Below are 90,191 nucleotides of genomic sequence, written 5' to 3' on the forward strand. Positions count from 1 at the left end.
AAGAGATTTATAACCGGCGAATATCCAATGTGGGAGCGAGCCTGCTCGCGAATGGCAGCAACTCGATATCAGCTCAACCCCAAATCGCATCCCACAGCGGATAGTCGCCAAGCTTCTGCACTAGACCAGCCCGCAACGGGTTGGCCACGATATACCGAGCCAACTTCACCAGATCTTCTTCTCTGCGCAATGCACGATCATGAAAGCCAGATTGCCAAAGACTGGTCTTTCGACCCGTCGAGAGATTCACGGCTTTGGTGCTGAGGGATTTTGTACGCTGCATCAACTCGCTGAGCGAACCACGCTTCAATTCAATCAGCCAATGAAAATGATCTGGCATGACGACCCAAGCCAACGAATTGGCAAACCCCATCGCCTCTGCGACGCGAAATTGGCTGGCGACCAATCGACCCAGTTCAATGTCGCTGAAAACAGGCTGCCTTCGCGCCGTATTGGTAGTCAGTAGGTAGATGCGGTTTTGTTCGGAGTAGCGACAAATGCGCAAACGATTTGAAGCAGATAGATCCAGCATTCCTTTGCCTTTTCATGTCCTGATGATGAAAAGGCTAGTTCAGTGAATTTCCGAGCAAGCGTCAGACTTTTAGCAAGATGTGTACGGAAGATCGCCTTCGCGAGCAGGCTCGCTCCCACAGGGGACTCGGGTATTAAGACATTTTGTGTCTAAACACAAATCCAATGTGGGAGTGAGCCTGCTCGCGAAGGCGATTAATCAGGCGCTAGGGATTAAGCCACCACCCCCGCATCCGCCCGCAAATCCAGCGCCTCCACCGCTTTGATCGCCACCTGCTCATCAATATCCGACAGATCGCCGCTGATCCCGATCGCGCCCAGCACATTCCCCGCCTGATCACGAATCAGCACCCCGCCCGGGGCCGGGACGACGCTGCCCTGGCCCATGCTGTTGAGTGCGGCGATGAAGGCCGGGCGTTGTTGCGCGTCCAGTGCCAGCAGGCGTGAGCCCTTGCCCAGGGCGATGGCGCCCCAGGCCTTGCCGATGGCGATGTTGGGGCGCAACAGGCTGGCGCCGTCTTCGCGTTGCAGGGTGATCAGGTGGCCGCCGGTGTCGAGTACCGCGATGGTCAGCGGTGCGGCGTTGATCCCGCGCCCGGTAGTGATGGCCTGTTCGACCAGGTTGACTGCGACTTTCAAGGTTAAAGCGCTCATGGTGCCGTCCTCATTTTGTTATTGGGAAAGTCGTGGGGCTGCGCTCAAGTGCCGCAGCCCGATGCCACAAATAGAACACAATGAATTATTTTTTTGTATACAATAATTCTCGAAAAGCGCCACATGCGACGAAAAGCCACAGTAGAAACGGCTTCCGACGAATGAAACAGGCGCTTGAGAAAATGGATTGACCTGCGCCGTCCGCCGTGAATACACTCTGCGCAAAGCCACTTGTATACAATTACAAAACGTAAAGAGGCACAAAACCATGAGCAAAATGAGAGCAATCGAAGCCGCCGTTCTGGTGATGCGCCGTGAAGGGGTTGATACCGCTTTTGGCATTCCGGGTGCTGCGATCAACCCGCTGTACTCCGCACTGAAAAAAGTCGGTGGCATCGATCACGTCCTCGCTCGCCACGTCGAAGGCGCGTCGCACATGGCCGAGGGTTACACCCGCACCAAGGCCGGCAACATCGGCGTGTGCATCGGTACGTCCGGCCCGGCCGGTACCGACATGGTCACCGGGCTCTACAGCGCCTCGGCCGACTCGATCCCGATCCTCTGCATTACCGGCCAGGCACCCCGCGCCCGTATGCACAAGGAAGACTTCCAGGCCGTCGACATCACCAGCATCGTCAAGCCCGTCACCAAGTGGGCGACCACGGTTCTGGAGCCGGGCCAGGTGCCTTACGCGTTCCAGAAAGCCTTCTACGAAATGCGCTCCGGTCGTCCAGGCCCGGTGCTGATCGACCTGCCGTTCGACGTGCAGATGGCTGAAATCGAATTCGACATCGACGCTTACCAGCCACTGCCGCTGGCCAAACCGACCGCGACCCGCGTTCAGGTCGAGAAGGCGCTGGCTTTGCTGGATCAGGCCGAGCGCCCATTGCTGGTGGCCGGTGGCGGCATCATCAACGCCGACGCCAGCGATCTGCTGGTGGAGTTCGCCGAGCTGACCGGTATTCCGGTGATCCCGACCCTGATGGGCTGGGGCACCATCCCTGACGATCATCCGCTGATGGTCGGCATGGTCGGTCTGCAGACGTCGCACCGTTACGGCAACGCCACGCTGCTGAAATCCGACGTGGTGCTGGGTATCGGCAACCGTTGGGCCAACCGTCACACCGGTTCGGTCGACGTCTACACCGAAGGGCGCAAGTTCATTCACGTCGATATTGAAGGCACGCAGATCGGCCGCGTGTTCACCCCGGATCTGGGCATCGTTTCCGACGCCGCCGCCGCGCTGACCGTGTTCATCGAAGTCGCCCGTGAATGGCAAGCCGCCGGCAAGCTGAAAAACCGCTCTGCCTGGCTGCAGGATTGCCAGCAGCGCAAGGCCAGCCTGCAGCGCAAGACCCACTTCGACAACGTGCCGGTCAAGCCGCAGCGCGTTTACGAAGAAATGAACCAGGTGTTCGGCAAAGACACCTGCTACGTCAGCACCATTGGTCTGTCGCAGATTGCCGGCGCGCAGTTCCTGCACGTCTACAAGCCGCGTCACTGGATCAACTGCGGTCAGGCCGGCCCGCTGGGCTGGACCATTCCGGCAGCGCTGGGCGTGGTCAAGGCCGATCCGAACCGTAAAGTCGTGGCCCTGTCGGGGGACTATGACTTCCAGTTCATGATCGAAGAACTGGCGGTCGGCGCTCAGTTCAAACTGCCTTACATCCACGTCGTGGTGAACAACTCGTACCTGGGGCTGATCCGTCAGGCCCAGCGCGGGTTCGAAATGGACTACTGCGTGCAGCTGTCCTTCGATAACCTGAACGCACCGGAACTCAACGGTTACGGTGTCGACCACGTCGCAGTTGCCGAAGGCCTTGGCTGCAAGGCACTGCGTGTGTTCGAACCGGCGGACATCGCCCCTGCCCTGCGCAAGGCCGAAGAGCTGATCGAAGAGTTCAAGGTGCCGGTGATCGTCGAAATCATCCTGGAGCGTGTAACCAACATCTCCATGGGGACCGAGATCAACGCCGTCAACGAATTCGAAGACCTGGCGCTGGTCGGCAACGACGCGCCAACGGCGATTTCGCTGCTTGATTAACCGCTGACCGCTCTCCTTGTGGGAGCTAGCCATGTGGCGAGGGAGCTTGCTCCCGCTCGGCTGCGAAGCAGTCGTAACGCTTTTGGGGCCGCTGCGCGCCCCAGCGGGAGCAAGCTCCCTCACCACACAGGCTCGCTCCTACAAGGGGAACCTCACAAGATTTACGGGAGACCACCATGCCGCGTTTCGCAGCCAACCTGTCCATGCTGTTCACCGAACAGGATTTCCTTGCCCGTTTCGACGCCGCCGCCAAGGCCGGTTTCAGTGGTGTGGAATACCTGTTCCCGTACGACTTCAGCTCCGCCGAAATCAAGGCAAAGCTCGATGCCAACGGTCTGACTCAAGTGCTGTTCAACCTGCCGGCCGGTGACTGGGCCAAAGGCGAGCGCGGTATCGCCTGCCTGCCGGACCGGGTCGAAGAGTTCCGCGCCGGGGTCGATCTGGCGATTGCCTACGCGCAAGTGCTGGGCAACACCCAGGTCAACTGCCTGGCCGGTATTCGTCCGCAGGGCGTGGACGACGCCACCGTGGAAAAGACCTTCGTCGCCAACCTCAAGTACGCGGCCGACAAGCTGCAGGCGGCCGGTATCAAACTGGTGATGGAAGCGATCAACACCCGCGACATCCCAGGTTTCTACCTGAACAACACGGCGCAAGCCCTGTCGATTCGCGAGCAGGTCGGCAGCGCCAATCTGTTCCTGCAATACGACATCTACCACATGCAAATCATGGAAGGCGATCTGGCCCGCACCCTGCAATCGCACCTGGCCGAGATCAACCACGTGCAGCTCGCGGACAACCCGGGGCGCAACGAACCGGGCACCGGTGAGATCAACTACCGCTTCCTGTTCGAACACCTGGATCGGATTGGTTATCAGGGATGGGTTGGCTGTGAATACAAGCCGCTGACCACCACTGAGGCCGGTCTGGGCTGGTTGAAAACCCACAACGCGATCTGACGAACACTGCAAAACCCTTGTGGCGAGGGAGCTTGCTCCCGCCCGGCTGCGAAGCAGTCGTAAACCCTGCACACCGGTTTTGCCTGATACACCGCGATGGATGGTTTTAGGGGTGCTTCGCCCCCCAGCGGGAGCAAGCTACCTCGCCACAAGGTGTGCCAGGCCCATTATCTGGCTACATAAAAACAAGAGGATTTTCTCATGGCTAAAATCGGATTTATCGGCACCGGCATCATGGGCCACCCAATGGCTTCGAACCTGCAGAAAGCCGGTCACAGCCTGTTCCTGTCGGCGCACCACGACGCCGCCCCTGCCGACCTGGTCGCCGCTGGCGCCGTCGCCCTGGCCAACCCGCGCGAAGTGGCGCAGGAAGCTGAATTCATCATCGTCATGGTCCCTGATACCCCACAGGTCGATGATGTGCTGTTCCGCGCTGACGGCATTGCCGCCGGCATCGGCAAAGGCAAAGTGGTGATCGACATGAGCTCGATCTCGCCGACCGCCACCAAGGCTTTCGCCAAGAAGATCAACGAAAAAGGCGCGCAATACCTCGACGCCCCGGTATCCGGCGGTGAAGTCGGCGCCAAGGCGGCGACCCTGAGCATCATGGTCGGTGGCGATGCCGATGCCTTCGAACGCGCCCTGCCGCTGTTCCAGGCCATGGGCAAGAACATCACTCTGGTCGGTGGCAATGGCGACGGTCAGACCGCGAAAGTGGCGAACCAGATCATCGTTGCCCTGAACATTCAGGCCGTGGCTGAAGCCCTGCTGTTCGCCTCGAAAAACGGTGCTGATCCGGCCAAGGTGCGTGAAGCACTGATGGGCGGTTTCGCTTCGTCGAAGATCCTCGAAGTGCACGGCGAGCGCATGATCAAGGGCACCTTCGACCCAGGCTTCCGCATCAGCCTGCACCAGAAAGACCTGAACCTGGCCCTGCAAGGCGCCAAGGAGCTGAACATCAACCTGCCGAACACCGCCAACGCCCAGCAAGTGTTCAGCACCTGCGCGGCCATCGGTGGCAGCAACTGGGACCACTCGGCGCTGATCAAGGGTCTGGAACACATGGCCAACTTCTCGATTCGCGACAAGAAATAAAGCCACTGCCCCACCGCTTGAACCTGTGGGAGCGAGCTTGCTCGCGAAGAGGGAGTATCAGTCGACATGGATATTGACTGATCCATCGCTTTCGCGAGCAAGCTCGCTCCCACAGGGATCTCTACCGCCCTTTCGAATAACAAGAATTCCGGGAGCCCGCCATGTCGGTCGATCCGCAACAACTGCTGCGCGAGCTGTTTGCCACAGCCATCGACGCGGCCCATCCGAACCAAGTCCTCGAAGCCCATCTGCCTGCCGATCGCACGGGTCGGGTAATCGTCATCGGTGCCGGCAAGGCCGCCGCTGCCATGGCGCAAGTGGTCGAGCGCAGCTGGCAGGGTGAAGTCTCCGGTCTGGTGGTGACCCGTTACGGTCACGGCGCTCCGTGCGAAAAAATCGAAGTGGTCGAAGCCGCGCACCCGGTGCCGGACGCTGCCGGTCTGGCCGTGGCCAAACGCGTGCTGGAACTGGTCAGCAACCTGAGTGAAGACGACCGCGTGATCTTCCTGCTGTCCGGTGGCGGCTCTGCCCTGCTCGCGCTGCCGGCCGAAGGCATCACCCTCGCCGACAAGCAGTCGATCAACAAAGCCCTGCTCAAATCCGGCGCGACCATCGGCGAGATGAACTGCGTGCGCAAGCACCTCTCGGCGATCAAGGGCGGCCGCCTCGGCAAGGCCTGCTGGCCTGCAACCGTTTATACCTACGCGATTTCCGATGTACCGGGCGACCTCGCAACGGTAATCGCCTCCGGCCCGACGGTGGCCGACCCAAGCACCTCCGCCGAAGCCTTGGCGATCCTCAAGCGTTACGGCATCGAAGTCCCGGCCTCGGTGCGCAACTGGCTGCAAAGCGCGGAATCGGAAACCGTCAAACCCGGCGATCCGAGCCTGGCCCGCAGCCATTTCCAGTTGATCGCCCGCCCGCAGCAATCGCTGGATGCCGCAGCAGTGAAATGCCGTCAGGCCGGTTTCAGCACGCTGATCCTCGGCGATCTGGAAGGTGAATCCCGCGAAGTGGCGAAAGTCCACGCCGGCATCGCCCGGCAGATCATCAACCACGGGCAGCCACTGGCAGCGCCGTGCGTGATTCTCTCCGGCGGCGAAACCACCGTGACCGTGCGCGGCAATGGCCGTGGCGGACGCAACGCCGAATTCCTCCTCAGCCTGACCGACAGCCTCAAGGGCCAGCCCGGCGTCTACGCGCTGGCCGGTGACACCGACGGCATCGACGGTTCGGAAGACAACGCCGGCGCAATCATGACCCCGGACAGCTACGCCCGCGCTGCCGCCCTTGGTTTGAGCGCCAGCGACGAGCTGGATAACAACAACGGTTACGGCTACTTCGAGGCGCTCGACGCGCTGATCGTCACCGAGCCGACCCGCACCAACGTCAACGACTTCCGCGCCATCCTGATCCTTGAGAACTGCAAATCATGACGCCTGATAAAAAGGTCAAAATCCTCGCCACCCTCGGGCCTGCCGTCGATGGCATCGAAGACATCCGTGAACTGGTCGAGGCCGGGGTCAACATCTTCCGCCTGAACTTCAGCCACGGCGATCACGCCGACCACGCCAAGCGCTATCAGTGGATCCGCGAGGTCGAGCGCCAGCTCAACTATCCGCTGGGGATCCTGATGGACTTGCAGGGGCCGAAACTGCGCGTCGGCAAGTTCGCCGACGGCAAGGTGCAACTGCATCGCGGTCAGGCGTTTCGCCTCGATCTGGATGCGACACCGGGCGATGAACGCCGGGTGAACCTGCCGCACCCGGAGATCATTGCCGCGCTGGAAGCCGGCATGGATCTGCTGCTGGATGACGGCAAACTACGCCTGCGCGTGGTCAGCAAATACTCCGACGCGATCGACACCACCGTGCTCAATGGCGGCGAACTGTCGGACCGCAAAGGCGTGAACGTGCCGCAAGCGGTGCTCGACCTCAGCCCGCTGACCGCCAAGGATCGCCGCGACCTGAGCTTCGGCCTGGAGCTGGGGGTGGACTGGGTGGCGCTGTCGTTCGTGCAACGTCCGCAGGACATTCTCGAAGCCCGCGAGCTGATCGGCGACAAGGCCTTTCTGATGGCGAAAATCGAGAAGCCGTCGGCGGTTGAGCAACTGCGCGAAATCGCCGAATTGAGTGACGCGATCATGGTCGCTCGCGGCGATCTCGGCGTGGAAGTGCCGGCGGAAAGCGTGCCGCAGATCCAGAAGAACATCATCAGCACCTGCCGCGAACTCGGCAAACCGGTGGTGGTGGCGACGCAGATGCTCGAGTCAATGCGCTTCTCCCCGGCACCGACCCGCGCCGAAGTCACCGACGTGGCCAACGCCGTGGCCGAAGGCGCGGATGCGGTGATGCTCTCGGCCGAAACCGCCTCCGGCGAGTACCCGCTGGAAGCGGTACAGATGATGAGCAAGATCATCCGTCAGGTGGAAAACGGTCCGGACTATCAGACCCAACTCGACGTCAGCCGACCGAAAGCCGAGGCGACGGTGTCCGATGCGATCAGTTGCGCGATCCGCCGCATCAGCAACGTGCTGCCGGTGGCGGTGCTGGTCAACTACAGCGAGTCGGGCGCCTCGACATTGCGTGCCGCGCGGGAGCGACCGAAAGCGCCGATCCTCAACCTGACGCCGAACCTGCAGACCGCGCGGCGCTTGAGCGTGGCGTGGGGCATTCACTCGGTGGTCAATGATCGCCTGCGTCAGGTCGATGAGGTGTGTTCGACGGCGCTGGAAATCGCTCAGGCTCAAGGCATGGCCGAGCGCGGCGATACCTTGCTGATCACTGCCGGCGTGCCGTTTGGGCAGCCGGGGTCGACCAACTCACTACGTATCGAAACATTGATCTGACGATTGCGACTGAACCCTGTGGTGAGGGGATTCATCCCCGATTGACTGCGCAGCAGTCACCGCTTTCAAGAGAGTGACGGTTTTCACAGAAAAACCGCACTCCCCGATTGGGGGCCGCTTCGCAGCCCATCGGGGATAAATCCCCTCACCACAGGTAAGCAAGACCTTTTGATTGTCCAACTGCCCAGATTTTTTCAACATGCCTGCCAATCATTTCAACACCCACTGCCCCGACTGGGCCGAGGCTTTGCTCAACGGTTTCAGTCAGATCTTCCTCCAGCGCCATCCGCTGTGCGGCCTGTTGTGCCTGCTGGCGATCCTGCTCACTGCGCCGGTGCTGTTTGCCGGCGCGCTGCTCGGTGCGGTCGCTGGATTGCTCACCGCACAGCGACGTAACTATGCCAAGGCTGATCGTCAGGCCGGATTGTTCAGTTACAACGGCGTGCTGCTCGGCTTGTTGCTGAGCCTGTATTTCCCTTGGTCACCGCTGCTACCGCCGCTGATTCTCGCCGCTGGCGGACTAAGTGCGATGGTCACTCAGCAATGGCTCAAGCATGTGTATCGCAGCCGTTCCATACCGGCATACACCTCGCCGTTCGTGGCAATCAGCTGGATCCTGTTGCTGTTCGCCGAACCGTCCGCGCCGATGGCGCACATCGAGATGAACACGCTGAACCTGCTCGCCGCTGAACTGCGTGGGTTGGGCCAAGTGATGTTCCTCGGTCATCCGCTGGCCGGTGCGTTGATCGGCATCGGCCTGTTGGTCGCTGATCGCCGGGCGTTCTGCTGGGCATTGCTGGCGTCGGCCATCGGTCTCGCATCCAGTCTGCTGCACCACGAAACCGCTGCTGCGCTGCTGGGGCTGGGCAGTTACAACGCGGTGCTCGCCGCCCTCGCCTTCAGTGCGCAGCGCCAACAACCGTGGCTGCCGCTGGTGGGCATCGTCCTTGCGCTGCTGGTCACGCCGCTGTTTGCTGCCATTGGCCTGGCGACGCTGACCGCGCCGTTCATCCTCGCCGGCTGGCTGATCCGCGCCGGGATCCAGATGCTCGGCAAAGCGGCCGTCGACGCCACGCCTTGCGCACAGGGGGACAATCAACCTAGGCTGCGCTGATCTTCAATTCAGGCGTTATCCATGGACAGCAGCAACAGTTGGCGTGAACGGCTTTACGTGATGATTTTCCAGAGCGACACCCTCGCCGGGCGACGCTTCGACGGCACCTTGCTGTTGATCATCCTTGCCAGCCTGGTGGTGGTGATGCTCGACAGCATCGACAGCATTCACCAGAACTACGCCGATGTGCTGGCGTACATCGAGTGGGGCTTCACCCTCATCTTTCTCGGTGAATACATCCTGCGCCTGTACTGCTCCCCCAAACCGTTGCGCTACGCCTTCAGTTTCTACGGACTGGTGGATCTGCTGGCGATCGTGCCCGGTATCCTCGCGCTGTATTACAGCGATGCGCAGTACCTGCTGATCATCCGGATCATTCGGATGCTGCGGATCTTCCGCGTGCTCAAGCTCAGCCCGTACCTCAAGCAAGCCAACTATTTGATGTCAGCGCTGCGTGGCAGCAAGCAGAAGATCGTGGTGTTTCTGGTCAGCGTCTGCACCCTGGTGACGGTGTTCGGCACCTTGATGTACGTGATCGAAGGCCCCGAGCATGGCTTCACCAGCATCCCCAAAGGCATCTATTGGGCTATCGTGACCCTGACCACCGTCGGCTTCGGCGACATCGTGCCGAAAACCCCGCTGGGCCAGGTGATTTCGTCGCTGGTGATGATCACCGGTTACTCGATCATCGCCGTGCCCACCGGGATTTTCACGGCGGAGCTGGCCAATGCCATGCGCGGCGAGCAGCTGCAACATGACTGCCCTGTGTGCAAGAAAAACAGTCATGAGCATGGCGCGGCGTTCTGCTCACGGTGCGGTAATGCGCTGTTCAATAAACTGGAATAAGCACAGAGCTTTTTAATCTTTAAATGACTATGCCAGCCCGGCTATAGTCGCTGGCAAAACGGTATCACCCCCGACCGTTATCACCGACACAACAAGGAATGCGCAGTGAAAAAACTCTTTGGCGCCTCACTTCTCGCCGCCGGTCTTGCCTTTGGTAGCGTGGCTCAAGCCGCACCGACCCTGCTCAACGTCTCGTATGACGTGATGCGCGATTTCTACAAGGACTACAACACTGCGTTCCAGAAACACTGGCAGGCCGAGCACAACGAAAACATCACCGTGCAGATGTCCTTTGGCGGTTCGAGCAAGCAGGCGCGTTCGGTGATCGACGGTCTGCCGGCTGATGTCATCACCATGAACATGGCGACCGACATCAACGCCCTCGCCGACAACGGCAAACTGGTGCCGGAGAACTGGGTCACCCGCCTGCCGAACAACAGCGCGCCGTTCACCTCCGCCACGGTGTTCATCGTGCGCAAAGGCAACCCGAAAGCCCTGAAAGACTGGCCGGACCTGCTCAAGGACGGCGTCCAGGTGATCGTGCCGAACCCGAAAACCTCGGGCAACGGCCGCTACACCTACCTCTCGGCCTGGGGCTACGTGCTGAAAAATGGCGGTGACGAGAACAAGGCCAAGGACTTCGTCGGCAAACTGTTCAAGCAAGCGCCGGTGCTCGATACCGGTGGCCGCGCCGCGACCACCACGTTCATGACCAACCAGATCGGCGACGTACTGGTGACCTTCGAAAACGAGGCCGAGATGATCGCTCGCGAATTCGGTCGCGATCAGTTCGAAGTGATCTACCCAAGCGTCTCCGCCGAAGCCGAACCACCGGTGTCGGTGGTCGACAAAGTGGTCGACAAGAAAGGCACCCGCGCTGCCGCCGATGAATACCTGAAGTACCTGTGGTCGCCGGAAGGCCAGGAAATCGCCGCCGCCAACTACCTGCGTCCACGGGACCCGGCGGTGCTGGCGAAGTACACCGACCGCTTCCCGAAAGTCGACTTCCTGTCGGTGGAAAAGACCTTCGGTGACTGGCGTTCGGTGCAGAAGACCCACTTCAATGATGGCGGGATCTTTGATCAGATCTACAGCCAGTAAGATTTGGCGGACATGAAAAAGGCGACCCTCAGTGGTCGCCTTTTTCATGGCAGTTTTGCCCTCACCCCAGCCCTCTCCCGGAGGGAGAGGGGGCCGGCCGAGGTGCCTGGCGAGTTACATCGACCTGAAAGACCTTATAGATGATGGATTCGGCAACGCAGTTTCAGGTCGGCGTATTGCTTCAGCATCCCCCAATCAGTCCCCTATCCCTCCGGGAGAGGGTTAGGGTGAGGGGCTTTTACATCGGCGGCGTGACGCCATCCTTGCCGGCGGAAATCGATTGCGCCGTTAATGTGCCGTCGCCGTCCTGGGTGACGAAGCTGACAATCTTCACCCCAACCTTGAGCAAACTCCGATCCCCCGGCGTCAGATTGACGATCGGCACGTCCTCCGGCACCAGAATCTTCTGCTGCCCGCCCTTGTAGTTGACGGTCAGCACCCGGCCGTTACTGACCATCAGATCGCCGACACTGCCATTGGTCATGCTGCTGCCCTTGGCCAGATCAAAGGGCCGATGGCCGTCACCGCTGCCGGCCAGTTCCGGCGGAAATACGTGCACTTCCAGCGCCTTGAGCGTGCCATCCTCCTGCGGCATGGCGGCCGAACCGATGTAGCTGCCGGGCTTGATGTCCTCGATATTGGCCAGAGTGACGGCGCGTACCTTGGTGTCCGGGTTCAACCGGATCACCACGTTCTCGCCGCTGTTGACGTGGACTTTCAGCGAGTCGGCGCTGACCCCGGTGATCTCGCCGCGCACGCCGAGCCGCGTACCCGGGGCATCAGCGGCCTGCACTGCAGTGGCACTGAGCAGGCCGATCAAGGCAATCGTGGCGGTGTGACGCAGCAGCTGGCGCAACATGGCAATCCTCCGGTGATGAGCAGTAAAAGCGCAGCGGTAAACATAAGCCCGCTATCGAAGAAGATGTAAGTGAATGTATCATCTGCCCTCCCCGGCCGGACGCAAGGTTCGCCGATGGACGACACCGCCGCTGAAGCCAATTATTCCGCAACGGAATAACTGCTATCGATACAAGGCTTCTACCGCCGCTTCGGTACGTCCCTTAGCCTCACCGCATTCCCTTTCGCTGGATCGAGAAACCTTATGAACGCCACAACTCACGCAATGACCCGAGGCATGGTGCTGCTGTTCGCCTTCTGCTGCGGTGCGATCGTCGCCAACATCTACTACGCGCAGCCGATCATCGGCCTGATCGCGCCGGACATCGGCCTCTCCGACACCATGGCCAGCTTCATCGTCTCGCTGACGCAGATCGGTTATGCGCTGGGCCTGTTCTTCCTGGTGCCGCTGGGCGACCTGCTGGAGAACCGCCGGCTGATGATCATCACCACCGTGGTGGCGATTGCCGGCCTGCTCGGCGCGGCGTTCACCAGTCAGCCGAATGTGTTTCTGCTGATCTCGTTGCTGGTGGGTTTCAGTTCGGTGTCGGTGCAGATCCTGATTCCGCTGGCCGCGCATCTGGCGCCGGAGGAGTCCCGTGGCCGGGTAGTCGGCGGAATCATGGGTGGCCTGCTGTTGGGCATCCTGCTGGCGCGACCGGTGTCGAGCGTAGTGGCTGACCATTTCGGCTGGCGCGCGATGTTCATGATTGCTGCGGCGTTGATGGCGGCGATCAGCGTGGTGCTGGCGTTGACCGTGCCCAAGCGTCAACCGGATCACAGCGCTACATACGGCCAACTGATCGGCTCGCTGTGGACGCTGCTGCGCCAGCAACCGGTGCTGCGTCAGCGCGCGTTTTATCAGGGTTGCATGTTCGCCACCTTCAGCCTGTTCTGGACTGCCGTGCCGCTGGAGTTGGCGCGTAACCATGGCCTGTCGCAGAGCGAGATCGCGATCTTCGCCCTGGTCGGCGCCATCGGTGCCATCGCCGCGCCGATCAGCGGCCGCCTGGCTGACGCCGGCCACACCCGCATCGCTTCACTGCTGGCCATGCTGTTCGCCAGCCTGAGCTTCCTGCCGGCCTTCATTCACCCGGCCTACAGCGTGATCGGCCTGGCCGTGACCGGCGTGGTACTGGACTTCTGCGTACAGATGAACATGGTCCTCGGCCAGCGCGCAGTCTACTCGCTGGACGCCAAAAGCCGTGGTCGCCTCAACGCGCTGTACATGACCAGCATCTTCATCGGCGGCGCCTTCGGCTCCTCGGTCGCCAGTGCAGTGTATGAGCATGGCGGCTGGTTGTGGATCGTGATTGTCGGCAGCGCGTTCCCGCTGCTGGCGCTGGTGCGGTTTTTGAGTGCTTCGCAGCGTGGTTCATTGGCAACGGCGTAAGGCGTTCAGGCTCGCTCCCACAGGTTGCTCACCGGGCCTGTGGGAGCGATGCCGCTTAATAGCGAACCAGTTTCTCCATCGCCGCATCCGCCAGAAACGAAGAGCGGCTTTTGACATTGTGTTCACGCACATAGCGATCGATGCGCTGGATCACGTAGCCTGGCAACGTCACGTTGACCTTCTCGGTCTTGCCCATGTACGGCGAGATATCCAGCTCGAGCATGCCCCAGCCCATGTCGGCAAACTCCGGATTATTGCGATGCGCCGCTGCCGACGTCGGCATCGGAATCGATTCCCCGTCCGCCGCCATCTCCTGCAACATGAGATGGGCGACTTCAACGGCTGCGTTATAGGCGTCCTCGAAAGTGTCCCCGGCCGTGACGGCGCCGGGAATGTCGGGTATCTGAATACCGATGGCGGTGTTGTCGTCACCCCATTCGATGCAGATCGGATATTGCATTATGGATCTCCCTTGTTGCTGGCTGGCGGGTGGTACAACCCGGCACGCCTCCTGATGCTTTTGACCGTCCCCAGCGGCAAATCCTTTTTAGGGTGAGGAACGGGAATGGTGTACGGGTTGTAACGATGCGTGAAGATGTGATGACTGCCGGTGACTCGATCCAGCGTCCAGCCTGCCTCCTCCAGCTCCTTGATCAATAGCCTGCTTTGCACCTACCGCCTCCTTGCTTCGGCCGAATAAAAATAACTCTAGAGTTATCTTTACTCAAGCGCATAAATCTGCAGGACGACGTTCGGTTGTTTTACCGCATGTGATTGAATGGACGCGGATTACACTCAGCACCCTATTCCCTGTGGGAGCGAGCTTGCTCGCGAAAGCGGTCTGATATTCAACAAATGTGCTGGCTGATCCGCCGCCTTCGCGAGCAAGCTCGCTCCCACAGGGCTCCTCTGAATGCTTGAAGATTGCGCAAGGACCTGAGATGGACCGCCTCGCCGCCATGGAAACCTTCGTCTGCGTGGTCGAAACCGGCTCGTTTTCCGCCGCCGCCCGACGCCTGAATATCGGCCAGCCCGCCGTGTCGAAAACCATCGCCCAGCTAGAGAAACGCTTGGCGGTCAGCCTGCTGCTGCGCTCGACCCGTGGCCTGACGCCAACCGAGGCGGGGCTGGCGTTTTTCGAGCGGGCCAGACGCGCCATCGACGAAGCCAACGAAGCCGATAACGCCGCCCGTGGTAGCGCCGGCGGATTGCGCGGCAACCTGCGGATCAGCGCTGCGGTGACTTTCGGGCGTCTGCACGTCGTGCCGCAGTTGGGGCCGTTTCTCGATCAGCATCCGCAACTCAACATCGATCTGATGCTCGACGACCGCAACATCAATCTGGTGGAAGAAGGCATCGACGTCGCCCTGCGCATGGGCCCGCTGAGCGACTCCAGCCTCACCGCGCGCAAGATCGCCGACTGCCGCCGTGTGGTGCTCGGCAGCCCGGGCTACTTCGCCCGCCACGGCGAGCCGAGCTGTCCTGCCGACCTCAATCAGCACCAAGGCATCGTCTACAACCTCAGCGGCGGCGCCACCTGGATCTTCACCCAAGGCAGCGAACAACAGACGCAAACCCTGACCGGCCGCCTGCGCGTCAGCGCCGCCGAGGGTTTGCGCGCGGCCGTGTTGGCCGATCAGGGGCTGACGATTGCGTCGCAATGGATGTTCGCGCCAGAACTGGCGAGCGGTGCGGTCAAGGCGGTGATGGGTGATTGGCGTTTGCCGGATCAGGACTTATGGGCTGTGTTTCCCACGGGGCGGATGGTCAGTGCGAAGGCGCGGGCGTTTGTGGATTATGTGCAAGGGTTGTTGACCAGCGAACTTTGAAAACAGCAGATCAAAAGATCGCAGGCTTCGCCAGCTCCTACAGGGACATCATCAATGCCCGGCAACACACAAAAAAACGGCGATCCATGGATCGCCGTTTTTTTCATCATTGCCCGAACTGCTTGCCCAACCCCGGCGGCACGCCGTGGATGTCGGTGTCTTCCCATGGGCCATTGGGGCTGACGGAGCGGGTCCAGCCGTTGTTCCAGCGGAAGTAGGTGCGCTGGCGGTAGAAGGTGTTGGGCTGGTCGTCGAGGACGTAGACGCCGAGCTTCTGGTCCCAGTGGCTGTTGCCGCCCGGTGGCGGGGCGAAGCTGGCGGAGGTGCGTGGCACGGGTTTGGAGGGTTTGGCCGGAATGCTTTTGCCCGGGGTCGGCGAGGTCGATGGGGTCGGGCTCGGTTGTGACGGCGGGATCGGCGGCAGGTTGGTGGTCGGTTCCGGTCGGTGCACCGCACAGGCGCTCATGCCCAGGGCCATGGTGATGACTGCGATTCGGGCGAGACTGTGCATGGCGGTGCTTTCCTGTTGTTCCGGTTATTGGTCCGGGCTGTCGATGGTCAGTGTTTGCGGCGCGGTGGTGCTGCTGGCCAGAGGGCCGCTGCGACCTACCCACTCCCCGGCGGTCGGTTGACCGGCACGGGAGATGCGCGCAACCAGTTGGACTTCAGGAAAGTTCGACAGTTTCAACTGCGGCATCATCGCATCGGCATCGCCCAGTTCGACGGTCACCGGCAGATCGGCCACGGTCAGACGCTTGGCCGCCAGTGGTGCCGGTGGGCCGGAAACGGCGCGGGCGAAGATAAACACGCTGTCGCCCGGTTGCACCTTGCCTTTGAGTTCGCTGGCCAGATCGACACGCACCTTGAGCAGTGCGGCAACCTTGGCTGCTGGCGCGGCGGCGACCTTGCCGCCACTGGCTTGCAGGCGCTCAGTGGCTCGCTCGATCCCGCCCTGCAAGGCGGCGCGGGAGTTGTCGCCCTCTGGCAACTGCGCCAGCAGCCGGTTCCAGTAATCGATTGCCTGCTGATAACGCTCACCCTCGAACGCGGCGATGCCGAGCAGGCCAAGGCTGGTGACTTCTTTCGGATCGGCTTTCAGCGCTTCGTCGGTCAGGGCCTGGATCTTGTCCGACCACTTCTTGCCATCGGCAAAATACTGCGCCTGTGCCCACTGGCCGAGCAGCTCCGGCTGGCGCCCGGCCAGGTTGGCGGCGCGTTCGAACATCTTCGCCGCGTCCGCCGGGCGATCCTGGGCCATGTAGGTGCGCCCGAGGAAGTACAGGCCTTCCGCCGAATCCGGTTGCGCCGCAACAGCACGCTCCAGACGCTGGGTCATTTCTTCCATCGACTGCGGCGCCTGGGCGAATTCGCGGGTCAGCTCGACTTTATCGGCAGCGCCGAAATGCAGGTACAGACCCAGGCCCAATACCGGCACCAGCACCGCGGCCAACAACGGCAACGGCTTGCCCAGTTTCGAGACACGCGGTGCGGCAACGCCTTCGGTATCGGCGAGCAGCTCACGCGCCGCTTCCGCGCGACCGCTGTCCATTTGCGCCGCATCAAGTACGCCTTCGGCCTGCTGCGCTTGCAGCTCGGCGACGCGCTCCTGATACAGCGCAACGTTGAGGGCAGTACGATCCTCTTCACGCTGGGCGCGACGGCCACGCAATACCGGGATCAGCAGAAAACTCAGGGCGACCAGAAGCAACAGCCCTGCGGCAAGCCAGAAATCAATCATTCTTGGTTTTTATCCAACAGTTGGTCGAGGCGCTGACGCTCTTCGGTGGACAGCGATGGCGGGGTCTCGGTGCGTTGCGCGCGACGCCGGCGAACGATCACGGCGATGACCACCAGACCACCGAACAACAGACCGGCCGGGCCGAACCACAGCAGTGCAGTCTTGGCATTGAGCGCCGGTTTGTAGCGGACAAAATCACCGTAGCGATCGACCATGAAATCGATGATCTGCTGGTCGTCCTTGCCCTCGCCGAGCATGCGGAAAATCTCTTTGCGCAGGTCGGCGGCAATCGGTGCATTGGAGTCGGCGATGTCCTGGTTCTGGCACTTGGGGCAACGCAGTTCCTTGGTCAACTCGCGAAAACGCTCGCGATCACCTTCCTTGGCGAACTCGTAAGTGTCGATCGCGGCGTGAGCCACGCCGGCCAGACTCAGGCCCAATACCACCGCAACAAGAAAGCGCTTCATGGCTTGGCCTCATCGACCAGCGCCTGATACTTGGCGGCGAGTTTTTCGCGCCAGACTTGCTCGTCAATCACACCCACGTACTTGTCGCGAATGATGCCCTTGGCGTCGATGAAGAATGTTTCCGGCGCGCCGTACACGCCGAGGTTCAGACCCAGCGAGCCTTCGTCGTCACGGATATCCAGCACGTACGGGTTGTGGAATTCGGCCAGCCACTTCAACGCATCGGCGTTGGTGTCCTTGTAGTTGATGCCGTAGATCACCACGCCACGCTCGGCCAGTTTGTTCAGCACCGGGTGCTCGACCCGGCAGGAAATGCACCAGGTGCCCCAGACGTTGACCAGCGCCGGTTTGCCGAGAATGTCAGCCTTGGTCAGGGTCTTGTCGCCCTGCACGTTCGGCAGGCTGAATTCCGGGAAGGGCTTGTTGATCATCGCCGACGGCAGCTCCGCCGGATCGAGGTACAGCCCGCGATAAAGAAACACCGCCACCAGCAGGAAAATCGCCAGGGGTACCAGCATCAACCAACGTCTCATGCAGCCGCTCCTTGCAGGCCGAGGGCTTCACGCACCTTGGCTTTGACCTTGACTCGATAACGCCGATCCAGCGCCGCCAGCAATCCGCCCAGACCGGTCAGCAGACCGCCGAACCAGATCCAGCGCACGAACGGTTTGACGTGAACCCGCACCGCCCAAGCGCCATTTTCCAGCGGCTCGCCGAGTGCCACGTAGAGATCGCGAGTGAAACCGGCGTCGATCCCGGCCTCGGTCATCATCGAACTCTGCACGGTGTACAGGCGTTTTTCCGGGTGCAGCACGCTGACTTCCTTGCCGTCACGGATCACCCGGATGGTGCCCTTGTCGGAGGTGAAGTTCGGCCCTTCGAAGTGTTTGGCGCCTTCGAAGATGAAGTGATAACCGGCCAGATCCATCGACTCGCCCGGCGCCAGACGCAGATCGCGCTCGGCACTGTTCTGGCTCGACAGCACCACACCGAGGGCGCACACCGCGATGCCGAGGTGCGCGATCTGCATGCCCCAGTAGCTGCGGGTCAGGGTTGGCAGGCCTTTGATCAGGCCCTTGTGGCGAGTCTTGTCGAAGATGTCGCGCACACCGGCGAGCAACACCCACGCGGCGAGCAGGAACGTCGCGATCACCGCCCAGTTGAAATCGCCGTAAGCGACACCGGCCACCACCGCCAACGCGACGCTGCCGAGCAGCACCGGGGTCAGCATGTTCGCCAGCCATTTCACCGGGGTGTCCTTCCAGCGGACGATCACGCCGACCGCCATCACCAGCATCAGCAACGCCATCAGCGGGATGAACAGCGCGTTGAAGTACGGCGGGCCGACCGACAGCTTGGCGCCGCTGATCGCATCGAGAATCAGCGGATACAGGGTGCCGAGCAGAATCATCGACGCCGCCACCACCAGCACCAGGTTGTTGCCCAGCAGCAGGGTTTCCCGCGACCACAGATTGAAGCCGACCTGACTCTTGACCACCGGCGCACGCAAGGCAAACAGCGTCAGCGAACCGCCGACCACGAACAACAGGAAGATCAGGATGAACACACCGCGTTCAGGATCGGAGGCAAACGCGTGCACCGAAGTCAGCACGCCGGAACGCACAAGGAACGTACCGAGCAGGCTCAACGAAAATGCGGCGATCGCCAGCAACACCGTCCAGCTCTTGAACACCCCACGTTTTTCCGTGACCGCCAGCGAGTGAATCAGCGCGGTGCCGACCAGCCATGGCATGAACGAGGCGTTTTCCACCGGGTCCCAGAACCACCAGCCGCCCCAGCCGAGTTCGTAGTACGCCCACCACGAACCGAGGGTGATGCCGATGCCGAGGAAGGCCCAGGCAACAATCGTCCACGGCCGCGACCAGCGTGCCCACGCGGCGTCGAGACGACCACCGAGCAGTGCGGCGATGGCGAAAGCGAACGCTACCGAGAACCCGACGTACCCCATATAGAGCATCGGCGGATGCACGATCAGGCCGATGTCTTGCAGCAGCGGATTGAGGTCACGCCCGTCGGCCGGAATCTGCGGCAGAATCCGCGAGAACGGGTTGGAGGTGAGAATCAGGAACAGCAGGAAACCGGTGCTGATCATGCCCATCACCGCCAGTACGCGAGCGAGCATGACTTGCGGCAACTGCCGGGAGAACACTGACACCGCAAAGGTCCAGCCACCGAGGATCAACGCCCACAGCAGCAGCGAGCCTTCGTGGGCGCCCCACACTGCGCTGAACTTGTAGTACCACGGCAAGGCGCTGTTGGAGTTCATCGCCACGTAGCCGACCGAAAAATCGTCGGTCATGAACGCGTAGGTCAGGCAACCGAAGGCAAACAGCAGGAACGCAAACTGACCCCACGCCGCCGGCTGGGCCAAGCCCATCCACATGCGGTCGCCGCGCCACGCGCCGAGCAACGGCACCACGGCCTGCACCAGCGCAAAACACAGCGCCAGAATCATCGCCAGATGACCGAGTTCAGGAATAAACAGTGCAGACGTCATCGATCAACCCTCCTTCGCTTGGGTGGGTGCCGATTGACCACTGTCTTTCAGCGCTTTGGTCACTTCCGGCGGCATGTACTTCTCGTCGTGCTTGGCCAGCACTTCGTCGGCCACCACTACGCCGTCAGCGTTGAGTTTGCCCAGGGCGACGATGCCCTGCCCTTCGCGGAACAGATCCGGGAGGATCCCGCGGTAGGTGATGGTCACGGCTTTGTTGAAATCGGTGACGACGAATTTGACGTCCAGTGAGTCCGGCGAGCGCTGCAGCGAGCCCTTCTCGACCATGCCGCCGGCGCGGATGCGCGTGTCGTGCGGCGCTTCGCCGTTGGCGATCTGGGTCGGCGTGTAAAACAGGTTGATGTTTTCCTGCAGGGCGCTGAGGGCCAGGCCGACGGCGGCGCCGACCCCGACCAGGATCGCCAGAATGAGGGTCAGACGTTTTTTGCGCAGCGGATTCACTTGCCGTTCTCCCGGCGCAGACGACGCGCCTCTTGTTGCAGATAGCGCTTGCGGGCCGCGATCGGGGCGACCACGTTGAGGATCAGCACCGCCAGACAGATGCCGTAGGCCGACCAGACGTACAGGCCATGATGGCCCATGGCGAGGAAGTCGCCGAATGAAGCGAAACTCATCGAGCGGCCTCCAGACTGTTCTGCACTTCTTCTTTCACCCAACTGGCGCGAGCTTCGCGCTTGAGCACTTCAAGGCGCATGCGCAGCAACAGCACGGCGCCGAAGAAGCAGTAGAACCCCAGCACCGTCAGCAGCAGCGGCAGCCACATTTCGGCCGGCATCGCCGGTTTTTCGGTGAGGGTGAAGGTCGCGCCCTGGTGCAGGGTGTTCCACCACTCCACCGAGTATTTGATGATCGGAATGTTGATCACCCCGACGATCGCCAGTACCGCGCAGGCCTTGGCGGCGCTGTCGCGATTGCTGATGGCGTTGCCCAGGGCAATCACCCCGAAATACAGGAACAGCAGAATCAGCATCGACGTCAGCCGCGCATCCCAGACCCACCACGAGCCCCAGGTCGGCTTGCCCCAAATCGCGCCGGTGACCAAAGCCACGGCAGTCATCCACGCGCCGATCGGCGCCGCACATTGCAGGGCGACGTCAGCCAGTTTCATCTTCCACACCAGCCCGACCACGCCGCACACCGCCAGCATCACGTAGATCGACTGCGCGAGCATCGCCGCCGGCACGTGGATGTAGATGATGCGAAAGCTGTTGCCCTGCTGATAATCCGGTGGCGCGAAGGCCAGGCCCCAGACCACGCCAACGCTGATCAGCAGCAACGCTGCGATGCCCAGCCACGGCAGAAACCTGCTGCTGATGCCGTAGAACCACTTGGGCGAGCCGAGCTTGTGAAACCAGGTCCAGTTCATACTGTTTCCATCACGGGTGCCGCTCATCGGTGTGAGCAGTCTCAGGGTCTTTGCTGGTTAAATTTTAACCAGACCTCATTATTCGCCGACGCTGATCTTCAGGCCAGCAGCTATTGCAAAAGGTGTCAGGGTGATCGCCAGGGCGGTCAGGCTACCCAGCCACAGCAGATACCCGGTCGCCGGCATGCCTTGCAAGGCGGCCTGCAAGGCGCCACTGCCCAGGATCAACACCGGGATGTACAACGGCAGAATCAGCAGCGCCAGCAACAGGCCGCCGCGTTTCAAACCGACCGTCAGCGCCGCGCCCACCGCGCCGAGCAAACTCAGCACCGGTGTACCCAGCAGCAACGACAACAGCAACACCGGCAGGCAGGCGACCGGCAAACCGAGCATCAGCGCCAACAGAGGCGAGAGCAAGACCAGCGCCAGCCCCGAGAACAGCCAGTGTGCCAGCACCTTGGCCAGCACCAGAAGTGGCAGCGGGTGCGGCGAAAGGACCCACTGTTCCAGGGAGCCATCTTCGAAATCACTGCGAAACAATCCGTCCAGCGACAGCAGGACCGACAACAGCGCGGCCACCCAGACTAACCCCGGGGACAGGTTTTGCAAGACTTGAGTTTCCGGGCCGACGGCCAGCGGGAACAAGGCAATGACGATGGCGAAGAAAATCAGTGGATTGGCCAGTTCCGCCGGGCGACGAAACAGCAGGCGGGACTCACGGGCAACCAGCAGGCCGAACACACTCATACTGCCCAGTTCCCCAGATCGATATCGCGATAACCGGCCGGCATCCGGCTCAGCGTGTGGTGCGTGGTCAGCACCACCAGACCGCCGCGTTCGCAGTGCCCGGCCAGGTGTTCTTCAAGCTGCGCCACGCCCTGTTTGTCGAGCGCGGTGAACGGCTCGTCGAGAATCCACAGCGGCGGACTGTCCAGATACAGCCGCGCCAGCGCCACGCGGCGTTGCTGACCGGCGGACAGGGTGTGGCAGGGAACATCTTCGAAACCGCGCAATCCTACGGCAGCCAGTGCCTGCCAGATCGCCTCGCGCTCGGCGGGCCGATGCAGGGCGCAGAGCCAGGACAGGTTTTCTTCGGGGGTCAGCAGGTCCTTGATTCCGGCGGCGTGGCCGATCCACAACAGGTTGCGCGCCAGTTCGCTCGGTTGGGCGGTCAAAGGTTGACCGTTGAGCAGCACCTGACCGCTGGTCGGCTGCATCAACCCGGACAACAGGCGCAGCAGACTGGTCTTGCCGCTGCCGTTGGGGCCGCTGATCTGCACCATATCGCCACTGGCCAGTCGCAATTCGAGATTTTCGAAGAGCAGCCGCAAGTCTCGCTCACAGGCAAGGGCAACGGTTTGCAGGACAGGACTGGTCAAGGGATCACGGGCCTTATACGGTTCAAGTCGGCTCTGGCGCGGCCGTTAAAGAGATGCAGGATAAATGCAATGACGGTGCGAACCAGAGAGCTGGATCAAACAATTGCTATGTTTTCTGAACGAAGCGCAAGACGCGCGGCATTATACATGCCGTGCCTTACTCTCAAGAGTGCAATTTCCTCAGGTTGTGTCCGCGTATGACAGGCGAAATGAACATCCTCCCGCTCCCGCCCACCACCCCGGCGAACGCGCGTCCGCTGGCGATGAGCGGTGAGTTGCTCAAGCTGCTGACCCCAGTCGAAGGCTTGATCGGCGCCGGGCAAAGCGCCCAGGCCGAGGTGTTGTCACTCAAGCAGGCGGATCAGACCTTTCAACTGCTGCTCAAGGTCACCGTCGACGGCGGTCGGCAGACCACCGTGCAAGCCAGCAGCAAACTGCCGTTGCCGACCGGCACCAACCTGGCCGTCACTCAGCCGTCGGCGGGCAATCTGGCGATCACCGTGCAACAGGCGATTGCCAGCAGCGTCGCCGCCCTCACCCGCATCGACACCGCGCAGTTGCCGGTCGGCACGCTGCTGCAAGGCAAGGTGCTGACCTCGCAGACACTGCCGCAAGTGCCGGGACAGCCGACGGTGTATCGCTCGCTGGTCAGTCTGCTCAACACCGCACAGAGCGGTGCCACGCTGGATATCGACAGCCCGACGCCGTTGCGCATCGGCACCCTGCTCTCGGCACTGGTCGAAGATTCGCAAACCCTCAAGCTCGTGCCACTGAGCAGCCGTCAGGAGCAATTGGCGGTGAGTCAGCAACTGCTCGGCCAGCAGAGTCGCCAAGGTTCGCTGGACGGCTTGCTCAACGCCTTGCAAAACCTGCCGAGCGACGACGATCAGACCTCGCAGGATCTGCGCGCTGCCGTCGTGCGTCTGCTCGCCAACCTGCCCGATGTGCAGCAGATGAGCAGCGCCAAAGGCGTGGCCCTGGCCCTGGCCAACAGCGGCGCCTTCCTCGAAGCCAAATTGCTCACCGGACAGAATCCGGCATTGGCCCCGGACATGAAAGCCGATCTGCTCAAGTTGATCGCACAGCTGTCGCCGGGTGCGCCGGGGAACGCCAGTTTCAACGCGATCATCGCCGCCAACACCCTGGCGCAAGCGCTGCCGAGTTTCGTGCGCAACGCCCTCGGCACCCTCGGCCAGGTCAGCGCCAAACCGCTGCCCAGCAGCTTTCCGCTGCCCGACCGCCTGCTGCAAAGCCTCGACGGTGAAGGCGATCTGGAACATCTGCTGCGCCTGGCCGCAGCAGCCGTATCGCGCCTGCAAAGCCATCAACTGTCGAGCCTGGAACAGACCGGGGTCACCGATGACGGCCGTCTGCTCAGCACCTGGCAGCTGGAAATCCCCATGCGCAACCTGCAGGACATCGTGCCGTTGCAGGTCAAGTTCCAGCGCGAAGAAGCGCCGGAAAGAGAAGCGCAACCCAACGAACGCCGTGACGAGCGCGAACCCAGACAGCAGCTGTGGCGCGTCGATCTGGCGTTCGACATGGAGCCGTTGGGGCCGATGCAGATTCAGGCGCAGTTGATTGCTGGCAGCCTGTCGAGTCAGCTCTGGGCCGAACGCCCGTACACCGCCGACCTGATCGAAACCAATCTGTTCGCCCTGCGCCAGCGCCTGCTCGATCGCGGGCTGAACGTCGGCGATCTCGACTGCCACCTCGGCACCCCGCCGCAAGGCAACCAAACCCGCCTCGAACATCGCTGGGTCGACGAAACCGCATGAACGATTCCACTGCTCCACGCCAGGCCATCGCCCTCAAATACGACGGCAACCACGCCCCGACCCTCACCGCCAAGGGCGACGAGGAACTGGCCGAAGAAATCCTGCGCATCGCCCGCGACTGCGAAGTGCCGATCTATGAAAACGCCGAGCTGGTGCGGCTGCTGGCGCGCATGGAACTGGGCGACAGCATCCCCGAGGAGCTGTACCGCACGATTGCCGAGATCATCGCATTTGCGTGGAATCTGAAGGGGAAATTCCCCGAGGGACAGGACCCGGATGCGCCGATGGTCGAGAAGGACGTTACCGAACGCGGGGCTGATTACTAGGCCGCGCCGGATACAGCTCAAATGAACGCGTACTCGCTCGATATTCAATTCAAGCGCGCTCGCCACTGCAGGTTCGCCCATTCAAACCGCGGTGAACGACCGTAATCCTTGATCCCGACGGGCATACCTTGCTCGGACAGATTCAGTGCCTTGAAGCCGACTTTTCCGATTCGCCAGTAATACTCCTGCACAGGATCGTTGACGCGATAGGGAAGCAGGATCTGCCTGCCCGTTCTCAGGCCATAAGGCCGCACGTCAGCCCAATTAAGCACGCTCGTCTCGAAAGCCGGAGACGAAGGCTCTTCGAACTCTCCGCCGCCAAGATTTTTGACTTTCCAGAAATTGATATCACTACCGTCTGATCGAGCGTGCAGCACCCATACATCGGTCAGTTTGGTAATCGGCGAATCCAGCACTGCGGTCTTTGAACCCGCAGAATAGAAGCCCGGCAACTCCAAGGCTTTCTCAAAATCCAGAGAACGGCCGCTGCTCCTGTAGGTAAGCAGCTTCAAGAACTGCTCACTTGAATCAACAGCGAGCACATCATCCTTGTCATCGTTGTCCAGCCTGGCGCTGTAGAAGTGGGCCGGCAATGCGTTTTTTCGAGCATCTCCCCAATGGGCAGGAATGCCCAGACTCGCCCCTTTATTCTCCATCAGCCAGAAATCGGACACTTTGTTATTCAGGGTCTGCACGATCAACACATCTTGCTTGCCGACGCCTCTGAAGTCGCCAGCCAGATATTGCTGAGCTTGCCGGTAGGCATGCCCTTGCTGAACCGAACGCCAGATAATCGGATCAGCAAAATGGTCGCCTTCATTCTTTAATAATCTGAAAATGGTTTCGTCAGCTTTTCCGGGCGATATCGCCATCAGATCAGCCTTGCCGTCACCTGTAAAATCAGCCAGCAGATAGCGCGTAGAGTCGTAGCAAATGGCTGTAGCACACCCGGAATCAAAAGAATCTGGATCAAATGGAAGTCTGTCCTCATACCATTTCTCGGATGCAATCGCGTCTGCGTCCAGCGACGTGACCCAAATATCGACACCTGGACCATCCTGCCGGCGCTGCACTTGCAACGTCCGGTTCGTCCCGTCACCGATGAGATCCCCCGTCAGCGCCACTTCCATCGAGTCATTACTGTCGATGTTATCGATGCTGCGCACCCACAACATAGAACCCGCATAATCCATGCAATCCGCTATCAAGCTCGGCTGTACTCCGTCCAGGCATTGCCCCTGCGCTCCGGGAACATAAATTTTCCCGAAGTCCCACGGAGTCCAGTGTTGGGAGGGATCATTGCTCTCACATGCGTGCTCGATCAATTGGCCATTCTGACGCGCTATGCAATGGCCAGAGGCTGTTTTCAGCAGCGCAACTCCCCTGCTCGCGCCGACTGCAATGTCGGAGGGCACAAACGCCCAGCGCTGGTCAGCGTCTGGTTCACATCCTTCCAGTGTCACCTGCTGCCCCAACCCATTGGCAACCAGACACTGTTGCGTCTGGAAATTGACTAGCGGTCTGAAAGGGATATTGACCACTGGCCCAGCGGCGTGAGCATGGCTGAGCGTGGAATTCAGTCGCGCCACCCAATTGCCATTCCAGGTGGCTTCACTGTATGCACTGCTGACTGGCTCTGCCCCTTCAAAATGAAAGTAACTGGCGACAACATGCCGTTTCGCCTGCACAGCTGCCGGGTCCACGTTAGGAGCGACGGCCGCCGAGGGATAGGTCTCGTGATAAATCACCGGGATATCTGCACTGATCCCGCGCAAGGCCAGACGCGTCAAACGTGCCGAATAAATATGGTCAGGATGCTCCGTGTACGGAACGGTGTCCGGATTGAGTGCATACACCCGGGTGGCTCCTTCATTGACGATCAGTTCGGTCAAGAGCTGCACAAAAGATGTTCGACTGTAAAGGTTTACCGGACCTGAAGCCGAGTCCAGATATGGCCAACTCCGAACAGTTTTATCGAGGTCGAGCATATCGGCCAGCGGCACATCTCCACCGCGAACGTTCCCTCCCGGCACACGCAAAAATATGAGCTTCAATCCAGGTCGTGCACTGGCCTTGACGCTCATCACAATGGCTGAATCAGTGAATATCAGGTAAGGCGTCCATCCGGTCGCAAAACCCAGCATTTTTTCGTAGGCTTTTGTCGACGCGTTTTCGCGCTTCAGCACATATTCGAAGCCGGCACCAGAACTGCCACCGTTCATGAAGATACTGGTCACACAGCCGCCGGCAGCCAGAACTTGCGAAATCCGCGGATCAATAAACAGCAGATCGTCGTCCATATGCGCAACGACATTGACCAGGTGGACACCGTGACAATTTTGCCGGTCGGCAATATTGGCTTCTGGAGCGAGCCTGCTGACCTGAGCCTGACAAGCCGTCAGGAGCAGCACGATTGCCAGCCATAGGGCGGCAACACCGGGTGACCCCACTTGTCTCACGCGCTCGGTTCTGGCTGGCAAATGCATACCCACTCCACGATTGGCTGGATCGGTGAATTGGCGATCAGAAGCGTCTGCCTGGAAAGCCGACGGGACTATCGCGAGTCACGAGGAGTGTGAGGAACGAGGAGTGAAATCCGCCACTGTCAGAAATAACAGTTCAGATAGACGGTCATGGGCGTACCAGGCAACAAAATCCAGCGCAAAAAAATCGCCGGCATGGCCGGCGATCCTTATTCAAATGACAAGCCTCTACGCCTATCAACTTCTGTGCAACTTGCGCATCAACTCCGCCTCAGCCTGGGTCAAGCCGCAGGACTGAGTCAGCTCATCAACGCTCGCGCCCATGCCCACCAGTTTCGCCGCCTGGGCGAACGACAGGCTCGACGGGTCGCGCTGTTCCAGCGCGACAATCTTGTCCGGCAACGGACCGACGACCGAGCGCAGCTCGTGCAGGGCTTCGCCCATGCGCACGTTGCCGTTCTGATAGTCGTCGACACGCTTGGCCAGATCCTTGATGCGCTGATCACGCAGCGCATCGCCCTGGGCCTGTTGCGCAGCGATTACGCGCTGCGCCTTGATGTACGCCAGAAACATTGCCAGCGTGCCTGCCCAGAAGAGGAACAGGACAATGACCGCAACCTCGAGAATCAATCAGATGCTCTCCAGTTCCGACCATTCTTCTTCGCTCATCATCTTGTCCAGCTCGACCAGGATCAGCAGTTCGTTGTTCTTGTTGCACACGCCCTGGATGAACTTGGCCGACTCTTCGTTACCGACGTTCGGCGCGGTCTCGATTTCCGACTGACGCAGGTAAACCACTTCGGCCACGCTGTCGACCATGATCCCGACCACTTGCTTGTCGGCCTCGATGATGACGATACGGGTGTTGTCGCTGATCTCGCCGCTGTTCAGGCCGAAGCGCTGACGGGTGTCGATCACGGTGACCACGTTACCGCGCAGGTTGATGATGCCCAGCACGTAGCTTGGCGCACCCGGTACCGGCGCGATTTCGGTGTAACGCAGGACTTCCTGAACGCGCATCACGTTGATGCCGTAGGTTTCGTTGTCCAGCTTGAAGGTCACCCATTGCAGGATCGGATCTTCAGAACCCTTTGCATTCGTCGCCTGACTACTCATACCCTGACCCCTCGAAAAAACCGCACTGGGCGGTGTGTGTTCTGTGTGGAGGCATTGAAAAATGCCTTCGCCTGACTGTTATGTCGGCTGCTATGTCGATTTATGTAGCGGCTTGTGGCCGCCCAAGTGCTTTGCCCCGCCGCTGGCGATCAACTCGGCCAGCGCGGCTACATCAAGTAATGCACACATGTGCTCGATCACCGTGCCGGCGAGCCATGGCCGCTGACCCCGGTGACTTCTCCATTTGATTTCATTCGGGTCCAGTCGCAACGAACGGCTGACCTGATGCACCGCCAGGCCCCATTCGTAACCTTGTACCGAAATCACGTACTGCAGGCCCTGACGGAAGTCATCGCGATAGCGATCCGGCATGACCCAACGCGCGGTGTCCAAGACTTTCAGATTGCCGGCCTGGCTCGGCAGAATCCCGAGGAACCATTCCGGCTGCCCGAACAGCGGCGTCAACTCGTGGCCGGCCAGCGAATAGATCGAACCGAGGCACACCAGCGGCACCGCCAGGGTAAGGCCGGCAACATCGAACAACAGGCATTCGAAGGCTTCGGCAGCCCAGGCCGGACGGCCATCGGTGTCCACCGGTGGCGGCGTGTTGCTCGGCGGCAGGTGCACTTCCACCACTGGCGGTACCCGCGTCTGCTCGACGGGTGCGGGCGCAACCGGCGCAGGTTCGACCACGACCGGTTCCGGCGCGGTTTTCAGCAATTGGGTTTGCAGCAACGGTGCGAGCGTCGACACCGGCGCGCGCGGCGGCTCGGCTTCTTCGATCAGTGCCACTGGCGCCTTGGCGATCGGTGCGGCGGCAGGCGCGGCAACCGGGGCGGCAGACTTGGCGGCTTTCTGCGCATCACGCGCCTGCTCTTCCAGCACCGCTGCCTGGAACTCGTCCAGCGTCGCAGCACTTTCGACCACCTCGACCGGCGCCTCGACCGGCAACTCGTCAGGAATTTCCTGCAGCAAGCCATCCAGATAAGACTGCAGCGCCAACTGCGGCTTCGACGTCAACTTCACCGGCCGATTCATACACAACTCCCTGTAGGAGCTGCCGCAGGCTGCGATCTTTTGATCTTTTCAGAAGCCACGCAAAACCGGATCAAAAGATCGCAGCCTGCGGCAGCTCCTACAGAGGTCAACGTCATTCAAGCCACCTGCGGAACAAGTTGTTGCGCCAGCAGATGCTTGAGCAGCGCGCGATAAGCCAGCACGCCACGGCTCTTGCCATCGAATTGCGAAGGTGTGACCCCGGCCCGGCTGGCGTCGCGCAGACGGGTATCGACCGGGATGTAACCCTGCCAGATCTCTTCCGGAAACTTGTCGCGCAGTACGCGCAGAGTGCCCAGCGACGCCTGGGTGCGGCGGTCGAACAGGGTCGGCACGATGCTGAACGGCAGCGCCTGTTTACGCGAGCGGTTGATCATCGCCAGGGTGTTGACCATGCGCTCCAGGCCTTTCACGGCCAGGTGCTCGGTCTGCACCGGGATCACCAGTTGCTGGCTCGCGGCCAGGGCGTTGACCATCAGCACGCCGAGCAACGGCGGGCTGTCGATGATCGCGTAATCGAAGTCCTGCCACAGCTGCGCCAGACTCTTGGCGATCACCAGACCCAGACCACTCTGTCCCGGCGACTGGCGCTCGAGGGTGGCCAGCGCGGTACTCGACGGCAACAGGGAAATGCGTTCGTCGCTGGTCGACAACAGCAACTGCCCGGGCAAGCCTTGTGGCACCGTGCCCTTGTGCAGAAACAGGTCGTAGTTGCTGTGTTCCAGGCTGTCGGGGTCGTAGCCGAAATAGCTGGTCATCGAGCCGTGCGGGTCGAGATCGACCACAACCACGCGCTTGCCCGCCTCCGCCAGCAATCCGGCTAAAGCGATGGAAGATGTGGTTTTACCGACACCACCCTTTTGATTGGCGACTGCCCAGACTCTCATTCGGTTCGTTCCTCCCGGTCGAGATGCTCGACCGAGACATAGCTCAGCGTATTAATGCGGGCGACGGAGAATTGACGGCACTCTCGCGTCCCGGCGTCTTGACCGGGGACGGTGCAGTTTGTGTGCCAGCGCGCTTCAATGCCGCGTCCGGTTGTGCATTGGCGGTACCGGTGCCGGTCAGACTGCGGCGCACATCGAGATTGCGCGACACCACCAGCACCACACGACGGTTTTTCGCCCGGCCTTCGGCAGTGGCGTTGTTGGCCACCGGCTGAAACTCGCCATACCCCACCGAAGCCAGACGGCCAGGATTCACGCCCTGCATCGCCAGCATGCGGACGATGCTCGCCGAACGCGCCGAGGACAGCTCCCAGTTGGTCGGATACTGCGCGGTACGGATCGGCTGATCGTCGGTGAAGCCTTCGACGTGGATCGGGTTGTCGAACGGTTTGAGGATCGCCGCGACCTTGTCGATGATGTTGAACGCGATATCACTCGGCATCGCGTCGCCGCTGCCGAACAACAGGCTGGAGTTGAGTTCGATCTCGACCCACAACTCGTTGCCGCGCACGGTCATCTGGTTGGAGCTGATCAAGTCGCCGAACGCGGCACTGATGTCATCGGCAATGCTTTTCAGCGGATCGCTGGCCCCGGCGATACCGGCGTCAACCTGCTCGCTGTCCTTGACCAGCGGCTTGGCCGGGGTCACGGTTTTTGGGCGTTCCTCACCGATCGGAATCGGCTTGAGCGAGCGATCGGAGTCGGTGAAAACCCCGATCAGCGCTTCGGAAATGACCTTGTACTTGCCTTCGTTGATCGACGAGATGGAATACATCACCACGAAGAACGCGAACAGCAGCGTGATGAAATCCGCGTAGGACACGAGCCAGCGCTCGTGATTAACGTGTTCTTCCTGATGCCTGCGGCGAGCCATAGTCCATTACCCCCATCAATCCATGAAGCCCTGAAGCTTCAGCTCGATAGAGCGAGGGTTTTCACCTTCGGCGATCGACAAAATACCTTCCAACAACATTTCGCGATAACGCGACTGCCGCAACGCGATTGACTTGAGCTTGGCCGCCACCGGCAGCAACACCAGGTTGGCACTGGCCACGCCGTAGATGGTCGCGACGAATGCCACGGCAATACCGCTGCCCAATTGCGTCGGATCAGCGAGGTTGCCCATCACATGAATCAGGCCCATCACCGCACCGATGATGCCGATGGTCGGCGCATAGCCGCCCATGCTTTCGAAAACTTTGGCAGCCTCGATGTCGCGCGCTTCCTGGGTGTAGAAATCCACTTCGAGAATGCTGCGGATCGCTTCCGGCTCGGCGCCGTCGACCAGCAGTTGCAGGCCCTTGCGCGAGTAGTTGTCCGGTTCGGCATCGGCCACGCCTTCCAGGCCGAGCAGGCCTTCCTTGCGTGCGGTGAGACTCCAGTTAACCACCCGGTCGATGCCGCCGGCCAGGTCCACGCGCGGTGGAAACAGGATCCAGGCGAGGATCTGCATGGCGCGCTTGAAGGCGCTCATCGGCGATTGCAGCAGCGCGGCACCGATGGTGCCACCGAGGACGATCAGCGCCGCCGGGCCGTTGGCCAGCGCGCCGAGGTGACCGCCTTCAAGGAAGTTGCCGCCGATGATGGCGACGAACGCCAGGATAATCCCGATAAGGCTTAGAACATCCATCAGATACACGCCTCGACGATGTGCTTGCCGATGTCGTCCAGGCCGTAGACCGCGTCAGCCAGATCGGCTTTGACGATGGCCATCGGCATGCCGTAGATCACGCAGCTTGCCTCATCTTGCGCCCACACCGAGCTGCCGCCCTGCTTGAGCAGACGCGCGCCTTCACGGCCGTCGGCGCCCATGCCGGTGAGGACCACCGCCAGAACTTTGTCACCGTAAGACTTGGCTGCAGAACCGAAGGTGATGTCCACGCACGGTTTGTAATTCAGACGCTCGTCGCCCGGGAGGATTTTCACCGCGCCACGGCCGTCGATCATCATCTGCTTGCCACCTGGCGCCAGCAGCGCCAGGCCCGGACGCAGGATGTCGCCATCCTCCGCTTCCTTGACGCTGATGCGGCACAGCTTGTCCAGACGCTCGGCAAACGCCTTGGTGAACGCCGCCGGCATGTGCTGGATCAGCACGATCGGCGCCGGGAAGTTCGCCGGCAACTGAGTCAGCACCCGTTGCAGGGCCACCGGGCCGCCGGTCGAGGTGCCGATGGCGACCAGTTTGTAGGCTTTGCGTTTCGGTGCCGGCGACGACGCGCTGGCAACCGGCGCACGAGCAGGTGCAGGAGCCGGGGCCGGACGCGTCGGAGCAGCAGCGCTGTGGCCGCTGAAGCTCGATGCCGCCGGTGCTGGCGCAGGCGTCGGTGCCGCGGCCGGAGCCGGTGCACTGTAGGCACTGAAGCGACGATTGCTGCGCGAGATGCTGTGGACCTTCTCGCACAGCAGTTGCTTGACCTTCTCGGGGTTGCGCGAGATGTCTTCGAAATTCTTCGGCAGGAAATCCACCGCACCGGCATCCAGCGCATCCAGGGTGACCCGGGCGCCTTCGTGGGTCAGCGAGGAGAACATCAACACCGGGGTCGGGCAGCGCTGCATGATGTGCCGCACCGCCGTGATGCCATCCATCATCGGCATCTCGTAGTCCATGGTGATCACGTCCGGCTTGAGGGCCAGGGCCTGATCGATCGCCTCTTTACCGTTGGTGGCCGTGCCGACCACCTGGATGCTCGGATCCGCTGAAAGAATTTCCGAGACGCGGCGGCGGAAAAAACCCGAATCGTCCACCACCAGGACTTTGACTGCCATAAACACTCCATTAGGTGCAGCGGGACGTCGTCGCCCCGCTGCCCCGGATTCAAATACGCTTCGTCGCGTAACGCTTGAGCATGCTTGGAACATCGAGAATCAGCGCGATGCGGCCGTCACCGGTGATGGTGGCGCCGGACATGCCCGGAGTGCCCTGCAGCATTTTGCCCAATGGCTTGATGACCACTTCTTCCTGGCCGACCAGTTGATCGACGACGAAGCCGATCCGCTGGGTGCCCACCGAAAGGATCACCACATGGCCTTCGCGCTGCTCTTCGTGAGCCGCGGAGCTGACCAGCCAGCGCTTGAGGTAGAACAATGGCAGCGCCTTGTCCCGCACGATCACCACTTCCTGGCCGTCCACCACGTTGGTGGTCGACAGGTCGAGGTGGAAGATTTCGTTGACGTTGACCAGCGGGAACGCAAATGCCTGATTGCCGAGCATCACCATCAGGGTCGGCATGATCGCCAGCGTCAGCGGCACCTTGATGACGATCTTCGAGCCCTGGCCCTTGGTCGAGTAGATGTTGATCGAACCGTTGAGCTGGGAAATCTTGGTTTTCACCACGTCCATGCCGACACCGCGGCCGGACACGTCGGAGATCTCGGTTTTGGTCGAGAAACCCGGGGCGAAGATCAGGTTGTAGCACTCGGTATCGCTCAGGCGATCGGCCGCGTCCTTGTCCATCACACCGCGTTTTACCGCGATCGAACGCAGCACGTTCGGGTCCATGCCCTTGCCGTCGTCGGAGATCGACAACAGGATGTGATCGCCTTCCTGCTCGGCGGCCAGTACCACGCGACCGCCACGGGCCTTGCCGGAAGCTTCGCGTTCTTCCGGCGATTCGATGCCGTGGTCGACCGCGTTACGCACCAAGTGGACCAACGGGTCGGCCAGGGCCTCGACAAGGTTTTTGTCGAGGTCGGTTTCTTCACCCACCAGTTCCAGATTGATCTCTTTCTTGAGCTGACGCGCGAGGTCGCGAACCAGACGCGGGAAGCGCCCGAAGACCTTCTTGATCGGCTGCATCCGGGTCTTCATCACCGCGGTCTGCAAGTCAGCCGTGACCACGTCGAGGTTCGACACGGCCTTGGACATGGCTTCGTCGCCGCTGTTGAGACCCAGGCGCACCAGGCGGTTACGCACCAGTACCAGTTCGCCGACCATGTTCATGATTTCGTCGAGACGCGCGGTATCGACCCGCACGGTGGTCTCGGCTTCGCTCGCCGGTTTTTCCGGCGGCGGCGCAGCGGCGGCGCGGGCCGGAGCCGGTGCAGCAGCGGCGGCGGCCGGTTTTGGCGCTTCGGCCTTCGGCTCAGGCTTGGGTGCAGCCTTCGGCGCAGCGGCTGGAGCGGCTGGAGCGGCAGCAGCCTTGGCGGCAGATGCAGCCACGGTCGATGCGGTGCTCGCAGCAGCGGCGCCAACGTCGGTGAACTTGCCTTTGCCGTGCAATTCGTCGAGCAGCGATTCGAATTCGTGATCGCTGATCAGATCGCTGCCGGCAGCGGCGGCCGCCGGTGCGGCAGGCGCAACCGGTGCCGAGGCGATCGCCGACTCCAGCGCTTCCACGGCAAAGTTGCCCTTGCCATGCAACTGATCGAGCAGTGCTTCGAATTCGTCGTCGGTGATGTCCGAGCTGTCGCCCGCCGCCGGTGCCGCCGCAGCGGCCGCCGTCGGTGCCACGGCGTCCGGCGCGAACTGGCCTTTGCCGTGCAACTGATCGAGCAAGGACTCGAATTCGGCGTCGGTGATTTCATCGCTGGCGGCCGCATCGGCAACCGGCGCAGATGCCACAGCAATCGGCGCTTCGGCTTCGGCCTTGACGGCGTTCAGCGAATCGAGCAGCTGTTCGAATTCGTTATCGGTGATGTCGCCCGAATCGCTCGAATCGCCTTCGACGACCAGCTCTTCGATCATCTCGGCCACCGGCGAAGCCGGGGCTTCGTCAGCCGATTGCGGTTCGGCCAGACGCGCCAGCGCGGCCAGCAGTTCCGGGGTAGCGGCAGTGATCGGTGCACGTTCACGGACTTCGCTGAACATGCTGTTCACCGCGTCCAGTGCTTCAAGCACCACGTCCATCAGTTCTGCATCAACGCGACGCTCCCCCTTGCGCAGGATGTCGAACACGTTTTCGGCGATGTGACAGCACTCCACCAGCTCGTTGAGCTGAAGGAAGCCGGCGCCCCCTTTTACAGTGTGGAAACCGCGAAAAATTGCGTTGAGCAGATCTGCGTCATCCGGGCGGCTTTCCAGCTCGACCAGTTGTTCGGACAGTTGCTCAAGAATCTCGCCGGCCTCAACCAGGAAATCCTGAAGGATCTCTTCATCGGCGCCGAAGCTCATTAATGGGGTGCTCCTACAGGTCTAAAAACCTAAAACTCAAAATCCAAGGCTGGATAACAAATCGTCCACATCGTCCTGACCGGACACAACGTCTTCTCGTTTATCGGCATGAATCTGCGGACCTTCACCCTGCGAGAGATGTTTTTGTGGATCTTTTTCTGCAAGCATCGCGGCGCGGTCGTGTTCGATGCCCGCAAAGCGGTCCACCTGACTGGCCATGAGGACGAGTTTGAGCAAATTGCTTTCGACTTCGGTGACCAGCTGGGTCACACGCTTGATCACTTGACCGGTGAGGTCCTGATAATCCTGAGCCAGCAGGATGTCGTTCAGATTGCTCGACACCGCACGGTTGTCCGTGCTGCTGCGTGACAGAAAACCGTCGACCCGGCGCGCCAGCTCGCGGAACTCTTCAGCCCCGACCTCGCGACGCATGAAGCGGCCCCAATCGGTGCTCAGCGCCTGGGCTTCTTCAGCCAGGCCATTGACCACCGGCGTGGCGCTTTCCACCAGATCCATGGTGCGGTTGGCCGCGGCTTCGGTCAGCTTGACCACATAGCCCAGGCGTTCGGTGGCGTCGGTGATTTGCGACACTTCCTCGGCCTGCGGCATGTGCGGATCGATCTGGAAATTGACGATCGCACTGTGCAGTTCGCGTGTGAGCTTGCCCACTTCCTGATACAGGCCGCGGTCACGGGTCTGATTGAGCTCATGGATCAGTTGCACAGCGTCGCCGAACCTGCCTTTTTCAAGGCTCTCGACCAGTTCGACCGCGTGTTTTTTCAGGGTCGACTCGAAATCGCCCTGTGAAGATTCGTTATGCTCCATAGCTCCCCCGCGCGTCATCAGCCGATGCGTTCGAAAATCTTCTCGATTTTGTCTTTCAACGCCTGAGCCGTGAAAGGTTTGACCACGTAGCCGTTCACACCGGCCTGAGCGGCCTCGATGATTTGCTCGCGCTTGGCTTCAGCGGTCACCATCAGCACCGGCAGATGCTTGAGTTTTTCATCGGCACGCACGTGGCGCAGCAAGTCGATACCGGTCATGCCCGGCATGTTCCAGTCCGTTACCAGAAAGTCGATGCTGCCGCTGTTGAGCACCGGAATGGCGGTCGTGCCATCGTCGGCCTCGACGGTGTTGGTGAACCCGAGATCGCGCAGCAGGTTCTTGATGATCCGCCGCATCGTTGAGAAGTCATCAACGATGAGGATTTTCATGTCTTTGTTCAATTCGACCTCCAAGCAGTCTTAAACGCGCCCAGCACCTGGACGCGCCACTTCAATCAATCGGCGCAGCACTCGAAGACTGTCTGGAGCACAACAGAGCAAGACCGGTGCCGTTCATCACCGCACCAGCCTCGTTCGCAGTGTCCCCACACTGCCTTCAGCGCGCTCGCCACTCCCCCAAACGCCCCCGCAAACGGGCCGCGCACTGGCTGTGTAACTGGCTGACCCGCGATTCACTGACGCCAAGGACTTCACCGATTTCCTTGAGGTTCAGTTCTTCGTCGTAGTACAGCGCCAACACCAGTCGCTCACGCTCCGGCAAATTGGCAATCGCGTCCGCCAGCGCCGCCTGGAAGCGTTCATCTTCCAGATCGCGTGACGGCTCAAGATGAGCACTGGCGCCATCCTCGTGCAGCCCTTCGTGTTCGCCGTCCTGCAACAGGTCGTCGAAACTGAACAGCCGGCTGCCCAGGGTGTCATTCAAAATCCCGTAGTAATCGTCGAGACTCAATTGGAGTTCGGCCGCAACCTCGTGATCTTTAGCGTCACGGCCGGTTTTAGCTTCAATTGCGCGAATTGCGTCGCTGACCATACGGGTGTTGCGGTGAACCGAGCGCGGAGCCCAGTCCCCTTTGCGTACTTCGTCGAGCATCGCGCCGCGGATCCGGATGCCCGCGTACGTTTCGAAACTGGCGCCTTTGCTGGCGTCGTATTTGGTCGAGACTTCGAGCAGGCCGATCATCCCGGCCTGAATCAGGTCTTCAACCTGCACACTCGCCGGCAAGCGCGCCAGCAGGTGATAGGCAATGCGCTTGACCAGTGGCGCGTAACGCTCGATCAACTCGTATTGCGCGTCACGTGCCGACTTCTTGTAGTAGTTCATACCGCTCGCGGTCATAACACAGGCCCTGCCGTTTGCTGCACGAGGCGCTCGACGAAAAACTCCAGGTGACCGCGCGGGTTGGCAGGCAGCGGCCAGGTATCGACCTTCTGCGCGATCGCCTTGAACGCCAGCGCGCACTTGGAACGCGGAAAGGCTTCATAGACCGCTCGCTGCTTCTGCACGGCCTTGCGCACGCTTTCGTCGTACGGCACCGCGCCGACGTATTGTAAGGCGACGTCGAGGAAGCGATCCGTGACCTTGGTCAACTTGGCGAACAGGTTGCGCCCTTCCTGCGGGCTCTGCGCCATGTTGGCGAGGACGCGGAAGCGGTTCATGCCGTAGTCGCGGTTGAGCAGTTTGATCAGCGCGTAGGCGTCGGTGATCGAGGTCGGCTCGTCGCAGACCACCAGCAACACTTCCTGGGCGGCGCGGACAAAACTGACTACCGAGTCACCAATACCCGCAGCGGTGTCGATCACCAGCACATCGAGGTTGTCGCCGATGTCGCTGAAGGCCTGAATCAGACCGGCATGTTGCGCCGGGCTCAGGTGCACCATGCTTTGGGTGCCGGAAGCGGCCGGCACGATGCGGATCCCGCCGGGCCCCTGCAACAGCACGTCGCGCAGCTCGCAGCGGCCTTCGATCACATCGGCCAGAGTACGTTTGGGGGTCAGCCCCAGCAGAACGTCGACGTTCGCCAGCCCCAGATCGGCGTCCAGCAGCATGACCCGACGGCCAAGCTCTGCCAGCGCCAGAGACAAGTTCACTGACACGTTAGTCTTGCCGACGCCACCTTTGCCGCCGGTCACCGCGATCACCTGTACGGGATGCATGCTGCCCATGTTATTTCTTTACCTTGTCTTGCATAGACGGAGGCCACATTACTGGCTGCGCGTTCACAACCGGAACAATGCATGGCAGACCATCGATGTAGGTACAAAAACTGTTCATTACCTCAGCCAACCTGCTTGGTCGGGCTGTGGTAGATATCAGCGAACATGTCAGCCATGGCTTCTTCGCTGGGTTCTTCCTGCATTTGCACGCTGACGGCGCGGCTGACTAACTGATGACGGCGCGGCAGATGCAGATCATCCGGAATCCGTGGGCCGTCGGTCAGGTACGCGACCGGCAGTTCATGACTGATCGCCAGGCTCAACACTTCGCCAAGGCTGGCCGTCTCATCCAGTTTAGTCAGGATGCAGCCGGCTAGCCCGCAACGCTTGTAACTGTGATAAGCGGCGGTTAGAACCTGTTTCTGGCTGGTGGTTGCCAGCACCAGATAATTTTTTGAACGGATACCACGCCCGGCCAGACTTTCCAGTTGCATGCGCAGGGCCGGATCACTGGCCTGCAGGCCGGCGGTATCGATCAGCACCACGCGTTTGCGCAGCAGCGGGTCGAGCGCCTGCACCAGCGACTGGCCCGGATCGACGTGGGTCACCGGCACGTTGAGAATCCGCCCCAACGTCTTGAGTTGTTCCTGCGCGCCGATGCGGAAGCTGTCCATGCTCACCAGCGCGACATTCTGCGCGCCGTACTTGAGCACGTAGCGCGCAGCGAGTTTGGCCAGCGTGGTGGTCTTGCCCATGCCGGCCGGGCCGACCATGGCAATCACCCCGCCCTCTTCCAGCGGCTCGACTTCCGGCACCGCGATCATCCGCGCCAGATGCGCAAGCAGCATGCGCCAGGCCTGACGCGGTTCTTCGATGTCGGTGATCATCGCCAGCAGATCGCGCGACAACGGCCCGGACAGACCGATGCGTTGCAGACGGCGATACAGATTGGCTTGGGCCGGACGGCTGCCTTGCAGCTGATTCCAGGCCAGCGTGCCGAGCTGCACTTCCATCAGCTCGCGCAGACTGTTCAATTCGAAACGCATCGAATCCAAAGCACGCGGATCGACACCAGCGGACGCCGGTGCAGGTGCCGGAGCCGGACGCGCCGGGGCGGAGTAAGTCGGTTCGCTCAACGGCTCGGCAGCGGTCAGCGGCAGGCCGGCCGTCAACGGCAGCCCGGCAAAGATCTGGCGATTGCTGTTGCCGTCGGCTTCGCCACGCAGGCTCAGCTCGGCCTGAGCGGTCACGATGCGCGACTGGGTCTTGCGCAGCTCGTCCTCGAGTTCCATGTTCGGAACCCGTGGCGCCAGCGCCGACAACTTGTAATCCAGTGCCGCCGTCAGCTCGACACCGCCGGCAATACGGCGGTTGCCAATGATGGCGGCATCAGCGCCCAGCTCATCACGAACCAGCTTCATGGCCTGACGCATATCGGCGGCAAAGAAACGCTTAACTTGCATAAACCACTACCTCAGCCGTTGGGCCCTACTGTCGCAACGATGGTCACTTGCTTGTTGTCCGGTATTTCCTGGTAGGCCAGCACGTGCAGCCCTGGAACTGCGAGGCGACCGAAACGCGAGAGCATCGCGCGGATCGGGCCTGCTACCAACAGGATCACCGGCTGACCTTGCATTTCCTGACGCTGCGCCGCTTCGATGAGCGAACGCTGCAGCTTCTCGGCCATGCTTGGCTCCAGCAGAACGCCCTCTTCAGAGCCTTGTCCTGCCTTCTGCAGACTATTGAGCAATATTTGTTCCAACCTTGGTTCCAAGGTGATCACAGGCAGCTCGGAGTCAGTGCCTACAATGCTTTGGACGATGGCGCGGGATACGCCGACGCGCACTGCAGCCACCAAGGCGGCGGTATCTTGACTCTTGGCGGCGTTGTTGGCGATAGCCTCGGCAATGCTGCGGATATCGCGCACCGGTACGTGTTCAGCCAGCAGCGCCTGCAACACCTTGAGCAACTGCGACAGCGACACCACCCCCGGCACCAACTCTTCAGCCAGTTTCGGCGAGCTTTTGGCCAGCAATTGCATGAGTTGCTGCACTTCCTCGTGGCCGATCAGCTCACTGGAGTGCTTGTACAGAATCTGGTTCAAGTGAGTTGCGACCACGGTACTGGCGTCGACCACGGTGTAACCGAGCGATTGCGCCTGCGCACGCTGGCTGACTTCGATCCACACCGCCTCCAGACCGAAAGCCGGATCTTTGGCGGTAATGCCGTTGAGCGTGCCGTAGACCTGCCCCGGGTTGATCGCCAGTTCGCGGTCCGGGTAGATCTCGGCTTCGGCGAGGATCACGCCCATCAGCGTCAGGCGATAGGCGCTCGGCGCCAGATCGAGGTTGTCGCGGATGTGCACGGTCGGCATCAGGAAGCCCAGATCCTGCGAGAGCTTCTTGCGCACGCCCTTGATCCGCGCCAGCAACTGCCCGCCCTGATTGCGATCCACCAGCGGGATCAGGCGGTAACCGACTTCCAGACCGATCATGTCGATCGGCGTCACGTCGTCCCAGCCCAGTTCCTTGGTTTCCATAGCGCGGGCCGGCGACGGCAGCAATTCCTGCTGACGCTGAACCTCTTGCAGCGCCTGCACCTTGGCGACGTTCTGCTTTTTCCAGAACAGGTACGCGCCACCGGCAGCCAGTGCGGCCATGCTCAGGAACGAGAAGTGCGGCATGCCCGGGACAAGGCCCATGACCGCCATCAAACCAGCGGCCACCGCCAGGGCTTTTGGCGAGGCGAACATCTGGCGGTTGATCTGTTTGCCCATGTCTTCCGAACCGGAAGCACGGGTCACCATGATCGCTGCCGCTGTCGATAACAACAGTGATGGCAATTGCGCCACCAAACCGTCACCGATGGTCAGCAAGGCGTACACCTTGCCCGCGTCCGCGAAGGTCATGTTGTGCTGGAAGATACCGACGGCCATACCGCCGATGAGGTTGATGAACAGAATCAGCAGGCCGGCGATGGCGTCACCACGGACGAACTTGCTGGCACCGTCCATCGAACCGTAGAACTCGGCCTCTTGGGCGACTTCCTGACGGCGAGCCTTGGCCTGGTTCTGGTCGATCAGACCGGCGTTGAGGTCGGCGTCGATCGCCATTTGTTTGCCGGGCATCGCATCGAGGGTGAAGCGCGCGCTCACCTCGGAAATCCGCCCGGCACCCTTGGTCACCACGACGAAGTTGATGATCATCAGGATCGCGAAGACCACGATACCGACCACGTAGTTACCGCCGATCACCACTTCACCGAAGGCCTGGATCACCTTGCCGGCAGCGGCGTGGCCGTCCTGACCGTGGAGCATCACCACCCGCGTCGAGGCCACGTTCAACGCCAGCCGCAGCAGCGTCGCCACCAGCAGAATGGTCGGGAACACCGCGAAATCCAGCGGCCGCAGCGCATACACGCAGACCAGCAGCACGACAATCGACAGCGCAATGTTGAAGGTGAAGAACACGTCCAGCAGGAACGGCGGCACCGGCAACATCATCATCGCCAGCATGACCAGCAGCAACAACGGCACGCCCAGATTGCCTCGACTGAGGTCGGCAACATTCGAGCGAGCAGTGTTGAATAACTGAGAGCGATCCACCGGTTTTCCCCGTTCCTTTAAAGCAAACTTTTGACGCCCAAAGCAGGCGCACGGCGGCTACTGCAAGAAGCCTTCCAACTTTTGCCGGGGATTGAAATTGAGCTTTGTTTCGGGGAATTGTCTTGCCTGAAGCCGGGCGCCATGGAGCCGACCGCAAAACAGTCGCAGGACGGCTGTCACCCTTAGCGCAGGTGAACAAAAATCAGAAAAACTCGCGTATTGGCGAATTTATCCGGCAATCAAAATTTGCTTTGGATTAATTTCACCAAGACGCAAATCGCGGCCCACCAGATAGCGCGCCCCCTTACGGATCTGCCTGCCTTCCACCTCGACATACTCTTCCTCAGAATAGCCAAATCTCACGATTTCATCAGGCTCATGAAAAGGATCATCGGGGCGTGCCTTCAGCACACTCAGTGCCCAGGTAAAGTGAATGTTCGGCACATCCTGCGGCTTTATCTCCCGCTCGTCCTCCCATCGATAGTCCCGCCCACCGGTGATTTTTATCTGATCACCGACCGTGTCGAATTGGGGCTTTTGATAACGCATCTGTAGACCATTGCCACTCCATATATCGAAGTAGTTATCAGGAGAGGAGAACACTCTGACCAACGCCTCAACGGTGCCAATGTTGCCAGCTGCACTGTTGAATCTGTTGTAGAGACCATGGTAGGCCACCCCTTCCAACTCTGGCTTGATCGCATTGGTACTCGAATCGAGATAACCCGGCACATACGTATTACTCATGTACTTGAAATGCGTTAAGTCCAACGTCGCCATAAAAGTGACCGTGCAAGCGATATGCACAGACTCTTTCACCACCGACCCGGAAACGAACTCGTACCTCATTCCTTCAAGCTTTCTGTAGTTTTCCTGCATGATCTTCTCCTTGGCGAATGTTAGACACAGGTCAGAAGGCGACTTGCCCGGGAAACCTGCCAGGGAACATGGGATAGCTGAATGCCCTTTGTGTCCACTGTCAGAACTAACAGGTTGAGGTCTTTTTCAGACAGGCGGAAGGTCGCGATCTTTTGATTTATCAGGAATCGCGCCGCAATGAACACAGATTGGAGGTATCACACAGATCACCTGTGGGAGCGGGCTTGCCCGCGAAGAGGCCAGCAGCCACACCGCAAGAGCCACAGCGCCTTTTAAACGCAAATGTTTAAAAGACACTTAAAGACACGCCTTGCGGGCTACACATCCTTGCGCCATTGCCTACAGCCAAGCCAGAATCCGCCGGCTTGTGCGCCTTGGGGTCGGGTTCTATTGTGGATCGGTCGCTGACGAATCAGCGATCGGGTTTAGCGACTCGGACTATCTCAGTGCATCAGCGTTCGTTGCTTCGTTGCGGGACTCTTCGCCCGCAATTATGTTATGGCGGCTGTATGCGGGAGACCTTTGGGTCTACCGGGGTGCCTGAGACCGGTTCGCTAACCTGCGTACAGCTGCCACCTTCACTTGTTTAGCGACAGGGGAAGAGTGGCTCCATAACTCAGGAGCTTCACAATGATCAAACCAACACCCAACCCACCCGAAACCGACGCCACCTCCCCCTACGAATCCCTCGATTCAAAAAAGCTCCACGACGCGGCCGACCGGGCCCTCGACCATTACCTCTGCTCCCCCGGCGCCACGCCCATTCAACGTAAAACCCGCTCGATGTACGCCGTCACCGCAGACTTCAAAAACGAAGAACTGCTGGCCGATGCCTGCGAAACCCTCGCCTCAGCCAGAACCATCGCCAATGACTTCGCCCATCTCATACCCGCATCGCAGCGCAGGACGCTGCTGGGTATTGCGCAACTGATCATGCTCGGCGAACTGGCGGTGAATCGCGCGCTGGATAATCTGCAGTTGCCGGGCTGAGAAGTCAGACGAGAAACTGTGGCGAGGGAGCTTGCCCGTCCGTCCCGCTCGGCTGCGCAGCACGCCGTAAACCCTGAACTCGCGGTATTTCTGAAAGATCGCAGTGACAGGTTTTAGGGCCGCTGCGCAGCCCAGCGGGAGCAAGCTCCCTCGCCACAATGACTGCGGCAGGAGTCGAAGTTTCATTGGGTCAGGTGGGGAGCTGGCGGTGAATCGCGCGCTGAATGATCTGGAATTGCCGGGCCAAGAAGGCACGCAAGAACCTGTGGCGAGGGAGCTTGTCGAATCGTCGCACCGTCCCGCTCGGCTGCGCAGCAGTCGTAAAACCTGCGCTCGCGGTATTTCTGAAAGATCGAAGCGTTAGGTTTTAGGGCCGCTGCGCAACCCATCGGGGCGGTGCGACGTCTCGCTGAATCCCCTCACCACAATGACCTCGGCAAGAGCGGGTCATCATTGGGTCAGGCATAAAAAACCGCCGCCCCGCTCAATCGGGACGGCGTTTTTTTATCGGTAAGTTCAGATATCGCGGCGCAGATCCGATGAAATCGGCAAAACTTTTCAACACACCAAATTATTTAGAAACGGATACTTTTCACTTCCATTGACCCCTCTTTCACAAGTTCAAACTCAACACTCGCACCCTCTGTGATTTTAAACATGCGCCTATGCCCCTCAGGAACGATGAGGTAGTAACTTTCCTCACCTCTAGTTTTTGAGCTGCCGCTTAAATCGACTGCGCACTCTGCCTCATACCTGAACTTGTAAAAACTCGGGGAAAAGGTGGGATCTATGGAAGAAGAGTCGACTTGAGTGTCCGCCTCAATGAGGACCTTACCCGTGCTTTCGTCATAGCTTTTGAATTTACCCTTCATTGTCTTTCTCCCTGCTTTCACAGAAGTGCGCGCACCGACTGTGCAGCGCCATCCAGCCAGCAAACCGCAAACGCACTTGTTCCACACCTGTAAAACCTGACAGGTGCGACATGTTTCCAGACGAAAGGTAATATTTGAATTGCGCCGATAACCCGGCGCCGTCAGCAAGTCGTCCTTGAGATCCTTTCAGCGACAAACCAGATACTCAGCATGGCCGTTGCTCGCTCAGTCGCCCTTTAAACTTCGGTGTTTAAAAGACACCTTCAGACACGCCTTTCAGGCTACAAATCCTTGCGCCATTGCCTACAACCAAGCCAGAATCCGCCGGCTTGTGCGCTTTGGGGGCGGGTTCTATTGTGGATCGGTCGCTGACGAATCAGCGATCGGGTCTCGCAGCCCGCTGATTTCTAGACGCACAACTTCCGTCCTCGCTTTATGGCGGCTGTACGTGGGAGACCTTTGGGTCTGCCGGTTCTAGAGTCCCGGTCTGCGACCCGCGTATAGCTGCCACCTCCCTTTCGTATCGCAGCGAAATGTGGCAGCTCCGTCGACTCTAGGAGCTTTACCATGATCAAACCAACACCCAACCCACCCGAATCCGACGCCACCTCCCCCTACGAATCCCTCGATTCAAAAAAGCTCCACGAAGCGGCCGATCGTGCCCTCGACCATTACCTCTGCTCGCCCGGCGCCACGCCCATTCAACGTAAAACCCGCTCGATGTACGCCGTGACCGCCGACTTCAAAAACGAGGAACTGCTGGCCGATGCCTGCGAAACACTCGCCTCAGCCAGAACCATCGCCAATGACTTCGCCCACCTCATACCGGCGTCGCAGCGCAGGACGCTGCTGGGCATCGCGCAACTGATCATGCTCGGCGAACTGGCGGTGAATCGGGTGATGGATAATCTGGAGTTGCCGACCTAAGAAGGGAGGCAAGAACTGTGGTGAGGGGATTCATCCCCGATCGGCTGCGCAGCAGTCGCGAAACCAGAGCACGCGGTATTCCTGAAAGATCGAAGTCTCAGGTTTTAGGGCCGCTGCGCAGCCCATCGGGGATAAATCCCCTCACCACAATGACTGCGGCAGGAGTCGAAGTATCAATGGGTCAGGTATAAAAAACCGCCGCTCCGTTTGTTCGGGGCGGCGGTTTTTTTGATCACGGCAAACGTCAGGAATCGCGCCGCAGATCCGGCGGGATCGGCAAATCGTCTTTGAGTGGATCCGGGCGTTTGCCCTTGCCGGCGCGGTACTGGCGGATCTGGTAGACGTAGGCCAATACCTGAGCGACGGCCAGGTACAGGCCGCCGGGGATTTCCTGTTCAAGTTCGGTGGAGTAGTAGATCGAGCGCGCCAGCCCCGGTGACTCCAACAGCATGACGTTGTTGGCGACGGCGATTTCGCGGATCTTCAGCGCGAGGAAGTCGCTGCCCTTGGCCAGCAGCACCGGCGCGCCGCCCTTCTCCGAGTCGTACTTGAGCGCGACGGCGTAGTGGGTCGGGTTGGTGATGACCACGTCGGCGTCGGGAATCGCTGCCATCATCCGCCGCTGCGACATTTCGCGCTGGGTCTGGCGGATGCGCTGCTTGACCTCCGGGCGGCCTTCCTGATCCTTGTGCTCGTCGCGCACTTCCTGCTTGGTCATCAGCAGTTTCTTGTGCGCTTCCCAGAGCTGCACCGGGACATCGACGGCGGCGATGATGATCAGGCCGCAGGCCAGCCACAATGTGCTCCAGCCGACCAGCGTGACGCTGTGAATGATCGCCATCTCGAGCGGTTCATGAGCGATACGCAACAAATCGTCGACATCGGATGACAACACCACCAGCGCCACAGACAAGGTGATCAGAAACTTCGCCAGCGCCTTGAGCAGTTCGACCACCGCCTTGAACGAAAACATCCGTTTCAGCCCCGAGGCCGGGTTCATCCGGCTGAACTTGGGCGCCATGGAGCCGGCTGCAAACAGCCAGCCACCGAGGGAGATCGGCCCGATCAACGCCGCCAGCAACAGGGTGATCATGATCGGCTGGATTGCCAGCAGCGCCATCTGGCCCGACTGCAACAGAAACCTGCCCATGGCCCCCTGATCCATGATCACTTCGCGCGAGAGGGTGAAGTTCAGGCGCATCAGCTCCATCAGGTCTTCGGCCAGCATGCCGCCGAACACCAGCAGCGCACCGGCGCCGGCCATCATCACGGCGAGGGTGTTGAGCTCTTTGGAGCGGGCAATCTCGCCCTTCTCCCGGGAGTCCTTTTTCCGTTTGTCCGTGGGGTCTTCTGTTTTGTCCTGACCGCTTTCGCTCTCAGCCATGACTCAGCGCGCCCGTGCCAGTTCGCGTAACAGCTGCAAGGCCTCGCTGGCCAGCGGCTGATACTGATTGAGGATGTCCGCCAACCCGACCCAGACGATGAACAGGCCCAGCACCAGGGTCAGCGGGAAACCGATGGAGAAGATGTTCAGTTGCGGCGCGGCGCGGGTCATCACGCCGAATGCGATGTTGATCACCAACAGCGCGGTGACCGCCGGCAGCACCAGCAACAACGCGGCCCCCAGAACCCAGCCGAGCTTGCCGGCCAGCTCCCAATACTGCGCCGTCATCAACCCGCCGCCAACCGGCAGCGTGGTGAAACTCTCGGTGAGCACTTCGAAGACCACCAGGTGGCCGTTCATCGACAGGAACAGCAAGGTCACGAGCATGGTGAAGAACTGCCCGATCACCGCCACCGAGACGCCGTTGGCCGGGTCAACCATCGAGGCGAAGCCCATGCCCATCTGGATCGCGACAATCTGCCCGGCCACGGCGAACGCCTGAAAAAACAGTTGCAGGGAAAACCCCAGCACCGCACCGACCAGAATCTGCTCGGCAATCAGCAACCAGCCGCTGAGCGCAAGCGGACTGACCTCCGGCATCGGCGGCAGCCCCGGGGCAATGCACACGGTAATGGCCACGGCGAAATACAGGCGTATCCGCCGCGACACCAGCGTGGTGCCGAACACCGGCATGACCATCAGCATCGAGGCGACACGAAACAGTGGCAACATGAACGACGCCACCCAGGTACTGATCTGGGTGTCGGTCAGCTGAAGCAGCGACTGCATGGCTTAGCCGATGACCATCGGAATGTTTTTGTACAACTGGATGATGTATTCCATGAACGTCTGCACGATCCACGGACCGGCGACGATCAGCGTCACCAGCATCACCAGCAGACGCGGCAGGAAGCTCAGGGTCTGTTCGTTGATCTGCGTCGCTGCCTGGAACATCGCCACCAGCAAACCGACCAACAGGCTCGGCACTACCAGAATCGCGACCATTAGAGTGGTCAGCCACAGCGCTTCACGAAAGATATCGACCGCGACTTCCGGCGTCATGGCGAAACACCTCCGAAACTGCTGGCCAGGGTGCCGATGATCAGCGCCCAGCCATCCACCAGTACGAACAGCATGATCTTGAACGGCAGCGAAATGATCAGCGGCGAGAGCATCATCATCCCCATCGCCATCAGCACACTGGCCACGACCAGGTCGATGATCAGGAACGGAATGAAGATCATGAAGCCGATCTGGAACGCGGTTTTAAGCTCGGAAGTGACAAACGCCGGCACCAGAATGGTCAGCGGCGCCTGATCCGGGGTGGCGATGTCGGTGCGCTTGGAGAGGCGCATGAACAGCTCCAGATCGCTGGTGCGGGTCTGGGCGAGCATGAAGTCCTTGATCGGCACCTGGGCTTTTTCCACCGCTTGCTGCGCGGTGAGTTTTTCCGCCAGGTACGGCTGCAGCGCATCGTTGTTCACCCGGTCGAACACCGGGGCCATGATGAACATGGTCAGGAACAGCGCCATGCCGGTGAGGATCTGGTTCGACGGTGTCTGCTGCAGGCCGAGGGCCTGACGCAGGATCGAGAAGACGATGATGATTCGGGTGAAACTGGTCATCAGAATCACGGCCGCCGGAATGAAGCTCAGGGCGGTCATGATCAGCAGGATCTGCAGGCTGACCGAATACTCCTGCGCGCCGTCGGCGTTGGTGCCCAGCGTGATCGCCGGGATCGACAACGGGTCGGCGGCGAACGCCAGCGGCGCGGCCAGCATCAGGGCCAGCGTCAAGACGATGCGTAGCGCACCCATTACTTCTTATCCTTCTGATCCTTGCCGAGAATCTTCAGCAGATGCTGGGCAAATTCCGGGGTCGCTTTTTCACTGCTGCTCGGCACTTGCACCGGCTCCTTGAGCACGTGCAGCGCGGTGATGGTGCCAGGGCTCAAGCCGAGCAGAATCTGCTCGTTGCCGACCTGCACCAGCATCAACCGGTCACGCGGGCCGAGCGCGCGGGAGCCGATCAGTTCGATCACCTGGCCCTTGCCCGCCGGCCCCGACTGTTGCACCCGGCGCAGCAGCCAGGCGAGGAAGAAGATCAACCCCAGCACCAGCAACAGACCGAACACCAGTTGCGTCAGTTGCCCGGCCACGCCGCTGTTGACCATCGGCGCGGTGGCAGCAGGCACGGTCGTCGCCGTCGACGGCTCGGCGGCCAGCACGCTCAATGGCAATGCCAGCAAAGCCCAGAGAAACCGTTTCACTCAGCGCAGCTTCTTGATGCGTTCGCTTGGGCTGATCACGTCGGTCAGGCGGATACCGAACTTCTCGTTGACCACCACCACTTCGCCGTGCGCAATCAGCGTGCCGTTGACCAGCACGTCCAGCGGCTCACCGGCCAGACGATCGAGCTCGATCACCGAACCCTGGTTCAGTTGCAGCAGGTTGCGGATGTTGATGTCGGTGCTGCCCACTTCCATCGAGATCGACACCGGGATGTCGAGGATCACGTCCAGGTTCGGACCGTCCAGGGTCACCGGATCGTTGTTTTTCGGCACGCTGCCGAACTCTTCCATCGGCAGACGGTTGGAGCTTGCAGCGCCAGCGTCGGCGGCCAGCAGTGCGTCGATGTCAGCCTGGCTGCCATCACCGGTCTCTTCCAGGGCCGCAGCCCATTCGTCGGCCAGTGCCTGATCGTCCTGGGCGTTCATTTCGTCGTTCATCATGTGTCCTCGGCGGGCAACAATTCAGTTAAATGCGTGGGGGGTGAGAGCGACGCTTCAGCGCCGCTCGATCGGCTCGATCACCTGCAACGCGAGGTTGCCTTTGTGCGAGCCCATCTTGACCTTGAAGGCCGGTACGCCGTTGGCGCGCATGATCATGTCTTCCGGCATTTCGACCGGGATCACATCCCCCGGCTGCATGTGCAGGATGTCGCGCAGCTTCAACTGGCGGCGGGCCACGGTGGCGCCGATCGGTACGTCGACATCGAGCACGTCCTGACGCAGGGCGTTGACCCAGCGCTCGTCCTGATCGTCGAGGTCCGACTGGAAACCGGCGTCGAGCATTTCGCGTACCGGCTCGATCATCGAGTACGGCATGGTCACGTGCAGGTCACCGCCACCGCCATCGAGTTCGATGTGGAAGGTGGAGACCACGATCGCTTCGCTCGGGCCGACGATGTTGGCCATGGCCGGGTTCACTTCCGAGTTGATGTACTCGAAATTGACTTCCATGATCGCCTGCCAGGCTTCCTTCAGATCGACGAACGCCTGCTCCAGCACCATGCGCACCACACGCAGTTCGGTCGGGGTGAATTCACGCCCTTCGATCTTGGCGTGACGGCCGTCGCCGCCGAAGAAATTGTCCACCAGCTTGAACACCAGTTTGGCGTCGAGGATGAACAGCGCGGTGCCGCGCAACGGTTTGATCTTGACCAGGTTGAGGCTGGTCGGCACGTACAGCGAGTGCACGTATTCGCCGAACTTCATCACCTGCACGCCACCGACGGCAACGTCCGCCGAGCGGCGCAGCATGTTGAACATGCTGATGCGGGTGTAACGGGCAAAACGCTCGTTGATCATTTCCAGAGTCGGCATGCGTCCACGGACGATGCGATCCTGGCTGGTCAGGTCGTAGCTTTTGACACTGCCGGGTTCGGCAGCGTTATCGGTCTGTACCAGACCATCGTCGACGCCATGCAACAGCGCGTCGATTTCATCCTGGGACAGCAGATCCTGCACGGCCATGTCGTGTTCCTACTGCAGTACGAAATTAGTGAAAAGCAACTGTTCGATCACCACTTTGCCCAGCTCTTTCTGCGCCACTTCCTGGACGCTGGCGGTAGCCTTCTGGCGCAACATCTCCTGGCCGACCGGGGTCGCCAGCGTGGCGAAATCCTGACCGGAGAAGAGCATCACCAAGTTGTTGCGGATCACCGGCATGTGCACTTTGAGCGCCTCCAGATCGGCCTGGTTACGCGCCAGCATGGTGATGCTCACCTGCATGTAGCGCTGACGGCCGTTCTGGTTGTAGTTGGCGACAAACGCCGGCGCCATCGGCTCGAAAATCGCCGGTTGCTTGCCGACCGGAGTGGCCTCGGCCGCTGCGGCAGGCTTGCTCTGAGCACTGTGCATGAAGTACCAGGTCGCGCCCACGGACACACCGATCGCCAGCAGCAGAGCCACCACGATCAGGATGATCATCTTGAGTTTGCCTTTGGTCGCGGGGTCTTTTACAGCTGCTGCTTCGCTCTTCGCCATGCCAATAATCCGTCACTAATCGGGTTTTCACAGTCGCACGGCAAGGCAAGAGCAAGTGTTATGCCAGAAGTGTCGGAGGAGATTGGAAGGCACCGCAAAACAACGGTGGGAGCGAGCTTGCTCGCGAAGGCGGTGTGACAGACAACTTCAGAGTTGAATGTTTAACCGCTTTCGCGAGCAAGCTCGCTCCCACAGGGGGATACAGCGTTGTGTCAGGCGTAGTAGTCGACGGCGCTGGAGCCGATCACGCTGGTGGTCTGCGCAGCGGCTTCCGCCACTGTCGCCGGCGTCAGCTCTTCGTCCGCCGAATCCAGGCGTCCACCAACGGCGCTGGTGCGGCCGCTCTGGCCCTGCTGCGCCTGTTCCTGACCCTGCTGACCCTGCCAGCCACGGCTCTGGTCGGAGACATTGACGTCGACCTGGCCCATGCCCTGCTGGGTGAACATGTCGCGCAGGCGATGCATCTGACCGTCCAGCGCTTCACGCACGCTTGGATGCGCGCTCATGAAGGTCACCTGGGTCTGCTGGTCCGGCACCATGTTCACCCGGATATCCAGACGCCCGAGTTCTGCCGGCTGCAATTGAATATCCGCCGCCTTCAGGTTGGCGCTGGACAGGTACATGACGCGGTTGACGATTTCCTCGGTCCAGCCGCTCTGGTGCATCGCGATCGGTTGATTCACCGGCACCGCGTTCGCAGTTTTCGGAGTGGCCGCCTGGGTCAGCGCCGCCAGACGGTTGGCGAAATCATCGACCCGGGTGTCGCTGGTAGCAGCCTTCAGATCTTTCAGGCCATCGTCGATCAACCCGCTGAAGGCCTTTTCGCCATTCTGACTGGTGCTGTCCTTGTCGGCCTGCACGTCGAGCATGCTGGCCATGCCGGCGGCGAAGTTCTGCGCGGCAGTCAATTCACCGTCGGCCTGGGTCTGGGCCGGTGTAGCTTTGGCTTGTGTCTGGCTGCTGGCGGAAATGTGTCCGCCCTGCTCCATCGCCATGCGCAGCGCCGGCAACGAATCGAGTGGATCGGCCGCCGGGTCGAAAGCGCTGTCGGTCGATGCCGCCGGATCTTTGACCACGGCTGGCGCGACGGTTGCGGCCACGACCGGCGTTTCAGCCTTGGTCGGCTCCGATGTTGCAGCGACTGGCGCTGCCACCACTGGCGCGGTGACCAGCGGTTGCACGGTTTGCGCCAGGGCCGGATCCAGTGCTGGATCCACCGCAGGAGTGTCCGCCACTGGCGTCTGCGCGCTGTCGGCGGCAGCATCGGCGGCGGCCTTGTCAGCGGCGGCCTGATCATCGGAGGTGGTCGACGCGGTCTTGTCGGCAGGCAAGGCATTGCCGCTATCGGCAACGGTCTGTTGCGTGGCGGCAGATTTATCCTTGCTGAAATCCTTCTTGTCGCTGTTGTCGGCCACCTTGTCGCGCGCCGGCTTCACCGAATTGTCAGCGCTCGCAAGGGGCTTCTTCGGGCCTTGATCGGCGAACACCTGAGCGAAGCTTGAGGCCTTGTCCCCGGTGTCTGCGGCCATGACCGGCGCTTTCGCGGCGGCAGCTTGCGCCTTGGCCTGGGCGGCAGATTGAAGAAGAACATTGGGGGTCGCAGGCATGACACGGTCTCCGCTGCACTGGGATCGTAGGTACAGTTGACGGAGATTAGTGCAAGTGTCGGGCCAGTTTTGTCCGGTGCTTGCGAAAAGCGTCGGTCGGCAGGATTCAATGCGTCAGGGCGTGCTGGCGTTCGTCTTCGTAGATCGGGCGGACATCGGCGAATTCGCTGCTGATGTCAGCCACGAGCCTGGCAATGTCCAAGGGGCTTTTATTTTTGGCTTCCGATTCCAGCTCTTGGCAGAGCGCCGCCAACCGGACAGCTCCCATGTTACTGGCGCTGCCCTTGAAGCTATGGGCAACTTCAGACAAAGCCGTGGCATCCACCGTCTTCTTCAGCTCATCCAAGCGACTTTCGGAATCCGCCAGAAAGGTATCCAGAAGCTCCGGATAACCATCCTCCATGACTTCGCGCAGTACGCTTAGCGCCTCGCGATCAATATGTATCTCAGTCACTTGTTCACTCCTTGATCAAGAATCGGCGAATTATGCCTTAACCTCCCAGAAAAACTCTACGCAAGCACTGCGACCTTCGTCCGACCAACTGGCGTTATGCCCCAATTGCCGGATCAAACTGACGCCGCGCCCCGACAAACGGACATCGTCCAGCGGCCGTTCCATCACCCTCGCCACGTCAAAACCCTTGCCGCTGTCTTCGACGCGAATGACCAGGCAGCCTCCGGCACCTTGCGGCTTCACTTGCAGATGCACGCGCACGTAACCGTCCTGCAAGGCCTCGAGGCGCGCATTACGCTGCTGGTAATAGCTGGCAAACCCGGCGGCATCGCGCTTGAGGCTGGAATCGAGACCCAGCACGCCATGTTCCAGCGCATTGGAATACAACTCGGCGAGCACGCTGTAGATCGCCCCGCCCTGGGTGCGCAAACCGTGTACTTCCTGCAACAACTGCAGCAGATACGGCAAGGGATTGAAACGTTTGAGCGTAGCCCCGCGAAACTCGAAGCTTACCGACCAGTCCAGCGGGCTCGACTGGCCGCTGTCGGAATACACCGGCGCCGACGGCACGACATGCGCCGCCTCAAGCAGGCTGATCTCGACCATGCTCACGTCGTCACGGGGTTCGCCGCGAAATTCGCACAAGGCTTGCTCAATCTCGGCGAACAGGTTGTCCGGCTCGCGGTTGGCGGCGAACAGCTGCTGCAAACGCTCGACACCAAACAACCGGTCCTCGGCGTCAGTGGTGTCGATCACGCCATCTGACAGCAGGAACACTCGATCCCCGACCGCCATGGCCTGCACTTCGGTGCGATCGTCAAACGCCTGCGGGCTGAGCACCCCCAACGGCAAATGGCGCGCCGCCAGCGGCAACCGCTCGCCCGTGGCGATACGGTGCAGATAACCGTCGGGCATGCCGCCGTTCCACACTTCCACCGTGCGCCGCTGAAAGCTCAGGCAAAGCATGGTCGCGCAGCAGAACATGTCCACCGGCAGGATGCGCTTGAGCTTGGCGTTCATCTCGCGCAGGGTTTCCGCCAAGCCGTAACCCTTGGCAGTCATGCCGTAAAACACTTCGGCCAGAGGCATCGCCCCCACCGCCGCCGGCAAGCCGTGACCGGTGAAATCACCCAGCAGCACATGCATGTCGCCGGCCGGGGTATAGGCCGCCAGCAGCAGATCGCCGTTGAACAACGCATAGGGTGATTGCAGGTAGCGAATATTCGGCGCGCTCAGGCAACCCGAATGCGCGACCTTGTCGAACACCGCTTTGGCCACGCGCTGTTCATTAAGCAGGTAATCGTGATGTTTAGCGATCAGGTCACGCTGCTGCAGGACCGTGGCCTGCAAGCGGCGCAAGCGATCCATCGCCTTGATTTTGGCGGCGAGGATCACCTGATTGTAGGGCTTCGCCAGAAAGTCGTCGCCACCCGCCTCCAGACAACGAGCCAGCGCTTCGCTCTCGGTCAGCGAGGTCAGGAAGATGATCGGCACCAGGGTCTCCCCCGCCAGCGCTTTGATCTGCCGCGCCGCTTCGAAGCCGTCCATCACCGGCATCATCGCGTCCATCAGCACCAGATGCGGTGGCTGACGCCGAAATACCTCCAGCGCTTCGGCGCCATTGGCGGCGGTCAGCACTTCATGGCCCTGGCGGCGGACGATGGTCGACAGCAGCAGACGGTCGGCGGCGCTGTCTTCGGCGATCAGGATGGTCAGCGGCTCTTGCGCCTGCATGGCCGTCAACTGATGTCGAACAGTTTGTCGAAGTTGGAGATGGCGAGGATCTTGCGCACGTCGGAGTTGCTGTTGATCACCCGCACGTCCGAGTCGTCGCCACCGGCGTGATCGCGCAGCAGGAGCAGCATGCCCAGCGCTGAACTGTCGAGGTAGGTGGCATCTTTCAGATCAACCACGATGGAGTCAGGTTTTCTGTTAAGCCGCTCATAGGACTCGCGAAATTCCTGATGGCGCCCAAAATCGAACCGCCCCCTGACCGAAATCGTCAGTTTTTGACCATCCGGAGAGACTTCTGTAACGACTGACATTGACTGGCTTCCTTGTCATTGACGAACGTGTACAAGGTTTAGCACCTGGACAGGGTTGGGGCAAGGTGCAGAGCAAAGTCAAAAGATCGCAGCGTACCGCAGCTCCTACAGGATCGGTGTAGGAGCTGCCGAAGGCTGCGATCTTTTGATCTGGTTTTAAAAAGGATCGTGCCGCGGCAAGCGCTGCGACAACTCGTCCAGCAGCTTCTGCTCGCGCTTGTCTTCGAGGCGTTGCGCCTCTTCGCGGTAGCGCTGCACGAGTTTGCGCAAGCCTTCGACCTTGGCAAACGCCTCCTGCCAGGCGTCCCGCGCCTTGATCAGGTTGTTCTGGTGCCAGACCAGGCTTTGCCGCTGCTGGTCGATCGCGGTGTCCAGTTGCGCGAGGAAGCCGTGATACCCCAGCAGCCATTGCCCGGAAACCCCGTCGCTGCCCCGCACGATCCACTGTTCCTGATAATCCAGACGAAAGGCGTCGAGGTCGGCCAGTTTGCTTTCGGCCACTTTGACCTGGCCCTGAAAGTAACCCAGGCGCTGCACGGCGGTTTTCTCGGCCTGTTCGGCCATTTCCACCACCGGTGCCAGACGCGCAGCTCGGCTCACGGCCATGGCCGGTTACCCGCCCGCCGCAGGCGCGAACAGGGTTTCGAGGTAAGCCTGGCTCTCGCCCATGTTGATCTTGTCGTTCAGCCCCTGGCGCTGGTAGCGGGTCAGTTGCGGTTGCAGCGAGATCGCCAGATCGGTCTCGCGGTCGCCACCAGCGACGTAAGCGCCGACGCTGATCAGGTCGCGGCTCTGCTGATAGCGCGACCACAGCTGCTTGAAGTACTGCGCGCGCTGCATGTGTTCCGCCGAGACCACGGCCGGCATTACCCGGCTGATCGACGCTTCGATGTCGATGGCCGGGTAGTGCCCTTCTTCGGCCAGACGCCGGGACAACACGATGTGGCCGTCGAGCACGCCCCGCGCCGAGTCGGCAATCGGGTCCTGCTGGTCATCGCCTTCGGACAATACGGTGTAGAACGCGGTGATCGAACCCCCGCCCTTCTCCGCATTACCGGCGCGCTCCACCAGTTTCGGCAGTTTGGCGAACACCGAGGGCGGATAACCCTTGGTCGCTGGCGGCTCGCCGATAGCCAGAGCGATTTCCCGCTGGGCCTGGGCGAAACGGGTCAGCGAATCCATCAGCAACAGGACGTTCTTGCCCTTGTCGCGGAAATACTCGGCGATCCGCGTGCAGTACATCGCCGCGCGCAGACGCATCAGCGGCGCATCGTCCGCCGGCGAGGCGACGACCACGGAACGCTTGAGGCCTTCTTCACCGAGGATGTGCTCGATGAACTCCTTAACTTCTCGACCCCGCTCACCGATCAGACCGACGACGATAATGTCGGCCTCGGTGAAGCGGGTCATCATGCCCAGCAGCACCGATTTACCGACACCGGTACCGGCGAACAGACCCAGACGCTGACCACGCCCGACCGTGAGCAAACCGTTGATGCAACGGATGCCGACGTCCAGCGGTTCGTGGATCGGGTCGCGGTTGAGCGGGTTGATGGTCGGGCCGTCCATTGGCACCCAGTCTTCAGCCTTCATCCCGCCCTTGCCGTCCAGCGCGCGCCCGGCGCCGTCGAGTACGCGACCGAGCATGCTCATGCCCATCGGCAGGCGACCGGTTTCCGCCAGCGGCACCACACGGGCGCCCGGGGCGATACCGGCGACGCTGCCGACCGGCATCAGAAAGACTTTGCTGCCGGAAAAACCCATGACTTCCGCTTCCACCTGGGACGGGTGATAGCTGTCGTCATTGATCACCAGGCAACGCGTGCCCATGGCGGCGCGCAGGCCTTCGGCTTCAAGGGTGAGGCCGACCATGCGCAGCAGGCGGCCTTCGAGAATCGGCGCGCCGGCGATTTCAGTGGCGTCGGCATAGGTGCTGAGGCGCTTGGCGAAACTGGTGCGTTCAAGGCGCATCGGGGGTGTCCGCGAGCGGCTCTTCAGGGGCAGCCGCCGCTTGGCTTTCTTCAGGAATGTCCAGGCTCAGATCGGGCGCCGCCGGGTGCAGGGCCTGTTCATGCAACTGGTCGAACAGTTTGGCCATGACCTGGGTCACGCGGGTCTCGATGCTGGCGTCGATGCGGCTGTGCTCGGTTTCAACCCGGCAACCGCCCGGCAGCAACGTGTCGTCTTCGACGATGCGCCAGGTTTCTTCATGGCGCTCGCGCAACGCCTTGGCCTGCTCGAAGTCCTGCGGATTGACGTACAGACGCACGTTGTCCACGCCCAACGGCAGCAGCTTGAGCGCGTCGCGCATGACGTGTTCGATCTGGCTGGAGTCAATCGCCAGTTCGCGCTTGATCACCTGTCTGGTGATGTGTTGCACGAGGTCGACCAGCGATTTTTCGATCTGCGTGTCTTGCTCGGCAATCGGCTCGAACAGGTGGGTCATCAGTTGTTCGAGGCTGGCGAGTTTCGCCGCCAGCGCCACTTCGGCTTCCTGACGCACCTTCAGCGTGGTGCTGTGAAACCCTTCTTTCTCGCCGATGCCGAAGCCCTCGTTGTAAGCTTCCTGACGGATGCTTTCGAGTTCTTCCAGAGTCAGTGGCTGGACTTCTTCCAGCGGCACTTCTTCCATTTCCGGCGGTTCGGGCTCCGGTTCCGGCTCGGGTTCCGGTTTCGGCGGATCGAAGCTGGGCAGCGCCCAGGATTCGAAACCACGGACATCGCGGGCGCGGATCAGATCCGTCACTGACTCGTCATGCTTGTCCATGGGCTTAGATCATTTCCTCGCCGCCCTTGCCACCGAGTACGATCTCGCCGGCCTCGGCCATACGACGGGCAATGGTGAGGATTTCCTTCTGCGCGGTTTCCACGTCGCTGACGCGCACCGGGCCTTTGGCTTCGAGGTCGTCGCGCAACAGTTCGGCCGCACGTTTGGACATGTTCTTGAAGATCTTCTCTTTGACGCCTTCGTCCGAACCCTTGAGGGCCAGTACCAGTACGTCGGAGGACACTTCGCGCAACAGCGCCTGGATGCCACGGTCGTCGACGTCGGCGAGGTTGTTGAACACGAACATGAGGTCTTCGATCTGACCGGACAGGTCTTCGTCGACTTCGCGGATCGAGTCCATGAGCTGGCCTTCGATCGAGCTGTCGAGGAAGTTCATGATGTCCGCCGCACGCTTGATGCCACCCAGGGTGGTGCGCGAGGCATTCGAGTTGCCGGAGAACTGCTTCTCGAGAATCTGGTTCAGCTCTTTCAACGCAGCCGGTTGCACGGTGTTCAACGACGAGACGCGCAGGATGATGTCCAGACGCACCTTGTGGTCGAAGTTGCCGAGCACTTCACCGGCCTGATCCGGGTCGAGGTATGCCACCACGATCGCTTGAATCTGCGGGTGTTCGTAACGGATCACGTCGGCAACCGCGCGCGGCTCCATCCATTTCAGGCTGTCGAGGCCGCTGGTGTTGCCACCGAGCAGGATGCGGTCGATCAGGCCGTTGGCCTTGTCTTCACCCAGCGCCTGGGTAAGCATTTTACGCACGTAGTCGTCGGAGCCGACGCCGAGGCTGGTCTGGTCGCCGACGATGTCGACGAACTCGCTCATGACCTGCTCGACCTGCTCGCGATGGACGTTGCCCATCTGCGCCATGGCCACACCCACACGCTGAACCTCTTTGGGGCCCATGTGGCGCAGCACTTGCGCGGCATCGGTCGAACCCAGGGACAGCAGCAGAATCGCGGCTTTGTCGACCTTGTTCAGTTTGACGGTTGCGGCTCGGTTATCACTCATCTGCGTTAATCCACTCTTTCACGACCTGAGCCACGCGACCCGGATCCTCGGCCACCAAGCTCTTGATTGCATTCAGTTGTGCGTCGTAACCCTCGCTCGGGCTTGGCAACAGAATGCTCTGCGGACCACCGAGGCTCACGCGGTCGTTGGCCAGGTCGCCGTCCAGGCCGCCCATGCCACCGAGTTCCACGTCGCTGCCCAGACCGGCCAGCTCCTTGCCTTTGCCGCCGCCGGTGATGTTGTTCAACACCGGACGCAGCACACCAAACACCAGCACCAGGATGAACAACACACCCAGCACTTGTTTGACGATGTCCCAGAACCATGGCTGGGAGTAGAACGGAATATCGGCGACCACTTCACCGCGCTCGGCGGAGAACGGCATGTTGATCACGCTGACGCTGTCGCCACGGCTGGCATCGAAACCGACCGCATCCTGCACCAGACGGGTGAAGCGCGCCAATTCGTCGGCGCTCCACGGCGCGCGGGTGGTTTCACCGTTGGCCGCATTGACCTTGACCTGATCGTCGACCACCACCGACACCGACAGACGATTCAGGCGACCCTGCTGCTGTTTGGTGTGGCTGATGGAACGGTCGAGCTCGAAGTTCTTGGTGGATTGTTGACGCTTGTCGGCCGGATACGGCGCGAGCATCGGCTGGCCGGTGGCCGGGTCCATGATCTGCTGACCGTTGGCATCGACCAGTGGCTGACCTGGCTGAATCATCCCGGTAGAAGCTTGCGCGCCACCGGTGGTTTGCGGGGCCGAAGCCGGTGCCGGCGGCTGGTTGCTGAGCGCACCCGGCACACCTTGCGGGCCATTGCTGGCGGTGCGTTGTTCGTTGACCGACTGCTCGCTGCGCAACGCCGGCTGGTCCGGGTTGAACTGCTCGGCGGTGGATTCGACGGCACTGAAATCGATGTCGGCCGAGACTTCAGCCTTGTAGCGATCGTTGCCCAGTACCGGCTGCAGAATGTTGTGCACGCGCTGGGTGAGCATGCTTTCCATGCGACGGCTGTAATCGAACTGCTTGCCGGCCATGGTCATTTCGGAGTTTTCCGCCTGATCGGAGAGCAGGTTGCCCTTCTGATCGACGACGGTGATCTGCGATTTGCTCAGCTCGGGAACGGAGGTCGCCACCAGGTTGATGATCGCCACCACCTGACCCGGCTCCAGCGAACGCCCGGAGTACAACTCGACCAGCACCGAAGCGCTTGGCTTGCGTTCATCGCGCACGAACACCGAGCTCTTCGGAATCGCCAGGTGCACGCGGGCGCCCTTGACGTTGTTCAGGCTGGAGATGGTGCGCGCCAGTTCGCCTTCGAGACCGCGACGGTAACGCGTCGCTTCCATGAACTGGCTGGTGCCCAGACCCTGTTCCTTGTCGAGGATTTCGAAACCGATGTTGCCGTCGCTGGGAGTGACACCAGCGGCCGCGAGTTTCATCCGCGCACGGGACAGGTCGTCAGCCTTGACCAGCAAGGCGCCGGAGTTCGGCTCGACGGTGTAAGGGATGTCGGCGGAGGCCAGGGTGTCCATGACCTGCTTGGCGTCCATGCCGGCAAGGCTGCCGTACAACGGACGGTAATCCGGCTGCTGCGACCACAGCACCACGGCAAAGCCAATCGCCACGCTCGCAGCCAGGCCGACCAACAGGCCCACCTGACGCAGCATGGTCATCTCGGAGAGGTTTTCCAGGAAGGACAGGCCGAACAGCGGCGGTTTGCCGTCTATCGGGGTGGCCTTGGCCGGAACGTTATCGGCGACTGCTTCTGCCATGACTCAATCTCGTCCTTAAACCGGCATCTGCATGATGTCTTGATAAGCCTGAACCAGCTTGTTGCGCACCTGGGTCAGAGCCTGGAACGACACGCTGGCTTTCTGCGAGGCGATCATCACGTCCGTCAGATCGACGCCGCTCTTGCCGATTTCAAATGCGTTGGCCAACTGAGTTGACGCCTGCTGGGTATCGCTGACTTTGTTGATGGCCTGACCGAGCATGTCGGAAAAGCTGCTGCCTGCCAGTTCAGGGACGGCGGCAGTCGATTTCGGCGTGGCCATGGCGTCCATTTTCATGGCCTTCATGTCCATCATCAACCGATTGAATTCAATACCTTGGCTCATGGTCTACTCTCTTGGGCGGCCCGCAATTTTTTGACACTCACTCGGCGGGTACACAGGTGTTAGCAACAAGGGTGCCAGCTCGGCGGACTTATTTTATAAAAGCCCGTCCAGGCACCGCGAAATCACTGTGGGAGCGAGCTTGCTCGCGAAGAGGGAGAATCAGTCGACATTTTCGCAACTGCCCCACCGCTTTCGCGAGCAAGCTCGCTCCCACAATTGACTGCGACAACTTTCAGGTAGCGAACAGATACCCTTCAACGTCCATCCCGGCATCACGCATCTGCGCCAGTTTGTAGCGCAGGGTACGCGGGCTGATACCGAGCTTTTCCGCGGCCTCCTTGCGCCGACCACGCTCGGTGCGCAGGGTGTCGATGATCATCTGGAACTCCCGACGGCGCAGGTCATCGCCCAGCGCCCCGGCGGATTCGGCCTCGACTTCGATCTCACGCACCAACGGTTGCAGCGGCGCGACGGCAGGCGCTGCGCTAAACGTCACTGCGCCCGTCAGGCAGAAATCCTGTGGCTGGATCAAGCCGCCCTGCTGCAGAATCAGCGCCCGTTGAATCGCGTTATCCAGCTCACGCACGTTGCCCGGCCACGGGTAGTGGGTCAGGCAAGCCTGGGCTTCTGGCGAAAGTTTCGCCGCCGCATGCTTCATTTTATTGACGTGTTTGTTCAGCAACCGCTCGGCTAGCGGCAAGATATCGGCAGTGCGCTCGCGAAGTGGACGCCAGGCCAGGGGAAAAACCGACAGACGGTAAAAAAGGTCTTCACGGAAACGCCCCGCTGCCACTTCGCCGGCCAGATCACGGTTGGTGGTCGCGACTACGCGAATATCCAGGGTGATCGGCTTGCGCGCACCGACGCGCTCGACTTCACGCTCCTGCAGCACTCGCAGCAACTTGGCTTGCAGGCCCAGGGGCATTTCGGAAATTTCGTCGAGCAGAATGGTGCCGCCATCGGCCTGCTCGAACTTGCCGGCCTGCGCCGCGATGGCGCCGGTGAACGAGCCCTTCTCGTGGCCGAACAGGGTGGCTTCGAGCATGTTGTCGGGGATCGCTGCGCAGTTGATCGCGATGAACGGCTGGCTCGCACGGTGGGATTGCTGGTGAATGTAACGCGCCAGCACCTCCTTGCCGGTGCCGGACTCGCCGGAAATCAGTACCGTGGAGTCGCTGCGTGCCACTCGCGCCGCCAGCTCCAGCAACTGCGCACTGGCCGGCTCGACCGCTACCGGACCTTCGCAATCTGTAATGCTGATGCTGCCCAAGGCATGCCGCGAAACGAGGTCCAGCAACGCTTTGGGCTCAAACGGCTTGACCAGGTAATCCGCCGCACCCTGGCGCATCGCATCCACCGCACGCTCGACCGCGCCGTGCGCAGTCATCAGCAGCACCGGCAATTGCGGCTGCCGCGCACGCAGCAAACCGAGCAGTTGATGGCCGTCCATGCCAGGCATGTTGACGTCGCTGACCACCAGACTGAACGCTTCGCGCTCGACTGCCTGCAATGCCTCTTCGGCACTGCCGACTGCATGGTAGTCGTGGCCCGCCAGCAACAGCGTATCGGCCAGCGCTTCGCGCAACGAGCGGTCATCCTCGACCAGCAAAACCTTGATGCCCATGACGTTTACTCAGCTCCCTGTACAGCGGAAAACAGCGGCAGGATCACCTGCGCGCACGTGCCGCGCCCGACCCGCGAGCGCAGCTGCAATTCTCCCTGATGTGCCCGCGCCACAGCCTTGACCACGGTCAGGCCCAGCCCGGTGCCGGTCACTTTGGTGGTGAAAAATGGCTCGCCGAGTCGCTCGAGCACCAACGGCTCGATGCCGCTGCCACTGTCGCTGACGCACAGGCGCAGGCTGTTGTCGCGGGTGTAGCAATGCACCTTCAGGCGCACATTGCCGTCGCTGGCCTGAATTGCGTTTTCGATCAGATTGAGAATCGCCCCGACCAGCGTGTCGCGGTTGCACAGCAATTCGCCGACATGACTGTCGCACTGCCAGCGGATTGGCAGATCCTGCACATGGGTCAGCGCCGCCGCTTGCAGCGACTGCATCAAGGCATTCGGGGTGATGCGGTCGGTCAGCGGCAACTCGCCACGGGCGAACACCAGCATGTCGCGCACCTGATGCTCCAGCTCATGCAGGCGCTCTTTGAGGCGGCCGGCAAAGCGCTGCTGGGTGGTGACGGGCAATTCCTGCTCAGTCAAATGACTGGCATAAAGCAACGCGGCGGACAACGGCGTGCGGATCTGATGAGCCAGCGAGGCGACCATGCGTCCCAGCGACGACAGGCGCTCATGGCGCGCCAATTGAGCTTGAAGGTGGCGGGTTTCTGTCAGGTCGTTGAGCAGCACCAACTGGCCCGGCTCGGCATCCAGCGAACGGGTGGCGATCGACAGGCGTCGACCGTTTTTCAGCGAGATTTCATGACCGTCGTCTTCACGCGGGGCGAAGCAACGGGCGATGACGTGGCGCCACAACTCGCCTTCCAGCGGCAGCCCCAACAAATCGATCGCCGCCGGGTTGGCTTCGCGCACCATGCCGTGGCCGTCGATCACGATGACGCCACCAGGCAACAGATCAAGGAGGTTTTGCAGGCGATTGGCCAAGCGTTCTTTTTCGGCCAGCTCCTGCATGCGCTGGGCACTGACTACCGCCAGCTCACCCTTGAGCTCGGTGACCCGGGCTTCAAGCATGCTGTAGGAATCGGTCAACTGGCTGGACATCTGATTGAACAGTGCGAACGCCTGCTCAAGCCCCAGGCGGCTCGTCTGCTCTACGGACGACGGTTGCCCCTCGGCATTGGAGGCAGATGACATCTGGGCGTGGGGCATTGTGTTCTCTCGCTTGGCTGACCGTCAGTTAAACGGAACGTTGCGAGGGCTGTAGCAATACCCGTGCCTAAAAAAAACTGCTTATAAATGAGGGTGTTGGAAAACAGGCGTCAATCATCCGCCTGTTCGTCACCTTCGCGCCGGCTCATGCCGTACTTGCGCATCTTCTCCACCAGCGTGGTGCGACGAATGCGCAGGCGTTCGGCGGCACGCGCCACGATGCCATTGGCATCGTCCAGCGCCTGCTGGATCAGGCCCTGTTCCAGACCACCGAGGTAGTCCTTGAGGTCCAGGCCTTCCGGCGGCAGCATCGCATTGGCGGTGAAGTCCGGCGTATGACCATTGATCGCCACGCGCTCTTCGAGATCGCTGCGCAGGCTGTCGACCATTTGCTCGTCTTCGTCGTCGACGTAGCGGAATTTCTTCGGCAACTCGACCACGCCGATCACCCCGTACGGATGCATGATCGCCATGCGCTCCACCAGGTTGGCCAGCTCGCGGACGTTGCCCGGCCAGCCGTGACGGCACAGCGACATGATCGCCGCCGAGTTGAAACGGATCGAGCCGCGCTTTTCGTGCTCCATGCGCGAGATCAGTTCGTTCATCAGCAGCGGGATGTCTTCGACGCGCTCACGCAGCGGCGCCATCTCGATCGGGAACACGTTCAGGCGATAGTAGAGGTCTTCGCGGAAGGTGCCGATCTCGATCATGCTTTCGAGATTCTTGTGGGTCGCGGCAATGATGCGTACGTCGACGCTCTGGGTCTTGTTGCTGCCCACGCGCTCGAAGGTGCGCTCCTGCAGCACGCGCAGCAATTTGACCTGCATCGGCAGCGGCATGTCGCCGATTTCATCGAGGAACAGCGTGCCGCCGTTGGCCAGTTCGAAACGTCCGGCACGGCTGGTGATCGCGCCGGTGAAGGCGCCCTTCTCGTGGCCAAACAGTTCACTTTCCAGCAGCTCTGCCGGGATCGCCCCGCAGTTGACTGGCACGAATGGCGCGTCGCGACGCTTGGAGTGGTAATGCAGATTGCGCGCAACCACTTCCTTGCCGGTGCCGGACTCGCCGAGGATCAGCACGCTGGCGTCGGTATCGGCCACTTGCTGCATCATCTGGCGGACGTGCTGAATCGCCCGGCTGGTGCCGACCAGGCTGCGGAACAGATTCGGTTCGCGATGACGGCCACGCTCGCGGGCCTGGTCGTACATCTCGCGATAGACCTGGGCACGGTGCAGGGAGTCGAGCAGTTTGCTGTAGCTGGGCGGCATTTCCAGGGTCGAAAGCACCCGGCGGCGCTGGTCTTCCGGCAGGTCGACGGAAGAATTATCGCCCATCAGCAAAACCGGAAGGAACTCATCCCACGTCGAGAGTGTCTTTAACAAGCCCAAAAGTGCACCCGGAGCATTTACCGTCCCGATCAGTACACAGATGACTTCACGACTCGATGACAAAGAGCCGACAGCCTGCTGCCAGTCATGGCTGCCGCAGGGTAAATTTTCTTCGCCGAGAAAATTTAAAATCACCGCCAGGTCGCGGCGGCGGACGCTATCGTCATCGATCAGCAGAATTTTGGTTTCACGCCACATGCAATAGCAACTTCCCTAGTCAACTCAATGCCCGAAAAATGGGGCAAGCGAGACGCTTGCAGGACACCTTGTGCCTGTAGACGCCTGAAATCTGAAAACAGCCACTAGTTAAGTCAAAAAACCGTGCACAGTCAAATTTATGGCGCACATGTCTGGATTAACTGGGGGTTAATTAACCAAACAGATGGTAAACCTTTGCCGCCTTTTGCGCTTGGGTGATCTGCGACATCTCGTTGGCTATCGCCTGCCGCTCACCCATGGCCGCCTCCAGAAGCTCCTTGTAAACGTGGAGCAACTCCTCAAGGTTACTGCGCAAGGCCTCCTCATCCAGCGAGGCCTCGGCCATGACGTCTTCCATGCAGGAACGGCAAGCCAGATCCAGCTCGCCAATGGCTTCCCAGTTGCGTTCGGCCAGCGCACTGACCAAGGCTTCACGGGTGTCGGCGATTCGCTGCAATACAAGACTCATGGTGCTCTCCTTAAAACTGGGGGCCTGGCGGAGCGATGCCGTCCCAGCCTTCCTTTACGGTGCGCAGCAGGCCGGCAACTTCGTCGAGGATTTTCGGATCGCTCTTGACGTTGGCCTCAGCGAGTCGCTTCATCATGTAGATGTAAAGCTGGTTGAGCTCACCTACCGAATCAGCACTGTTTTCCAGATCCAGGCCTTCACACAGCCCACCAATGATGCCAACGGCTTTACTGATGGCCGTGCACTTGGCGGGAATATCCTTGCGCTCGATAGCGCCCTTGGCCTGAGCAATGCGCTCCAGACCGCCTTCCATCAACATTTGTACCAGACGGTGCGGGCTCGCCTCGGATGTCTGGGCGTGCGCGCCGACTTTCTGGTATTGCCGAAGGGCTAACATTGGATTCATGTTCTACCTCATTTGCCACATTGACTCGTATAACCAGTGTATCGCCAACGAGCCACAGAACTTTAGATCAAAAGACAAAAACCCGGCGCACGCCGATAAAGCGTAGCCGGGTTTTTGTCGTTCTTGCCTGTTACTTCGCGGATTGCTGAGCGTTCAGCGTGCTGAAGAACGACGTGATGTTGCTCGCCGTGGCCTTCATCTGCCCGACCAGCAAGTCCATGGCGTTGTATTTGGCAGTCAACGTCTTGGTCAGGTTGGCAACACGTACATCCAGAGCCGTCTGCTGATCGGTAAGATTGCGCGTGTTTTTGTTCAGGATGGCCATGCGCTGATCAAGCAGACCGCTGCCGGTGATATCACCTGCCGCCGGCTTGAGGTACGGGTCCGTTGCCTTGGTCATGCGCGCCAGCAGACCGTTGGTGTCATCGGTGCCGGTGAACAATTGCTGGACCTGACCAGTCATGCCTGGCTGGGCCATGGTCTTGGTGAAAGCCGCGGTATCAAACGTCAGGTTACCGGTGTTGCGATCGGTCATTACGCCCAGCTGGGACAGTACGGCCAACGGACCGCCAGCGCCCTTGGCCGTCAACTCGGCACGCACGTCGGCAATCAGCGCGCGCGGCATCGCGTCGCCAGTGAAGGCCGCTTGCACGGTCAGCTTGCCATCGGCGTCCGGCGTCGCCTTGGACAACGTATCAATGGTGGTCTTCAGCGTGTTGTAAGCGTCGACAAACGACTGAATCGATGTCTGCAAGCCTTTGGTGTTGGCATCTACGCTGACAACAGTCGGAGAGTTCGCGTTAGCGCTGACCGTCGTCAGATTCAGGGTCAGGCCACTGATGGCGCCGGTAACAGTATTGCTTTTGCTACTTACCTGAAGGCCGTCAATGGTCAACAGGGCATTTTTTGCAACGCCGTTGACGGCGCCTGAATCACCTGCCGCCGGAGTGCCGCTCATTGCCTTGGTGCCATCAATTTCCAGACCGGCAATACCGCTGACGGTGAGGTCGGAACCTTCGCCGGTCTTGCTCGAACTGATCACCAGACGCGAAGCACCATTGGCGTCGGTCACGATGTTGGCGGAAATACCGTTGGCGCCCTGAGCCTTGTTGATCGCATCACGGGTGCTCTGCAAGGTGGCATCGGCCGGGATGTCGACATTGTAATCAGTGCCATTCTGACTGATTTTCAGGGTACCACTCGGAATGGCACTGGAGGCGCCGCCGGCGAAAGAGGCACTGGCGATTTTCGAACCGGTGGCCAGCTGACTCACGACTACGTTGTAGCTTCCCGCTACTGCGGTGCTGTCGGCAGTGGCGTTCAGAACCGACGTATTGGCCGAAGTGGCGGTGAAGCCGGCAAACGCAGGGTTGGTTTTGCTGCTCAGATTGGTCATTGCCGTCTGGAACGCCGTCAGCGCGCTCTTCAACGAACCGATGCCGGAAATCTTCAGCGTATTGGCTTTGGTCGCAGTATCGATTTGCGTCTGCTTCGGCGACTTGTCGGCGTTGACCAGCGCAGTAACGATCGCACCGATGTCCAGGCCGGAACCCAGGCCCGAACCTGGTAAAATTGGACTTGCCATGTGCATCTCCCTTCAGTTTGCTGCCGTTCTTTTGACCCTTCCCGGCGTCATTAAAGAAAGACAAACACTATTCATGCCAGCTCTCAGACTTTGGCGTCGAACAATACGTGGCTCGCGTTGGCGAGGCTGTCTGCCAGCTTGAGGGCTTCTGCGGAGGGGATCTGTCGAACGACCTCACCCGTCTCGCTTGCGATCACCTTGACGATGACCTTTCCGGAATGTTCGTCGATGGAGAACTCCAGATTGCGCTTGATCGACTGAACAAACTTTTCGATCTCCTGCACCGCCAGCTTCAACTTGGCATCGTCCGTATCCTGACTCTTGGCAGCGACCGGCGCTTGCACCTTGCTGACTTCAGGCGTCTCTGACGGTTTGTCAGCAACCGGCGTTACTGGCTTGGGAGCCGGATAAGACTGGTTAAGCTTCACGCTCATGTCCATGCTCATCACCTCCTAACGTAAAAAGGCGAGAGAGCACGACTAGCGCACTCCCCCGCCCGAACTCATTCCGAAATTACTGAAGCAGCTTCAGTACAGCGGAAGGCAGTTGGTTGGCTTGAGCCAGAACGGAGGTCGAAGCCTGCTGCAGAGTTTGCTGCTTGGTCAGGTTAGCAGTTTCTGCGGCGAAGTCGGTGTCTTGTACACGACCCTGTGCAGCAGTGGTGTTCTCAACGATGTTCTGCAGGTTGGAGATGGTGCTGGTCAGACGGTTTTGCGAAGCACCCAGGCTGGCACGGGTATCACCGATCGCAGCGATAGCAGCGTCGATTGCAGTGATGGCGGCGTCGATGTTCGAACCGGCGGTAGCAGCGTCAGTACCGGTCAGAGCCAGGGTAGCCTTGTCTACGGACAGGCTGACGGCGTCGAACTTGGAGCTCAGTACCAGGTCGATGTGGTTGGCAGTACCGGTGTTAGCGCCAACTTGCAGAGTCACAGTACCAGCCGAACCGTCCAGCAGGTTTTTGCCGTTCAGGTTGGTGGAAGCAGCGATACGGCTGATTTCGTCGGACATGTCGGCGAATTCAAGGTTGGTCGCTTTCTGGTCAGCAGTGCCGTTGGTGCCGGTACGTGCTTTAACAGCCAGTTCACGCATACGCTGCAGGATGTCGGTAGTAGCTTGCAGAGCGCCTTCAGCGGTCTGGGCAACGGAGATACCGTCGTTGGCGTTCTGGATAGCCTGGTTGCCACCACGGATTTGCGATTGCATACGAGTGGAGATCTGCAGGCCGGCAGCGTCGTCTTTAGCGCTGTTGATTTTCAGGCCGGAAGACAGGCGCTGCATCGAAGTCGACAGAGCGTCGGAAGCACGGTTCAGGTTCTTTTGAACGTTCAGCGACGTGGTGTTGGTGTTTACTGTTAAAGCCATGACGAATTCCTCGTTGGTTGGGTACTGCGGCTTCCGGCCCTGGCAACCGCCTGGAATGGCCTAGAGAACCTTCGTAATAGTTATCGTCGGGTTGGCAGGTTGCTTGAGGGTTTTTTGAAAAAAATTTGCCATCACCCTGCCACCCCCGAGAAAACAAGGGCTTAGCGCCCTCCCACCTGCGAAAAAATGACGCCATAAAACCGACCCCCACCTAAAGCCGCGGGCCAGTGCGGTCGCTCACGTTGCCGATCGTGCTTTTTGCAACACTTCGATCAACTCGTACTCCATCCAGTCAGCCAGCCCCAACCAGTCCTGACGTTCCTGACAATCGAGCATGTGCATGAGGACAAAGGACCAGTCCTGCTGAATCGGCGCAGGCGCAGCTATCAGCAACTGCTGCGCGCCCCCGAACACATCGACCATATCCAGTGCCGCCTCGACGTCACGCCCGAGCCGAAACAGCCCGGCGCACTGACGGCACTCGTCGACGCACTGCTCAATCGTCGTCATTGCACAAACTCCTGATTGAACTGCGTCCCGGCGATCAATGCGCCTGCCCGACTGCTGTTGAAAAACTGCACCTGCGGATGCGCGGCGATATAGCGCTCCAGCACACACAGATAGCCGCGAAAGTTCAGCTGGGTGCTGACCCGCTGGCCATGGCCGTCCTGCACCCAGTGCCGCGCCTGATCAACCCCCGGCCCCAGATCGCCGTCGTTCCAGCCGGCATGGGTCTTGTTCATCGGGAAGGCGAAGTCGGCGCCAAACAGGGTAATGCGCGACGCGCCCATCTTCACCGCCAGGTCCACCGCCGGATGAATCACGCTGCCACCGACATGCAGTTGCCCGCGTGGGTATTGCTCACGCAACGCGGCGTACACCGGACTGGCCGAGTAACCGCCGTAGCGCTTGCCCTTCCAGGCGGTCAGCACCAGAGGATCGCTCATGGGCAGATACACCAGCGGGATGCCAGCGGAGTCCTCGAACGGCAGATGCCGGAAGCTGATGCGCTGATCGATGGTGACCACCAGATCCGGGACGATGCCGTGTTCACGCAGCGGCCGGTAAGCGGTATCGACGCACACCAACAATGGACGTTCAGCCTGCGCGTGCACCGCCGCCAGACGCTGGAAATGCCCTTCCAGGGTCGGCCCGGTGCCGATCACATAGATCTCCCGGCCATTGGCGCTACCGAACAACTGAGCCACATCGTCATCGCCCAGCAACACCGGCAGGCAGTCCTGCAAGCGCTGTTGAATGAACGGCAAGTGTGGATCGAACTCACGATTGTTGAAGCTCAGGTGCACTTCGCTGACCAGCCGATCGCGGATCTTCGCGTTGAAGTCATCAGCCAGCAGCATCTCCGCCGGCAGGGCGAAAAACGGTGTGCAGATGTCTGACAGATCACCGGCATAGAACAGCTGCACACGCGGATCTTCCAGCCATTGGCGTTGATCAAGCAGTTGCAGCACCAGCGCGAACAACGCGCCATTGAGGATATGCACATACAACTGCTCAAGGCCAGCGCGCTCCAGCAGCACCGTTGGCAGATCACCGAGGCCAGTGCCATACACGTGCAGCTGCGATTTTTCCGCCAGGCTGGCCGCCTGGATGCGGGCTTCGTGGACCCGGTCGTGGCGGCTGGTCAGTTGAATGCCGTTAACGCTGAGCGTCGAGCCCATGCCCTGCACCAGTTCGGCTTGAACGACTGAGCTGTCTTCCGCCAGCAACCGCTCGAACAACGCCGGCCAGCGTTGCTGGATGACCTGGGCATTGGGTTGGAAAAACTCGCTCATGACGCCTCGCGTTTCGTTCGGGCAAAAAAATAGCGTTCAAGGGTAACCTTGAACGCTATTTTTGTATCCGCCGTTTTTGACCGGGCTCAGGGGCGATAGATGATCGCCGAGCCCCACGACAGACCAACGCCGAACCCGCTCAGGGCAATGCGCTGCCAGTCGGAATCGAGCACGTGTTTTTCCAGCAGCAATGGAATGCTCGACGACACGGTATTGCCGGTCTCGACCATGTCCTTGATGAACTTCTCCGGCTCGCCTTCGAAACGCCGCGCCACCGCATCGACAATCGCCGCACTGCCCTGGTGAATGCAGAAGGCGTCGATGTCGTCAGCGTTGAGGCCGGAGTCGTCGAGCAATTCGTGCAAGTGCGCCGGGACTTTGAGCAGCGCGAAGTTGAACACCTGACGCCCGTTCATGAAGAACACGCCATCGGTGACTTTCAGGTGCGGTGCGCCGGAACCGTCGGTGCCGAACTTGGCCTTGCCCAGCGCCCATGAAGGATCTTCGCCCATCCAGGTCGCGGTGGCGGCATCGCCGAAGAGCATGGTGGTGTTGCGGTCTTCCGGGTCGACGATTTTCGAATACGGGTCAGCGGTGATCAGCAGGCCGTTCTTCAGGCCGGCGGCTTCCATGAAGCCCTTGATCGCATAGATGCCGTAGACGTAACCGGAGCAGCCCAGGGAAATGTCGAACGCCGCGACATTAGTTGGCAGACCGAGTTTGTCCTGGACGATGGCAGCGGTGTGCGGCAGGCCTTCTTCGTCACCGTTCTGGGTGACGACGATCAGTGCGTCGATCGATTCACGCTTCAGCTCAGGGTTGCTGGCAAACAGCGCATTGGCCGCTTCCACGCACAGATCGGAGGTTTCCTGTTCAGCGTCTTTGCGCGGCAGGAAGGCCGAACCGATTTTGCCGAGGATGAATTCTTCATCCTTCTCGAATTTTGCACCTTGTGCGTAATTGTCCACGCCGGCTACAGGAACGTAGCTCGCAATGCTTTTTATGCCAATCATTACGGCTTCCCAATAAAAAACAGCCCAAAACCACCGCTCGCAAGGATTCGAGGGGCGCCGACAAACAGAAAACGGCCGCCACAAAGGGCAGCCACGGGGAGCGCAAAGGGCTATCACTGGAACCGATTACACGGCCAGGCGCCATCTCCCCGGTCAATACAATACAGTGAAGATGCGCGTTATGACTCGCAGGTCACGCTATTTTGCCGAATCGGTTGCAGATCGGGTTATTCGACCAACGACCAGTCCAGTGGCGTGCCACGTTTGATCGCCTGACGAGCGCGGCGTCCGAGGACGGCATCGGTGTGCTTGGGCGGCAGACCGAGTCCCGGGCGAATGGCGCGCAGGTTGTCCCCGGAAAAGGGCTCACCGGCCGCCATGTCGGCAGTGACGTACAGCGAACGGCGATAGACCAGCGACTTGCGCTCGGCCTCGGTGACGCCGTAATGCACCTGGCCCATGGCCTGCCAGGCGCGTTCGGTTTCCACCACCAGACTGGCCAGCTCCGCAGGTTCCAGCGAGAAACTGGCGTCGACCCCGCCCGCCGAACGGTCGAGGGTGAAGTGCTTTTCCACCACCGTCGCCCCGAGTGCCACAGCGGCCACGGACACGCCAACCCCCATGGAGTGATCGGACAGCCCTACCTCGCAACCGAACAGTTCACGCAGGTGCGGGATCGTACGCACATTGCTGTTGAGCGGGGTTGCCGGGTAAGTGCTGGTGCATTTGAGCAAGACCAGATCCTTGCACCCCGCCTCACGGGCGGCGCGCACGGTTTCGTCGAGCTCGGCGATGCTGGCCATGCCGGTGGAGATGATCAGCGGTTTGCCGGTCGCGGCCACACGGCGGATCAATGGCAGGTCGGTGTTTTCGAAACTGGCGATCTTGTACGCCGGCACATCAAGGCTCTCGAGAAAGTCCACCGCCGTGTCATCGAACGGTGTCGAGAACGCGAGCATGCCCAGTTCTTTGGCCCGGGCGAAAATCGGCGCGTGCCACTCCCATGGGGTATGAGCTTTCTCATACAGGTCGTAGAGCGAAGTACCGGCCCACAGGCTGTTCGGGTCCTTGATGAAGAACTCGCCCTCGGCCAGATCCAGGGTCATGGTCTGCGCGGTGTAGGTCTGCAGCTTCAAGGCATGCGCGCCAGCCTGGGCGGCGGCCTCGACAATCTGCAGGGCAACCTCCAGCGACTGGTTATGGTTGCCGCTCATTTCGGCAATGATGAACGGCGGCGCATCGGCACCGATCAGGCGCTCGCCAATCTTGAAACTACTCATCGCGGTGATCCTTCAAAACCTGGGTGAACGCGCAGGCACTCTGGGTGAATCCTGCGTCACGAAACACATTCAAAGAGGGGCGATTGCCCGGCAGCACCTGCGCGGTGATGGCAGTCATCTGCGGCCAGTGCGCGCGGACGAACGCCTCGCCTCGCGCCAGCAGCGCCCTGCCCCAACCCAGACCGAAACGCCCGTGCAGCAGATACAGCGACACTTCAGCCTCGAATCCACGCAAGTCATAACGCAAGACGCCGACCGCGCCGTCATCGGCCTCGGCAATCAACAGCAGGCGCTGCGGATTGTGCAGGCTTGCCTTCAGCCAGTTCAGGTGCTGCGGCCACTCGATTGCAGCGGTGTCCAGTGACCAGCGACGTACCGCCTCGGCATTGCGCCCGTCGAACAGCAATTGCGCATCATCGAGGGTCGCCAGGCGCAGCTTGAGCACCGCACCGGCCAGCGCCGCCGCCACGCGCAACGCACCGCGCCCATCGACCAGTTGCCGTGAACGCTCGGCCAGACTCTGGCGCAGATAGACATTGTCGACGACAAAACCGATGGCGTCGCGCAGTTGTTCGACGCTGACCTGCTCGCGGGCACCCATGAACACATGCGCCCCCGCCGCCGCCATGACTTCGCCATTGGCCTGCTGATTGTTCGAGACCGCGATGCAGATCGTCGGCAGGCCCAGCGCCGCGCGCTCCCAACTGGTGCCGCCACCGGCGCCGATAAACAGATCGGCCGCGGTCATGCGTTGCTGGAAATCGCTGACGAAACTGTGCAGGCGCCAGTGCGGCCGGGTTGCGGCCAGCGCCTGCATTTGGGTCCATGCCGGGTTGTCTGCGCCGGCGACGAAATCCACTTCCAGCTCTGCGAAATCCTGCAGCGCCAACATCGCGTGATGGGTCTGCATCGCAGCATCGAAACCACCGAAATTCACCAGCACCCGGCGCGCCTTGGGTTTGATCCCGATGGCCGGGCAGACGAATTCTTCGCGCAGCATGGCGTAGCGCGGGCCGAGCAAGGTGCGGCAGCCTTCGGGCAGCAGCGGCTTATAGTTTGCGCTGAGACCGGACAGATTCTGATTGAGCAGCAGATCAACGCTGTAACGGCGGGTGGCAAGATCGTCCACCGCCGCGATCCGAGGCGCCCAGCGGCGCGCTGCGGTCTGCCAGTGATGATCGAGGCCGTAGTGGTCGGCGATGATCCAGTCGAATGCGGCGTGACCTGCCAGCAAGGCGTCCAGCGCCTCGATGTCCGCCTGCCACGGCAGCATCGATTCAATGGCTTGCTGCGGGTCTTCGTCGGGGTAGACGTCAGGCAAGGTGAAGGTCTCGAAACCTTCGGCAGCCAACGCATCGAGCCGATGCCCCGGCAACCGCCGGCAGGCAAACGCGACATGACTGCCCTGTTTGCGCAGCACTCGCGCCAGCGTCAGGCAGCGGGCAATGTGGCCACTGCCGATGGTCGGCGAAGCGTCAGCGCGGATCAGCACTCTCATTGCAGTTCTCCGCCGGCCTTGAGCGCGGCGTACAGGTATTCGGCGCGTTTCCAGTCTTGCAACGTGTCGATGTCCTGCACCAGATGCCGCGGCAGTATCACCGGCAGACTCGCGGACGAATACAACACTTCACCGCGCAGCCACGCTTCGCTACGACCCCAGTAGAACTGGCCAGCGTCCTGAAAAGCGTCGGGCAGATCCTGCGAGCGGGTATGGCGAAACTCTGGGTACAACGCGGTCAATGCGCCCTGCCCGTCCAGCGTCAGCGCCCGCTGCACCGGGAAACCAAAGCTGCACACGGAGAACGCAAAGGCTTTGTCCGGGTGCTGCTGCAGCAGCTCAAATCCTTGCCGCAGGAAGCGCGCCTGCAACAACGGCGCCGTGGCGTACACGCAGCAGGCGTAATCGAAGGCTGGCAGTTGCTGCAAGGCATGCACGATCACCGCAGCGGTGCCGGTGAAATCATCCGCCAGTTCAGCCGGGCGCAGGAACGGCACTTGCGCACCGTGGACCAGCGCCAGCTCGGCAATTTCGGCGTCATCGGTACTGACCACGACCTGTTCGAACAGGCCACTGTCGAGCGCCGTACGGATCGAGCGAACGATCATCGGCACGCCGTCGAACGGCAACAGGTTCTTGCGCGGGATGCGCTTGCTGCCGCCACGGGCCGGGATGATTGCGACGCTGTTCAAGGACGTTTTTCCAGCAGGAACCAGGTGATGTCGTCCACCGGAAACTGCGGATCACGGTGATAACCAAAGCCGTAATCGAGCAAGTGCAGATCGGCATACCGGTCGAGCATTTCCCCGGCGAAATCGCGCTTGAACAGCTTGCCGCTGTTGCCGCGATAGGACACTTCCACCGGTGCCGGATTGTAGTACTCGGCGATCAGGATGTAGCGCTGGCTCAACGCATACAACTGCGCATAGGCGGTCGCCAGCAGCTCCGGCGCCAGATGGATCAGCACACCTTTGCTCAGAGTCAGGTCGTAACTGCGCTCGCGCGGAAAGTCGAACAGCGAGCCGTGCCAGATCTGCGCGATGCCCAGTGCCCGCGCCTGAGCACAGGCGTTTTCATTGATCTCGACGCCGAACAATTCACTTTGCGGCAGCAGTTGACGCAGCGCCTGCAGGTTGTTGCCGGCATTGGTGCCCAGCTCAACCACACTGTCGATACGCCCGGCGCGGCTCAGGGCCTTGGCGAACAACGCCAGGTTGGCCGCGACCAGCGGCTGACCGACGTTGCGATCGACGTACTGGTTGCCGAAATCGCCCTGCCAGAATTTTTCCTGCTCACTCAGATCACGCATTGCACAGTCTCATTCGCCGCCGCAGCGGGATTCATTCGGTCAGCCGGCGCAATTGCTCGACCACATGATCCTGCTGCTCATCACTGAGCAGCGGATACAGCGGCAGGCTGATCGCCTCGGCGTAATAACGTTCGGCTTCGGGGAAATCGCCTTCGGCAAAACCCAGGTCGCGATAGTACGGCTGCAAATGCACCGGAATATAGTGCAGGTTCACGCCGATGCCGGCGGCACGCAAGCCTTCGAACACCTGACGGTGGCTCAGGCCGATGCGCTCGGTCTGCAGGCGCACCACATACAGATGCCACGCCGATTCTGCCTCCGGCTGCGCGCTGGGCAAGGTCAGCGGCAGATACGCCAGCAATCGGTCGTAGCGCGCCGCCAGTTCGCGGCGACGGGCGATGAAGCCGTCCAGTTTGGCCAGTTGCGACAGACCGAGCGCCGCCTGCAAATCGGTGATCCGGTAATTGAAGCCCAGCTCGATCTGCTGGTAATACCACGGGCCATGGCTGGGTTCGCTCATCTGCTGCGGATCGCGGGTCATGCCGTGGCTGCGCAGGCGTTGCAGGCGCTCCGCCAGTTGCGGGCGATTGGTCAGGACCATGCCGCCTTCGGCGCTGGTAATGATCTTCACCGGGTGAAAACTGAACACGGTCATCGCCGCAAAGTCCCCGCAACCCACCGGGCGCCCGGCGTAGCTGGCGCCCACTGCGTGCGAGGCATCTTCGATCACGGTGAAGTTGTAGCGCTCGGCGAGTTCGGCAATCTTGCGCAGGTCGCAGCTCTGCCCGGAGAACGCCACCGCCACCAGTACTTTCGGCAACGTGCCGTCCTGCTCGGCCTGATCGAGTTTCGCCGCGAGGGCGAAGGCATCGAGGTTCCAGGTCAGCGGATCGATGTCGACGAAATCCACCTCGGCGCCGCAATAGCGCCCGCAGTTGGCCGAGGCCAGAAAGGTGTTCGGCGTGGTCCACAAGCGATCGCCCGGGCCAAGGCCGGCCGCGAGGCAGGCAATGTGCAGCGCCGCGGTGGCGTTGCACACCGCCACCGCGAAGTCGGCATGGCAACGCTCGGCCATCGCCTGCTCGAAGCGCTCGATGGTCGGGCCCTGGGTCAGCCAGTCCGATTGCAGCACCTCGACCACTGCATCGATGTCCGCCTGATCAACGCTCTGCCGACCGTAGGGAATCATGCCGACAACTTCGCGTGCAGCTCGGCGATCTGCCCGATCGAGAGGTAGTGCGGATTGGTGTCGGAACGGTATTCGAAGTCTTCACTTACGGGCCGGCCACGTTCGCCAAGCTTGTCCTCAGAGAAATCGACATCGACGCTGGTGAAGCGGATCGACGGCTGAATGGTGTAGTGGTCTGCGAATTCCAGGGTCATCCGCGCATCGTCCAGCGGCACCATCAGTTCATGCAGTTTTTCCCCCGGACGAATTCCGACGTTCTTGTGCGGCAGATGTTCGGCCATGCCCCGCGCCAGATCGACGATGCGAATCGACGGGATCTTCGGCACGAACACTTCGCCGCCGTGCATCCGCGCAAAGCTGTCGAGGACAAACTGCACGCCGTGATCGAGGGTGATCCAGAAGCGGGTCATGCGCTCGTCGGTGATCGGCAATTCCTGCGCACCGTCGGCAATCAGCTTGCTGAAGAACGGCACCACCGAACCCCGCGAGCCCGCCACGTTGCCGTAGCGCACCACGGCAAAACGCGTTTGTTGTTCGCCGGCAATGTTGTTGGCGGCGACGAACAACTTGTCCGACAGCAGCTTGGTCGCGCCGTACAGGTTGATCGGACTGGCGGCCTTGTCGGTGGACAGCGCCACGACCTTTTTCACGCCGTTGTCGATGGCAGCGGCAATGATGTTCTCCGCGCCATTGACGTTGGTGCGGATGCACTCGGTCGGGTTGTACTCCGCCGCCGGCACCTGCTTGAGCGCCGCCGCGTGCACCACGTAGTCGATGCCGCGCATGGCCTGCCGCAGACGGTCGGCGTCGCGCACGTCACCGAGGAAGTAACGCATGCACGGCGCGTTGAAGGTCTGCTGCATTTCGTACTGCTTGAGTTCATCGCGGGAGAACACCACCACGCGCTTGGGCTGGTATTGCTCAAGCAGACGGGCGATGAACTTGCGCCCGAACGAGCCGGTGCCGCCGGAGATGAAGATCGATTTACCGTTGAACATGTGCTGATTCCTGTTCCTTGTCCGACGGACTCAAGCGAGTAACTGCGACCAGTCGATCGAGGTATTTTCAGCCAGCGTAAAACCTTTGCCGGTGAGGGCCAGGTTCGCGTTGTAAGCCGGATCCTGCGCGAAGGCGCCGCTCCATTTCTCCCGCAAAGCCTGCAGCGCCTCGGGTGCTTGCGGCAGCTCGCCGGTATGCAATACCTGCACCGACGGCGTCCATACGATGAGGTAGCCCGCCTGCCCGGCCTTGAGGCACAGGTCGACATCGCTGAAACCGCTGGCGAAATCGACTTCGTCCAGACCGCCCAGTGCGTCGAACAACTCTTTGCGCACCATCAGACACACCTTCGACACCGCCGAGTAGTTCTGCTCGACCGCCAGACGCTGCATGTAACCTGCAGCCGCATGTTTTTCGCCGATGAAGGCCGAGCCGACGCCGCCGTTCATCCCGAGAATCAAACCGGCCTGAGAAACCTTGCCGTCGCGGTCGACCAGTTTGGCACCGACGATACCGACCTCGGGACGCTGGGCATGGTTGAGCAACGAATCGATCCAGTTCGGATTGACGATTTCGCTGTCAGTGGCCAGCAGTACCAGGTATTCACCCTGCGCCTGTTCGCTGGCGGCGTTGTACAACGCCGTCTCGCCGAGCGGCTGATCGGCACGCAGCACATTGACTTTAGGGTTACGCAGCGCGCCCAGCCAGTCATTGACCTCGGCCGACTGATACGGATTGGCCGCAATCAGCACTTCATAACGGCTGTAACGGGTTCTGAGCAACACGCCTTCCACGCACCGACGCAGCGCCGGCAGATCGTCGATGGCCGGTACAATGATCGACACCAGCGGCTGTTCGGTATGGCGATAATCGACTTGCCAGGTCCCCGGCAGCGACGACGTGACCTTGGCCTTGTAGCCGCGATGGGTCAAATGACGCAGCAGCGCCTGACGCTCGTGGGCCACCTCTTCCTGCGCCGGAACCTGGGTAATCAGCAGTGGCTCGTCAAGATGCGCCAGCCCCTCGAGACCGTCCTGCTCGATCAGACGCAACAACAGGTCGAACTCCAGTGCCTTGCTGAAATCAGCCTGGTAACCGCCCGCCTCAAGGAACACGTCACGACGAATCAGCCAATGGCGGGCCATCAACGACGGATTGCTCTGCAGCAAGTCGAGATTGAAGCCGGGGCGGAACACGTCGATCAGCGCGCCCTCTTCATTGCGCTGGATTTCATCGGTGGCGACCGCGCGAAGGCCAGTGGCCGACATCAATTCCAGGCCGGCGCGCAACAGACCACCCGCCGTGAACTCATCGCCCACGTGTGCCAACAGCAGCCAGTCGCATGGCGACTGGGCCGCACTCAGGTTGAGCTTGTCGACGAAATTGCCCGGGGTGACGCGGACAAAGTGCAAGGTGTTCTGCGCCGTGGTCGCAGCCTGCGGTTCGCCCGTGGTGAAGACCACGATCTTGAAGGCTTTACTGTGGCCTTCAACCAGGCTGTCGAGGGTCACTTGCAACTTGTCGACGTCGTTGTCCAGATCCAGCAGGAAAATGCCGAACTGTTGCCCGCCGTTGTTCGCCGCCAGGTGCGCGGCAATCAACGCCCGCTGCTCGGCGTCCGGCGTACGGCACGCCAGCCATTCGAGCAGACGACCCGAACGCATCTTGCTGAAGACCGGGTAGTGATCGGCCTTCGACACCGTCTCGAGACGCGCGTCCCAGGCAGCCATTTCCTGAGCTTGTGTGTCATCGCCGGACGCCTGCAGTTGCTCGACCAGACGCTTGACCACACGACGGTTGAACGCATTGCTGTCATGGGCCTGCCACAACCGATCGAGCACGCTTTCCGGCGTGTCGTTATTGCGGGCCTGCTGCAGGTATTCCTGCCGGGTCCAGACACCCTCGAGCTGTTCCAGTTGCACACGGCCGGCCGGCATCGCGTGCAACAGGAATTCAAACTCGGCCAGCAAATCAAAAAAGCGCTGGTTGTAGAACGGCATCTCGACGTACTGCAGTGGCCCGAAGCGGCGCTCCGGGGTTTTGGATACGTTGTTCCAGATGGACTGGAAAATCAGCTCGGCCGTCAGTGCGCGACCGGTCACCAGGCTATCGGTCATCGCCGCGAAGCTTTCCAGGGCGAACGCCTTGCGCTGCGCCTGGTCGAGGTCGGTGATGCCCGTCGGCAGCGAGGCGAGGAACTCGGCGAAGGCTTCACGCTCGGCCACCGACTTGGCATCGGTGTACGACAGCGCGTGATACACCTCGGTGTTGTGGTCGGAGAAACCGACGTTGATTTCACGCACGACATACGGGATTGGCAGCACCCGCGCCTTGGCGTTCGCCAGCAAGTAGTAGCTGTGACCAATCTCCTGCCATTCGAAACTGGTGCCCGCCGGCAATGCCGCATACCAGTCTTGGATGATCGAGGTTCGGCACACGCCATAGAACGGCGGTACGTACTGATGCATGAAGTCGAGGACGCGATCCTCGGCACGTTCCGAGGCGTAGTCTTCGCAGATTTTCTTGTCGCGGCGGTAGTAACTGACACTCCCGGCCAGCGCCAGGTACATCAGGCAATAACCGTGGCACAAACCGTAGTCGCGGTTGGCTTCAAGGAAGCTCACCGACTCGGCCAGTGACTCATGCAGGATGAAATCGTCGTCGGCAGCGAACACCATATACGGCGTGGTCAGCTGCTCGACGCCGTAAGTCAGTTTGGCCTGCATGCCCCAATAGGCGAATTGCGGCAGGTGCTGATAATCGACCGAGGAAAAGTCACCTTCCGGGCGCTCGGGAGAAGAGTCCAGCACCAGCACCTTGCAAGGCAGGCTGCTGTAGTACTGCAGCGCTCGACGCAAAAAAGCCGGGCGGTTGTGGGTGATCAGAACCACCGTCAGCAACTCGCTCAATGGCAGCCTGTTTTCAGAACCGTACTTGCCTTGCATAACTTCTCCCACAATCGGCGAAACCGCCCGAAAAACGCTTTGATGATGGAACCGATTAACGAACCCGACGCAGATAGCCATCCGCAGCAACGGTGATCAGCAGCTTGTCCTGCATGTGCTGGTCGATCTCGAAATCAGCGTTCTCCTTGAGGTAGGCCCAGACCGCTGTTTTCGGGTTGTCACCCGGGCCCCATGGACGATCCGGGAAGGCATCGGCCGGCATGTCTTCAACCACGGTGTCCATGACCACGCAGTAGCTGTCCAGCGAAACCAGTGGCGCATACAAACGCAGCTCTTCGAGGACGTGTTCGTGGGTATGGTTGGAGTCGAGCACCACGATCACCTTCTTGCCGGCGGCGGCCTGACGCACTTGCTCCACCACGGCCGGATCCAGGCTGGAACCTTCGATCATGCTGATGCGCTTGATCATCGGGTGGCTTTCGATGGCTTCGCGGTTGTGCGCACGAATGTCGCGATCGATACCCAGCACTTCGCCGTGGCCCTGCAGCTCCAGCAATGAGGCGTAGTAAATGATCGAACCGCCATGGGCAATGCCACACTCGATCACCAGGTCAGGCTTGACGCGCCAGATCAGTTCCTGCATCGCCATCATGTCTTGTGGCAATTGAATGATCGGACGGCCCATCCACGAGAAGTGATAGGTGTACTTGTGTCTGGCCGACTGGTTGTAGAACTCCTGGGCCAGCGCCTTCAGGTCCTTGTCCTGGCCCTGGGCATTGACTTCGGCATGGCACTCCGCCTCGAAAGCTTTGATTACGTTATCGCTCATTGTCCGGTCTCACTGAAAAGTCATTTGATAGTCGCGCTGCCAAAAGGCATTCGCGTCGAAGCACATCAATGGGTTCGCTGCGCCTCGAGCAACTGTTGCAAACGGTCGACCACCGCCCAGAACGCCATGGGTTCGTGTGTCGGATAGGGGTAATGCCCCAGATTCAAATCGATCGAAGCACCGCGTTCACGCAGGCGTTGCTCGACCAGGGTTCTTACCGAAACCGCCTGGCCGCTGGCGCAATTGATCACCCCGTTGAAATCACGCTGATGGATGATCGCGGCGAGGTAATCGGCGGCGCTGGCGATCGGCAAAAAGTCGCGCAACTGCTCGCCGCCAGACATGTTGAATGACGCGTCACCGCTATCGATCGCCCGATCCAGCGCTGCCAGCAGACTGTTGGGGTTCTGCCCTTCACCATGCAAATAGAACAGGCGCGCCCACTGCAGAGTGAACGGATGTTCTTGCGCAAGGTTCTGCAAAAACAGGTGCAAGCTGTGCTTGGCCAACCCGTAAGGATTGCTCGGCTGGGGCGCGGTGCTTTCGCTGAGCGGGCCGCTTTGCATGCCGTACTCGAAGCAGGTGCCGGTCACCAGGACTTGCGGCACACCCGCCTCGACCGCACTTTTGATAAAGCGGTAGTCGGCCATCAGGTTGTGCTCGAAATGGAACAGCGCCCGATAGTTCGGCAGCCCCGGCCAGGCCAGGTGCGCAAGGACGTCAATGCCGCTGGTGAGCGCCGCAATGTCCAGATCCGCCGCGTGAATATCCGCCGCGACGAATTCGACGTCATTGATCCATGGCATGCTCGCAGCCGTATCTGTATTGCGTGCCACCGCGCGCACGGCGCAGCCACGCGCGAGCAACGCCGCGACCAGATGCCGGCCGACGAAACCCGTGGCCCCGGTGACCAGGACGTTCACAGGACTTTCATCTCAGGCACGGCGATTACGAAGCGCCCGTCCCACTGGCGCACCTGCGCCAGTTGCTGACTGACTTCGTGCAGCAGGTTCCACGGCAGCACCAGCACGTAATCCGGTTGTTCAATATCGATCTGCGCCGGCGCAACAATCGGGATACGGCTGCCCGGCAGAAACTTGCCCTGCTTGTGCGGGTTGGCATCCGCCACCCAGGCCAGCAGATCCGGTTTGACCCCGGCGTAGTTGAGCAAGGTGTTGCCCTTGGCCGCCGCGCCGTAACCGACCACACGCTTGCCGTCGGCCTTGGCCTGCAACAGGAAGCGCAGCAGTTCATGCTTGATGCGTTCGGCTGCCGGCGCGAGGGTCGCGTAGTACTCAGGGGTTTTCACCCCGGCAGCGAGTTCGGCCTGCAGTTGTTGCTGCACCTCCGGCTGCACCGCACGACGCTCACCATCCCGGCGCTGCACGAACACCCGCAGCGAACCGCCGTGGGTGCTCAACTGACTGACGTCAAACACTTCCAGACCATTGCGCTCGCACAGGGTCTGCACGGCAGTCAGCGACAGGTAGGAATAGTGCTCGTGATACAGCGTGTCGAACTGCGCGCCAGCCATCAGCGTCAGCAGTTGCGGAAATTCGAAAGTAGCGACGCCGGTCGGCTTGAGCAGCGTGGCGAAACCACCGAGGAAATCGTTGATGTCCGGCACATGCGCGAGCACGTTGTTGGCCGCCATCAGGTCGGCGCCCCAACCTTCGCTGTACAACTGCGCAGCGCTGTCGCGACCGAAAAACACTTCACGAATCTGCAGGCCTTTTTCCCGCGCCGCTTGCGCGGTGCTGCGGGTCGGCTCGACACCCAGACACGGAATGCCGCGAGCAGCGACGTACTGCAGCAGATAGCCGTCGTTGGCAGCCACTTCGACCACGCGGCTGTCGGCGTTCAGGCCAAAGCGCTCGACCATCTCGGCGACGTAGCGCTCGGCGTGGGCCAGCCAGGTGCTGGAGAACGAACTGAAGTAGGCGTATTCGGCATCGAACAGGCTGTCGGCACGGGTGTAGTCCTCGGTCTGCACCAGCCAGCATTGCTGGCACACGGCAACCTTGAGCGGCATCCATTGTTCGGCCTGTTCCAGCCGATCGGCGTGCACGTAGGCGTTGGACGGTGGCGAGGTGCCGAGGTCGATCAGCGGCAGGCTCAGCGGTGCGGCGCACCCACGGCAGTTCATAGACGCACTCCAGCAAAATGTTGATCGAGCGCGGGATGGCTGGAATCACGCGCTGACAAATTATTGACAGGCAACGGCCAGGCAATCGCCAGCCGTGGATCGTTCACCGACAAGCCGCCCTCATGTTCCGGCGCGTAATCGGCGCTGTGCAGGTAAAGCAGTTCGGCGTCGTCGGTCAGGGTCTGGAAACCGTGGGCGAACCCGGCCGGAATCAACAGACTGCGACCATCGCCAGCCTTGAGTTGCTCGGCGTGCCAGTGCAGAAAGGTTGCGGAATCAGGGCGCAGATCCACCGCCACGTCCCACACTTCACCGCGCAGGCAGGTGATCAACTTGGCTTCCGGGGCGTTGGCGTTCTGGTAATGCAGACCGCGCACACTGCCCTTCTCGCGGGTGCAGGAGTGGTTGATCTGGCGGATGTGAAACTCGCTGCCGAACGCACTCAGGCTGCCCTCGCAGAACAGCCGGGCGAAATGCCCGCGCTGATCTTCGAAGCGTTTGTGCTGCACGCTGAACAGCCCGGCCAGCGGCAATTGTTTCAAGGAAAACTCGCTCACAGCGCGCCTCGGTACAGGTTCAGTTGGCCAAGGGTCACGGTGCGCATGTCATCGCCGTTCTGCCACGCCAGATGCCAGTCGAGGGTCTGGGTCAGGCATTGCTGCAAGGTCCAGCGTGGCTGCCAGCCGAGCACCTGTCGGGCGCGGCTACTGTCGAGGCGCAGCAGGCCAGCTTCGTGCAATTCACTTTTTTCGATGCGCAGACCGCGTGCCTGCGGCCAGCGACTGGCGAGCAGCTCGACCACTTCGCCGACGCTGCACATGTCCGTCTCGCCCGGGCCGAAGTTCCACGCCCCAGCGTATTCCGGGCCTTGTTCGTAGAGCCCCGCCACCAGTTGCAGATAACCGGCCAGCGGTTCCAGCGCGTGTTGCCACGGGCGCACGGCTTGCGGATAACGCAGGGTCACCGGCTCGTCGGCAGTCCAGGCTTTGAGCACGTCGGGAATCAGCCGTTCAGGGGCGAAGTCGCCGCCGCCCAGCACGTTGCCGGCGCGCGCGGTGGCCAGGGCCAGACCGTGCTCGGCGTACTTGTCGGCCGGGAAGAACGACGCCGCATAAGACTGCGCCAACAGTTCGCAGCAGGCCTTGCTGCTGCTGTAAGGATCGTGCCCGCCGAGGGCTTCGTCTTCGCGGTACGGCCACAGCCATTCCTTGTTGGCGTAGACCTTGTCGGTGGTCACCAGCACGCAGGCGCGCACGCAACCGACCTGACGGATCGCTTCGAGCAGGTTCAGCGTGCCCATGACGTTGCTGGAATAAGTGCCCAGCGGGTCGCGATAGCCTTCGCGCACCAGTGGCTGCGCGGCCAGGTGCAGGACGATTTCCGGTTCGGTGTCGGCGATGATCTCCAGCAACGCGCCGAGATCGCGCAGATCACCGCGTTGATCGTTGATCCCTTCGTGAACCCGCGCCAGTTCATACAGGCTCGGTTCGGTTGACGGATCCAGCGAGAAACCGCTGACGTGCGCGCCGAGGCTTTGCAGCCACAGGGTCAGCCAGCTGCCCTTGAAACCGGTGTGGCCGGTAATCAGGACGCGCTTGCCGCGCCAGAAATCCGCACTCAGGCCCATTGCTTCCATGGGGCCTCCCCGCTCTGCCATAGCGCTTCGAGGTGGTTTTTGTCGCGCAGGGTGTCCATGGGTTGCCAGAAGCCGTCGTGCTCGAACGCCTTGAGCTGCTCATCCTGGGCCAGCCGTGCCAATGGCTCAGCCTCCCAAGTGGTTTCATCACCCGCGATATACGGCAATACTTTCGGCGACAGGACAAAAAACCCGCCATTGATCCAGCCGCCGTCACCGCGTGGTTTTTCAGTGAAACCGAGGACCTGATCACCCTGGCGCTCCAGGGCGCCGTAACGACCCGGTGGTTGCACCGCCGTCACGGTCGCCAGGCGGCCATGGGCCTTGTGGTACTCGACCAACTGGCGAATGTTCAAATCGGAAACGCCGTCGCCGTAAGTGAAGCAGAACGCCTCTTCATCCTTCAGATAACGGCCGGCACGCAGCAGACGGCCACCGGTCATGGTTTCCTCGCCGGTGTCGATCAGGGTGACACTCCATGGTTCGCTGTAATTCTGATGCACGTCCATGCGGTTCTCGCGCATGTTGAACGTGACGTCGGAGGTGTGCAGGAAGTAATTGGCGAAGAAGTCCTTGATCGCGTAGCCCTTGTAGCCCAGGCAGATCACGAAGTCGTGGATTCCGTGAGCTGAATACTGCTTCATGATGTGCCAGAGAATTGGCTTGCCGCCGATCTCGATCATCGGCTTGGGCTTGAGGTGCGACTCTTCACTGATGCGCGTGCCGAGGCCACCCGCCAAAATTACTGCCTTCATCGTCTCCCCTCTTGTTCTTCACCGGGCTGCGCAGAGCTTTCTTGAGCGGCGCGCGCCTTCTGGCCAAACCTTTTGCCGCTGGCGGCGCCGCGGCGATGACCGCAAGCGCTCGTTTTATGGCGATTTGAGGGGGACTTGCAGGAAACGCGCCAGCTCGGTGCGCAGTGTGTGGCAGGACGTGCGGCCATGAAAAAAGGGATGAATCCGTCATCGGATTCATCCCTTTCATCGAGCTGTTACAACGATTGGAACGAATCAGCCAAACATGCTGAACCCGTCATTGATCGGCAGAACATCACCGTTGGCTGCCATGAAGTGCTCGATGGTGTTGTAGCCAGCGAACCAGTCCTGCAGTTTTACTCCTTGGGCGGTTGGATCAGACGGTGGGAAACTGCCGTCATTGAGGTACAGGTCGTTGCCCACCCGTTCCAGTTGCAACGTATCAGCCGAACGGATGTTGTTCAGGATCAGCGTGTCCGTACCGCTAGTGCCATCATCACGGATGGTTACCAGCAGGCCGGTATTGACGATATAGGTATCGCCGCCTTCGCCGCCGTTGGCAAAACCGGTGGCTTTCATTTGCCAAGGGTAAGTAACTTTACCGCCTAAAGTCAGCGCGTCATTGCCCGCGCCGCCAAGCAGCACGAAGTTTTCACCGGTACCGAGCAGATCATCGCTACCGTCGCCACCATCGGCAGTGCCGCTGACGACCTGGATCGTGTCGTTGCCAGCTTCACCGAAGGCGAACGTTCCACGGTCGTCCGGAGCGCTGATGATGAGGTCGTTGCCATTGCCGCCGTACAGCATGTCGGCTTGCGGCCCACCGGCAGCGACGTCGACCGCGAACGGCCCGAGCTGGGTGTAGAAACTGCCGTAAATGACATCATTGCCATCGCCACCGTAAATGGTGTCGTTGCCCAGACCACCTTCAAGGCCGTTGGCCAGCGCGTTGCCGGTCAGCGTGTCGTTGAAGTTGGTACCGATGATGCTTTCGACGTTGATGAGCACATCGCCTTGTGCATCACCGCCCTGATTGACGCCGGTCTGCAGGTTGATGTTCACCGCTGTGGTGTTGTTGATGTACCAGACCGTGTCGATCCCTTCACGCCCGTCAATCACGTCGGCGCCGCCGCCACCGATGAAATTGTCGTTGATCGCCGTTCCGGACAAGGTGTCGGCAAAGCTGCTGCCCTGGAAGATCTCGATATTGGTGAAGGTATCGCCAGCAGCATCGCCGGCATTGACGTTGGTTTTCAGGTCGATGGTGACGGCACTGTCTGACGACTCGTAGCTGACCATATCCAGGCCGGTACCGCCGTTGATTGCCAGCGCTACGGAGCTGCCAACGAAGATGTCGTTGTACTTCGAGCCTGTGAACGCCTCGATGCTGTTGTAGGTGTCGCCCGTCGCGATCCCGGTACTGACACCGGTTTTCAAGTTGATGCTGACGCCTACAGTGCTGTCGTCGTAGGACACCGTGTCCATGCCTCCACCACCAATGAACTGGTCGGCACCACCGCCACCGTAAAGCAGGTCATTGCCATTGCCGCCGGTGATGATGTTGTCAATCGCATTACCCACACCGGTGAACGAGCCGGTACCGGTGTAAGTCAGGCGCTCGACGTTGGCCGCCAGCGTATGGTCCTTGTAGCTGACGCGCACTTCATCGTTGCCGCCACCAGCCTGCTCGATGACCGTTACGCCACCGCCGTTGACGTAGTAGATGTCATCGCCCGCACCACCGTCGTAAGTGGCGAAGAGGTAGGCATCCGTGGTGAAGGTATCGTTGAACGCCGTACCAATGACTTTCTCGATATTGGTCAGGGTGACACCCTGCGAATCGCCACCGACACCCGGCAGGCTGGTGCCCGGTCGGATGTCGATATTGACGGCCGCGCTGGAAGTCGAGTAATCCACGGTGTCGAAACCTTCCCCGCCATCAACACCCGAAATCCGGCTATCGACCACGAAGGTGTCGTTGAATTTGGAACCGGCGATGACTTCGATACTGTTGTAGGTGTCGCCTGCACCGATCCCCGAGTTGACCCCGGTTTTCAGGTTGATGTTGACTGCCACCGTGCTGTCCAGATACGACACGGTGTCGCGACCGGCACCGCCGAAGAACTGGTCGGCACCGCCACCGCCGTACAGCATGTCGTTGCCGTTACCCCCGGTGATGATGTTGTCGCTGGCATTGCCCCAGCCGGTAAGACAGCCGGTACCGGTGTAAGTCAGGCGCTCGACGTTAGCCGCCAGTGTGTGTTCCTTGTAGCTGACGCGCACTTCATCGTTGCCGCCACCGACCTGCTCGATGACCGTTACGCCACCGCCGTTGACGTAATAGATATCGTCGCCCGCTCCCCCGTCGTAAGTGGCGAAGAGGTAGGCATCCGTGGTGAAGGTATCGTTGAATGCCGAGCCGATGACTTTCTCGACGTTGGTCAGGGTCACGCCCTGCGAGTCGCCACCGACGCCCGGCAGGCTGGTGCCCGGACGGATATCGATATTCACGGCCGCGCTCGAAGTCGAGTAGTCCACGGTGTCGAAACCTTCACCGCCATCAACAGCCGAAATCCGGCTATCGACCACAAAGGTGTCGTTGAATTTGGAACCGGCAATCACTTCGATACTGTTGTAGGTGTCGCCTGCACCGATCCCCGAGTTGACCCCGGTTTTCAGGTTGATGTTGACTGCCACCGTGCTGTCCAGATACGACACGGTGTCGCGACCGGCACCGCCGAAGAACTGGTCGGCACCGCCACCGCCGTACAGCATGTCGTTGCCGCTGCCGCCGGTGATGATGTTGTCGCTGGCATTGCCCCAGCCGGTAAACGAGCCAGTGCCGGTGTAGGTCAGACGCTCGACGTTGGCCGCCAGCGTATGGTCCTTGTAGCTGACGCGCACTTCATCGTTACCGCCGCCAGCCTGCTCGATGACGGTTACGCCACCGCCGTTGACGTAGTAGATATCGTCCCCGCACCACCTTCGTACGGTTGCGAAGAGATAAGCGTCAGTGGTGAAGCTATCGTTGAAAGCAGAGCCGATGACTTTCTCGACGTTGGTCAGGGTCACGCCCTGCGAATACGCCG

At 60.8% G+C, this 90,191-nt stretch carries 89 protein-coding genes; 14 read left to right on the forward strand and 75 right to left on the reverse strand.

Annotated features, from left to right (window positions below):
• Positions 1–73 precede the first annotated feature (73 nt).
• The gene (locus PMI25_RS11580) at positions 74–532 is read right to left on the reverse strand and encodes an REP-associated tyrosine transposase (protein ID WP_007961649.1); all 459 of its coding nucleotides are present in this window, start codon (positions 530–532) and stop codon (positions 74–76) included.
• 212 nt (positions 533–744) lie between these two features.
• Positions 745–1,185 carry a GlcG/HbpS family heme-binding protein gene (locus PMI25_RS11585; protein ID WP_007961650.1) on the reverse strand — a complete coding sequence of 147 codons (441 nt, stop codon included), beginning with the start codon at positions 1,183–1,185 and terminating at the stop codon, positions 745–747.
• Positions 1,186–1,453: 268 nt separating this feature from the next.
• On the opposite strand from PMI25_RS11585, the gene gcl reads away from it, so the two are divergent.
• From gcl to PMI25_RS11625, 8 genes are all read left to right on the forward strand, one after another.
• Positions 1,454–3,229, forward strand: a complete 1,776-nt coding sequence (gene gcl, locus PMI25_RS11590) for a glyoxylate carboligase (protein ID WP_007961651.1) — start codon at positions 1,454–1,456, stop codon at positions 3,227–3,229.
• 176 nt (positions 3,230–3,405) lie between these two features.
• Positions 3,406–4,188: a hydroxypyruvate isomerase gene (hyi, locus tag PMI25_RS11595; protein ID WP_007961652.1), complete on the forward strand. Its 783-nt coding sequence runs from the start codon at positions 3,406–3,408 to the stop codon at positions 4,186–4,188.
• Positions 4,189–4,389: 201 nt separating this feature from the next.
• Entirely contained in the window at positions 4,390–5,283 is an 894-nt protein-coding gene (locus tag PMI25_RS11600) for a 2-hydroxy-3-oxopropionate reductase (RefSeq protein WP_007961653.1), read from the forward strand.
• A 161-nt stretch (positions 5,284–5,444) separates the two neighbouring features.
• The gene (locus PMI25_RS11605; protein ID WP_007961654.1) at positions 5,445–6,719 is read left to right on the forward strand and encodes a glycerate kinase type-2 family protein; all 1,275 of its coding nucleotides are present in this window, start codon (positions 5,445–5,447) and stop codon (positions 6,717–6,719) included.
• The gene (pyk, locus tag PMI25_RS11610) at positions 6,716–8,131 is read left to right on the forward strand and encodes a pyruvate kinase (protein WP_007961656.1); all 1,416 of its coding nucleotides are present in this window, start codon (positions 6,716–6,718) and stop codon (positions 8,129–8,131) included. Before PMI25_RS11605 ends, pyk begins: the two co-directional genes overlap by 4 nt.
• 199 nt (positions 8,132–8,330) lie before the next feature.
• On the forward strand, positions 8,331–9,245 hold the full coding sequence (locus PMI25_RS11615) for an urea transporter (protein ID WP_007961657.1): 915 nt from the start codon (positions 8,331–8,333) through the stop codon (positions 9,243–9,245).
• A 21-nt stretch (positions 9,246–9,266) separates the two neighbouring features.
• Positions 9,267–10,091, forward strand: a complete 825-nt coding sequence (locus PMI25_RS11620; RefSeq protein ID WP_007961658.1) for an ion transporter — start codon at positions 9,267–9,269, stop codon at positions 10,089–10,091.
• Between the two features lie 105 nt (positions 10,092–10,196).
• Complete coding sequence (locus PMI25_RS11625; protein ID WP_007961659.1) at positions 10,197–11,192, forward strand: sulfate ABC transporter substrate-binding protein; 996 nt, start codon at positions 10,197–10,199, stop codon at positions 11,190–11,192.
• A 238-nt stretch (positions 11,193–11,430) separates the two neighbouring features.
• Here the strand turns inward: PMI25_RS11625 and PMI25_RS11630 are convergent, their stop codons facing one another.
• On the reverse strand, positions 11,431–12,051 hold the full coding sequence (locus PMI25_RS11630; protein ID WP_007961662.1) for a DUF5666 domain-containing protein: 621 nt from the start codon (positions 12,049–12,051) through the stop codon (positions 11,431–11,433).
• Positions 12,052–12,294: 243 nt separating this feature from the next.
• Between PMI25_RS11630 and PMI25_RS11635 the strand changes: the two genes are divergently transcribed.
• Positions 12,295–13,482 (forward strand): MFS transporter, encoded by a 1,188-nt coding sequence (locus PMI25_RS11635; RefSeq protein WP_007961663.1) that lies wholly within the window; start codon positions 12,295–12,297, stop codon positions 13,480–13,482.
• A 55-nt stretch (positions 13,483–13,537) separates the two neighbouring features.
• Here PMI25_RS11635 and PMI25_RS11640 read toward each other — a convergent pair whose 3' ends face one another.
• Both PMI25_RS11640 and PMI25_RS11645 read right to left on the reverse strand, forming a co-directional pair.
• A complete protein-coding gene (locus tag PMI25_RS11640) occupies positions 13,538–13,942 on the reverse strand; it encodes a type II toxin-antitoxin system HicB family antitoxin (protein WP_007961664.1) in 405 nt (134 codons plus the stop codon).
• Positions 13,942–14,154, reverse strand: coding sequence for a type II toxin-antitoxin system HicA family toxin (locus PMI25_RS11645; protein ID WP_007961665.1), 213 nt, complete (start codon positions 14,152–14,154; stop codon positions 13,942–13,944). Before PMI25_RS11645 ends, PMI25_RS11640 begins: the two co-directional genes overlap by 1 nt.
• A 269-nt stretch (positions 14,155–14,423) precedes the next feature.
• On the opposite strand from PMI25_RS11645, the gene PMI25_RS11650 reads away from it, so the two are divergent.
• A complete protein-coding gene (locus tag PMI25_RS11650; protein WP_007961666.1) occupies positions 14,424–15,311 on the forward strand; it encodes a LysR family transcriptional regulator in 888 nt (295 codons plus the stop codon).
• Between the two features lie 106 nt (positions 15,312–15,417).
• Here the strand turns inward: PMI25_RS11650 and PMI25_RS11655 are convergent, their stop codons facing one another.
• The 10 genes from PMI25_RS11655 to ccmA form a co-directional block, all read right to left on the reverse strand.
• Positions 15,418–15,822, reverse strand: coding sequence for a hypothetical protein (locus PMI25_RS11655; protein WP_007961667.1), 405 nt, complete (start codon positions 15,820–15,822; stop codon positions 15,418–15,420).
• Positions 15,823–15,846: 24 nt separating this feature from the next.
• On the reverse strand, positions 15,847–17,049 hold the full coding sequence (ccmI, locus tag PMI25_RS11660; RefSeq protein ID WP_007961668.1) for a c-type cytochrome biogenesis protein CcmI: 1,203 nt from the start codon (positions 17,047–17,049) through the stop codon (positions 15,847–15,849).
• Positions 17,046–17,516 (reverse strand): cytochrome c-type biogenesis protein, encoded by a 471-nt coding sequence (locus tag PMI25_RS11665; RefSeq protein ID WP_007961669.1) that lies wholly within the window; start codon positions 17,514–17,516, stop codon positions 17,046–17,048. Before PMI25_RS11665 ends, ccmI begins: the two co-directional genes overlap by 4 nt.
• Positions 17,513–18,049 carry a DsbE family thiol:disulfide interchange protein gene (locus tag PMI25_RS11670; RefSeq protein WP_007961670.1) on the reverse strand — a complete coding sequence of 179 codons (537 nt, stop codon included), beginning with the start codon at positions 18,047–18,049 and terminating at the stop codon, positions 17,513–17,515. Before PMI25_RS11670 ends, PMI25_RS11665 begins: the two co-directional genes overlap by 4 nt.
• Positions 18,046–20,034: a heme lyase CcmF/NrfE family subunit gene (locus PMI25_RS11675; protein ID WP_007961671.1), complete on the reverse strand. Its 1,989-nt coding sequence runs from the start codon at positions 20,032–20,034 to the stop codon at positions 18,046–18,048. The genes PMI25_RS11670 and PMI25_RS11675 overlap by 4 nt, the downstream gene beginning before the upstream one ends.
• Before the next feature lie 3 nt (positions 20,035–20,037).
• Complete coding sequence (ccmE, locus tag PMI25_RS11680) at positions 20,038–20,493, reverse strand: cytochrome c maturation protein CcmE (RefSeq protein WP_007961672.1); 456 nt, start codon at positions 20,491–20,493, stop codon at positions 20,038–20,040.
• On the reverse strand, positions 20,490–20,666 hold the full coding sequence (ccmD, locus tag PMI25_RS11685; RefSeq protein WP_003222944.1) for a heme exporter protein CcmD: 177 nt from the start codon (positions 20,664–20,666) through the stop codon (positions 20,490–20,492). The genes ccmE and ccmD overlap by 4 nt, the downstream gene beginning before the upstream one ends.
• Entirely contained in the window at positions 20,663–21,418 is a 756-nt protein-coding gene (locus PMI25_RS11690) for a heme ABC transporter permease (RefSeq protein WP_007961673.1), read from the reverse strand. The genes ccmD and PMI25_RS11690 overlap by 4 nt, the downstream gene beginning before the upstream one ends.
• A 78-nt stretch (positions 21,419–21,496) precedes the next feature.
• The gene (gene ccmB / locus PMI25_RS11695) at positions 21,497–22,165 is read right to left on the reverse strand and encodes a heme exporter protein CcmB (RefSeq protein WP_003222942.1); all 669 of its coding nucleotides are present in this window, start codon (positions 22,163–22,165) and stop codon (positions 21,497–21,499) included.
• A complete protein-coding gene (ccmA, locus tag PMI25_RS11700; protein WP_045122041.1) occupies positions 22,162–22,797 on the reverse strand; it encodes a cytochrome c biogenesis heme-transporting ATPase CcmA in 636 nt (211 codons plus the stop codon). Before ccmA ends, ccmB begins: the two co-directional genes overlap by 4 nt.
• 197 nt (positions 22,798–22,994) lie before the next feature.
• Between ccmA and fliK the strand changes: the two genes are divergently transcribed.
• Together fliK and PMI25_RS11710 are read left to right on the forward strand one after the other, a co-directional pair.
• A complete protein-coding gene (gene fliK, locus PMI25_RS11705) occupies positions 22,995–24,575 on the forward strand; it encodes a flagellar hook-length control protein FliK (protein ID WP_007961676.1) in 1,581 nt (526 codons plus the stop codon).
• The gene (locus PMI25_RS11710) at positions 24,572–24,901 is read left to right on the forward strand and encodes an EscU/YscU/HrcU family type III secretion system export apparatus switch protein (protein WP_007961677.1); all 330 of its coding nucleotides are present in this window, start codon (positions 24,572–24,574) and stop codon (positions 24,899–24,901) included. Before fliK ends, PMI25_RS11710 begins: the two co-directional genes overlap by 4 nt.
• A gap of 44 nt (positions 24,902–24,945) precedes the next feature.
• Here the strand turns inward: PMI25_RS11710 and PMI25_RS11715 are convergent, their stop codons facing one another.
• The 16 genes from PMI25_RS11715 to PMI25_RS11790 all read right to left on the reverse strand — a co-directional run bounded on the left by PMI25_RS11715 (position 24,946) and on the right by PMI25_RS11790 (position 43,035).
• Positions 24,946–27,387 (reverse strand): PIG-L family deacetylase, encoded by a 2,442-nt coding sequence (locus tag PMI25_RS11715; RefSeq protein ID WP_007961679.1) that lies wholly within the window; start codon positions 27,385–27,387, stop codon positions 24,946–24,948.
• 234 nt (positions 27,388–27,621) lie between these two features.
• Entirely contained in the window at positions 27,622–28,014 is a 393-nt protein-coding gene (locus PMI25_RS11720; protein ID WP_007961680.1) for a DUF2802 domain-containing protein, read from the reverse strand.
• Positions 28,015–28,500: a chemotaxis protein CheW gene (locus PMI25_RS11725; RefSeq protein ID WP_003222936.1), complete on the reverse strand. Its 486-nt coding sequence runs from the start codon at positions 28,498–28,500 to the stop codon at positions 28,015–28,017.
• 90 nt (positions 28,501–28,590) lie between these two features.
• A complete protein-coding gene (locus PMI25_RS11730; RefSeq protein WP_007961681.1) occupies positions 28,591–29,538 on the reverse strand; it encodes a chemotaxis protein CheW in 948 nt (315 codons plus the stop codon).
• A 116-nt stretch (positions 29,539–29,654) separates the two neighbouring features.
• Positions 29,655–30,443, reverse strand: a complete 789-nt coding sequence (locus tag PMI25_RS11735; protein ID WP_007967833.1) for a ParA family protein — start codon at positions 30,441–30,443, stop codon at positions 29,655–29,657.
• A 43-nt stretch (positions 30,444–30,486) separates the two neighbouring features.
• A complete protein-coding gene (gene motD, locus PMI25_RS11740; RefSeq protein WP_007967837.1) occupies positions 30,487–31,377 on the reverse strand; it encodes a flagellar motor protein MotD in 891 nt (296 codons plus the stop codon).
• A gap of 15 nt (positions 31,378–31,392) precedes the next feature.
• Entirely contained in the window at positions 31,393–32,133 is a 741-nt protein-coding gene (locus PMI25_RS11745) for a flagellar motor protein (protein ID WP_007967839.1), read from the reverse strand.
• Complete coding sequence (locus PMI25_RS11750) at positions 32,133–33,269, reverse strand: protein-glutamate methylesterase/protein-glutamine glutaminase (RefSeq protein WP_007967840.1); 1,137 nt, start codon at positions 33,267–33,269, stop codon at positions 32,133–32,135. The genes PMI25_RS11745 and PMI25_RS11750 overlap by 1 nt, the downstream gene beginning before the upstream one ends.
• A gap of 49 nt (positions 33,270–33,318) precedes the next feature.
• Positions 33,319–35,613, reverse strand: a complete 2,295-nt coding sequence (locus tag PMI25_RS11755; RefSeq protein WP_024164450.1) for a chemotaxis protein CheA — start codon at positions 35,611–35,613, stop codon at positions 33,319–33,321.
• Between the two features lie 36 nt (positions 35,614–35,649).
• A complete protein-coding gene (locus tag PMI25_RS11760; protein ID WP_027613919.1) occupies positions 35,650–36,438 on the reverse strand; it encodes a protein phosphatase CheZ in 789 nt (262 codons plus the stop codon).
• Positions 36,439–36,455: 17 nt separating this feature from the next.
• On the reverse strand, positions 36,456–36,827 hold the full coding sequence (locus PMI25_RS11765) for a chemotaxis response regulator CheY (protein WP_024012118.1): 372 nt from the start codon (positions 36,825–36,827) through the stop codon (positions 36,456–36,458).
• A gap of 166 nt (positions 36,828–36,993) precedes the next feature.
• Positions 36,994–37,734 carry an RNA polymerase sigma factor FliA gene (fliA, locus tag PMI25_RS11770; RefSeq protein WP_003222919.1) on the reverse strand — a complete coding sequence of 247 codons (741 nt, stop codon included), beginning with the start codon at positions 37,732–37,734 and terminating at the stop codon, positions 36,994–36,996.
• Positions 37,731–38,561 (reverse strand): flagellar synthesis regulator FleN, encoded by an 831-nt coding sequence (gene fleN, locus PMI25_RS11775; protein ID WP_003222917.1) that lies wholly within the window; start codon positions 38,559–38,561, stop codon positions 37,731–37,733. Before fleN ends, fliA begins: the two co-directional genes overlap by 4 nt.
• 113 nt (positions 38,562–38,674) lie before the next feature.
• Positions 38,675–40,015, reverse strand: coding sequence for a flagellar biosynthesis protein FlhF (gene flhF / locus PMI25_RS11780; protein WP_007969651.1), 1,341 nt, complete (start codon positions 40,013–40,015; stop codon positions 38,675–38,677).
• 11 nt (positions 40,016–40,026) lie between these two features.
• Complete coding sequence (gene flhA / locus PMI25_RS11785) at positions 40,027–42,156, reverse strand: flagellar biosynthesis protein FlhA (RefSeq protein ID WP_027613918.1); 2,130 nt, start codon at positions 42,154–42,156, stop codon at positions 40,027–40,029.
• A gap of 228 nt (positions 42,157–42,384) precedes the next feature.
• Positions 42,385–43,035 (reverse strand): hypothetical protein, encoded by a 651-nt coding sequence (locus PMI25_RS11790; RefSeq protein WP_007969653.1) that lies wholly within the window; start codon positions 43,033–43,035, stop codon positions 42,385–42,387.
• A 630-nt stretch (positions 43,036–43,665) separates the two neighbouring features.
• Here PMI25_RS11790 and PMI25_RS11795 point away from each other — a divergent pair.
• Entirely contained in the window at positions 43,666–44,025 is a 360-nt protein-coding gene (locus PMI25_RS11795) for a DUF6124 family protein (protein WP_007969655.1), read from the forward strand.
• A 575-nt stretch (positions 44,026–44,600) separates the two neighbouring features.
• Here the strand turns inward: PMI25_RS11795 and PMI25_RS11800 are convergent.
• Entirely contained in the window at positions 44,601–44,897 is a 297-nt protein-coding gene (locus PMI25_RS11800) for a hypothetical protein (protein WP_007966257.1), read from the reverse strand.
• Between the two features lie 567 nt (positions 44,898–45,464).
• Between PMI25_RS11800 and PMI25_RS11805 the strand changes: the two genes are divergently transcribed.
• A complete protein-coding gene (locus PMI25_RS11805) occupies positions 45,465–45,824 on the forward strand; it encodes a DUF6124 family protein (RefSeq protein ID WP_007966255.1) in 360 nt (119 codons plus the stop codon).
• 244 nt (positions 45,825–46,068) lie between these two features.
• Here PMI25_RS11805 and flhB read toward each other — a convergent pair whose 3' ends face one another.
• The 43 genes from flhB to PMI25_RS29380 form a co-directional block, all read right to left on the reverse strand.
• Positions 46,069–47,208, reverse strand: a complete 1,140-nt coding sequence (flhB, locus tag PMI25_RS11810; protein WP_007966253.1) for a flagellar biosynthesis protein FlhB — start codon at positions 47,206–47,208, stop codon at positions 46,069–46,071.
• Positions 47,209–47,211: 3 nt separating this feature from the next.
• Positions 47,212–47,997, reverse strand: a complete 786-nt coding sequence (gene fliR, locus PMI25_RS11815) for a flagellar biosynthetic protein FliR (protein ID WP_007966251.1) — start codon at positions 47,995–47,997, stop codon at positions 47,212–47,214.
• Positions 47,998–48,000: 3 nt separating this feature from the next.
• Complete coding sequence (fliQ, locus tag PMI25_RS11820; RefSeq protein WP_007920026.1) at positions 48,001–48,270, reverse strand: flagellar biosynthesis protein FliQ; 270 nt, start codon at positions 48,268–48,270, stop codon at positions 48,001–48,003.
• Positions 48,267–49,025 (reverse strand): flagellar type III secretion system pore protein FliP, encoded by a 759-nt coding sequence (gene fliP, locus PMI25_RS11825; RefSeq protein ID WP_003222895.1) that lies wholly within the window; start codon positions 49,023–49,025, stop codon positions 48,267–48,269. Before fliP ends, fliQ begins: the two co-directional genes overlap by 4 nt.
• On the reverse strand, positions 49,025–49,477 hold the full coding sequence (gene fliO, locus PMI25_RS11830) for a flagellar biosynthetic protein FliO (protein WP_007966250.1): 453 nt from the start codon (positions 49,475–49,477) through the stop codon (positions 49,025–49,027). The genes fliP and fliO overlap by 1 nt, the downstream gene beginning before the upstream one ends.
• Complete coding sequence (gene fliN, locus PMI25_RS11835) at positions 49,478–49,936, reverse strand: flagellar motor switch protein FliN (protein WP_003222891.1); 459 nt, start codon at positions 49,934–49,936, stop codon at positions 49,478–49,480. It abuts the gene before it with no gap.
• Between the two features lie 57 nt (positions 49,937–49,993).
• Positions 49,994–50,962, reverse strand: coding sequence for a flagellar motor switch protein FliM (gene fliM, locus PMI25_RS11840; protein ID WP_003222890.1), 969 nt, complete (start codon positions 50,960–50,962; stop codon positions 49,994–49,996).
• Positions 50,963–50,971: 9 nt separating this feature from the next.
• Entirely contained in the window at positions 50,972–51,475 is a 504-nt protein-coding gene (gene fliL / locus PMI25_RS11845; RefSeq protein ID WP_007966247.1) for a flagellar basal body-associated protein FliL, read from the reverse strand.
• Between the two features lie 212 nt (positions 51,476–51,687).
• Entirely contained in the window at positions 51,688–53,082 is a 1,395-nt protein-coding gene (locus PMI25_RS11850; RefSeq protein ID WP_007966246.1) for a flagellar hook-length control protein FliK, read from the reverse strand.
• A gap of 106 nt (positions 53,083–53,188) precedes the next feature.
• The gene (locus PMI25_RS11855; RefSeq protein WP_007966245.1) at positions 53,189–53,536 is read right to left on the reverse strand and encodes an Hpt domain-containing protein; all 348 of its coding nucleotides are present in this window, start codon (positions 53,534–53,536) and stop codon (positions 53,189–53,191) included.
• A 30-nt stretch (positions 53,537–53,566) separates the two neighbouring features.
• On the reverse strand, positions 53,567–55,270 hold the full coding sequence (locus PMI25_RS11860) for an ATP-binding SpoIIE family protein phosphatase (RefSeq protein ID WP_007966244.1): 1,704 nt from the start codon (positions 55,268–55,270) through the stop codon (positions 53,567–53,569).
• A gap of 5 nt (positions 55,271–55,275) precedes the next feature.
• Entirely contained in the window at positions 55,276–55,581 is a 306-nt protein-coding gene (locus tag PMI25_RS11865; RefSeq protein WP_007966243.1) for an STAS domain-containing protein, read from the reverse strand.
• Between the two features lie 156 nt (positions 55,582–55,737).
• The gene (gene fliJ, locus PMI25_RS11870; protein ID WP_007966242.1) at positions 55,738–56,187 is read right to left on the reverse strand and encodes a flagellar export protein FliJ; all 450 of its coding nucleotides are present in this window, start codon (positions 56,185–56,187) and stop codon (positions 55,738–55,740) included.
• 6 nt (positions 56,188–56,193) lie between these two features.
• On the reverse strand, positions 56,194–57,552 hold the full coding sequence (gene fliI, locus PMI25_RS11875; RefSeq protein WP_007966241.1) for a flagellar protein export ATPase FliI: 1,359 nt from the start codon (positions 57,550–57,552) through the stop codon (positions 56,194–56,196).
• Positions 57,542–58,348: a flagellar assembly protein FliH gene (fliH, locus tag PMI25_RS11880; RefSeq protein ID WP_007966240.1), complete on the reverse strand. Its 807-nt coding sequence runs from the start codon at positions 58,346–58,348 to the stop codon at positions 57,542–57,544. Before fliH ends, fliI begins: the two co-directional genes overlap by 11 nt.
• A 4-nt stretch (positions 58,349–58,352) precedes the next feature.
• Positions 58,353–59,372, reverse strand: a complete 1,020-nt coding sequence (gene fliG / locus PMI25_RS11885; RefSeq protein ID WP_007920042.1) for a flagellar motor switch protein FliG — start codon at positions 59,370–59,372, stop codon at positions 58,353–58,355.
• Entirely contained in the window at positions 59,365–61,152 is a 1,788-nt protein-coding gene (fliF, locus tag PMI25_RS11890; protein WP_007966239.1) for a flagellar basal-body MS-ring/collar protein FliF, read from the reverse strand. The genes fliG and fliF overlap by 8 nt, the downstream gene beginning before the upstream one ends.
• Before the next feature lie 15 nt (positions 61,153–61,167).
• Entirely contained in the window at positions 61,168–61,497 is a 330-nt protein-coding gene (gene fliE / locus PMI25_RS11895; protein WP_003222869.1) for a flagellar hook-basal body complex protein FliE, read from the reverse strand.
• 232 nt (positions 61,498–61,729) lie between these two features.
• Positions 61,730–63,121, reverse strand: coding sequence for a sigma-54-dependent transcriptional regulator (locus PMI25_RS11900; RefSeq protein WP_007966237.1), 1,392 nt, complete (start codon positions 63,119–63,121; stop codon positions 61,730–61,732).
• A gap of 5 nt (positions 63,122–63,126) precedes the next feature.
• Positions 63,127–64,320 (reverse strand): sensor histidine kinase, encoded by a 1,194-nt coding sequence (locus PMI25_RS11905; protein WP_177325719.1) that lies wholly within the window; start codon positions 64,318–64,320, stop codon positions 63,127–63,129.
• Between the two features lie 125 nt (positions 64,321–64,445).
• Positions 64,446–65,921 (reverse strand): sigma-54 dependent transcriptional regulator, encoded by a 1,476-nt coding sequence (locus tag PMI25_RS11910; RefSeq protein ID WP_003222863.1) that lies wholly within the window; start codon positions 65,919–65,921, stop codon positions 64,446–64,448.
• A 172-nt stretch (positions 65,922–66,093) separates the two neighbouring features.
• A complete protein-coding gene (gene fliT / locus PMI25_RS11915; RefSeq protein ID WP_007966233.1) occupies positions 66,094–66,390 on the reverse strand; it encodes a flagellar protein FliT in 297 nt (98 codons plus the stop codon).
• 10 nt (positions 66,391–66,400) lie between these two features.
• Positions 66,401–66,796 carry a flagellar export chaperone FliS gene (fliS, locus tag PMI25_RS11920; protein WP_007966231.1) on the reverse strand — a complete coding sequence of 132 codons (396 nt, stop codon included), beginning with the start codon at positions 66,794–66,796 and terminating at the stop codon, positions 66,401–66,403.
• Between the two features lie 130 nt (positions 66,797–66,926).
• Positions 66,927–68,381, reverse strand: coding sequence for a flagellar filament capping protein FliD (gene fliD, locus PMI25_RS11925; RefSeq protein WP_007966229.1), 1,455 nt, complete (start codon positions 68,379–68,381; stop codon positions 66,927–66,929).
• 83 nt (positions 68,382–68,464) lie between these two features.
• Positions 68,465–68,821 (reverse strand): flagellar protein FlaG, encoded by a 357-nt coding sequence (locus PMI25_RS11930; protein WP_007966227.1) that lies wholly within the window; start codon positions 68,819–68,821, stop codon positions 68,465–68,467.
• Positions 68,822–68,894: 73 nt separating this feature from the next.
• Entirely contained in the window at positions 68,895–69,746 is an 852-nt protein-coding gene (locus PMI25_RS11935) for a flagellin domain-containing protein (RefSeq protein ID WP_007966225.1), read from the reverse strand.
• A 237-nt stretch (positions 69,747–69,983) separates the two neighbouring features.
• Entirely contained in the window at positions 69,984–70,256 is a 273-nt protein-coding gene (locus tag PMI25_RS11940; protein ID WP_007966223.1) for a hypothetical protein, read from the reverse strand.
• Positions 70,253–71,542, reverse strand: a complete 1,290-nt coding sequence (locus tag PMI25_RS11945; RefSeq protein ID WP_007966221.1) for a motility associated factor glycosyltransferase family protein — start codon at positions 71,540–71,542, stop codon at positions 70,253–70,255. Before PMI25_RS11945 ends, PMI25_RS11940 begins: the two co-directional genes overlap by 4 nt.
• 86 nt (positions 71,543–71,628) lie before the next feature.
• The gene (locus tag PMI25_RS11950; RefSeq protein ID WP_007966217.1) at positions 71,629–72,555 is read right to left on the reverse strand and encodes a ketoacyl-ACP synthase III; all 927 of its coding nucleotides are present in this window, start codon (positions 72,553–72,555) and stop codon (positions 71,629–71,631) included.
• Positions 72,556–72,782: 227 nt separating this feature from the next.
• Positions 72,783–73,835, reverse strand: coding sequence for a pseudaminic acid synthase (pseI, locus tag PMI25_RS11955; protein WP_007966214.1), 1,053 nt, complete (start codon positions 73,833–73,835; stop codon positions 72,783–72,785).
• Positions 73,828–75,333 carry a UDP-2,4-diacetamido-2,4,6-trideoxy-beta-L-altropyranose hydrolase gene (gene pseG, locus PMI25_RS11960; RefSeq protein ID WP_007966213.1) on the reverse strand — a complete coding sequence of 502 codons (1,506 nt, stop codon included), beginning with the start codon at positions 75,331–75,333 and terminating at the stop codon, positions 73,828–73,830. Before pseG ends, pseI begins: the two co-directional genes overlap by 8 nt.
• Positions 75,330–76,025: a pseudaminic acid cytidylyltransferase gene (gene pseF / locus PMI25_RS11965; protein WP_007966212.1), complete on the reverse strand. Its 696-nt coding sequence runs from the start codon at positions 76,023–76,025 to the stop codon at positions 75,330–75,332. Before pseF ends, pseG begins: the two co-directional genes overlap by 4 nt.
• Positions 76,022–76,642, reverse strand: a complete 621-nt coding sequence (locus PMI25_RS11970) for a pseudaminic acid biosynthesis-associated methylase (RefSeq protein WP_007966211.1) — start codon at positions 76,640–76,642, stop codon at positions 76,022–76,024. Before PMI25_RS11970 ends, pseF begins: the two co-directional genes overlap by 4 nt.
• A 31-nt stretch (positions 76,643–76,673) precedes the next feature.
• The gene (pseC, locus tag PMI25_RS11975) at positions 76,674–77,831 is read right to left on the reverse strand and encodes a UDP-4-amino-4,6-dideoxy-N-acetyl-beta-L-altrosamine transaminase (protein WP_007966210.1); all 1,158 of its coding nucleotides are present in this window, start codon (positions 77,829–77,831) and stop codon (positions 76,674–76,676) included.
• A complete protein-coding gene (pseB, locus tag PMI25_RS11980; RefSeq protein ID WP_007966209.1) occupies positions 77,828–78,829 on the reverse strand; it encodes a UDP-N-acetylglucosamine 4,6-dehydratase (inverting) in 1,002 nt (333 codons plus the stop codon). The genes pseC and pseB overlap by 4 nt, the downstream gene beginning before the upstream one ends.
• A gap of 30 nt (positions 78,830–78,859) precedes the next feature.
• Positions 78,860–81,775, reverse strand: a complete 2,916-nt coding sequence (locus PMI25_RS11985) for a glycosyltransferase family 2 protein (protein WP_007966203.1) — start codon at positions 81,773–81,775, stop codon at positions 78,860–78,862.
• A 55-nt stretch (positions 81,776–81,830) separates the two neighbouring features.
• Positions 81,831–82,565 carry a cephalosporin hydroxylase family protein gene (locus tag PMI25_RS11990; RefSeq protein ID WP_007966201.1) on the reverse strand — a complete coding sequence of 245 codons (735 nt, stop codon included), beginning with the start codon at positions 82,563–82,565 and terminating at the stop codon, positions 81,831–81,833.
• A gap of 65 nt (positions 82,566–82,630) precedes the next feature.
• The gene (locus tag PMI25_RS11995) at positions 82,631–83,488 is read right to left on the reverse strand and encodes an NAD-dependent epimerase/dehydratase family protein (protein WP_007966199.1); all 858 of its coding nucleotides are present in this window, start codon (positions 83,486–83,488) and stop codon (positions 82,631–82,633) included.
• Positions 83,485–84,711: a class I SAM-dependent methyltransferase gene (locus tag PMI25_RS12000; protein WP_007966198.1), complete on the reverse strand. Its 1,227-nt coding sequence runs from the start codon at positions 84,709–84,711 to the stop codon at positions 83,485–83,487. Before PMI25_RS12000 ends, PMI25_RS11995 begins: the two co-directional genes overlap by 4 nt.
• A complete protein-coding gene (gene rfbC, locus PMI25_RS12005; protein ID WP_007966195.1) occupies positions 84,708–85,268 on the reverse strand; it encodes a dTDP-4-dehydrorhamnose 3,5-epimerase in 561 nt (186 codons plus the stop codon). The genes PMI25_RS12000 and rfbC overlap by 4 nt, the downstream gene beginning before the upstream one ends.
• Positions 85,265–86,347, reverse strand: coding sequence for a CDP-glucose 4,6-dehydratase (gene rfbG, locus PMI25_RS12010; protein WP_007966193.1), 1,083 nt, complete (start codon positions 86,345–86,347; stop codon positions 85,265–85,267). The genes rfbC and rfbG overlap by 4 nt, the downstream gene beginning before the upstream one ends.
• Complete coding sequence (gene rfbF / locus PMI25_RS12015) at positions 86,329–87,102, reverse strand: glucose-1-phosphate cytidylyltransferase (RefSeq protein ID WP_007966191.1); 774 nt, start codon at positions 87,100–87,102, stop codon at positions 86,329–86,331. Before rfbF ends, rfbG begins: the two co-directional genes overlap by 19 nt.
• Before the next feature lie 255 nt (positions 87,103–87,357).
• A partial coding sequence (locus PMI25_RS29380) for a beta strand repeat-containing protein (protein ID WP_024164451.1) occupies positions 87,358–90,191 on the reverse strand: 2,834 nt, incomplete at its 5' end.

The sequence above is a fragment of the Pseudomonas sp. GM30 genome, assembly GCF_000282275.2.
GTDB lineage: Bacteria > Pseudomonadota > Gammaproteobacteria > Pseudomonadales > Pseudomonadaceae > Aquipseudomonas.

Coding starts and splice junctions, on each gene's coding strand:
- PMI25_RS11755 (WP_024164450.1), bottom strand. CDS start 35,613: ATGAGCTTCGGCGCCGATGAAGAGATCCTTCAGGATTTCCTGGTTGAG.
- PMI25_RS11640 (WP_007961664.1), bottom strand. CDS start 13,942: ATGCAATATCCGATCTGCATCGAATGGGGTGACGACAACACCGCCATC.
- PMI25_RS11795 (WP_007969655.1), top strand. CDS start 43,666: ATGATCAAACCAACACCCAACCCACCCGAAACCGACGCCACCTCCCCC.
- PMI25_RS11760 (WP_027613919.1), bottom strand. CDS start 36,438: ATGGAGCATAACGAATCTTCACAGGGCGATTTCGAGTCGACCCTGAAA.
- fliK (WP_007961676.1), top strand. CDS start 22,995: ATGACAGGCGAAATGAACATCCTCCCGCTCCCGCCCACCACCCCGGCG.
- PMI25_RS11690 (WP_007961673.1), bottom strand. CDS start 21,418: ATGAACTGGACCTGGTTTCACAAGCTCGGCTCGCCCAAGTGGTTCTAC.
- PMI25_RS11865 (WP_007966243.1), bottom strand. CDS start 55,581: ATGTCAGTCGTTACAGAAGTCTCTCCGGATGGTCAAAAACTGACGATT.
- PMI25_RS11945 (WP_007966221.1), bottom strand. CDS start 71,542: ATGAGCGAGTTTTTCCAACCCAATGCCCAGGTCATCCAGCAACGCTGG.
- PMI25_RS11985 (WP_007966203.1), bottom strand. CDS start 81,775: ATGCAAGGCAAGTACGGTTCTGAAAACAGGCTGCCATTGAGCGAGTTG.
- PMI25_RS11725 (WP_003222936.1), bottom strand. CDS start 28,500: ATGAGTAGTCAGGCGACGAATGCAAAGGGTTCTGAAGATCCGATCCTG.
- ccmD (WP_003222944.1), bottom strand. CDS start 20,666: ATGAGTTTCGCTTCATTCGGCGACTTCCTCGCCATGGGCCATCATGGC.
- PMI25_RS11800 (WP_007966257.1), bottom strand. CDS start 44,897: ATGAAGGGTAAATTCAAAAGCTATGACGAAAGCACGGGTAAGGTCCTC.
- motD (WP_007967837.1), bottom strand. CDS start 31,377: ATGGCTCGCCGCAGGCATCAGGAAGAACACGTTAATCACGAGCGCTGG.
- fliQ (WP_007920026.1), bottom strand. CDS start 48,270: ATGACGCCGGAAGTCGCGGTCGATATCTTTCGTGAAGCGCTGTGGCTG.
- flhB (WP_007966253.1), bottom strand. CDS start 47,208: ATGGCTGAGAGCGAAAGCGGTCAGGACAAAACAGAAGACCCCACGGAC.
- PMI25_RS11730 (WP_007961681.1), bottom strand. CDS start 29,538: ATGAATCGGCCGGTGAAGTTGACGTCGAAGCCGCAGTTGGCGCTGCAG.
- rfbG (WP_007966193.1), bottom strand. CDS start 86,347: ATGGAAGCAATGGGCCTGAGTGCGGATTTCTGGCGCGGCAAGCGCGTC.
- PMI25_RS11805 (WP_007966255.1), top strand. CDS start 45,465: ATGATCAAACCAACACCCAACCCACCCGAATCCGACGCCACCTCCCCC.
- PMI25_RS11910 (WP_003222863.1), bottom strand. CDS start 65,921: ATGTGGCGTGAAACCAAAATTCTGCTGATCGATGACGATAGCGTCCGC.
- hyi (WP_007961652.1), top strand. CDS start 3,406: ATGCCGCGTTTCGCAGCCAACCTGTCCATGCTGTTCACCGAACAGGAT.
- PMI25_RS11670 (WP_007961670.1), bottom strand. CDS start 18,049: ATGAGACGTTGGTTGATGCTGGTACCCCTGGCGATTTTCCTGCTGGTG.
- PMI25_RS11905 (WP_177325719.1), bottom strand. CDS start 64,320: ATGTCATCTGCCTCCAATGCCGAGGGGCAACCGTCGTCCGTAGAGCAG.
- PMI25_RS11580 (WP_007961649.1), bottom strand. CDS start 532: ATGCTGGATCTATCTGCTTCAAATCGTTTGCGCATTTGTCGCTACTCC.
- PMI25_RS11620 (WP_007961658.1), top strand. CDS start 9,267: ATGGACAGCAGCAACAGTTGGCGTGAACGGCTTTACGTGATGATTTTC.
- PMI25_RS11735 (WP_007967833.1), bottom strand. CDS start 30,443: ATGAGAGTCTGGGCAGTCGCCAATCAAAAGGGTGGTGTCGGTAAAACC.
- PMI25_RS11790 (WP_007969653.1), bottom strand. CDS start 43,035: ATGCAGGAAAACTACAGAAAGCTTGAAGGAATGAGGTACGAGTTCGTT.
- PMI25_RS11605 (WP_007961654.1), top strand. CDS start 5,445: ATGTCGGTCGATCCGCAACAACTGCTGCGCGAGCTGTTTGCCACAGCC.
- ccmB (WP_003222942.1), bottom strand. CDS start 22,165: ATGAGTGTGTTCGGCCTGCTGGTTGCCCGTGAGTCCCGCCTGCTGTTT.
- fliJ (WP_007966242.1), bottom strand. CDS start 56,187: ATGGCCGTGAGCCGAGCTGCGCGTCTGGCACCGGTGGTGGAAATGGCC.
- PMI25_RS11615 (WP_007961657.1), top strand. CDS start 8,331: ATGCCTGCCAATCATTTCAACACCCACTGCCCCGACTGGGCCGAGGCT.
- pyk (WP_007961656.1), top strand. CDS start 6,716: ATGACGCCTGATAAAAAGGTCAAAATCCTCGCCACCCTCGGGCCTGCC.
- PMI25_RS11860 (WP_007966244.1), bottom strand. CDS start 55,270: ATGCAGGCGCAAGAGCCGCTGACCATCCTGATCGCCGAAGACAGCGCC.
- PMI25_RS11665 (WP_007961669.1), bottom strand. CDS start 17,516: ATGAAGCGCTTTCTTGTTGCGGTGGTATTGGGCCTGAGTCTGGCCGGC.
- fliR (WP_007966251.1), bottom strand. CDS start 47,997: ATGCAGTCGCTGCTTCAGCTGACCGACACCCAGATCAGTACCTGGGTG.
- rfbF (WP_007966191.1), bottom strand. CDS start 87,102: ATGAAGGCAGTAATTTTGGCGGGTGGCCTCGGCACGCGCATCAGTGAA.
- ccmI (WP_007961668.1), bottom strand. CDS start 17,049: ATGATTGATTTCTGGCTTGCCGCAGGGCTGTTGCTTCTGGTCGCCCTG.
- fliG (WP_007920042.1), bottom strand. CDS start 59,372: ATGAGTGATAACCGAGCCGCAACCGTCAAACTGAACAAGGTCGACAAA.
- pseG (WP_007966213.1), bottom strand. CDS start 75,333: ATGAGAGTGCTGATCCGCGCTGACGCTTCGCCGACCATCGGCAGTGGC.
- PMI25_RS11950 (WP_007966217.1), bottom strand. CDS start 72,555: ATGATTGGCATAAAAAGCATTGCGAGCTACGTTCCTGTAGCCGGCGTG.
- fleN (WP_003222917.1), bottom strand. CDS start 38,561: ATGGGCAGCATGCATCCCGTACAGGTGATCGCGGTGACCGGCGGCAAA.
- PMI25_RS11655 (WP_007961667.1), bottom strand. CDS start 15,822: ATGCACAGTCTCGCCCGAATCGCAGTCATCACCATGGCCCTGGGCATG.
- PMI25_RS11715 (WP_007961679.1), bottom strand. CDS start 27,387: ATGCATTTGCCAGCCAGAACCGAGCGCGTGAGACAAGTGGGGTCACCC.
- pseI (WP_007966214.1), bottom strand. CDS start 73,835: ATGAGTAGTTTCAAGATTGGCGAGCGCCTGATCGGTGCCGATGCGCCG.
- PMI25_RS11935 (WP_007966225.1), bottom strand. CDS start 69,746: ATGGCTTTAACAGTAAACACCAACACCACGTCGCTGAACGTTCAAAAG.
- fliN (WP_003222891.1), bottom strand. CDS start 49,936: ATGAACGACGAAATGAACGCCCAGGACGATCAGGCACTGGCCGACGAA.
- fliL (WP_007966247.1), bottom strand. CDS start 51,475: ATGGCGAAGAGCGAAGCAGCAGCTGTAAAAGACCCCGCGACCAAAGGC.
- fliF (WP_007966239.1), bottom strand. CDS start 61,152: ATGGCAGAAGCAGTCGCCGATAACGTTCCGGCCAAGGCCACCCCGATA.
- PMI25_RS11745 (WP_007967839.1), bottom strand. CDS start 32,133: ATGGATGTTCTAAGCCTTATCGGGATTATCCTGGCGTTCGTCGCCATC.
- pseB (WP_007966209.1), bottom strand. CDS start 78,829: ATGTTCAACGGTAAATCGATCTTCATCTCCGGCGGCACCGGCTCGTTC.
- fliM (WP_003222890.1), bottom strand. CDS start 50,962: ATGGCCGTGCAGGATCTGCTGTCCCAGGATGAAATCGACGCGCTGTTG.
- PMI25_RS11750 (WP_007967840.1), bottom strand. CDS start 33,269: ATGGCAGTCAAAGTCCTGGTGGTGGACGATTCGGGTTTTTTCCGCCGC.
- PMI25_RS11600 (WP_007961653.1), top strand. CDS start 4,390: ATGGCTAAAATCGGATTTATCGGCACCGGCATCATGGGCCACCCAATG.
- PMI25_RS11970 (WP_007966211.1), bottom strand. CDS start 76,642: ATGCGTGATCTGAGTGAGCAGGAAAAATTCTGGCAGGGCGATTTCGGC.
- fliD (WP_007966229.1), bottom strand. CDS start 68,381: ATGGCAAGTCCAATTTTACCAGGTTCGGGCCTGGGTTCCGGCCTGGAC.
- pseC (WP_007966210.1), bottom strand. CDS start 77,831: ATGATTCCCTACGGTCGGCAGAGCGTTGATCAGGCGGACATCGATGCA.
- PMI25_RS11990 (WP_007966201.1), bottom strand. CDS start 82,565: ATGAGCGATAACGTAATCAAAGCTTTCGAGGCGGAGTGCCATGCCGAA.
- PMI25_RS11635 (WP_007961663.1), top strand. CDS start 12,295: ATGAACGCCACAACTCACGCAATGACCCGAGGCATGGTGCTGCTGTTC.
- PMI25_RS11650 (WP_007961666.1), top strand. CDS start 14,424: ATGGACCGCCTCGCCGCCATGGAAACCTTCGTCTGCGTGGTCGAAACC.
- fliT (WP_007966233.1), bottom strand. CDS start 66,390: ATGAGTCTTGTATTGCAGCGAATCGCCGACACCCGTGAAGCCTTGGTC.
- PMI25_RS11675 (WP_007961671.1), bottom strand. CDS start 20,034: ATGACGTCTGCACTGTTTATTCCTGAACTCGGTCATCTGGCGATGATT.
- gcl (WP_007961651.1), top strand. CDS start 1,454: ATGAGCAAAATGAGAGCAATCGAAGCCGCCGTTCTGGTGATGCGCCGT.
- fliI (WP_007966241.1), bottom strand. CDS start 57,552: ATGCGCCTTGAACGCACCAGTTTCGCCAAGCGCCTCAGCACCTATGCC.
- PMI25_RS11930 (WP_007966227.1), bottom strand. CDS start 68,821: ATGGACATGAGCGTGAAGCTTAACCAGTCTTATCCGGCTCCCAAGCCA.
- PMI25_RS12000 (WP_007966198.1), bottom strand. CDS start 84,711: ATGAACTGCCGTGGGTGCGCCGCACCGCTGAGCCTGCCGCTGATCGAC.
- fliA (WP_003222919.1), bottom strand. CDS start 37,734: ATGACCGCGAGCGGTATGAACTACTACAAGAAGTCGGCACGTGACGCG.
- PMI25_RS11940 (WP_007966223.1), bottom strand. CDS start 70,256: ATGACGACGATTGAGCAGTGCGTCGACGAGTGCCGTCAGTGCGCCGGG.
- PMI25_RS11900 (WP_007966237.1), bottom strand. CDS start 63,121: ATGGGCATCAAGGTTTTGCTGGTCGAGGATGACCGCTCGTTGCGCGAA.
- fliE (WP_003222869.1), bottom strand. CDS start 61,497: ATGAGCCAAGGTATTGAATTCAATCGGTTGATGATGGACATGAAGGCC.
- fliS (WP_007966231.1), bottom strand. CDS start 66,796: ATGAATCCAATGTTAGCCCTTCGGCAATACCAGAAAGTCGGCGCGCAC.
- fliP (WP_003222895.1), bottom strand. CDS start 49,025: ATGGGTGCGCTACGCATCGTCTTGACGCTGGCCCTGATGCTGGCCGCG.
- PMI25_RS11710 (WP_007961677.1), top strand. CDS start 24,572: ATGAACGATTCCACTGCTCCACGCCAGGCCATCGCCCTCAAATACGAC.
- fliH (WP_007966240.1), bottom strand. CDS start 58,348: ATGGACAAGCATGACGAGTCAGTGACGGATCTGATCCGCGCCCGCGAT.
- PMI25_RS11630 (WP_007961662.1), bottom strand. CDS start 12,051: ATGTTGCGCCAGCTGCTGCGTCACACCGCCACGATTGCCTTGATCGGC.
- PMI25_RS11765 (WP_024012118.1), bottom strand. CDS start 36,827: ATGAAAATCCTCATCGTTGATGACTTCTCAACGATGCGGCGGATCATC.
- PMI25_RS11850 (WP_007966246.1), bottom strand. CDS start 53,082: ATGCCTGCGACCCCCAATGTTCTTCTTCAATCTGCCGCCCAGGCCAAG.
- PMI25_RS11585 (WP_007961650.1), bottom strand. CDS start 1,185: ATGAGCGCTTTAACCTTGAAAGTCGCAGTCAACCTGGTCGAACAGGCC.
- flhF (WP_007969651.1), bottom strand. CDS start 40,015: ATGCAAGTTAAGCGTTTCTTTGCCGCCGATATGCGTCAGGCCATGAAG.